This window comes from Xanthomonas sp. F1 (genome assembly GCF_014199855.1).
This window is the reverse complement of record NZ_JACHOK010000003.1, coordinates 1-111,163: the sequence shown is the minus strand read 5'-3', so window position 1 is coordinate 111,163 and position 111,163 is coordinate 1. Positions and strand designations below refer to the sequence as shown.

Genomic DNA, 111,163 nt, shown 5'->3' with positions numbered 1-111,163 from the left:
GCAGGCTGCCGGTATCAGCGCTTAGAACAGGCGCGCCAAATGCCATTGCCTCAAGCACAGGCAGACCAAAGCCTTCATAAAAGGACGGGAAATAGAATACTCGACACGCCCGGTACAACGTCGCCAACTCGACATCGTCGACCCGGCCAAGCACGCGCACCCGCGGCGCTATCTGCGAGAAGGCCCCTGCGAGCGCCTCTTTGACATCCGTACCGACTTGGGTGAGTACAAGCAGATACTTCTTCTGGAGGCTACGCGGCAACCGTGCGAACGCCTCGACCGCTCCCATGGTGTTCTTGCGCCAGTCCCCGTTGCCGACCATCAGCACGAAGGGCGCGTCGATACCCCGCCGCGCCAAGATAGTCTCGTCCACAGGTAAATCGGCCTGCGCAATGGCGAGCATGTCCGGATCGAGCCCGGCATTGATTACGTGAATCTTTTCTGGGGAAATACCCAGTTGCTCGATCAAATCGACTCGCGTCGCTTGTGAGATGGACAGAAAACAATCGAATTTACTGAAACTCTCACACTTGCGCGGATACCATTCAGCCAAGAACGGATCCGGCTCAAGATAACGATCGGGGTAAAGCAGCGGTATCACATCGTATGCAATGACGGCCGTTCCAGGCCGTGGATCCGCCGCCCAGTCAATTGCGGTTGTGTAGCTGCCACGCGTTTCAAAGTGGCTGGTATGCAACAGTGCATCCACACCCAACGACTCGAAGAATCTGCCACGAAGACGAGCGGCACTTTGCATCCGCAGCGCATCATGATCGACAAAAGCGTTTGTGGGATAGTGCATCACTGTCGTTGCCGTATGCACACACTGATGGCGCAGGCGCGATCGCGCTTGACGCAGACGCACAGGGTCCGCGCCATCAAGCGCCAATAGGATCTCGTCGTCCTGACGCTGACGCACCATTTCGGCAACTAAGTTGTCAGCGTACCTGCCGATGCCGCGATCTCGCGAATCAGTCAAGCACGCCTGCATGTCGATAGCAAGACGCACCGTACTCCCCCCCTACTCAGTCGTTCAGATCGAGAGTCGACGCATATCCGCGTCCACCATCATTGTGATCAGTTGCTCCAGGGAGGTCTTGGGCTTCCACCCAAGCTTTTCCATTGCCTTGCCCGGATTCCCGAGCAGCACGTCCACCTCGGCCGGGCGGAAAAATTTCTCGTCGATCACCAAGTGGTCGTCCATGTTCAGGCCCACGTGGCCAAAAGCGATCTTGCACATATCGCGCACCGTCGTGGTGAGGCCGGTCGCAACCACATAGTCGCCGCCTTCCGCCTGCTGCGTCATCAGCCACATCGCCTCGACGTAGTCACCGGCAAAGCCCCAGTCACGCTTTGAATCGATGTTACCCAGGCGCAGTTCCCGCTGCTTGCCCAGCTTGATACGAGCCACAGCGTCGGTGACCTTGCGGGTCACGAACTCGATACCGCGCAGCGGAGACTCATGATTGAACAGGATGCCGCTCGAAGCGTGCATTCCGAAGCTCTCGCGATAGTTCACCGTGGCCCAATGCGCCATCAACTTCGCCACGCCGTAGGGACTGCGCGGATAGAAAGGCGTCGACTCGCTCTGCATCTCGGCCTGGATCAAGCCGAACATCTCGCTGGTGGAAGCCTGGTAGAAGTGGGCCTTGTCATTGACGATGCGCACTGCCTCGAGCACGTTGAGCGCGCCAACGCCGTCGACTTGAGCTGTCAGGATGGGCTGCTGCCAAGACGAGCCGACGAAGCTCTGAGCACCAAGGTTGTAAACCTCATCGGCCTTGGACACCTGCATGGCGCGGATGAGCGACGACAGATCAGTCAGATCGCCATCAAGCAGGACAACGTCATCGACAATGCCCAGTTCGCGAAGGCGCCACAGCGTGTCGCTGCTGCGACGGGCAAGGATACCGTGCACTTTGTAGCCTTTGGACAGCAAAAGCCGGGATAGGTAGGCGCCATCTTGGCCGGTGATCCCAGTGATCAGGGCGTTCTTACTCATTGATTTTTCCTTGCATGTTCGAGAATTTCAGACAGCGTTGATTGTATGTCGAAAGCCTGGGCCCAGCCGGTATCGCGCTGGAGTTTTGCGGAACTCGCTACCATACGCCGCTGCTCGGCCGGACGCATCTTGGCGGGATCCTGGCGGACTTCCGCTTCGACGCCGGTGAGCCGGCACATTTCAACGAGCAAGTCACGGACGCGGCGCTCCACGCCAGACGCAACGATATAGGTTTCGCCGGACTTGCCACGCGCCAGCAAAGAGGCATAGGCAGAGACGACATCACGCACGTCACTGAAATCGCGCGTCGTATCGATATCCCCGGCTTCGATCACCGGAGGCTGCCGCCCCTCTGCAATGGCGACCACCTGCCTGGCGAGAGAAGAAAGCACGAAACGATCGTTCTGGCCAGCGCCCACGTGATTGAATGGACGCGCAATCACCACGTCGAGCTTCTCGCTGCGGTGCCACTGCAGGCAGAGCTGCTCGGCGGCCCATTTGCTGACGGCGTACGGGTTGCGAGGCTCCGGCAGAAGCGCCTCGTCGACGGGGAGATCGCACTCAGGCACGCGTCCGTAGATGTCACCGGAACTGACATACAGGAACCGACCGGTAAAGCCTTTTCGAACGAGCACCTGAAGCAGATGCAGTGTACCGATCAAGTTGACCTGCAATGTTTCCTCAGGCTCGTCGAACGACTGCGGTACGAAGCTCTGTGCAGCGAGGTGGATTACCGCATCAGGGCACGCATCACCCAATGCACTTTCGATTGCAGCCATATCGCGCAAGTCGGTTCCGGCCCGCAACGGCACGGCCTCGACATCACCAAAGTATCCATGAGCCACGGCATCCAGCAGATGCTTTCCGACAAACCCGCCAGCACCAGTGACAAGAAGCTTCTTGCGAACATCATTCATGCGGATTTCCCCCACGATGGGCAACGATCGCGTAGTCGGGAGCGACGTGCGTACGTGCGATGAGGCGGTTGACAGAGGGCGACCCAGGCAGCGCTTCGGACAGCAAGGCCGGAGCACTCAACTCACGCGCTTCGCTGAGCCGTTCGATCCTTGCATCCGGATAACCACGCGCCTCGACGAACCAACGCAGCATTTCTGGAGGAAGCGGATTGCGATGGGTTGGGTCCATATAGAAATAGATCGTCGCCACATCCAAATTCTCGGGATTCGGCGTTTCCAGGATCAACACGCCACCTGGCCTCAAAACGTGATGGCATACGTCAATGAATTCCACGACGCGTTCAAACGGCAAATGCTCGACAAGGTGCATCGAAGTGATCGCGCCAACACTGCCTGCAGGCATGGCTCGCAGCACTTCGATCGCATCTCCCTCGATTACATCCATCCCCCGCGCAGCCGCATCGCTGACAAAACGAGAATTGAGGTCGACGCCGCGCGCATGCAGGCCTTCGTCACGCAACAACGCGAGCCATTCGCCACGACCACAGCCGACGTCGATGACAGGAGCCTCCGGTGTCCCCGCCCCGCACTCGCGAACGAACTGCAAGTAGGGACGCGCGCGCGCCTGAATCAGCGACTCGGGTCCGCGGAAGCGGTCTTCGAACAATGAATACAGCGCATCCAACTGCGGCGCTAGAGCGGCACGACGTGTTTCCTGCTCGACCAATCGGTCTTCGCGCGCCTCAAGACGCGAAAGGATTGCCTGATCGCGCTCCAGGCGCGCGGGCAGCTCTCGCGCAAAACTTGCAATCTCGAGAAGCGAGGAAACATTGGATTGCACCAGAGTCTCAAGCGCATTGCGAGCTTCACGCAATGCAGAGAGTTCATGCTCGATTGCCTCAAGCCGGCCACCCGCCTCCAGGACGACATGATTGACATGCCGCCCCAATCGATGGACCTCGCGCGCACCACGCACCTCTATCCACTCCACTTGCGCCCCGCGCCGCGCTAGGCGGAGCAGCTCATGGGCCCAAGAGAGCATGGGACCCACTAGGCGCTTACGCTTCCAGCGATGCAATAGCCACGCGAGGCGCAACCCACGCACTGGCACACCGGCAGCCATACCTTCGGGCGAAAAACGCATCGAGGCGATGATGTCCAACTTGGTTTGCGCACCTCGACGTAACGCTTCAACATTCTCGAGGAACCCGACAGAGTCAGGTGCACGCCGCAGTAGCACCCGATATGCGTTGCCGATGAAGTCGGCGTCGTCCTGCGAAAGCAAATCGACCAAGTCATAGACTTCTCGCGACGGCGTTGCGGGCGCGGCAGCAGTCCATATCTCGAAGTTCTCCGGCCAGAACAGGGAATCGACGCCAGTTACGCCAGTCGCCGTTCTCCTGAGCACAGCCGCGTTGATCTTCCGCAAGATCTCGCCGACACTCATTTCCATCAGCGTCGACGAGGAGGTGACAACGAGTTTCGGCTGCGACGTCACGGCGTACGGTCTCCACGCGGGACTTCGATCGACAGGACTGGCGGAATCCAGGCCGTACCAACGAAGGTGTCGTGACGGATATTGGCAACATTGAAAACCAAGGCCAAGTCGCGCCAATGGTAGTTCCTGACCAAATGGGTTTCGGCACTAGCCAATGCCACAGAGACCGAGTAAGTCCCAGGACCGAGATTCATCGGGAAGCGCGCCTCGGCAATCAATTGATCCCCTGCCTCCAGTCGTTCTTGAGCCTGACCAGTATGGTGGGTATTCGTACCAAAAACCGGCTGACCCAGCCGATCCTTGATCATGTAGCCAAGCACGAGCCGGTCGATAGGCTCGTGAACACGAATTTTGTAGCGCAAAGTCACCTCATCGCCTACGCCGACATACTCAACTGGACTACCGGTCTCGTCGAGAAGTTGAATCGACTCAAACACCGCCTCGCCAGTACCGGATTCGGTCGCCGTACGACCGTCTTCGGCACTTGCAGTCCTGACGCTCGAATTTTCCTTCTCCGCAATCAAGGCGTTGTAGTAATCCATGACTTCCTGCGGATCGCCATCTTTGATCAGCCGCCCCCCCTCGATCAACAGCGCGCGATCGCACAACGCCTGAATGGCTCCAGGATCATGGGAAACAATCAGTAACGTCGTGCCGGCCTCACGAAACTCACGTATCCGCTTGAAGCACTTGTGTACGAAGTACGAGTCTCCGACCGATAACGCCTCGTCGACAATCAGGGTCTCCGGCCGCACGGCAGTCGCTACACTGAAGGCCACGCGCATTTGCATGCCGCTCGAGTAGGCACGGATCGGCTGGTCGAAGTACTCACCAACCTCGGCAAACTCTTCGATCGATTCGAGCATCGATTCAATCTCATGGCTCGATGTCCCCATCAGGCCGAGAGCATGGCGAGCGTTCTCACGCCCGGTTAGCTCTGCATTGAAGCCCAGCCCAAGCTCCAGAAGCGCCGAGATACGCCCAGTGGCCATCACCGAACCTTCGTTTGGGCGAACAGTCCCAGTGATGATCTTGAGCAACGTGCTCTTGCCGGCTCCGTTCTGCCCGACCAGGCCGACGGCTTCGCCGCGTCCGATCCGGAAGGAGATATTCCGCAGCACCCAATGCTCTGACTGCGGCTTGACGGGAATGCCGAACCAACTGGCGAAGCGCTGCAACTCACTCCCGTAACTTCGGTAGCACTTGCCCACTCCGTCGACGACCAGCACCGAATTGCTCATAGCGCATCCACCATCTCGGCCGAAGCGCGCCGAAAAACGAAGAACGAAAGGGCCAGTGCCACCAACGCGCAGACGGCCGGATAGACGAGCGAGTTCTGCGGCGCACGACCGTAAAGGAAGATGTCGTGGTACCCCGTCGCCAGCGCGGCGACGGGATTCAGTCGCAGGATCGCCTGGAATCTTTCAGGAACGACCTGTGCGGGATACGCAATTGGCGTCATCCAGAACCAGAACTGCATCACCACCGCCATGATCTGGCCGATGTCGCGTGCGAACACGTTGAGCGTACCGAGGAGCAGGCCGACTCCGGTCGCCAATGCGACGTTAATCAGCAGCAACAAGGGCAACCAGACCAGCGCCGGTGTCAGTGAGACGCCCAAAATCGGCACCAGCACCAAGATGACCGCGAGCAAGGCGACATTGGTGACCAGTGCCGAACCGACCGCGACCAGCGGCAGACTGATCCGCGGGAATTGCATCTTTTTCAGTAGCGAACCGTTGTCGATGAAAACGGTGAGGCAACGCTGCACGATCTCGGCGAAAGCGGACCAGCACAATAGACCGGAAAGCAGATACACCGCGAAAGCGAAGTGGTTGTCGACGCCCGGCAGCTTGGCCGCCAGGACATTCGACAGCACGACCGCGAAAATCAGTGCCTGGGCCAATGGCTGCAGAACGATCCAAAGCGTGCCGAGCTTGCTGCGTGCGAGCCTGGAGCGGAAATCGTTGGCGATCGACGAGGCGATGAAGCCCCTATAGCGCCATGCTGCCGCAATCAATGATGACATGAGGTATCCGTATCGTAGTAAGAGTGTATTGCCGGGCTGGCGGCAAGCTCGCGCAAGCGCGTATCGATGGCATGGGCGGCGCGCTGCGGCGAAAGGAGCGCACCAACGGACTGCGCTGCACGTTGTCCGATCTCCTGTGCTTCGTTCGGATTGTCGGCAAGCTTTTGCATGAATGCAGCCGCCTCCTCCACGCGGGGTTCGGCCCAGACATCGCCAGGCTCGTGTGGGTACTCGCCCTCGCGCACAGGCACCAGCCTATATCCCACAAGCATCGCGTTGCCCGTCTCCATGAAGTCCAGGTTGCCCGACCAGGCTGTCGCAATGACGGGTTTACCCATTGCCATGCATTCCGCCAACCCCAAACCGAAGCCTTCTGCCCGATGCAGCGACACATACGCATCGCAGCAGCGCTGCAAGGCGTAAACATGAGCACGATCAATCACTTCGTCGCGCACGATGATACGCGGATCGGTCGCTGCCTCGTTGAGCAGGCGCCGGAACCAATCCTGGTAGCGATAGCCATTGCTGGACTTCACCAGTAGGCGCACATCATCGCGTCCCTTTGGAAACGCATGCTTGAACGCCGCAATCGCGGCATAGGGGTTCTTGCGCTCAACCCAGGAATTAAAGTCGAAGGTCGTCAGAAAGATAAATTTACCTTCTTCAAGCCCAAAATCTGCGCGCCGCAGACCGCTGTCGCCAATAGCCGACAATGGCTGCGGTGCGCGCAAGATCGGCTTGTCAGTGACCTTGGAGAATGCTTCTTCAATGAAGCGGCTGGCGACCATGATTTCGTCGACCATGCCAATCGCGGGAAGCCAAGCATTGGGGACGCGCTCGAGCTCCCAGAACCAGCAGGCGATCAAATGTTTTCCTGAGAGACGTTGGGCACCCACGAACTGGAGTGCTCGCTCCAGATAATCCGGATTGACAAACATAATACTGACTGGATAGGGCAGATCATCGCCAATCCATGCATCCAAACTGTGGTCATCCCAGCCATGCGGCAGACCAAGGTCGATATCAAACAATCGCACCGGTACCCCAGCCTCGATCAGCGCACGCGCATACATGCGCAGACTCTCGCCCAGGCCGAACTGCCCACGGACATAGCCAAGGATGTTGACGCCCGGGCCAGTAGCCACCTGCATCGGCGCGAGTGGGCCGGCGACAGCAGATGGTAACGGGATATCCCATGCCGGCGTCCGCGCGAACCGCACGCTCTCGGCAGACGGCGCCGACAGCAGCCGGGCGGCGCCCACGCGCCAGGAAAGCGGCAACTTCCGATACAGCACGCCCAACCCGCTACGCTGCCTGATCCAGGCAGACAGATTGAGCAAAAGCAGGCCTTTCGGCCCGCGCCGGCGAAGGTCGTTCACCGGAGGGGCTCCAACCGCCGCGCGCTCATGTCAGCGCGCGCTCCAGGTCTTGTTGCAGATCCCCCACATCCTCCACCCCCACGCTCAGCCGCACCAGCGCATCGCTGATGCCGAGCTGCTCGCGCCGCGCGACCGGCACCGAAGCATGGGTCATCACCGCCGGGTGGTTGACCAGGCTCTCGACGCCGCCGAGAGATTCGGCCAGGGTGAACAGGCGGGTGCGTTCGCAGAAGCGCTTGGCCGCGTCGAAGCCCCCCTTGAGCACGATCGAGACGATGCCGCCGTAGCCGCTCATCTGCCGGCCGGCCAGGGCGTGCTGCGGGTGCGAGGGCAGGCCCGGGTAGATCACCTTCTCCACCGCCGGGTGCGTCTCCAGCCACTGCGCCAGCGCCAGGGCGTTGTCGCAGTGCGCGCGCATGCGCAGCGGCAGGGTCTTCAGGCCGCGCAGCGCCAGGAAGCTGTCGAACGGACCCTGCACGCCGCCCACCGAGTTCTGCAGGAAGGCCAGTTGTTCGGCCAGTTCGGCGTTGTCGCCGACCACGGCCATGCCGCCGACCATGTCCGAGTGGCCGTTGAGGTACTTGGTCGCCGAATGCACCACGATGTCCGCGCCCAGCGCGAGCGGCCGCTGCAGCATGGGCGAGGCAAAGGTATTGTCGACCACCACCAGCAGGCCGTGCTTGCGCGCGATCGCGGCGATCGCCGCAATATCGACGATCTTCAGCATCGGATTGGTCGGGGTCTCGATCCACACTATCTTGGTGGTCGGGCGGATCGCGGCCTCGAATGCCGCCGGGTCGGTCAGGTCGACGAAGCCAAATTCCAGCGCGGCGGTGCGCTTGCGCACGCGCTCGAACAGGCGGTAGCTGCCGCCGTACAGGTCGTCCATGGCGATCACGTGGCTGCCGCTGTCCAGCAGCTCGATCACCGTGGCCGTCGCCGCCATGCCCGAGGCGAAGGCGAAGCCGCGGCTGCCGCCTTCCAGAGCCGCCACGCAGCGCTCGTAGGCGAAGCGGGTCGGGTTGTGGGTGCGCGAGTACTCAAAGCCCTGGTGCTCGCCGGGGCTGGACTGGGCGTAGGTGGAGGTCGCGTAGATCGGCGGCATCACCGCGCCAGTGGACGGGTCCGGGTGCTGTCCGCCATGGATGGCCAGGGTCGCCAAAGCCAGCGCAGGGCCGTCGCCATGGGGGTTAGACGTGTTGTCCGTCATGTGGGGGTACCGGAAAAGGGGCGTGATTCTAGCAGCGCGGTCTGAATGGCCCCATGCAGCGGGGGCCGGCCAGCCACAGGGAGTGTTACTGCACCCGGCGGCGCAGGTAGTTAAGTAGGTCGATGCGGGTGATCAGGCCGAGGAAGGCGCCCTCGTTCATCACGATGGCGACCTGACCACGATCGAACACCGGCAGCAGGGCCTCGATCGGCGATTTGACGTCCAGCCGGTCGAGCTTGCTGACCATGGCCGTGGCCACAGGGTCGCGGAACCGCGCTTCGTCGCCGTACACGTGCAACAAGACGTCGCTTTCGTCAACGATGCCGACCAGTTGATCGCCTTCCATCACCGGCAGCTGCGACACGTCGTACAGCTTCATGCGCTGGTAGGCGGTGGTCAGCAGGTCCTTGGGGCCGACCACCACGGTGTCGCGCTGGCTGTACGGGCGCAGGATCAGGTCGCGCAGGTCGCCGTGCTGCGGGCGCTCCAGGAAGCCGTTGTCCAGCATCCAGTAGTCGTTGTACATCTTCGACAGGTACTTGTTGCCGGTGTCGCAGACGAACACCAGCACGCGCTTGGGCTCGGTCTGTTCGCGGCAGTACTTCAGCGCCGCCGCCAGCAGGGTGCCGGTGGAGGAACCACCGAGGATGCCCTCCTTGGCCAGCAGCTCGCGTGCGGTGTGGAAGCTCTCGGCGTCGCTGATCGAATAGGCCTTCCTGACCCGGCTGAAATCGGAGATCGCTGGCAGGAAGTCCTCGCCGATGCCCTCCACCAGCCAGCTGCCGGACTTCTCGCTGACCGTACCCTGCTCGATGTACTCGGTCAGGATCGAGCCGACCGGGTCGGCCAGCACCAGCTCGGTCTGCGGCGAGGCGGCGGCGAAGGCACGCGACAGGCCGGTCATGGTGCCGGAGCTGCCGCAACCGAACACGATCGCGTCCAGCCGGCCGTCCATCTGCCGCAGGATCTCCGGGCCGGTGCCGAACTCGTGCGCGGCCGGGTTGTCGGGGTTGCCGAACTGGTTGATGAAGTAGGCGCCGGGGGTCTCGGCGGCGATGCGCGCGGCGAGGTCCTGGTAGTACTCGGGATGGCCCTTGGCCACGTCGGAGCGGGTCAGCACCACCTCGGCGCCCATCGCCTTGAGGTTGAAGATCTTCTCCCGGCTCATCTTGTCCGGGACCACCAGGATCAGCTTGTAGCCCTTCTGCTGGGCGACCAGGGCCAGGCCGATGCCGGTGTTGCCGGCGGTGCCCTCGACCAGCACCGCGCCGGGCTTGAGGTCGCCGCGGCGCTCGGCCGCCTCGATCATCGACAGGCCGATGCGGTCCTTGATCGAGCCACCGGGATTGGCGCTCTCCAGCTTCAGGTACAGCTCGCACACCCCGGTGTCGAGCTTGCTGGCCTTGACGATGGGGGTGTCGCCGATCAGGTCGAGGACGGAGGCATGAATGGTCATCGGGTCCGAATGCGTCGCGCCGCGGCAGCGGCTGGACCGGGCATTATCCGCGCTCGGGGGTGGAAAGTCAGAGAATGCGCCCGACCCAGACGAAAAAAGCCGCGAACGCGGCTTTTGGAGGGGATGACGCGGACGGTGGCAAGCCGACGAGGAGGCCAGCCACCGCCCGCGACAAGGGGAAACGGGACGTCAGTGCGGCTTCTGCTCGTAAAGGCGCAGCAGTTTTTCCTTGGCGGCGAGCTTTTCGCGCTTCATCTGCGCCAGGGTGACATCGTCGATCGGCAGCACGCCGAGCTCGGCGTCCATGCACTTCTTGTCCAAGGTCTTGTGGCGCTGGTAGAGCTGCTTGAACTCCGGATCGGACTTGATCAACGCGTCGATTTCGGTCTGCGGTTGCCCTTCGAACATAGGAATAGCCTCCTTCAGCTGGAAACAAGAACGCCCCGGCCGCTGCGGCACGGGGCGTTGCCTGGGAGCGGAAGCGCGCGAGCCGCCGGCTGCACCGCTGCAACGCCTGGAACCACGGTTCCTGCGACGTCGGACTGCGGTGCGCGCCACTGCGTCATCGGCTCGAACTCCTCCGTTGGCACCAGGCGGCGGGAGTGCCACCTGGAATACCGACCCTACGCTTCCCCACCGCCACGGACAAGAGAAGCAGGCCCGCTTTGCCGCATTCAGTTGCTCGGCGCTCAGGCCCAGGGAAAAACCCCGTTAAACCGCCTGCGCAGGGCACCGCAGACCTTAGGGCGCGATCACAACTTCGGCCGAACGCGCCTTGGTCGAGGGCCCCTTCTTGCCGACCGCCTGCACCCGGTTGGCAGGCACGCCGCCGCTGACCAGGGCCGCGCGCAGGGCGTCGGCGCGTTTCTGCGCCACGCCGGCATCGGTGTCATAGGCCTCGATCCGCACCTTGCCCTTGCTGATCTGCAGGTACTGCGACAGGGCCTTGGTCTGGTTGGTGGCGTCGCCCGACAGCGCGGCCTTGCCCGCACCGAAGGCCGCGCCGGAGAAGGTGAAGACCTCCCCACGCGTGTCGAAACGCGAGGCCGGCAGCTTGGTACCGGCCACCAGCTCGGCCTCCTCGCGCGCCAGCTTGGCCGACTTCTGCTGCGCGGCACTGAGCTTGGCGGTCTGCTGCCCGGCGACGCTGGCCAGGGCCGCATCGGCGTCCGCGCGCGCGGCCTGCTCGGCTTCGGCGGCCTGGCGCAGGCTCTCGGCCTCCTCGGCCTGGATCTGCGCCTGCACGCGCAAGCGCTCGGCCTCCTGGCGGGCGCGTGCGGCCTCGCGGCGGCTGGCCTCGATCAGCAGGTCGCTGCGGGTCTTTTCCAACTGGTCGACCTGGCGCCGGGCGATTTCCGCGCGGGCCATGGTCTCGGCGATCTCGACCCGGCGCTCGGCCAGGTAGCGCGCCTCGTCGCGCTCCTTGCGCTTGGCGTTGGCGAAGTTGGCCACCGCCTGCTGCGCCTGCAGGCGCTCGTAGGCGGCGACATCGGCATTGAGCGGATCGGCCTGCAGCGCCACCAGGCGCTGGTTGAGCACGGCCAGTTCCGGGTCGTCGGCCGCGATCGCGCCCAACGGCGCCAGCAGCAACGCCAGCAGGGCCAGGCGGCGCATTGCGCGCAGGGTGCGGCTCATGGACGGCCCTCCCCGGTGCCAAGGGTCTGCTGCAGCTGGGCCACCTCGGCCTGGCGCTGCTTCAGTTGCGCATTGGCCACCGCCTCCTCGCTGCGGGCGCGCGCCAGGTCGGCATCGGCGGCCACGCGCAGCGCCAGCTGCGGCGCGGTCTTGCGGGCGCGGCGGTCGAGCGCGGCCTGCTGCGCCTGCTCCAGGCCCTGGCGGGCGCTGGCCAGCAGGTCCGGCGCGTACTGGTCGGCATCGGCCTGGATCGCACGCTGCACCGCCTGCTGCGCGGACAACAGTTCAGGCGGGGCCACCTGGGCGAACGCGGCCGGCGCGGCGAACATCGCCAATGCGCAGGCCATCACATACTGCTGACAACGGAAGTGTGCGAAGCTAGTTTTCATCTAGGGGGGCCGTGGACGGAGACGTCGGTCACGGCCATTGTCGGAAGCCTGTGGCGCGCTTGCAACGGGCGATTGCGGATCGTTGGGGAACCATTGCGCATGGATATCGGCTATTTCCTGAAGCTGATGACCGAAAAGAACGCCTCGGACATGTTCCTGACCACGGGAGCACCGGTCTATATCAAGATCGAAGGCAAGCTGTACCCGCTCGGCGCCACCGGCCTGCCGCCGGGCATGGTCAAGAAGATCGCCTACTCGCTGATGGACGAAGGCCAGGTGCCGCAGTTCGAGCGGGACCTGGAATTGAACATGGCCATCGCCCTGCAGGACGCCGGACGCTTCCGCGTCAACGTGTTCAAGCAGCGCGGCGAGGTCGGCATGGTGATCCGCGCCATCCGCAGCAAGATCCCCAGCATCGAGGAACTGCACCTGCCGCAGGTGCTCAAGGACGTGATCATGACCCCGCGCGGGCTGGTCCTGGTGGTCGGCTCGACCGGCTCGGGCAAGTCCACTTCGCTGGCGTCGATGATCGACTACCGCAACAGCACCACCACCGGGCACATCCTCACCATCGAAGACCCGATCGAGTACCTGCACAAGCACAAGCTGTCCATCGTCAACCAGCGCGAGGTCGGCCTGGACACCCACGCCTTCCACAACGCACTGAAGAACGCGATGCGCGAGGCACCGGACGTGATCCTGATCGGCGAGATCCTGGACGCGGAGACCATGGAGGCGGCGATCGCCTTCGCCGAGACCGGGCACCTGTGCCTGGCCACCCTGCACTCCAACAACGCCGACCAGACCATCGAGCGCATCCTGAACTTCTTCCCCGAGAATGCGCACAAGAACGTGCTGATGAACCTGTCGCTGAACCTGCGTGCGGTGATTTCGCAGCGCCTGGTCAAGGACAGCAGCGGCCGCCGCCGGCCGGCCTCGGAAGTACTACTGAACACGCCGATGATCCGCGACCTGCTGCGCCGCGGCCAGGTCCACGAGATCAAGCAGGCGATGGAGGAGTCGCTGGAGGAAGGCATGGAGACCTTCGACCAGTGTCTGTTCCGGATGGTCAAGCAGGGCCAGATCGAGCAAGAGGAAGCGCTGCGCGCGGCCGATTCGCGCGACGGCCTGGCCCTGAAGTTCCGCCTGTCCGAAGGCGGCAGCGGCGAGCACGACCCCTACGCCGACTACGACAGCCCCGGCGCCGCGCCGCGGATCACCCACGGGTTCGTCTGAGGCGTCCCGTTTTGTCGTAGGAGCGGCTTCAGCGGCGACCAAGCGTTCGCAGACGCCTGGTCGCACTGGTCCCGCAGCAACGGCGGCAACAGCGGACCGGAGGCCCAGCGGCGGTCGCCGTAGGGTCGCCCTTGCGAGGGCAAACGCCACTCCACACACCCCGCGTCGGGACTGAAGCCCCTCCCACAGTCCACCCAGCGAGTGCGCCGCAAGCGCGTGTGGGAGCGACTGCAGTCGCGACGCATGGAGGCCGAAGTGTCCGTAAAACTGCAGTCGGGACTGAAGTCCCCCCACATCCTAATGCTCACCGATGCAGCAGGGATGGCGGCAGCTTCGGCCGATCGGGCATCACCGGCGCATCGGTCGCGGCTGAAGCCGCTCCTGCGACGATATTCCCAGCTCACTGCGCGTCCGGCTGGTTCTCCGGGCGCGCCGCCTCGAACGCCGGCAGCGCCAGGCAGGCGCGCTCGATCCGCTCCAGGGTCGGGTAGACCTGCAGGTCCACGCCGAAGCGGCGCGCGTTGTACAACTGCGGCACCAGGCAGCAATCGGCCAGGCCCGGCTGCTCGCCATGGCAGAAACTGCCGGTATCCGGGGACTCGGCGAGCAGCTGCTCCAGCGCATCGAAGCCGGTCTGCATCCAGTGCCGCATCCATTCCTCACGCTCGGGCTGCGGCACGTTCCAGGCGCTCTCGAAGAACTGCGCCACGCGCAGGTTGTTGAGCGGGTGGATGTCGCAGGCGATCAGTTGCGCCAAGCCGCGCACGCGGGCGCGGTCGATCGGCGCGTCCGGCAGCAGCGGCGGCTCCGGCCAGCGTTCGTCCAGGTACTCCAGGATCGCCAGCGACTGGCGGATCGGCTGTCCGTCGTGGCACAGGGTCGGCACCAGCTCCTGCGGGTTCAGCCGCGCATATTCCGGCGAATGCTGCTGCCCGCCGTCGCGCACCAGATGCACCGGCAACGACTGGTAGGCCAGGCGCTTGAGCTCCAGCCCGATGCGCACCCGGTACGCGGCGCTGGAGCGCCAGTAGGTGTAAAGCTGCAGTGCCTCGTCCATGCCCGCCTCCGTCTGCGCAGTCGACAACGATACCGGTGGACACCGGCGGCGCGGCGCCGCCGGTCGCCCCGCTAGCGCCGCCGGCCGGGTCAGGGCAGCGGCGCCTGCTCGATGCGCTGCTCGATCGCGCCGAAGATGCTCACTCCGTCACGGTCCAGCATCTCAATCCGCACCACGTCGCCGAAGGACATGTACGGCGTGCTCGGCTTGCCGTCGCGCAGGGTTTCCACGGTGCGCTGCTCGGCGAAGCAGGAGGCGCCGCGCGTGGTGTCCTGGTTGGCGATGGTGCCCGAGCCGACCACCGCGCCGGCCGCCAGTGGCCGGGTCTTGGCCGCGTGCGCGACCAGCTGTGCGAAATCGAACTGCATGTCCTCGCCGGCTTCCGGCGCGCCGAACCAGGCGCCGTTGATGTGGGTCAGCAGCGGCAGGTGCACCTTGTTGCCCTGCCAGGCCCCGCCCAGTTCGTCGGGGGTGACGAACACCGGCGACAGCGCCGAACGCGGCTTGGACTGCACGAAGCCGAAGCCCTTGGCCAGTTCCGGCGGAATCAGGTTGCGCAGCGACACGTCGTTGACCAGGCCGATCAGCTGGATGTGCGCGGCGGCCTGATCGGGGCTGACCGCCATCGGCACGTCGTCGGTGACCACCACGATCTCGGCTTCCAGATCGATGCCGTAGTCCTCGCTGACCACCTTGACCGCATCGCGCGGGCCGTAGAAGCCGGCGCTGACTGCCTGGTACATCAGCGGATCGGTGTAGAAGCTCTCCGGCACCTCGGCGCCGCGCGCACGGCGCACCCGCTCGACGTGCGGCAGGTAGGCGCTGCCGTCAAGGAACTCGTAGGCACGCGGCAGCGGTGCTGCCAGGGCCCCCATGTCCAGGTCGAACTGGCCGTCGGCGCTGCCGTCGTTGAGCGACTCGGACAGCGCGTTCAGGCGCGGGGCGAGATTGCTCCAGTCCTCCAGCGCGCGCTGCAGGGTCGGCGCGATGCCGGTGGCGCGCACCGCGCGGGTCAGGTCGCGGGACACGACGATCAGGGTGCCGTCGCGACCGCCTTCCTTCAGGGAACCTAGCTTCATGTCCGTCCAGTGCTGGGGCTGAGCCGGCGATTGTACGGCCAGACGGCGGCTTGGTTTCAACTGAAACGGACCCGCATTTTGTGCAGCGCGCCAATTCAGGTACACTGCGCCGGTCTGCATGCGGCCGTCCGTTTCCCTCAGGGACCGCCGGCGAGGCCAGGATCGCAACGATCCGACTCGCCCGCCCCGCCCGACGCCTTTCGTGGTGCCGACGAACCCCAGCCTCGCGCTGCGGGTTGATCCACCCTCTCGCAGCGCGGTTCACGGGAACGCTCCGAGCCTCACCTACTTGCGCCTGCGCGCCGGGTCCGTCCCGGCGTCGGCGCGTTATCCGGAGCATTCTCATGTCGTTCGAATCCCTGGGCCTTGCGCCCTTCCTGCTGCGCGCGTTGGCCGAGCAGGGCTATGAAACCCCCACCCCGATCCAGGCGCAGGCCATTCCCGTCGCCCTGGAAGGCCATGACCTGATGGCCGGCGCGCAGACCGGCACCGGCAAGACCGCCGCGTTCGGCCTGCCGCTGCTGCAGCACCTGGGCACCTCGCCGCAATCGGTGGGCGCCGGTCCGCGCAAGCCGCGCGCACTGATCCTGACCCCGACCCGCGAACTGGCCACCCAGGTCCACGACAGCCTGCGCGGCTACAGCAAGTACCTGCGCATTCCCAGCACCACCATCTACGGTGGCGTGGGCATGGGCAACCAGCTCGACGCGCTGCGCCGCGGCGTGGACCTGCTGATCGCCTGCCCGGGCCGCCTGCTCGACCACCTCGAGCGTCGCAGCGTGGACCTGTCGGGCATCGAGATCCTGGTGCTGGACGAGGCCGACCGCATGCTCGACATGGGCTTCCTGCCGTCGATCAAGCGCATCCTCGCCAAGCTGCCCAAGCAGAACCGGCAGACCCTGCTGTTCTCGGCCACCTTCGAGGAAGGCATCAAGCAGCTGGCCCGCGAGTTCATGCACGACCCACAGGAGATCCAGGCCACCCCGAGCAACACCGTGGCCGACACCATCACCCACCGCGTGCATCCGGTGGACGGTGCGCGCAAGCGCGAACTGCTGCTGCACCTGCTGGCCGCCGACTCGCGCAAGCAGACCCTGGTGTTCGCCCGCACCAAGCACGGTGCCGACAAGCTCACCATGTTCCTGGACAAGTCCGGGCTGAAGACCGCGGCGATCCACGGCAACAAGAGCCAGGGCCAGCGCCTGCGCGCGCTGAGCGACTTCAAGGCCGGCCGCATCACCGTGCTGGTGGCCACCGACATCGCCGCGCGCGGCATCGACATCGACCAGTTGCCGAAGGTCATCAACTACGACCTGCCGATGGTCGCCGAGGACTACGTGCACCGCATCGGCCGCACCGGCCGCAACGGCTCGACCGGCGAGGCGATCTCGCTGGTGGCGCAGGACGAGGCCAAGCTGCTGCGCGCGATCGCGCGCATGCTCAAGCGCGAGATGGACATTCGCGACGTGCCGGGCTTCGAGCCGGTCACGCCGATCCGCTGGGGCAACAACAACCCGCCGGACGAGCGTCCGGGCGGCCAGCGTCCGCCGCGTCGCGGCAGCCACGCCCGTCGCGGCCATGGCGATGCGCCGGCGCACGCGCACGCCGGCAGCAAGAAGCCCGGCGGCAGCCACGCCGATGGTGCCCGCCGCCAGGGCCAGGGCCGACGCCACGGCAACGGCGGCGGCAACCGTCCTGCCGCGCCGCGCTGAGCCATCCGCGGCCACGCGCTTCGCACGCACCCAGGCCGCCCTTCGGGGCGGCCTTTTTTGTCCGCACCACCGGCATCGCGTGCGCGTCGCACGCCCTGCAGCACGACGGCACCGCCGTCGTTGCGCGCGTCCAGTACCGCGCCATGCCACTCCGCCCCTGACCGTACAATGCCTCTCATGGATATCTTCAAAGTCTTCACCCTCGAGGCGGCGCACCGCCTGCCCAATGTGCCGCCCGGCCACAAGTGCGCGCGCCTGCACGGGCATTCGTTCCGCATCGAGTTGCACGTCAGCGGCGAACCAGGCGCCGAGAGCGGCTGGGTCATGGATTTCGGCGACATCAAGGCGGCCTTCCGCCCGCTCTACGACCAGCTCGACCACCACTACCTCAACGACATCGAAGGGCTGGACAACCCCACCAGCGAGCGCCTGGCGGTGTGGATCTGGGACCGACTCAAGCCGGCGCTGCCGCTGCTGAGCGAAGTGGTGGTGCACGAGACCTGCACCTCCGGCTGCCGTTATCGCGGCGCGGGCTGAAGTAAAGCTGGGAATGGGGGATGGGGATTGGGGAATCGCAAGGGCGGCATCGCGACCACCGAGGGCCTTCCGTGCAGGCCCGCCTGTGCGTCGTAGCGCGCAGTTGGCGCTTGCCAGAGACGCAGAGGCGCCCAGTGAGCGCGGGAGAAAATTGCGCCAAACCATTGATCCGAAAGGCAGCTTGAACGAACCCTGAGCGGCTTCAGAAAATTTTGTTGCATCGCAGCAGAATGGGCGTATGTTGCACTGCAACAGCAGTCGGCATTCCAACGGAGTTGCATGATGTCCGCTCAATTCAACGATCAGTTCAGCAGCTACACCCAGCAGTTCGCCGCCGCCGCGGCGCGTGCCAATCGCCTGGCGCTGGAAAGCGCCGAGAGCGTGTTCGGCGTGCAGTTGAAGACCTTCGAGAAGAACGTGTCGGCCACCACCGGCTTCCTCGGTGAGCTGACCGAAGCGCGCGACCTGGGCACCGTGCAGGCGCTGTGGCCGAAGGGCCTGCAGATCGCCCGCGACAACTTCGAGCGGCTGGCCACGGCCAACCAGGAAGTGTTCGGCCTGGGCCTGAAGACCTCCGAGGCCATCGGCCAGCTCGCCAAGCACCAGTTCGAAGCGGCGACCGAACAGGCCACGCCGAAGGCCAAGCCCGCCGCCAAGTAACACCCGATTCGACGTCGCTGCGGTCCGCCGCCCGACGCACCCTCGGTCTGCATGGGTCCCTCCCCCCGTGCAACCCCAGGCCCGGTAGATCCCTCCCTCTACCGGGCCTTTTTTGTGGGCGGGATTTGGGAGTGGGGATTGGGGATTTGCCGATTTCGCGCGCTGCTGGCTTTCCTTGTGGGAGAGGCTTCATCCCCCCGATGCTTCGTCAGAAACCGGCAGATCTCCTTCTTCTATCGGGCTTATCCATGCGCGTGCACCGAGCGTGGAACCGGGTAGTCGGATTAGCCCGTCGCGCAGTGCCGGGACGTCTTGTGTTTGTGGGAGGGGCTTCAGCCCCGACGCCTCAGCAAAGACGCGTCGGGACTGAAGTCCCTCCCACAAAAGGCGGTAGTGCGGCGCGCGCCCCAGCGATCGATCAGCCGGGCGACATTCCCGCCCACGGTTGCAGCTCCGCGGCCAACTGCGCGGCCTGCGGTTGCGGCCGGTACGGCAACCGTCCCCAGCACGGTATCGGCAACCGCGCGCGCAGCATCGCCATGTTGTCGTCGATGCGCTCCATCGCCGGGTCGATCTCGTTGCCGATCCAGCCGATGCACTGCAGGCCGTCGGCGGCGATCGCCGCGGCGCTGAGCCGGGCGTGGTTGAGGCAGCCCAGACGCAGGCCGACCACCAGCACCACCGGCAGCCGCAGCGCGCGCGCCAGATCGGCCTGATCCAGCGTCGCCGACAGCGGCGCCGCCCAGCCGCCTACGCCTTCCACCACCACCACGTCGGCCTGCGCGCGCAGGCGCGCGAAGGCAGCCACGATCGGTGCCAGTTCGAGTTGCACACCGGCATCGGCGGCGGCCAGTTCCGGCGCCAGCGGCAGCGGCAGCGCGTACGGGTTGAGATCGTCATAGTGCGGGCGCGGTGCGCTGGCCTCCTGCAGCGCCAGTGCGTCCTCGTTGCGCCAGCCGTCGGCCTCGCGCGTGCAGCCACTGGCCACCGGCTTCATGCCCACCGCGCGCTGGCCGCGCGCGCGCAAGGCATGCAGCAGCGCGGTGCTGGCGATGGTCTTGCCGATGCCGGTATCGGTGCCGGTGACGTAGAAGGCGGGAACAGCCATGCGAAACCCTGTCGGTTGGCCGGCGGGACGCGCGGCGGCGCGCAGGATAGCCGGGCGCGCCGCGCGCGTCAGCCGCCGCGGTGCCGACGGACGCAGCGCGCTGCTAGACTCGCGCGATGTTCGCCTCGTCCTCGCTCACCGGCAGCAAGCCGGAACAGTACGCCCAGTTGCTCGACCAGGCCCGTGCCCTGGTCGCCGGGGAGCCCGACCGCATCGCCAATGCCGCCAATCTGGCGGCGCTGGTGTACCACGCGCTGCCGCGGCTGAACTGGGTCGGTTTTTACTTCCACGACGGCAAGGAACTGGTGGTGGGGCCGTTCCAGGGCCTGCCCGCCTGCGTGCGCATTCCGCTGCACAAGGGCGTCTGTGGCGCGGCCGCGAGCAGCGGCCAGACCCAGCGCATCGACGACGTGGAGGCGTTCCCCGGGCACATCGCCTGCGATGCGGCCTCGCGGTCGGAACTGGTGGTGCCGCTGCTGCGCGACGGCGCGCTGGTGGGCGTGTTCGACCTGGACAGCCCCGACCTGGCCCGCTTCGACGCCGACGACCAGCACGGCCTGGAAGCGATCGCCCAGGTCTTCGTCGACAGCCTGCAATGAGCACGACCAAGCTGCGCAACATCGGCCCAAAGAGCGCGGCCTGGCTGCGCCAGGTCGGCGTGCGCACGCAGCAGGACCTGGAGGCGGCCGGCGCGGTCGGCGCCTTCGTCAAGGTCAAGCGCGCCGGCTTCAAGCCCAGCCTCAACCTGCTGTACTCGCTGGAAGGCGCGCTCAGCGGCTGCCACTGGCAGGACCTGTCCGAGGCGCGGCGCGCGCAGTTGCTGGGCGAGCTGGAGACCGCGACGGCGGCGCTGCCGGCGCAGCGCGGCCTGCAGGTCGCCGGGCCGGTGGCGACGACGCATTTCGACCGCGACGACACGCGTGACGACGATGACGCTGGCGGCGCCTACGCGTCCGACACGCACGACACGCCGGTGGGCGACCACCACGGCGACGACGACGGCCACGGCGCGCACGCCGACTGAGCCGCGCGGGCAGCGGCGATCGCGTACAATCGCGCCGCTTCAAGGTGACCCGCCGGCTCCGGCCAGCGGGTTGAAACGGGAAGCCGGTGCGTCTTGCGACAAGGCCGGCGCTGCCCCCGCAACGGTAAGCGATCCGCGCTGACGACCTGCGCCACTGTGCCTGGGCATGGGAAGGCGTCGCAGCCGGGAGGTCCGCCTCCCCGATCGCCAGCCCGGAGACCGGCCTTGCAGTTCACTGGTTGCGATGCGGAGGGCGTCGCGGCGTGCCGCGCCGCGTCCGGCGCCGTCCGCTTGCACCTTCCGTTCGCGACTCCCTTGCCGTCACAGCGCGCAGCCGCGCGCCGGAGTTGCCACCCATGTCGTCCCGCCTGCTTTCGGTCGCGATCGCGACCGCCCTGTCCCTGCCCGCGCTGGCCCACGCCGCCGACGCCGCCACCGACCTCGACCAGGTCCTGGTCACCGCCACCCGCACCCAGATCTCGGTGGAGGACAGCGTGGTGCCGGCGCAGGTCATCGACCGCGCGGAGATCGAGCGCAGCCAGGCCACGTCGCTGGCGCAGCTGCTGCAGGGCCGCGCCGGCATCGGCGTCTCCAACCAGGGCGGTCTGGGCAAGCTGACCACGCTGAACCTGCGCGGCAGCGAATCGGACCACGTGCTGGTGCTGGTGGACGGCGTGCGCATCGGCTCGGCCAGCGCCGGCCTGGCCGCGTTCCAGGACCTGCCGCTGAGCCAGATCGAGCGCATCGAGATCGTGCGCGGCCCGCGTTCGAGCCTGTATGGCTCCGACGCGATCGGCGGCGTCATCCAGATCTTCACCCGCCGCGGCGGCCAGGGCTTCCAGCAGAACCTGAGCCTGGGCGGCGGCAGCCACGGCCTGCGCGAGGCCGGTGCCGGCTTCAGCAACCGCGGTGAGCGCGGCTGGCTGGCCGTGCAGGGCGGCTACCAGAAGACCGACGGCATCAATGCCTGCAACGGCTCGGCCACGCTGTTCGCGGGCTGCTTCGTCGACCAGCCCGACCGCGACGGCTACCGCAACGTCTCGCTGAGCGCGCGCGGCGGCTACGCGTTGACCGACACGCTGCGCATCGAAGGCCAGGCGCTGAACATCGACAGCCGCAACGAATACGACGGCGACGCGCTGTTCGCCGGCAACGAGGCCGACAACACCCAGCAGGTGTTCAGCGGCAAGCTCGACTGGACCCCGTCCGATCGCCTGCACCTGGCCGCGCAGCTCGGCCGCAACGTCGACGACGCCGACAGCTACTACCGTGCGCCGGGCGCACGCACCCGCAGCTTCGTCAGCACCTTCGACAGCCGCCGCGACACCGCCGCGCTGCAGGGCGACGTCACCCTGGCCGAAGGCCACCTGCTCAGCGTCGGCAGCGACTGGCAGCGCGAGCACGTCACCAGCACCACCGCCTTCGACGTCGACAGCCGCGACAACACCGGCGTGTTCGCCGAGTACCAGGGCCGCTTCGGCGCGCAGCAGGTGCAGGCCAGCGTGCGCAGCGACGACAACGAGCAATTCGGCGAGCACACCACTGGCAGCCTCGGCTGGGGCCTGGCACTGGCACATGGCCTCAAGCTCACCGCCAGCGTCGGCACCGGCTTCAAGGCGCCGACCTTCAACGACCTGTACTACCCGTTCGCCGGCAATCCGGAACTGAAGCCGGAGCGCTCCAAGAGCGGCAACCTCGGCATTGCGCAGTACGCCGACAGCTGGAACTGGACCTTCAACGCCTACGAGACCCGGGTCAAGGACCTGATCTCCTACGATGCGGTCAGCTTCCTGCCGGTCAACGTGGACGAGGCGCGGATCCGCGGCGCCGAACTGACCGGCTATGCACTGCTGGCCGGCTGGGAGTTGTCGGCGCAACTGAGCCACACCGATCCGCGCAACCGCAGCGACAGTGGCAATCGCGACAACTGGCTGGCGCGCCGCGCGCAGAACACCGCGCGCCTGGACGTGGACCGCGGCATCGGCCCGGTCAAGCTCGGCGTCACCGTCTTCGGCAGTGGCCACCGCTTCGACGACGCGGCCAACCGCGTGCGCCTGGCCGGCTACGGCACCGTCGACCTGCGCGCGGAATACGCGTTCACCCCAGACTGGACGCTGCAGGCAAAGGCCAGCAACGTGTTCGACCGCGACTACCAGACGGTGAACTGGTACAACCAGCCGGGTCGTGAGTACGCGCTGACCCTGCGCTACGCGCCGGCAGCGCGCTGAGTCGGTGTCCCGCGCTGCGCCGGCGGGCGTGGCGCGGGGCAACAGCGCGGAAAACACGCGCGTCTTTTTTGTAGGAGCGGCTTCAGCCGCGACGGGCTTTCCCGGGGAAGCCCGTCGCGGCTGAAGCCGCTCCTACGAAAGGCGGCGGTATGTGCGAACACGCCGGATGTAGATGCGTGCATTTTCAAGCGCGCGCATGCGCGATGCATCGCGCAGTTGGTCGCCCGCGATACGGGCCGCTGGCTGCCGAACGCAAACACCCGCCCTCGTACTCATGCATCGCGACGCAAACCTGACAGTTCGGCGCGCGCTACGCGCCCGGACCCTCACCCCAACCCCTCTCCCGGGGGGAGAGGGGCGTACTGCGTCATCGACTGCAGGAGCGGCGTCAGCCGCGATGGGCGTTCCCGGGAAAGCCCGTCGCGGCTAAGCCGCTCCTACGACACAGCTGGATCTTCGCGCTGCGCCGGGGCGCTGCGCAGCCATCGTGTCAGCGCAGTCGCAGCAGCTCGCGCAAATCATCCATCAGCAACACCACGTCGGCCGTTGCCAGATCCAGATCGCGCGGATAGCCGTAGCGCACCAGCGCCACCGGCATGCCGGCGGCGTGGCCGGCCTGGAGGTCGGTTCCCGAATCGCCAACCATCAAACAGCGCGCCGGCGGTTGCGCGAACTGCTGCGCCAGGTGCAGCAGCGGCGCCGGGCTGGGCTTGCGCTCGGGCAGGCTGTCGCCGCCCAGCACGGCAGAAAACAGATCGGCCACACCCAGATGGCGCAGCAGCGGTGGCACCATCGCCGACGGCTTGTTGGTGCACAGTGCCAGCGTCACCCCAGCCGCATGCAACTGCGTCAGCGCCTCGGCCGCGCCGGGATACAGCCGCGGACTGCGCAACAGGCATTCGGCATAGTGGCGCATGAAGGTCGGCATGACCGTCTCGATCGGCGTGGCGTCACCGGCATGCCGCCACGCGATCTCGACCAGCTTGCGCACGCCCTCGCCGATCCAGCCGAGCACGGTCGCCTCCGGCACCCGCGGCAAGCCGAAGTCGGCCAGCGTGCGGTTCAGCGCCTCGGCAATGTCGGCGCCGCTGTCGACCAGGGTGCCGTCCAGGTCGAACACCACCAATGCATACGGAAACGTCATGTCGTACCAATGCGGGAGAAGAAGTCCGCATTGTAGGTGGCGCAGAGCCGCTATGCGGTCGCGGCAAACAAGCACAGGCGACGCGCGTTTCCGGCCCTGGCTTACCACGCGCGCGAGCGCATGACGCCACGCGCACATCACCAATGACGCCCCCCATGTCGCAAGCCAAGCGTCCCTGAGCGCGCGACAAGGTCGGCCAGCATGACCACAGGATCGGGCAACTGCTCCAATCCGTACAGCATGCCCATGTGGGAGGGACTTTAGTCCCGACACGGGAGGGGATGAGGACCGCGTTCCTGGTTCGCACGCGTCGCCTTGGTTGCTTCAACCGATGCGCCGGTGACGGTGCGACCGTCGTGGTGCCGCCTGGCCAACGGACGAAACAATCCACACACCGGGCAAAACACGGTACGGCCTCCGCGCGCGACCGCCTCACCCGAACAAGCGCCCCTGCGCCTGCCCCGGCTCACGCTCGTGAAAGCCGGACAGGCCCACACCGACCAGGCGGTAGCGGGTGGACGTTGGCAGGTCCACGCGCTCGCGCAGCGCTAGGGCGATGTCGATCAAGGCCTGCAGCGAATCCGGCGGCTGCTCCGGGGTGAAGCTGCGGGTGAGGATGCGGAACTGCGCGGTCTTCAGCTTCAGCACCACGGTGCGCGCGATGCGCTCGGTGCGGCGGGTGGCGTTCCAGGTCTTCTCCGCCAGTTGCCGGATCGCCGGCTCCAGTGCGTCCAGCGCCAGGTCCTCGGCGAAGGTGTCCTCGGAGGAAATCGATTGCACCGGCTGGTCCGATTCCACCGGGCGCTCGTCGATGCCGCGCGCGCGTTGGTACAGGCGCAGGCCGAAGCTGCCGAAGCGGGCTTCCAGTTCTGCCTCGCTGCGTGCACGCAGGTCGCCGACGGTGACGATGCCCAGTTCCGACAGCTTGCCTTCCATCACCTTGCCCACGCCGGGCACCTTGTTCACCGGCAAGGGGGTCAGGAACGCCTCCACGCGATGCGGACGGATCACGAACTGGCCGTCGGGCTTGCGCCAGTCCGAGGCGATCTTGGCCAGGAACTTGTTCGGCGCGATCCCGGCCGAGGCGGTCAGCGCGGTTTCCTCGCGGATCTGCGCGCGGATGGTCTGGGCGATCTCGGTAGCGGTGCGCAACTCGCCCTTGGGCGAGGTGACGTCCAGGTAGGCTTCGTCCAGCGACAGCGGCTCGATCATGTCGGTGTGGCGCTGGAAGATCTCGCGCACCTGCCTCGACACCGCCTTGTAGCGGGCGAAATCCGGCGGCACGAAGATCGCGTCCGGGCACAGCCGCTCGGCGCGCAGCGCCGGCATCGCCGAGCGCACGCCGAACACCCGCGCCTCGTACGAGGCGGCGCACACCACCGAGCGCATGCCGCGCCAGGCAACCACCACCGGCTTGCCGCGCAGCGCCGGATCGTCACGCTGCTCCACGGACGCGTAGAACGCATCCATGTCGACGTGGATGATCTTGCGCATCGACCCCATACCCTACGCCTGCGAACGGTGTGCGCATGATAAGCCCCGCGCTGCGCACGGGCTGAGAATGCGCGCCTTGATCCGGCGCAGTGCGCGCGCCTTCGCCGGTGCCGACACTACGCGTGCGTACGGATAAAACGTTTGATTGAACGCGCGAAGCTCATGCACTCTTGCGCGCCTCGACTGTCTCGCCTGGGAATGTTCCGCTCATGAGTCGTCTGTCCTCCTATTCGCGCGAGCAATTGCTCGCCAGCGCACGCGGCGAGTTGTTCGGCGCCGACGCCGGGCGCCTGCCCAACGACCCGATGCTGATGTTCGACCGCATCGTCGCCATCGACGAGACCGGCGGCGCGCACGGCAAGGGCGTGATCCGCGCCGAACTGGATATCCGCCCGGACCTGTGGTTCTTCGGCTGCCACTTCATCGGCGACCCGGTGATGCCCGGCTGCCTGGGCCTGGACGCGATGTGGCAGCTGACCGGCTTCTTCCTGACCTGGCTGGGCGCACCCGGCCGTGGCCGTGCGCTGGGCGTGGGCGAAGTGAAGTTCACCGGGCAGGTGCTGCCCAGCGCCAAACAGGTGGTCTACGAGATCGACGTCAGCCGGGTCATCAACCGCAAGCTGGTGATGGCGGTGGCCGACGGCCGCATGTCGGTGGACGGGCGCGAGATCTATACCGCCAAGGACATGCGCGTGGGCCTGTTCACTTCGACGGAGGCATTCTGATGCGGCGCGTGGTCATTACCGGAATGGGCATCACCTCGTGCCTGGGCAACGATCTGGACAGCGTGTCGCGCGCATTGCGCGAAGGCCGCGCCGGCATCCGCCACAATCCGCAGGCGGTGGAAGCCGGCCTGCGCAGCCAGATCGGCGGCGATGTGCAACTGGACCTGGACGCGGCGATCGACCGCAAGCTCAAGCGCTTCATGGGCGATGCCTCGGCCTACGCCTACCTGGCGCTGCGCGACGCGCTGGCCGATGCCGGCCTGGACGAGGCGGCGATCAGCGACCCGCGGATCGGCCTGATCGCCGGCTCCGGCGGCGGCTCCAGCCACTGGCAGGTGGAAGCGGCGGACCTGCTGCGCAACCGTGGCGTGCGCAAGGTCGGCCCGTACATGGTGCCGCGCACGATGTGTTCGGCGGTGTCGGCCAGCTTGGCCACCGCGTTCAAGATCAAGGGCGTGAGCTACTCGCTGTCGGCGGCGTGCGCGACCTCGGCGCACTGCATCGGCGCAGCGGCGGACCTGATCCGGTACGGCCAGCAGGACGTGATGTTCGCCGGCGGCGGCGAAGAGCTGGACTGGACCATGAGCCTGATGTTCGACGCGATGGGCGCGTTGTCCACCGGCTTCAACGACACGCCGGCGGTAGCGTCACGGCCCTACGACGCCGCGCGCGACGGTTTCGTCATCGCCGGCGGCGGCGGCATGCTGGTGCTGGAGGACTACGAGCGTGCGGTGGCGCGTGGCGCGCGCATCCATGCCGAGCTGGTCGGCTACGGCGTGACCTCCGACGGCGCCGACATGGTCGCCCCCTCCGGCGAAGGCGCGGTGCGCTGCATGCGCATGGCGCTGCAGGGCGTGGACGCGCCGATCGACTACCTCAACACCCATGGCACCTCGACGCCGCTCGGCGACGTCACCGAGCTGGATGCGGTGCGCGCGGTGTTCGGCGATGCGGTGCCGCCGCTGTCCTCGACCAAGGCGCTGTCCGGGCATTCGCTGGGCGCGGCCAGCGTGCACGAGGCGATCTACTGCCTGCTGATGCTGCGCGACGGCTTCATCGCCGGCTCGGCCAACATCGACACGCTGGATCCGCGCGCCGAGGGTTTCCCGATCGTGCGCGAGAGCCGCGACGCGACGTTGCGCACGGTGATGTCCAACAGCTTCGGCTTCGGCGGCACCAACGCCGCGCTGGTCTTCGCCAAGGCCTGAGCCTGGCCACACGCGCACGCTGCCGGCAGCGGCAGCGTGTCGCGCGTCAACGCTCCAGTTGCCTGGCGTCGCGACGCCCGGCGTTGTCGTCCTTGTGCGCGTCCGGCTTGGATGCTGGCGCTGAAGGCGGAGGTGGTGGCGGTGTGGTTGGTGGCGGTGGAGGTGGAGGTGGAGGCGGCGGTGGAGGCGAACTCGGCTTCGGCGGATGCTGCTCGACCCATTGGATCGTCGCCGGCGTGGGCGGCCACGACGGCGATGCCGACGGCGCGGACGCAGGCGGCGGCACCGGCTGCAGCCCCATCGATTCGCGCTGGCGGCGGTCGTCGTCCTGGCGTTGCAACTCCTTCGCCAGTTCCTTGTTGTAGCGGGGATTGAGCGCGTCCGGCGGTGGGATCTGATGCATCCGCTCGCCAGGCGGCGTCCATGACGGCGTGGCGCTCACGGCCTCGGACGCGGATGCAGGAGGCGGTGGCGGCGCCCGCCATTGCGGCGCCAGCTGACGCTGCAGCGGCGCCGGGATCTGCGCTGGGCCGGCCGCGGTCGACGCGCTTTCCAGCGGGCGGTAGCGCGCGCGTTCGCGCGCCCACGGCTGACCGCGATAGTGCGTGTCCCAGTAGCGGTCCAGCGCAAAGCCGACGGTCGGCACGGCGGGCGCGACGCCCTCGCCTTGCGTGCCGAAGTCGATCGCCCCACCCGGCAGCCAGCCGCGTTTCTCGCGCCAACTGACGTCGCACCAGGCCCAGTCGCGGGTGCAGCCATGCACCCGCAGCGCCTCGTCGGTGACCGGAGTGGCCACGCGCGGATACTCCGGTGCCGGGCCGGCACGCAGGCTGGCGCCGATGCGCACCGTGCCGCTGCCGTCCTGCGCCAGCACAGGCGCGGCCATGCTCAACAGCAACGACGTCCACCACTGTGCGCGCTTCATGCGGTCCTCCTTGTGCCGTGCGGCAGTGTCCTGTGCCGCGATCGCGGCGGCGAAGATCGCCTGCCGCTGTGCTTTGTTCTAGCACAGAGGAGCTGGGATTGGGGATTGGGGATTGGGGATTGGGGATTGGGGATTGGGGATTGGGGATTCGAGAACGGGAACGGGAACGGGAACGGTGTCGTCCTGCACGGAACAACTCGCCATCAAGCGATCTGACGAACGTGGCTGCCTTCCGATGAAAAAGATCGCCGCTTTTTTTGTGGGAGGGGCTTCAGCCCCGACGGGCTTTCCCGGGAAAGCCCGTCGGGGCTGAAGCCCCTCCCACAACATCCCTTGCAACTGCCAGAAACCCGCGAAAAATCCCGATTTCCTAATCCCGAATCCCGGCTTTCAACAGCCGCAGGCTGGTTATCCCGAATCACGAATCACGGCCCCCCGCCTACCCCGCCATGCCGCTGTGCCGCAGCAGCGCCTCCAGCTCCGGCGCGCGACCGCGGAAAGCGGTGAAGTTCTCCAGCGCCGGGCGGCTGCCGCCGCGCGAGAGGATCTCGCGCAGGAAGCGCGCGCCGGTGGCGGACAACTGGCCGGGCGCTTCCTCGAATGCCGCGTAGGCGTCGGCGCTGAGCACCTCGGCCCACTTGTAGCTGTAGTAGCCGGCCGCATAGCCGCCAGCGAAGATATGGCTGAACTGGTGCGGGAAACGGTTCCACGCCGGCGGCCGGTTCACCGCGACCTCATCGCGCACGCGCTCGAGCAACTGCAGCACGCTGTCGGCCTGCGCATCGAAGCTGTGATGCAACTGCATGTCGAACAGCGCGAACTCGAGCTGGCGCACGGTGAACATGCCGCTCTGGTAGTTCTTCGCCGCCAGCATCTTGTCGAACAGCGCGCGCGGCAACGGTTCGCCGCTGTCCACGTGCGCAGTCATCGCCTGCAGCCGCGGCCACTCCCAGCAGAAGTTCTCCATGAACTGGCTGGGCAGCTCCACCGCGTCCCATTCCACGCCATTGATGCCGGCCACGCCCAGTTCGCCGACCTGGGTCAGCAACTGGTGCAGGCCGTGGCCCATCTCATGGAACAGGGTGGTGACCTCGTTGTGGGTGAAGGTGGCCGGCTTGCCGTCGCTGCCACGGCCGAAGTTGCACACCAGGTACACCAGCGGGGTCTGCACGCCATCGGCGCGTTCGCGGCGGTTGCGGCAGTCGTCCATCCAGGCGCCGCCGCGCTTGCCTTCGCGTGCGTACAGGTCCAGATAGAACTGCCCGACCAGGCGCCCCTGCGCGTCGCTGAGGCGGAAGAAGCGCACGTCCGGATGCCACACCGGCGCACTGTCGGCCTCCACGCGCAAGCCGTACAGGTCGTGGATCAGGCCGAACAGGCCGTCCAGCACCTTGGGTTCGGTGAAGTAACGCTTCACGTCCTGCTCGGAGAAGCTGTAGCGCGCCTGCTTGAGCTGCTCGCCGGCGTAGGCCAGGTCCCAGGCTTCCAGGGTGTCCAGGCCCAGGTGCTCGCGCGCGAATGCCTCCAGTTCGGCGCGGTCGCGCTGCGCGTAGGGCTTGGCGCGGGCGGCCAGATCGTGCAGGAAGTCGAGCACCTGTGCGGGATCCTGCGCCATCTTCGTCGCCAGCGAATACTCGGCGTAGCTGGCGAAGCCGAGCAAGGCGGCCAGTTCTCCACGCAAGGCGAGGATGCGGCCGATCGCCGCGCTGTTGTCCAGCGCCGCATCGCCGAACTCCGAGGCGCGGATCGCGTTGGCGCGGTACAGCGTCTCGCGCAGCGCGCGGTCCTCGGCGTACATCTGCACCGGCAGGTAGCACGGCATCTGCAGGGTCAGCTTCCAGCCCGCCTGGCCATCGCGTTCGGCCGCCGCACGCGCGGCGGCGATGCTGTCCTCGGGCAGGCCGGCCAGGCGCGCCGGATCGTCGATCAACAGCGACCACGCGTCGGTGGCATCGAGCACGTTCTGCGAGAACTTGGCCGACAGCGCCGACAGTTCTTCCTGGATCGCGGCGAAGCGCTGCTTGTCGGCCTCGCCCAGTTCGGCGCCGCCCAGGCGGAAATCGCGCAGCGCGTTGTCCAGCACCTTGCGCTGCGCCGGGCCGAGCGTGGCCGCCTCCGGCGAGTGCGCCAGCGTGCGGTACTGCGCGAACAGCGCCAGGTTCTGCCCCAGCGCGCTGGAGAAGCGCGTCACCTTGGGCAGGTTGGCATTGTAGGCCTCGCGCAGCGCCGGCGTGTTGACCACCGCCTGCAGGTGGCTCACCTGGCCCCAGGCGCGCCACAGCCGCTCGGTGGCATCGTCCAGCGGCGCCACGAAGTTGTCCCAGCGCACCGGCGCCACGGTCTCGGCGGCGGCCACGGCGGCCTCGGCCTGCGCCAGCAGCGCGTCGATCGCCGGGCCGATGTGCTCGGGCTGGATCGCATCGAAGCGCGGCAGGCCGGAAAAATCGAGCAGGGGATTGGTCATCGCGGAAGTCTCGGTCACGGAAGGAAGGCCGGCGGCGCCGGCCATGGCAGTGAGATGGCGGTCAGTCCAGCGCCGCACAAGGCAGCGGCGGCAGGCCGGCGCCGGCCACCGCCGCGGCCAGTTGCGCATCGGCCTGCTCCACGTCGATGCCGTGCTCGGCGTACCACTGCGGCCGGTAGTAGCTGTGTATGTAGCGCTCGCCGCTGTCGCACAGGATGGTGACGATGGCACCGCTGCGGCCCTGCTCGCGCATGCGCGTGGCCGCCTGCAGCACGCCGACGAAGTTGGTGCCGGTGGAGCCGCCCACACGCCGGCCCAGGCGCGCGCTGACGTAGCGCATCGCCGCCAGGCTCAGCGCGTCGGGCACCTTGACCATCGCATCCACGCAGCTGGGGATGAAGCTCGGCTCCACCCGCGGCCGGCCGATGCCTTCGATGCGCGAGCCGCCGGTGCTTTCCAGGCCGGCGTAGTCGCGCCCGGCCAGCGCCTCGCGGTAGCCGTCGAAGAACAGCGACACCTCCGGGTCCGCGCACAGGATGCGGGTGGGATGGCGCCGGTAGCGCACGTAGCGACCGAGCGTGGCCGCGGTGCCGCCGGTGCCGGGGCTGCACACGATCCAGTCCGGGATCGGATGCGGCTCCTCCTGCATCTGCCGGAAGATCGATTCGGCGATGTTGTTGTTGGCGCGCCAGTCGGTGGCGCGTTCGGCGTACAGGAACTGGTCCATGAAGTGGCCGCCGGTCTCGCGCGCCAGCTGCACCGAATCGGCATGCAGGTCGCAGGCGCGCCCGACCAGGTGGCAGCGCCCGCCCTGGAACTCGATCGCGGCGATCTTTTCCGGCGAGGTCGTCGCCGGCATCACCGCGATGAACGGCAGCCCCAGCAGGCGCGCGAAATACGCCTCGGACACCGCGGTGGAGCCGCTGGAGGCCTCGATCACCGGCCGCCCCTCGCGCAGCCAGCCGTTGGCAAGCGCGTACAGGAACAGCGAGCGCGCCAGGCGGTGCTTGAGGCTGCCGGTGGGATGGCTGGACTCGTCCTTGAAATACAGGTCGATGCCGGGGAAACCGGGCAGGTCCAGCGGGATCAGGTGGGTGTCGGCCGAGCGGTTGAAGTCGGCTTCGATCTTCTGGATGGCGGCGGCCACCCAAGCGCGATGGGTCATGGCGGTGCGGGAGCGGAGAAACCGCGCCCACGATACACGCCCGGCCGCGCGCCCGGACCATGCGCGGCCGCGGTCGCCACGCCAGCGTTCACCCGACGCGGCGCGGCGCCGGGACGGCGCTCAGCCGGCGGCCACGCTGAAGCCGGCGTCGGCGATCGCCTGCTCCAGGGCGGACACGTCGATGCGCGCGGGGTCGTAGTCGACGCCCACGCGCCCGCCCTCCAGCACCACCGTGCTGGCGGTCACGCCCGGGCAGGCGTCCAGCACCCGCTGCAGCCGCGCGCTGCAGCCGCCGCAACTCATGCCGTGGACGACGAGATCGAGATGTTGCATGTCAGGCTCCAAGGTGAAGAAATCGGACCCGCGCTCACTGCGCGCGCCAGCGATTCAGCAGCAGCGCGTTGCCCAGCACCGAGACCGAACTCAGCGCCATCGCCGCGCCGGCGATCACCGGGTTGAGCAAGCCGAACGCGGCCAGCGGGATGCCCAGGCCGTTGAAGACGAAGGCGAAGAACAGGTTCTGGCGGATCTTGCGCACGGTCGCCGCGGACAGGTCGATGGCGGCGGCGACGCCGGCCAGGTCGCCGTGCATCAGCACCACGTCGGCCGCCTCGATGGCGATGTCCGAGCCGCTGCCGATGGCGAAACTGACGTCAGCCGCGGCCAGCGCCGGGGCGTCGTTGATGCCGTCGCCGACCATGCCCACGTGTGCGCCCGGCACGGCCTGCAGCCGGCGCACGTGCGCGGCCTTGTCCTGCGGCAGCACCTCGGCCTGCACCTGCGAGATGCCGAGCCGCGCGGCCACCGCCTGCGCCGCGTGGCGGTTGTCGCCGCTGAGCATGGTCACCGCGATGCCGCGCGCCTGCAGCAGTGCCACCGCCTCGGCGGCGTCTTCGCGCAGCGGATCGGCGATGGCGATGTAGCCGGCCACGGCGCCCTCCACCGCCACCCCGACCACGCTCTGGCCCTGCGCCTGCGCTGTCTCGGCCTGGCGGCGCAGCGTCGGGTCCGCCGGCACGGCGACCAGGCCGTCGAGCCACGCCAGCGCGCCCAGCGCGACCTCGCGCCCGTCCACGCGGCCGCGCACGCCCTGCCCCGGCAGCGTCTGCACCGCCTCGGCCAATGGCGCCGGCACCGCGGCGCGCACGCCCAGGTCGGCGGCGCGCTGCACGATGGCGCGCGCCAGCGGATGCGCCGAGCCGGTCTCCAGGGCCGCGGCCAGGCGCAACAGCGGTGCGGCCTCGGCCTCGTCGGCGACCAGTACCGCGGTCACCTGCGGCTGGCCCAGGGTCAGGGTGCCGGTCTTGTCGACCACCAGCGCGGTCAGCGCGCGGGCGCGTTCCAGCACCTCGGCGTCGCGGATCAGGATGCCGGCGCGCGCGCCGACGCCGGTGCCGACCATGATCGCGGTCGGCGTGGCCAGGCCCAGCGCGCATGGGCAGGCGATCACCAGCACCGCCACCGCGTGCACCAGCGCGTCGGCGAAGCTGCCGCCCAGCGCCCAGGTCGCGCCCAGGGTGATCGCGGCGATGGCCAGCACCGCCGGCACGAACACCGCGGCGATGCGGTCGACGAGGCGCTGGATCGGCGCGCGCGAGCCTTGCGCGGCGTCGACCATGCGCACGATCTGCGCCAGCAGGGTGTCCGCGCCGACGCCGGTGGCGCGCGCGCGCAACAGGCCAAGCTGGTTGACCGTGGCCGCGTGCAGGCGGCTGCCCGGCGCCTTGGCCACCGGCAGCGCCTCGCCGGAGAGCATCGCCTCGTCCACGCTGGAGTGGCCGTCGAGCACCTCGCCGTCCACCGGCACGCGCTCGCCGGCGGCGACCACGAACACGTCGCCGACCGCCAGTTCCGCCGCATCCACTTCCACGATGACGCCGTCGCGCTCGACCCGCGCGGTGGTCGGCGCCAGGTCGAGCAGCGCGCGCACCGCCGCGGTGGTGCGGCGCTTGGCGCGGGCCTCGAGCAGGCGACCGAGCAGCACCAGGGTGATGACGCTGGTGCTGGCCTCGAAGTACACGTGCTGGCCGTGCAGGCCGGCCACGGTGACCACGGCGCTGTACAGATAGGCCATGCCGGTGCCCAGCGCGACCAGCACGTCCATGTTGGCGCTGCCGTTGCGCAGCGCGCGATAGCCGGCGCGATAGAAGCGCGCGCCGATCCAGCACTGCACCGGCGTGGCCAGCAGCCACTGCAGCCAACGCGGCAGCGGCTCGACGTGCGCACCGCGCAAGGCGTCGCCATCCAGCATGCCGAGCATCTGCCCCCAGAACGGCAGGGTCAGCAGCACCGCTGCGGCGAACATTCCCAGTTCGCGCTGCCAGGCACGCTTTTCGCTGCGTTCGCGCTCGGCCAGCTGCTCGGGGTCCATGGCCTGCGCAACGCGTGCGCCGAACCCCGCACGGGCGATCCGCGCGATCAGCTCCGCCGGCGCGACCGCGCCGGGCACGATCTCCACCCGCGCCTTGGCCGAGGCCAGGTTGGCATGGCCGGCGAGCACGCCCGGGGTCTTCGCCAGCACCGCATCGATCGCCGCCACGCAGGAGGCGCAGTGCAGGCCGCTGAGCTCCAGGGTCAGGGTCTCGGTGGGCACGCTGTAGCCGGCCTGCTGGATGCGCTGCAGCAGCGTCGGCAGGTCCACCTGCTGCGGGTCGTAGTCGACCTGCACGCGCGCGCCGGCATAGCTGGCTTGCGCCACCACCCCAGGCAGGCGCTGCAGCGCCTTCTCGACGCCAGCCGCGCAGGCGGCGCAGGTCATGCCCTGCACCGGCAGGGTCAACGAGGCGGTGGCTCGCTCCGTGCTCATCGCGGCGGATCGCCGGCGGCATCGCCGCGGATGTCGCCCAGGATCGGGCAGGCGTCCGGCGCGCCGCGGCCGGGGCACTCCTCGACCAGGGCGGCCAGGGTGTCGCGCATCTCGGTCAGCTCGGCGATGCGCCGGTCCAGCGCCTGCAGGCGTGCGCTGGCACGCTGCTTGACGCCCTCCACGCCGTGCACGCGATCGTCCTGCAGCGCCAGCAGTTCGCCGATCTCCTCCAGCGAGAAGCCCAGCTCCTTGGCGCGGCGGATGAAGCGCACCCGCTGCACCGCCGCGGCGTCGTACTCGCGGTAGCCGGAGGCGCGGCGCGGCGCAGGCGGCAGCAGGCCCTGGCGCTCGTAGTAGCGCACGGTATCGATGGCGACATCGGCCTGGCGGGCGAGCGCGCCGATGGTGAAGCGGGCGGTGGCGGGGTCGGATCGCATGCGCACACCCTACTCCCTGGAGTCGGGTCCAGAGTCAAGCCTTGCCGCGCGGCGGTCGCTTGCCGCCCACGCCGGCTTCGGTATGCTCTGTTGCTCCCCGCCGCCACGCTGCCGCCTGTCCGTGCCGACCCTTTCCGCCCTGCTGCGCCTGCTGCTGTGCCTGAGCGTGCTGCTCAACGGCACCGCGGCCGCCATGGCGATGCCGGGCATGGCGACGCACGGTACCGCGACGCACGACACGGCTGCCACGGTCGCCAGCGCGGCGCCGGCGCATGCGGCGATGCCCTGCCACGACGCGCCGCCACCGCCGCCGGCGGATCACGACGGCCACTGCCACGACCATGCCGGCAAGCACGGCGGCTGCGGCGGCATGGCCGGCTGCCAATGCCCGCATGCGCAGCCGCTGCCTGCGCTGCTGGCGATGCCCATGGCATTGCCGCGCCTGCCTCGCACCTTGATCTCCGCCGATCCCCAGGCCGCGCACGGTGCGCCCGGCCTGCCACGACTGGAACGTCCTCCCAGCGCCTGAGCGCGCGCGGCCGCCCATTGGGCGGTCTCCTGGCGGCGGCGCACACGCGCTGCCGCGTCCGTGCCTGCAGCGCCCGTCGGCGCTGCGCGGCGCATCGCATCCGCTTACGGACATCGCACATGAACCCATCTTCTTCCGGCCTGCCGGCGTTGCCGTCGCGGCGCCGCTTCGTCACCGGGCTGGCGCTGGGCGCCGCCGCCGGCCTCACCGGGCTGCCGCTGCGCCACGCCCAGGCCAGCGCGCTGGCGCGCAACGGCGCCGCGCCCTACGTACTGCACGGCACCGACCTGGACCTGAGCATCGGCAGCACCCGGGTCAACTTCACCGGGCGCGAGCGCCCCGCCATCGCCGTCAACGGCAGCGTGCCCGCACCGATCCTGCGCTGGCGCGAGGGCGACACCGTGACCATCCGCGTGGCCAATCGCCTGCCCGGCCACACCCAGACCTCAGTGCACTGGCACGGCCTGCTGCTGCCGGCGAACATGGACGGCGTGCCGGGCATGAGCTTCGACGGCATCTACCCGGGCGAGACCTACCAGTACCGCTTCGCCCTGCGCCAGTCCGGCACCTACTGGTACCACAGCCATTCGCTGCACCAGGAGCAGGCCGGGCTGTACGGCGCCATCGTGATCGACCCGCGCGAGCCGCCGCCGTACCGCTACGACCGCGAGCACGTACTGCTGCTGTCGGACTGGACCGATCTGGATCCTGCCGCGCTGTTCCGGCGGCTGAAGCAGATGCCGTCCTACGACAACCTGTACCAGCGCACCGTCGGCGATTTCCTGCGCGATGCGCGGCAGGACGGGCTGCGCGCCACCCTCGCCGACCGCGGCATGTGGGGACGCATGCGCATGACGCCGAGCGACCTGTCCGACGTCAACGGCAACACCTACACCTACCTGCTCAACGGCATGACCCCGGCCGGCAACTGGACCGGACTGTTCCGCCCCGGCGAGAAGGTGCTGCTGCGCTTCATCAACGCCTCCAGCATGAGCTACTTCGACGTGCGCATCCCCGGCCTGAAAATGACCGTGGTCGCCGCAGACGGCCAATACGTGCATCCGGTGAGCGTGGACGAGTTCCGCATCGCCGCGGCCGAAACCTTTGATGTGCTGGTCGAACCCAGCGGCCAGGACGCCTACACGGTGTTCGCCCAGGACATGGGCCGCACCGGCCACGCACGCGGCACCCTGGCCGTGCGCGAGGGCCTGCAGGCGCCGGTGCCGGCCAACGATCCGCGCCCGCTGCTGCGCATGCAGGACATGGGCCACGCGATGGCAGGACACGCCGGCATGGAGCACGCCGCGGGCACGGCCATGCACGGCATGGAGGGCGGCTGCGGGGCGAGCATGCACATGGCCGGCATGCCGGGCATGGAGCACGCCGCGCACGCGGCTGCAGGCACTGCCGCCGCACCCGTGCATCCCCGCAGCGAACGCGGCAATCCGCTGGTGGACATGCAGTCCTCCGCCACCGCGCCGCGACTGGACGACCCGGGCATCGGCCTGCGCGACAACGGCCGCCGCGTGCTGACCTATGCCGACCTGCACAGCCTGTTCGAGGACCCGGACGGACGCGAGCCGGGACGCGAGATCCAGCTGCACCTCACTGGCAACATGGAGAAGTTCGCCTGGTCCTTCGACGGCATTCCCTTCGCCAGCGCCGAACCACTGCGGCTCAACTATGGCGAGCGCCTGCGCATCGTGCTGGTCAACGACACGATGATGCAGCACCCGATCCACCTGCACGGCATGTGGAGCGACGTGGAGAACGCCGCCGGCCGCTTCCAGGTGCGCAAGCACACCGTGGACATGCCGCCGGGCACGCGCCGCAGCTACCGCGTGCGCGCCGATGCGCTGGGGCGCTGGGCCTACCACTGCCACCTGCTCTACCACATGGACGGCGGCATGATGCGCGAAGTGCGGGTGGACGCATGAGCATGCGCCACTCCCGCCTCGCTCCACTCGCCCACGCCACCGGCCTGGCGTTGCTGTTGGCGCATGCCGCCGCGCAGGCGCAGCATGTCCATGCTGCCGACACTGGTGCCGACGCGCCTGCCGCACGCTGCGCCTGCCCGGCGTCCGTTGCCGCCATACCCATGGCGGGCGCAGCGGCGATTGCGGCGCAGCCCGACACGGGATTGCATGGCGCCATGGACCACGCTGCGATGGGCCATGCCGCGCACGCGCCGGCCATGCAAGGCGCGCCTGCCGCGCAGACCACGGCAGAGGCCGACGTCATGGCGCACGAGCCCATGGACCACGCCACGATGGACCACGCAGCCACGCCGACATCGCAGGCCGATCACAGCGAACACGTGCATCACCCACACGACGGCATGGATCACGAGGGCATGGACCATGCGATGCCCTCGGCGCCGACATCGACCGCGACCGCATGCCAGTGCCCCGCGAACGCCGACACGCCGCTGCCGCGCGAGCCGATCCCACCGATCACCGCGGCCGATCGCGCGGCCGCGTTCCCGGTGCTGCGCGACCACGGCATGGCGCACGGCGCGTCGCGGACCGGCTACCTGCTGGTCGATCGCCTGGAGGGCTGGGACAACGCCCACGGCAGCGGCCAAGCCTGGGAGGCGCGCGGCTGGTACGGCGGCGACATCGACCGGCTATGGCTGCGCAGCGATGGCGAGCGCGAGGGCGGCCGCACCACGGCATCCTCGCTGGAACTGGCCTACGGCCGCGCGATCTCGCCGTGGTGGGACGTGCTGATCGGCGCCAGGCAGGCGTTCGCGCCGGGCCGCGCACGGACCTCGGCGGCATTCGGCGTGCAGGGCATGGCGCCGTACAAGTTCGAGGTCTCGGCCATGCTCTACGTCGGCGAAGGCGGCCATGCCAGCCTGCACCTGGAAGGCGAATACGACCTGCTGCTGACCAATCGCCTGATCCTGCAGCCACGGCTTGAGGCGGAACTGGCCGCGCGCAACGATCCGGCGCATCGCATCGGCAGCGGTCTGACCAGCGTGGAGGGCGGGTTGCGCCTGCGCTACGAGCTCACGCGCCGGTTCGCGCCGTATGTCGGCGTGGAGCACGTGCGCAGCTTCGGCGACACGGCCGACCTGCGCCGCGCCGATGGCGAGGCCGCGCGCGAGACACGCTGGGTCGCCGGCCTGCGCTTCTGGTTCTGAGCCGCGGCGCGCGGTACGGAACATGGCAAACGGCGGCGCGGCGCGCGCGCCGCCGTAGCAGGACACGGCGCTGCCGCTGACCGGCGTTCGCGATGTGCCAGGCATGTGTGCATCCAGCCACCTGCATGCGCCGCGAGCGGACACGGTCATTTGTAGGAGCGGCTTCAGCCGCGACGGGCGTTACCGTAACGCCCGTCGCGGCTGAAGCCGCTCCTACGAAACGCGGCACCGGGCTGCGACGAAAGGACATACGACGCGCCTCGCCAGCCCTCACGCGTGCAGCGCCGCCTGCAGCGCCTCCACCGCGTGCCGTGGCGGGCGCAGCGCACCCAGCGTACGCACCAACTCTCGATAGCTGTGTGCGAGTTGCGCGAACAGGCTGGCATCGCTGGCGCGTGTCTCGGCGACTTCGGCATAGGCGCCGCGGCCGAGATCGATGAAGTAGTCCACGCTGACCCGGCGCCGCGCCGCCACGCCGGGAAAAAGCCCCGCGATCAGCAGGCAACCGTCGCCGACCTCGCGCAAGGCATCGGCGCGGGCGCGCCCGACCTGCTCCTGCGCATGCAGCCAGGCCAGTGCCTGGATGCGCGCCAGCAACTGCGCATCGCGCTGGTAGCGCAGCAGCACGAACACCAGATAGTGCTCGCGCGATTCGTCCAGCGGCCGGCCCAGGCGCTGCCCGGCCTCGTGCACCAGCGCCTGCCACAGCTCGGCCGGCGCCCCCTGTCTGAAAGACTCGTACATGCGTCCTCCTGCGTGGTGGGAACCCTCGCCTGAAGCTTATGCATAACCCGGGCCACACTGCTGGCAATGTCCGTGCACAAGTGCCAGCGTTTGCGGCGTGGCCGGCGCCGCCATGCAGCGCTCGCGCATGTGCGCTGTGTGCCACCTCGCACAGCGCTCGGTACCCGGATCGCTCAGGACCTGCGGCGCTTGCGGACGTCGCCGGCCGTGGACGCAGCGCTCTGCGCGACGATGCCGGCCAGGATCAGGTCGATCCCGGCGATGAAGTCCGTGCGGTCGTCGTGCGTCTGTAGTGCGCCGGCCATGCTGCGCACGAACGGATACGCGACCGGATCGAGCTGCGACCACGTGCTCGCCATTGCGGCCAGGGTCTCGTCGCGGACAAGGCCTTGGGTGAGCGCCAGCTGCGTATTGGCCGCGTTCTGCCCGCTCACGCCAAGCATGTAGTTGAGCAGGGCGGACACCGCCGCCCACTGCGCCGTGTCGGCCACACCGAGTGCACGCAGCGGCTGGCCAAGGCCTTCGATGATGCGCACGATCGGCAACTGTCCCGGCGCCTGCCACAGCGCCGAGCCGATCCAGGGATGCGCATCGATCGTGTCGAACATGGCCAGGGCCAACGAGTGGATCGCGGCCTGCGGCGTGGCGCCCGCCATTGGCGCCGGCAGGCTGCGCGCGATGACGGCATCGCAGGCAGCCGTCAGCAGATCGCGCTTGTCGGCGATGTGCCCGTACAGGGCGCCAGGCCCGGTGGCGAGCCGTTCGGACAAGGCACGGAAGGTCAGGCCGGCTTCGCCGTCGCGATCGAGCAGGACGATCGCCGCGTCCACGATCTGCTCGCGCGACAGCGCGGCGTCACGGCGTTGTGGGCTGTTGCGTTGTTTGGCCATGGCCGATCTTGACACGAATGGAACGTCATTCCAAGATGATGGAACGACATTCCATCCAGCTAGTGCAGCAGGTTCGCTGCCCACGTCATCGAGGCACCATGCACACTCCCATCGCAATCATCGGTGCCGGACTCGGCGGACTGGCCCTCGCCCGCGTGCTGCACCTCCACGGCATCGTCGCACCCCTCTACGAAGCCGAGGCGTCCGCCGATGCGCGTCCGCAGGGCGGGCTGCTCGACATCCACGACTACAACGGCCAACTGGCGCTCAAGGAGGCCGGGCTCTACCCGCAGTTCCGCGCGTTGGTGCTTCCCGGCGCGGACGCGAAACGGGTCGTCGACCGCGATGGCACCCTCCTGATCGAGCGGCCGGACCTCGGCACCGGCAACCGGCCGGAGGTGGATCGCGGGCAGTTGCGCCAACTGCTGCTCGACGCACTGCCTGCGGGCGCGGTGCGCTGGGGCTGCAAGCTCGCCGGCGTATCGCCGCTCGCCGATGGGCGGCATCTGCTGCGCTTCGGCGACGGCACCACGGTCACCACGGACCTGCTGGTGGGCGCGGACGGCGCCTGGTCGAAGGTGCGGCCCTTGCTGTCCGCTGCGGTGCCCGCCTACAGCGGCACCACCTTCATCGAAACGCGCCTGTTCGATGCCGATATCCGACACCCGGCCAGCGCGCAACTGGTCGGCCACGGGACGCTGATGGCCGTCGCACCGGGCAAGGGCCTGTTCGTGCACCGCTATGCCGACGGCACGCTGCATGCCTATGTGTCGCTGGTCAGGCCGGAAGCGTGGTTCGACGGCATCGACATCGCCGTGCCGGCCAGCGCGATGGCGTGCATCGCCGCGGAGTTCGCCGGTTGGGCGCCGGCGCTGACGGCGTTGATCACCGCCAGCGACACGCCGCCGGTGCTGCGTCCGATCCATGCCTTGCCGGTCGAACACCGCTGGGAACGCGTCCCCGGCGTGACCCTGCTCGGCGACGCGGCGCACCTGATGTCGCCGTTCGCCGGCGAAGGCGCCAACCTCGCGCTCTACGACGGTGCCGAGCTGGGCAAGGCCATCGCCGCGCATCCCGGCGCGATCGAGACCGCGCTGGCCACGTACGAAACCCAACTGTTCGCCCGCAGCGCGCCGTTCGCGCGCGAATCGCAGCGCAACCTCGCCCTGTTCTTCGACGCCGCCGCGCCGCAGAGCCTGGTGGATTTCTTCAACGGCATCGGCGCCTAGCTGTCGGCGCCCCTCGCCAGTGGCGTGCCCGCGGAACGTCGCTGCGCACGACACCGGCATCGCGACGCCGGCGACCGCCATCGCTGGCGCGCCGAACGCGCCTGGGCCCGCTTACTCCACCGTCACCGACTTGGCCAGGTTGCGCGGCTTGTCCACATCGGTGCCGCGCGCCAACGCGGTGTGGTAGGCCAGCAACTGCACCGGCACGGTGTGCAGCACCGGGCTGAGCACGCCGGCGTGGCGCGGCGTGCGGATCACGTGTACGCCCTCGGACTCGTTGAAGTTGCTGTCCTGGTCGGCGAACACGAACAGTTCGCCGCCGCGCGCGCGCACTTCCTGCATGTTCGACTTCACCTTCTCCAGCAGGGTGTCGTTGGGCGCGATCACCACCACCGGCATGTTGGCGTCGACCAGCGCCAGCGGGCCGTGCTTGAGCTCGCCGGCCGGGTAGCCCTCGGCGTGGATATAGGTGATCTCCTTGAGCTTGAGCGCACCTTCCAGGGCGATCGGGTAATGCAGGCCGCGGCCGAGGAACAGCGCGTTGTGCTTGTCGGCGAAACGCTCGGCCCACACCGCGATCTGCGGTTCCAGGTTGAGCACGTGCTGCACGCTGCCGGGCAGGTAGCGCAGTTGCTCCAGGTAGTCGGCCTCCTGCTCGGCGCTCAGCCGCCCGCGGCGCTTGGCCAGCACGCAGGTGAGCTGGAACAGCGCCGCCAGCTGGGTGGTGAAGGCCTTGGTCGAGGCCACCCCGACCTCGGCGCCGGCGCGGGTGTACAGCACCATCGCACTGGCGCGCGGGATCGCGCTCTCGGGCACGTTGCAGATCGACAGGGTCTTGGCATGGCCCAGCGCCTTGGCGTACTTGAGCGCCTCCATCGTGTCCAGGGTCTCGCCGGACTGGGAGATGGTCACGATCAGCTGCCGCGGATTGGCGCAGGCGTCGCGGTAGCGGTACTCGCTGGCGATCTCCACGCTGCATGGCAGCCCGGCGATGCCCTCGATCCAGTAGCGCGCGGTCAAGCCGGCGTAGTAGCTGGTGCCGCAGGCCAGGATCTGTACGGCGTCCACATCGGCCAGCAGCGCCTCGGCCTTGCTGCCGAACAGCGTGGTGTCGAACCCGCCGGCGTCGAACAGCGCCTCCAGCGTATCGGCCAGCGCGCGCGGCTGCTCGTGGATCTCCTTCTGCATGAAGTGGCGGTATGGCCCCAGTTCCAGCGAGGCCAGCGACACGTCGGACACGTGCGGCTCGCGTTGCACCGGCTGGTCCTGCGCGTCGTACACCTGTACGCCGTCGCAGCGCAGCTCGGCGGTATCGCCTTCCTCCAGGAAGATCACCCGGCGCGTGGCCTGGATCACCGCCGAGACATCGGAGGCGATGAAGTTCTCGCCCTCGCCCAGGCCGATCAGCAGCGGGCAGCCCATCCGCGCGCACACCAGCAGGTCCGGGCGCGACTTGCTCACCGCGGCCACGGCATAGGCGCCGGTCAGCTCCTTCACCGCCGCCTGCAGCGCGCCGAGCAGGTCGCGGCCCTGGTCGATGTAGTGATGGATCAAATGGGCGATGACCTCGGTGTCGGTCTGCGACTCGAACACGTAGCCCAGCGCGGTCAGGCGCTCGCGTTGCTGCTCGTGGTTCTCGATGATGCCGTTGTGGACCAGGGCCAGATCGCCGTGGCTGACGTGCGGATGCGCATTGGCCTCGGTGACGCCGCCATGGGTGGCCCAGCGGGTGTGGCCGATGCCCAGCGGTGCATGCAGGCCCTCGGCCAGCGCGGCGCTTTCGGTCTCGGACACGCGGCCGGTGCGGCGCACGCGGCGCACCTGCCCGTCGGTGACGGCGGCGATGCCGGCCGAGTCGTAGCCCCGGTACTCCAGTCGCTTGAGCCCCTCGATCAGGACCGGAACCACATCGCGATCCGCGATCGCACCGACGATACCGCACATAGCCACGCCCTTCGCCGAAAAGTCCGCCATTCTAGCCAAGTCCGCTGAATGTCTCGCCGCTGTCCGCGGCCGGACACGGTGTCCGCGAACGTGTCCGCGGACACTCGGACACCTGTCCGCGTCGCGCACATCCATGCAATTCAATGGTTTGCAGTTGGCACGCATCGTGCTGTGAAGTCCCCATCCTCACCGCTGCGACCGTCCGATGATCCGTGACACCTCCGCCCAGGACCAGGTTCTCGCCCGCCCCCGCTCCGCCACCTGGCGCCGCTGGCTGTGGCCCGGGGCGATCGCCGCGCTGGTGTTGCTGGGCATCGCCTTCGCCGCGCGCGGCTGGATCGCCGGCAGCCGCTCGTTCGACGCGCAGCGCGTGCGCATCGCCACGGTGACCCGCGGCGACCTGGTCCGCGACATCTCCGCCGACGGCCGCCTGATCGCCGCCAACAGCCCCACCCTGTACGCCATCTCCGGCGGTACCGTGACCCTGAAGGTGGTCGCCGGCGACGTGGTCAAGCAGGGCCAGGAACTGGCCGAGATCGACAGCCCGGAACTGCGCAGCAAGCTGGCCCAGGAAGAGGCCACCCTGGCCGGCCTGGAAGCCGAGGCCGGCCGTGCCGACCTGGACGCGACCCTGGCCCGCGCCAACGCCAGCAAGCTGGTCGACCAGGCGCAGATCGAGCGGCAGGCCGCCAGCCGCGACCTGGAGCGCTACCAGCGCGGCTTCGAGGGCGGTGCGGTGCCGCAGGTGGAACTGGCCAAGGCCCAGGACACGCTGAAGAAGGCCGACATCGCGATGAGCCACGCGCAGAAGGATTCGGGCCTGCAGGCGCAGGGCGCGTCGCTGGACGCGCGCAACAAGCGCCTGCTCGCCGAGCGCCAGCGCGCGGTGGTGGCCGAGGTGCAGCGCCAGGTCGACCTGCTGACCCTGCGCTCGCCGTTCGACGGCCAGGTCGGCCAGGTGCAGGTCTCGCAGCACACCAACGTCGCCGCCAACGCACCGGTGCTGAGCGTGGTCGACCTGTCCAAGTTCGAACTTGAGATCAAGGTGCCGGAAAGCTTCGCCCGCGACCTGGCGATCGGCATGCCGGCGCAGTTGACCAGCGGTGCCGGCGAACCGTTCGCCGGCGCGATCTCGGCGGTGTCGCCGGAAGTGGTCAACGGCGAGGTCAACGCACGCATCCGTTTCACCGACAAGCAGCCGCCGGGCCTGCGCCAGAGCCAGCGCATGAGCGCGCGGGTGCTGCTGGATACCCGCAAGAACGTGCTCAAGCTCGAGCGCGGCCCGTTCGTCGAACAGTCCGGCGGCCGCTACGCCTACGTCATGGACGGCGACTCGGCGGTGCGCCGCCCGGTCGAACTGGGCGTCACCAGCCTGGGCGAAGTGGAAGTGCGCTCGGGCCTGCAGCCGGGCGACCGGGTCGTGGTCTCCGGCAGCGACCTGTTCGGCGACGCGCCGCAGGTGACGGTGCATTGAAGGCCGGGGCCCGGGACCCGGGACCCGGAACCCGGAAAAGCCAACACCTTCGCTTTTGCCTTTTTTATTGATTTACCGGGTCCCGGGTCCCGAGTCCCGAGTCCCGGCTCCACCACCACCCACCACAGGAACTTCCGCCATGCTCGAAATGCGCTCCGTCTCCAAGGTCTTCCGCACCGAACAGGTCGAGACGCATGCGTTGCGCTCGCTGGACCTGCATGTCCGCGAGGGCGAGTTCGTCGCCGTCACCGGACCGTCGGGCTCGGGCAAGACCACCTTCCTCAACATCGCCGGCTTGCTGGAAACCTTCACCAGCGGCCAGTACCTGCTCGATGGCCAGGACGTCAGCAACCTCAACGACGATGCGCGCTCGCGCATGCGCAACCAGAAGATCGGTTTCATCTTCCAGGGCTTCAACCTGATCCCCGATCTCAACCTGTTCGACAACGTCGACGTGCCGCTGCGCTACCGCGGCATGGGCGCGGCCGAGCGCAAGCAGCGCATCGAGGAGGCGCTGAGCCGGGTCGGGCTGGGTTCGCGCATGAAGCACTATCCGTCCGAACTGTCCGGCGGCCAGCAGCAGCGCGCGGCGATCGCCCGCGCCCTGGCCGGCAGCCCGCGCCTGCTGCTGGCGGACGAACCGACCGGCAACCTCGACTCGCAGATGGCGCGCGGGGTGATGGAGCTGCTGGAGGAGATCAACGCGCAGGGTTCGACCATCGTCATGGTCACCCACGATCCGGAACTGGCCGCGCGCGCGCAGCGCAACGTGCACATCGTCGACGGCCAGGCCACCGATCTGCAGCGCGAACCGGTGCTGGGGCACGGCGGCAACGACGCCGCAGCGGCGCGCTGACCCGAACGGCGACGGCGCGGAGACCGGCATGCTCGGCTACTACTTCCAGCAAGCGTGGCGCAGCCTGCGCCGCAGCCCGGTGCTCACCGCGCTGATGGTGCTGTCCATCGCCGTGGGCATCGGCGCGGCGATGACCACGCTGACGGTGATGCGGCTGCTGTCCGGCGATCCCTTGCCCGGACGCAGCCAGCAGATCTTCTTCGCGCAGCTCGATCCGCGCCCCGGCAACGGCGCCAACCAGAAGCCGTACGACAAGCTCGACTACCCCTCGGCCATGGACCTGTGGAAGAGCGGGCGCGCCGATCGCCAGGCCATGGTCGCCGAGAGCGAGATCAAGGTGCACGCGGCGGACAGCGCCACCCCGCCCTTCATGACCCAGTTGCTGATGACCCAGGCCGACTTCTTCCCGATGTTCCAGGTGCCGTTCGCCTACGGCAGCGGCTGGCGGGCGCGCGACGACCAGGACCGGGCACGGGTGGCGGTGATCTCGGCCGATCTCAACGCCAAGCTGTTCGGCGGCCGCAACAGCGTCGGCCGCAGCCTGCTGGTGCGCGGCACCGCGGTACGCATCGTCGGCGTGCTGGCGCCGTGGCGGCCGTCGCCGCTGTTCTACACACTGGCCGGCGGCAGCTTCGCCCATGGCGATACCGCCAGTTTCTATGGACGGCCGCAGGACGTGTTCATGCCGCTGTCCAGCAGCCTGGAGGTCAACGACGGCCATATCCAGCCGTGGACCTGCTTCAGCAAGCCCGAGGCCAACCTGGACCTGCGCAGCGCCCCGTGCGTGTGGCTGCAGTTGTGGGTGCAGCTGGACACGCCGGCGAAGGTCGCCGACTACCGCCGGCTGCTGGCCGACTACGCCGCGCAGCAGCACGCCGCCGGGCGTATCGGCCGCGCCGACACCGCGCGCCTGCTGTCGTTGCCGCAGTGGCTGGACCACAACCGCGTGGTGCCGGGCGACGTGCGCCTGCAGAGCTGGCTGGCGCTGGCGTTCCTGGGGCTGTGCCTGTTCAACAGCATCGGCCTGCTGCTGGCCAAGTTCCTGCGCCGCGGCGGCGAGATCGGCGTGCGCCGCGCGCTGGGCGCCTCGCGCCGCGCGATCTTCGCGCAGTGCCTGACCGAGGCTGGCGTGATCGGCCTGATCGGCGGCGCCGGCGGCTGGCTGCTGACCCTGCTGGGGTTGTGGAGCGTGCGCCAGCAGCCCACCGCCTACGCCGACCTGGCGCATCTGGATCCGACGACGTTCGCCGGCACCTTCGCCCTGGCGATCGCCTGCAGCCTCGCCGCCGGCCTGTTCCCCGCCCTGCGCGCCAGCGGTATCGCGCCGGCCATGCAACTCAAGAGTCTGTAACCGGGGCCCGCGACGATGCAGATCACTCCCATCCTGAGCGCGCTGTCGCGCCATCGCATTGCCGCCGCGCTGATCACGCTGGAAGTGGCGCTGGCCTGCGCGGTGCTGTGCAACGCCTTCTTCCTGATCGGCAACCGCCTGGAACTGGTGCACCTGCGCAGCGGCATCGACGAGGCCACGCTGGGGCTGGTGTCGCTGTCCGGCTGCGACGGCTGCAATGCAGCCGACGTCAACGCCCGCGCGCTGGATGCGGTGCGCCGCACGCCCGGCGTGCGTGCGGCCGGCGCCATCAACACCGTCCCGTTCGCGCCGCCGGTGTTCAACAACGGGCTGTGCCTGGACCAGGACTGCACCCAGGTCGGCGGCGTACCGCACTTCTACATGGTCAGCCCGGGCGCGGTCGCGGCACTGGCGCTGAAACCGGACAGCGGCCGCACGTTCGGCGACGCGGACTACCAGCCGCTGGACAACGGCATCCCGACCGCGGCAGGCGTGTGGATCACGCGGGCACTGGCCGCGCACCTGTGGCCGGGCCAGGATCCGCTGGGCAAGGAATTCTGGTCCGGCGGTCACTTCCGCGTGATCGGTACGCTGGAGCACCTGGCGCGCCCCGATCCTGGCCGCAGCGAGGACGGCGTCATCGGCAGCGACTGGTCGGTGGTGATCCCGGTGCGTGAGGCTGCGCAGTCCGGCACCTATGTGCTGCGCGCCGATCCGCGCGAACTGCCGCGGGTGTTGGCGCAGGCGCGCGCCGCGGTGGCACGGGCGGTGCCCGAGGCGGTGCTGGACAACGCCAACAGCAAGCCCCTGGACGCGCTGCGCCAGACGTATTTCCAGAGCGACCGCGCGATGACCGGGCTACTGGTCGCGATCATCGTCGCGATGCTGCTGGTGACCGCGCTGGGCATCGTCGGCCTGGCCAGTTTCTGGGTGCAGCAGCGCACCAAGCAGATCGGCATCCGCCGCGCGCTCGGCGCGACCCGTCGCGACATCCTGGGTTACTTCCAGACGGAGAACCTGCTGCTGGTCGGCGCCGGCGTGGCGCTTGGCATGTTGCTGGCCTACGGCGGCAACGTGCTGCTGATGCAGGTGTTCGAACTGGAACGGCTGCCGGCCAGCTATCTGCCGGTCGGCGCGCTGCTGCTGTGCGCGCTGGGCCAGCTCGCCGTGCTCGGCCCGGCCCTGCGCGCCGCCGCCGTCGCCCCCGCCATCGCCACCCGCAGCGCCTGACCCGGAACCCGCATGTTCGCTTACTACTTCCACCTGGCGCTGCGCAGCTTCGGCCGCAACCGCATCCTCACCGCGCTGATGGTGCTGGCCGTGGCGCTGGGCATCGGCGCATCGATGACCATGCTGACGGTGCTGCATACGCTGTCCGGCGATCCGCTGCCCGGACGCAGCGCCACGCTGTTCCATCCGCAACTGGATCCGCGTCCGCGCAACCTGCCCAGCGCCGACCCCGAGCCGCCGGACGAACTGACCTGGCAGGACGCGACCGCGCTGTATCGGGCGAAGGCGGCGCCGGCGCAGACCATGACCAGCGCGAACTGGTTGCCGGTGCGCCAGGCCGTGCCCAACAGCCCCCTGCGCATGCTCACCACCCGCGCCGCGACCGCCGACCTGTTCGGCATGTTCGGCATGCGCTTCCTCTACGGCAGCGGCTGGAGCCAGCGCGACGACAGCCAGCGCGCGCCGGTGGTGGTGCTGAGCCGCCAACTCAACGACGCGCTGTTCGGCGGCGCGGACAGCGTCGGCAAGACCCTGACCATCGCCACCCGCCCATTCCGCGTGATCGGGGTGATCGACGCCTGGGATGCGCAGCCGCGCTTCTACGATCTCAACTCCGGCGCGTACACGCTGCCAGAAGCGCTGTACATGCCGTTCGAGACCTGGCTGGACCTGCCGCAGGACTACGGCTACGGGCCGATGCAGTGCTGGGGCAAGGATGGCGAAGCCGGCCTGCACGATCCCAAGGCCGCGCAATGCACCTGGGTGCAGTACTGGGTGCGGCTGGACACGCCCGAGCAGGTGCGGCGTTACCGCGCAGCGCTGGACGCCTATAGCGCGCAGCAGCGCCAGCTCGGCCGCTTCGAACGCGCCCCCAACACCCGCCTGCGCAGCCTGGTCGACTGGCTGGACTACAAGCGGGTGGTGCCGGCCACGGTGCGCATGCAGACCTGGATCGCCTTCGGCGTGCTGCTGGTGTGCCTGCTCAATGCGGTCGGCCTGCTGGTCGCCAAGTTCATGCGCAAGGCCGGCGAGATCGGCGTGCGCCGCGCGCTTGGTGCCAGCCGCCGCGCGGTGTTCGCGCAATGCCTTGCCGAATCGGCGCTGATCGGCTGCCTGGGCGGACTGATCGGCATTCCACTGACCTGGATCGGTCTGTGGCTGGTGCGCCAGCAACCGGTGGCCTACGCGCAACAGGCGCATGCCGATCCCGCGATCCTGGGCATCGCCCTGGCCGTGGCCACGCTCTCGGCACTGGCCGCCGGCCTGTGGCCGGCCTGGCGCGCCTCGCGCATCGCCCCCGCCCTGCAGGTGAAATCGCTATGACCGCGCTGCCTCCCGTGCGCCCCATCCTGTCCGCGCTGGGCAGCCATCGCGCCGCGGTGGTGCTGATGGCGCTGCAGATCGCCCTGACCCTGGCGGTGCTGTGCAACCTGGTGTTCATCATCGCCCGCACCTACCAGCGCGTGCAGACCCCGACCGGGGTGATGGAACAGGACATCGGCCTGATCCAGAGCATCAGCGTGATCGGCGAGCCGGGCAGCGTCAGCAGCGTCGGCCGCAGCCTGGACATCCTGCAGGCGGTACCCGGCGTGGAAGCGGCGGCCTTCGGCACGCCGCCGCTGTGGGGCCCGACGCAGGCGCAACTGTTCCTGCAGCCGCAGGCCACGCAACCGGTTGCCCGTGCCCGCCTGTTCCTCGGCAGCCAGGGCCTGAACCGCACGTTGGGCATCCGCATCGTCGCCGGCCGCGACCTGCGCGACGCGGAGCTGACCGGTGCCTCGGACCTGTTCGGTGCGCCCCCGGAGATCGAGCGGCGCCTGCCGGCGCTGATCACGCCCTCGCTGGCCGCCAAACTGTTTCCCGGCGCTTCGCCGCTGGGGCGCACGCTCTACACCAGCACCTTCAACCAGCCGGTGCGCCTGGACATCGTCGGAGTGATGGCGCCGGTACGCGGTGAGATCACCGGTCACGACGACGATGCCGATGCGCTGCTGGCCGAGATCCGCATCGGCAGCGAAGGCTGGGGTGGCGGTTACGTGATCCGCAGCAAGCCGGGGCAACTGGCGCAGGCACTGCCACGCGCAGCGGCGGCGATGCAGCGCGCCAACCCCACCTATGTGCAGCAGCAGGTCGCCACCATGCAGGAGCTGCGGACCGAGTACTTCAAGAGCGACAGCGCGGTGGCGCGGATGCTGCTGGCGATCATCCTGATCCTGCTCACCGTGACCGCGCTGGGCATCGGCGGGCTGGCCAGCTTCTGGGTGCAGCAGCGCACCCGGCAGATCGGCATCCGCCGCGCGCTCGGCGCCACCCGCGGCGACATCCTGCGCTACTTCCAGGCCGAGAATCTGCTCATCGTCGGCGCCGGCGCGCTACTCGGCGCGGTGCTCGCCTACGTCATGAACCAGTGGCTGATGCAGCGTTTCGAACTGGAGCGCCTGTCCTCGCCCACCGTCCTGACCGGCATCGTCGCGGTGTGGCTGCTCGGCCAGTTCGCCGTGCTCGGCCCGGCCCTGCGCGCCGCCGCCGTCCCCCCTGCCACTGCCACCCGCAGCGCCTGATCCACGGAGCTCCCATGTTCGGTTACTACGTCCGCCTCGCCTTGCGCAGCTTCCGCCGCAACACCGTCCTCACCGCGCTGATGGTGCTGGCCATCGCTCTGGGCATCGGCGCCAGCATGACCACGCTGACCGTGTTCTACGTGCTCTCCGGCGACCCCATTCCGCAGAAGAGCGACCGCCTGTTCTACGTGCAGGTGGATGCGCAGCCCAAGTCCGGCTACCAGCCGGGCGAGGAACCGGATTCGCAGAACACCCGCTTCGATGCCGAGGCGCTGCTGCGCGAGAAGCGCGCCAAGCACCAGGCGCTGATGACCGGCGGCAGCGTCGCGATCGAACCGACCAAGAGCGGCTTGAAACCGTTCAAGTCGGAAGTGCGCTTCACCTCGGCGGACTTCTTCCCGATGTTCGACACGCCGTTCCTGTACGGCCACGGCTGGACCGGCACCGAAGACGAGCGCCATGACCGCGTGGTCGTCATCAGCAAGAAGCTCAACGAGAAACTGTTCGATGGCGCCGACAGCGTCGGCCGCGAATTGCGCATGGACCAGAACACCTTCCGCATCGTCGGCGTGCTCGACACCTGGGAGGTCAAGCCGCGCTTCTACGACGTCACCAACACCTACGGGTCGGACGAGCAGGCCTATCTGCCGTTCTCGGTGGCGATGGACCTGAAGATGGACCGCAACGGCAGCATGAACTGCTTCGGCGACAGCAACGGCGACCAGACCGCGCTCAACGCGCCCTGCACCTGGGTGCAATACTGGGTGGAACTGGAGAGCCCGGCGCAGGCCGCCGACTACAAGGCCTATCTGGAGAACTATTCCTCCCAGCAGCGCGCCGCCGGCCGCTTCCAGCGCCCCAACAACGTGCGCCTGCGCAACGTCATGCAGTGGCTGGACCACAACGAGGTGGTGCCCGGCGACGTGCGCCTGCAGCTGTGGCTGGCGATGGGCTTCCTGCTGGTGTGCCTGCTCAACACCGTCGGCCTGCTGCTGGCCAAGTTCCTGCGCCGCAGCGGCGAGATCGGCGTGCGCCGCGCGCTGGGCGCCTCGCGCGGCGCGATCTTCGCGCAATGCCTGGTGGAAGCCGGCGCCATCGGTCTGGCCGGCGGCGTGGCCGGCCTCGGATTGGCCACGCTCGGCCTGTGGGCGGTCCGCCAGCAGCCGGCCAGCTACGCCAAGCTGGCGCACCTGGATCCCAGCATGCTGGCGCTGACCTTCGCCATGGCGGTGGGGGCCAGCCTGCTCGCCGGTCTGTTGCCGTCGTGGCGCGCCATCCAGGTGGCGCCCGCCCTGCAGCTCAAGTCCTGATCCTGCGCGCCCTGCGCCTTCCACGCATTCTCACAAGGTCATCGCCATGGATATCCGCCCCATCCTGTCCACCCTGCGCCGGCACAAGACCGCCGCCGCGCTGATCGTGCTGGAGATCGCCCTGGCCTGCGCGATCGTCTGCAACGCGCTGTTCCTGATCGGCAACCGCATCGAGACCCTGCACCGGCCCAGCGGCATCGCCGAGTCGGAGCTGGTGACGATCTCGCTGGGCGGCATCGGCCAGCAGGTCAACGCCGCCGCGCGCACCCGCGAGGACCTGGCCGCGCTGCGTGCGCTGCCCGGCGTGCGCAGCGCCACGCTGCTCAACCAGGTGCCGTTCGTGCACTACTCCTGGAACACCAGCCTGTCGCTGACCCCGGACCAGGAACGACCCACCCTCAACGCGGCGCAGTACATGGCCGAAGAGGGCACGCTGAAGACCCTGGGCCTGCAGCTGGTGGCCGGACGCGATTTCGCGCCCGACGAATACATGGACATGGATGCGGCACAGACGGACCGCAGCATCAAGGAAAAGGGCACCGCCATCATCCTCAACCGGGCCACCGCGGAAAAGATGTTCCCGGGGCAGAACGCGCTGGGCAAGACCGTGTACACCGGGCCGGTGGCAGCCCGCGTGGTCGGCATCGTCGAGACCCTGGCGCGTCCGACCGCCGCCAGCGGCCTGGCCGAGATCGAGTACGCGATGCTGCTGCCGCTGCGCCTGACGTACCCCGACGGGCTGTACGTGCTGCGGGTCACCGATCCGGCGCGGCGCCAGGAAGTGCTGAACGCGGCGACGGCGGCCTTGATGAAGGTCGACAGCAGCCGCCTGGTGCTCAAGCAGCAGACCTACAGCGAGATCCGCGACGCCTACTTCCAGGGCGACCGCGCGATGGTGTGGCTACTCGGCGCGGTGTGCGTGGCGTTGCTGGTGGTCACCGCGCTGGGCATCGTCGGCCTGGCCAGCTTCTGGGTCCAGCAGCGCACCAAGCAGATCGGCATCCGCCGCGCGCTCGGCGCCACCCGCGGGCAGATCCTGCGCTACTTCCAGACCGAGAACTTCCTGCTGGCCAGCACCGGCATCGTGCTCGGCATGCTGCTGGCCTACGCCATCAACCAGTGGCTGATGGGCAAGTACGAGTTGCCGCGACTGCCGCTGTCCTACCTGCCGATCGGCGCGGTGGCGCTGTGGCTGCTCGGCCAGTTGGCGGTGTTCGCGCCGGCGCGCCGGGCTGCCGACGTGCCGCCGGCCGTCGCCACCCGCAGCACCTGACCCATCCCCTTGGCCGGCTCCGGCCGGCCTTTTTTATCGAGCGCGCCATGCCCAGCGACCATCGTCCCCTGCCGCCGTCCGGTCTGCCACGCCAGTCGCTTGCGCGGCCGCGTCCGTGCCCGGCCGGCCGGGTGGCGTCGGCACGGCGCGGCGCCTGAGCGACGCCGCCATGGCACTTGGCCCGATGCTCTCGACGCTGTCCCGGCACCGCACCGCGGCGACGCTGATCGTGCTCGAGATCGCGCTGGCCTGCGCGATCGTCTGCAACGCGCTGTTCCTGATCGGCAACCGCATCGCGGCCCTGCGCAGCGCCAGCGGCGTCGCCGAAGCGGAACTGGTGACGATCGCCCTCGGCGGCATCGGCCGGCAGGTCGACGCGGCGGCACGCACCCGCGAAGACCTCGCCGCGCTGCGCGCGCTGCCCGGCGTGCGCAGCGCCACCGTCATCAACCAGATCCCGTTCGGCGACGCGGCCTGGAACGTCGGCCTGAATCTGACCCCGGACCAGGAATGGCCCACGCTCAATGCCGCGCAATACAAGGCCGAGGACGCCACGCTGCGCACCCTGGGCCTACGCCTGGTCGCCGGGCGCGATTTCCACGCCGACGAGTACCTGGACCAGGACGCCCTGCGCAATGACGCGCGCCTGCGCAACGCTGGCGGTGCGGTCATCCTCAATCGTGCCGCGGCGGAGACGATGTTCCCCGGACAGAACGCGCTGGGCAGGACCGTCTACCGCGGCACCGTGCCGGCGCAGGTGGTCGGCATCGTCGACGCCCTGGCCCGTCCCAACCCGGACGTGGTCGGCCCGGCGCAGGCGCCGTACGCGCTGCTGATTCCGCTGCGCATGCCCTATACCGACGGGCTGTACGTGCTACGCGTGCGCGACCCGGCGCAACGCCAGGCCGTGCTCGCCGCGGCGACCGTGGCGCTGCTGCAGGTCGACCGCAGCCGGCTGGTGCTCGAGCAGCAGACCTACAGCGAGATCCGCGACGCCTACTTCCAGGGCGACCGCACCATGGTGTGGTTGCTCGGCGCGGTGTGCGTGGCGTTGCTGGTGGTCACCGCGCTGGGCATCGTCGGCCTGGCCAGTTTCTGGGTCCAGCAGCGCACCCGGCAGATCGGCATCCGCCGCGCGCTCGGCGCCACGCGCAGGCAGATCCTGCGCTACTTCCAGGCCGAGAATTTCCTGCTGACCAGCGCCGGCATCGCGCTGGGCATGCTGTTGGCGTACGCGATCAACCAGTGGCTGATGGGCCGCTACGAGTTGCCGCGGCTGCCGCTGTCCTACCTGCCGATCGGCGCGGCGACGCTGTGGCTGCTCGGCCAGTGCGCGGTGCTCGCGCCGGCGCGGCGCGCGGCAGCAGTGCCGCCGGCCGTGGCCACCCGCAGCCTCTGATCCCGTCTTTCCCCGCCCGCCACCGCCCCGTCCAGGACCCACGATGTTCGGCTACTACTGCAAACTGGCGCTGCACAGCTTCGGCCGCAACCGCCTGCTCACCGCGCTGATGGTGCTGGCGATGGCGGTGGGCATCGGTGCGTCGATGACCACGCTGACCGTGTTCCACGTGCTGGCGGCCGATCCGATTCCCGGCAAGAGCGCGCAACTGTTCAACGTCGAATTCAACGTCGAGCCAGACGATCATTACGATCCGAACGACACAGACCCGCAGCAACTGACCCGTCGCGATGCCGAAGCGCTGCTGCGCGACAGGCGCGGCGACCGCCAGGCGATGATGTCGGCCGGCAGCGTGACGGTGGTGCCGGCGCAGCCGCAACTGACGCCGTTCGGCGCCGAAGCGCGCTACACCAGCGCCGACTTCTTTCCGATGTTCGCGGTGCCGATGCGCTACGGCCACGCCTGGACCGCGGACGACGATGCGCGGCGCGCGCGCGTGGCGGTGATATCGCGGCGGCTCAACACGCAGCTGTTTGGCGACGTGAAGAGTGTCGGCCGCCAACTCCAGCTCGGTGACGCGGTACTGCGCGTGGTCGGGGTGATCGACGTCTGGGACATGAACCCGCGCTTCTACGACCTGACCAACAACGAGTACGGCGACAGCGAGGACGTGTTCGTGCCGTTCTCCACCGCACGCGACCTGGGCCTGGACGTCAGCGGCTCGATGTCCTGCTGGGGCGACAGCGGTGGCGACAAGACCAGCGAAAGCGCGTCCTGTGCCTGGATCCAGTACTGGGTGGAGCTGCGGAGCCCCGGCAAGCGCGCCGCCTACCTGGACGCGCTGCAGGCCTATGCGCAGCAGCAGCGCGACGCCGGCCGCTTCAGCCATCCGCCGGACATCCGCCTCAGCGACGTGATGACCTGGCTGGACCGCAACCACGCGGTCCCCTCCGACGTGCGCCTGCAGGTGTGGCTGGCGCTGGCGTTCCTGGGCATCTGCCTGCTCAACACCGCCGGGCTGATGCTGGCCAAGTTCCTGCGCCACAGCGGCGAGATCGGCGTGCGCCGCGCGCTGGGCGCCTCGCGCCGGGCGATCTTCGCCCAGCATCTGGTCGAGGTGGCGGCGATCGGCGTGGTCGGCGGCAGCGGCGGCCTGCTGCTGGCGTGGATCGGCACCTGGCTGGTGCGGCAGCAGCCGTCCACCTACGCCGCGCTGGCGCACCTGGATGGCCGCATGCTGCTGCTCGCGCTGGCGCTGAGCCTGGGCAGCGCGCTGCTCGCCGGCCTGCTGCCTGCCTGGCAGGCGATGCGCGTGCCCACCGCCCTGCAGCTCAAGTCGCAATGACGCGCCGCGCGCGCCCCTTTCCGCCAGGAACTTCCGCCGTGTCCCTCCATCCCATTCTCTCCAGTCTGCGCAAGCACCGCGTCGCCGCCTGCCTGATCGTGCTGGAGATCGCCTTCAGTTGCGCCGTGGTCTGCAACGCGCTGTTCCTGATCGATCAGCGGCTCGAGCGCATGCACCGGCCCAGCGGCGCCGCCGAACAGGAACTGGTGCAGTTGCGCAGCCGCAGCGTGGTCAGCGACGGCAACGGCGCCGCGCAGACCCGCGCCGACCTGGACGCACTGCGACGCATTCCCGGTGTGCGCGACGCCAGCATCATCAACCAGGCGCTGTTCGGCGATTCGCTCGGCTACAGCGGCGTGTCGCTCAGCCCGGACCAGGAACGCAGCACCCTGCATGCCGTGCAGTACTTCGGCGACGCACGGCTGCTCGACACCCTGGGGTTGCACCTGGTCGCAGGGCGCCGCTTCGTGGACGACGAGTTCATCGACTACGCGCAGTTGCGCGATCCGGTCGCCAAGCGCATCCCGCCCTCGGTCATCGTCAGCCAGTCGCTGGCGCAACGCCTGTTCCCCGGCCAGAACGCGGTGGGCCGCACCATCTACGTCTACGGCGAACACCGCATCGTCGGCGTGGTGCAGCGCCTGGTGCAACCCCGCGAAGGCGGAAGCACCGGCCACTACGAAGACACGATGCTGTTCCCGGTGAACGTTCCCTACGATCACGGCACCTACCTGCTGCGCGTAAGCGACCCGGCGCAGCGCGAGGCGGTATTGCGGCAAGCCAAGGCGACGCTGTCGCAACACGGTCCGCGGCGCATGGTGAACGGCGCCAAGACCTTGCAGCAGGCGCGCGCGGCCTATTACCGCGACGACCAGGCGATGGCCTGGCTGCTGGTCGGCGTGAGCGTGGCGCTGCTGCTGGTCACCGCCCTGGGCATCGTCGGCCTGACCAGTTTCTGGGTGCAGCAACGCACCAAGCAGATCGGCATCCGCCGCGCGCTCGGCGCCACCTGCAGGCAGATCCTGCGGCATTTCCAGCTGGAGAACTTCCTGCTGGCCAGCACCGGCATCGTGCTCGGCATGCTGCTGGCCTACGCCGCCAACCTGTACCTGATGAGCGCCTACGAGCTGCCGCGGCTACCGCTGTGGTACCTGCCGGTCGGCGCGGTGGTGCTGTGGCTGCTCGGCCAGCTGGCGGTGCTGCCGCCCGCGCGTCGCGCCGCCGCGGTGCCGCCGGCGGTGGCCACGCGCAGTGTCTGAGGCGCCGATGCGCGCAGGCACGACAAGCCGCGCGCGGGCTGCGATGATGCCACCTGTCCCATTTTTCTGCGCCGGCGCGCCCCGCCGCGCCCAAGGTGCACGATGCCCTGCCTGCTGATCATCGACGACAACCCCGCGGTCGCCACCGCCCTGGAAGTGCTGTTCTCCCTGCACGACATCGACACCGTCTACGCCGACAGCCCGCAGGCTGGCCTGCAGCGCCTGGGCGAAGGCGATATCGACCTGGTCCTGCAGGACATGAACTTCACCGCCGACACCACCTCCGGCGAGGAAGGCGTGGCCCTGTTCGAGGCGATCCGCACGCGCCATCCGGACCTGCCGGTGATCCTGCTGACCGCCTGGACCCAGCTCAGCAGCGCGGTGGAACTGGTCAAGGCCGGCGCCGCCGACTACCTGGCCAAGCCCTGGGACGACCGCAAGCTGCTGACCACAGTCAACAACCTGCTGGAACTGTCCGAGACGCGCCGCGAACTGGAGCGCCGCCGCGACGGCGAGCGCCGCCATCGCCAGCAACTGGCGCAGCGCTACGACCTGTGCGGCGCGGTGTTCGCCGACCCCGCCAGCGAGCGCGCCATCGCCCTGGCCTGCCAGGTCGCGCGCTCCGAGCTGCCGGTGCTGATCACCGGCCCCAACGGCAGCGGCAAGGAGAAGATCGCGCAGATCATCCAGGCCAACTCCTCGGTGCGGCGCGGCCCGTTCGTGGCGCTGAACTGCGGCGCGATCCCGGCCGAACTGATCGAGGCCGAACTGTTCGGTGCCGAGGCCGGCGCCTACACCGGCGCCAACAAGGTGCGCGAGGGCAAGTTCGAGGCCGCCGACGGCGGCACCCTGTTCCTGGACGAGATCGGCAACCTGTCGCTGGCCGGGCAGATGAAGCTGCTGCGGGTGCTGGAGACCGGCCGCTTCGAGCGGCTCGGCTCCAACCGCGAGCGCCAGGTCAAGGTGCGGGTGATCAGCGCCACCAATGCCGACCTCACCGGAATGATCCGCGACGGCAGCTTCCGCGAGGACCTGTACTACCGGCTCAACGCGGTGGAACTGTCCTTGCCGGCGCTGGCCGAGCGCCCCGGCGACATCGTGCCGCTGGCCGAGCACTTTCTGTCCGGCGACAAGCCGCTGTCGGCCGGCGCCTGCCAGGCGCTGCAGCGCCACGCCTGGCCCGGCAACGTGCGCGAACTGCGCAACGTGGTGCAGCGCGCCGAACTGCTGGCCAGCGGCGCGCAGATCGAGGCGGCCGACCTCAACCTGCCGAAACCGGCCGCGCCGCGCATGGCGGCCGCCGCCGAACCCGACCGCGAGCGCATCGTGGCCGAACTCGGCCGCGCCCACGGCGTCATCGCCCAGGCCGCCGCCGAACTGGGCATGAGCCGGCAGGCGCTGTACCGGCGCATGGACCGCTACGGCATCCCACGCGAATGAAACTGCGCCGCTCCTTCACCGTCATGCTGTTCCTGCGCCTGCTGCCGGTGCTGGCGCTGGCCGCGGCCTTGCCGTGGCTGCTGGCCTACTGGATGGACCGCGGCTGGGAAGTGGTGACGGCCTCGGCGCTGGCCCTGCTGCTGCTGATGTGGTGGACCCTGCGCCGCGCCACCGCGCCGATGCGCTCGCTGTTCCGCGCCCTGGCCGGCACCGTCAGCAGCTACCGCGATGGCGAATACAACTTCGGCGTGCACTGGCGCGGCGACGACGAACTGGGCGAGATGGTCGTCGCGCACGCGCACCTGGGCGAGATCCTGCGCGAGCAGCGCCAGGGCCTGGCACAACGCGAACTGATGCTCGACACCATGGTGCAGAACACCCCGGTGGCGATGCTGCTCACCTCCAAGGGCGGCGATGGCCTGCGCCGGGTGGTGTTCTCCAATCTGGCCGCGCGCAAGCTGCTGCACAGCGGCTGGAAGCTGGAAGGGCAGCGCCTGGACGACCTGCTGCTGGGCGTGCCGGCGCCGCTGCGCGAGGCGATCTCGCGCGGCGGCGACAGCCTGTTCGCCATCGAGGGCGGCGCGGAGGATCCGGACGAGGAGCAGATCTACCACCTGTCGCAGCGCCGCTTCCATCTCAACGGCCGCCCGCACGAACTGCTGCTGATCCGCCTGCTCACCGCCGAACTGCGCCGCCAGGAAGTGCATACCTGGAAGAAGGTGATCCGGGTCATCAGCCACGAACTCAACAACTCGCTGGCGCCGATCGCCTCGCTGGCGCACTCCGGCGCCGAGCTGGTGCGGCGGCAGAAGGTGGAGCGGCTGGAGGAGGTGTTCGGCACCATCGAGGAGCGCGCACGACACCTGGAAGGCTTCATCCGCGGCTACGCGCGCTTCGCCAAGCTGCCGCAGCCGCAGTTGCAGACCGTGCACTGGGCGCAGTTCCTGGCCGGGCTGCAGCAACACATTCCCTTCGCACTCGAACTGGAGTCGCCGGACCTGCACAGCCGGGTCGATCCGGCGCAACTGCAGCAGGCCCTGCTCAACCTGGTCAAGAACGCACACGAATCCCTGCCCGAGGGCCAGACGCCCGCCGACGGCGTGCGCGTGCGCGTGTCCACCCGCCCGGACTGGCTGCGTCTGGAAGTGCTGGACCGCGGCAGCGGCATGAACGAGGCGGTGCTGCACAACGCGCTGATGCCGTTCTATTCGACCAAGCGCAACGGCACCGGCCTGGGCCTTGCCCTGACCCGCGAGATCGTCGAAGCCCACGGCGGCCGCCTGTCGCTGCACAACCGCGACGAAGGCGGACTGTGCGTGACGGTACAGTTGCCGCAGGGGGAGCGGGGCTGATTGTTTTTGAGCCGGGATTGGGGATTGGGGATTGGGGATTGAGCGCCGGGACCCGGGACCCGGGACCCGGGACCCGAAGAGCATGAGCGCAGCTAGCCAAGCCCTGACCGCCGCACTACGTTCCGCTCAAGCAAAAGCGCTTCGGTTCAGCCGCGCGCACCCAAGACACGTCGGGCGCAGTGGCTCAATAGATCGCCATGTGGTCGATCACGGCGCGATCGACGTCGGCGCAGCCCTTGACCACGATCTCGACATTGGCCTTGCTGGTGAACGCAGCCAGGGCGAGCGAGTACAGTTCCTTGAAGTGCGGCGTCGCTTCGTCGCGGTAGACCTCATAGAACACACCGCCGCATTGCTGCGGAATGTCGCTATCGGCGACGACGAGAGTGAATCGATTGGATTCCGAATATAACTTGCTGACCTTTGCATGCACGCGATCAAACGCCGGTGCCTGAAAACTCAGCAGCGTTAACACTGACGCCACGACAAGTCGCTTCATGATCCCCCCCAGGATTGGACCGTCGCGGCACCATTGCCGCGCTTCCAGCTGTATACAGTATCAGCGCTGCCCCGGCAGCATCGACGACCCAGCCGCGAGGCTCAGCGCGATGGCAGCGGACAACGCATCGCCATCCGCAGGTGCATCGGGAAACCGAGCGCGGCTTCCTGTTGCCAGATCGCGCGCAGCTGTGGCCCCCATTGCGCAGGCGGCAACTCGACGAAGCCTTCGCTGGCGTAGAACGGCGCATTCCACGGCACGTCGCGCAAGGTGGTCAGCAGCGCGCATTGGAAACCAGCAGCTGCCGCGGCGGCGCACGCATGCCGCAGCAACGCACGGCCGTGGCCCCGGCGCCCGGCATCGGGAGCCACATCCATCTGTTGCAAATGGAAACCGTCGTCCAGGCGCCCGCCGAGCAGATAGCCCACGCACTGGTCCTCCTCGCCCAGCGCCACCCACAGCTGTCCGCACGCCAACCCGGCACGCAGCGCTTCCGCATCCAGTGCATGCCGCGCGAACACGGCCTGCGCTGCATGGCCCAGCAGCAGGGCGCCGGCGCGCCGCTCGATCTCCGGCAAACGCGCCAACTCCTGCTCGCGCGCCAGACGGATGCGCCCGGCCATGCCTCAGTCGCGCTTGCCCGGGCGTTTCCAGCCTTCGACGGTTTCCTGGCGTACTCGCGCCACGCTCAACTTGCCGGCTGGCGCGCTGCGGGTGATCACCGAGCCGGCGCCGATGGTGGCGCCGTCGCCGATCTCCAGCGGCGCCACCAGGGCGCTGTTGGAGCCGACGAACACACCATCGCCGATCACCGTCTGCGACTTGTTGACGCCGTCGTAGTTGCAGGTGATCACCCCGGCGCCGACGTTGACGCCGCTGCCGATGGTCGCATCGCCGAGGTAGGTCAGGTGATTGGCCTTGCTGCCGACGCCGAGCACCGCCTTCTTGGTTTCGACGAAATTGCCGATGTGCACGCCGTCGGCCAGCACCGTGCCCGGGCGCAGCCGTGCGAACGGGCCGATCTGCACCGCCCCCTCGGCGACCACGCCTTCCAGGTCGCAATGCGCACGCACCTCCGTGCCCGGCCCCAGCACCACGTCCTTCAGCCGCACGAACGGGCCGATGCTGACGCCGTCGCCCAGTTCCACCTCGCCTTCCAGGATCACGTTGGCGTCGATGCATACGTCGTGGCCGACACGCACGCGGCCGCGCTGGTCGAGGCGGTTCGGGTCGATCAGCTGCACGCCTTGCTCGCACAGCGCACGCGCCGCACGTAGCTGCCAGGCGCGTTCCAGTTGCGCCAGTTGCCACGGATCGTTGGCGCCCTCGGCCTCGATCGGATCGGCCACCAACACCATCTCCGCCGGGGTGAACTCGGCGGCCGCGGCGGCGAACACGTCGGTCAGGTAGTACTCGCGCTGCGCATTGTCATTGCGCAGCTGCGCCAGCCAGCGCTTGAGCGCGGTGGACTCGGCGGTGACGATCCCGGTGTTGATGGCGCGGATGCGCCGCTGCTCGTCGTCGGCATCCTTCTGCTCGACGATCGCCGCGACCTTGCCGGCGGCGTCGCGCACGATGCGGCCGTAGCCCGTGGGATCCTCCGGTTCGGCGACCAGCACCGCGACGCGGCCGGGCGCATGCAGCAGGCGGGTCAGGGTTTCGGCACGGATCAGCGGCACGTCGCCGTACAGCACCAGCACCGTGGCCGCGTCGGGCACGGCCGCCATCGCCTGTTGCACCGCGTGGCCGGTGCCCAGCTGTTGCGCCTGCTCGGCCCACAGCAGGTCCGACTGGTCGGCGAACGCCGCCAGCACCGCGTCACCGCCGTGGCCATGCACGATGTGGATCGCGTCCGGCTGCAATTGGCGCGCGGTCTCGATCACATGCGCGAGCATCGGCCGGCCAGCGATCGGCTGCAGTACCTTGGGCTTGACCGACTTCATCCGCTTGCCCGCGCCGGCGGCGAGGATCACGACGTGCAGGGGCAGGCTCATGGACGGTTCCGGTGCGGGTGGACGACGAATTCTAGTGGGTGCCGGCCGCATCTGCCGTCACGGCCGCAGCACGCGCGGCGGGCTGTACATCGACGCGGCAGGCGCTAGCATGCGCGATCGTCTTCTCCTGCGGATGTTCATGGGTCTCCTGCGCCAGGGCAGCCAGTTCCTGCTGATCGGCCTGCTGCAATTGCTGGTCGACTGGAGCGTGTTCGTCGCCGCCACCGCAGCCGGCATGCCCACGGTGCCGGGCAACGTGCTGGGCCGCGTCTGCGGCGCCCTGCTCGGCTTCTGGCTCAACGGCCGCATCACCTTCGCCAACGGCGACGCCGCGCGCCTGGGCTGGCGGCGCTTCGGCCGCTTCATGGCCATGTGGCTGGTGCTCACCGCGCTCAGCACCTGGCTGGTGGCGCTGTGCGCGCACGGGTTGGGCCTGCGCCTGGCCTGGCTGGCCAAGCCGCTGGTCGAAGGCATGCTGGCGGTGGTGTCGTTCTTCCTCGGACGACAGTTGGTGTATCGCTAGCGCTGGCATGCACGGCGGGCATAAGGACGGCATCGCTGCGCGCGATCGGCATCGATGGCTGTCGGGGCTGAAGCCCCTCCCACAAGAGCAAGCGAATGCCTGGAGCATCCCTGTGGGAGCGACTTCAGGGGACCTCGAATCACCACGGAGTCCCGTTGTAGGAGCGGTTTCAGCCGCGACAAGCTCTACCGGGAACGCCCGTCGCGGCTGAAGCCGCTCCTACGAGGATAACGACGTGTCCGGCTGCGCCGCGGCAACGCGCGTTACTAGCGATACCCTTCGATCGCGGCGATCGAAGCCCGAACGACGGGCCCGCATCAGGGGCGCTGATCGCCAGAGCGACCTCGCCTCCCTCCGACGCAGGCCATACGGCGCCGGCCCGCCACCAAAAACTCAGCGGCAGAAATCGCCCAGGCTGCGCACCAGCGCCGTGCGATGCAGTTGGTCCAGTTGCCAGCGCAGCGCATAGGCCTCGGCTGCGCGCGCGGTCGTGGCCGGGCAATCCGGGGCCTGGCGCACCGTGGCGCTGGCCTGCAGCGCATCCAGCATCTCGCCCTGCAGCTGGTCCAGGCGCGCGCGCAGCGCGGTCAGGTCCGGGCGCGGACTGTTGGGCGCGCGGCCGCGCAGGTGCCAGCGCGACAGCAGTTCGTACTGCACCAGCTTGTTGGATTCGATCTGCATGCCGAAGAAGCGCGCGGCATCGTCCGGATCCACGCCATGGGCCGGCGCCTGTTCGCGCACGCTCGCCAGCACCGCGGCCTCGCGCGTGGCATCCAGCACCGGCTTGCCGCTGTCCCATTTGCTCAACGCGACCTGGTCGCCGATCGCATTGCGCTCGACGATGCGATCCAGCAGGGGTTCCAGCGGGGTGGCGCTACGTGCGGGCAAGGCGCATCCCATCAGCATGGCGCCGGCCAGCACGGCGGTCAGCGCATGCACGCAAGGACGAGGAACGGAAGCGGACAGGGGCATCTCGGTTCTCCGGTAACCGTCTGCGGGTGGGGGATGGACCGCAGATCGGGCGGCCATCTTGCCGCAGTCCACGGACCGGACGATGACCGCACGCGCGTCTTGTCGCATGGAGACACCACCGAGTCAGCGACCAGCAAGCCAGCGCCGTGCGCTGTGTCGCATTCCGCGTCAATCACGGGCTGCGCCGCAGGAATGCGATCTTCGCGGCGATCCAATGCGCTGCGCGTCAGCAGCGTGCGGCAAGCCGGGTCGCAAGGTGATCCCCTACATGCCCGCGGAGCCAGCGTACGAAGGAGACCAACCGCTCTCCCAGAAACGACAACGCCGGCAAACGCCGGCGTTGTCGTCGCATGCGGCCATGAGGCAGCGTCGCGGTGAACTCAGTGTTTGAGGTTCTTGCGCAGGCGCTCCAGCGCCTGCAGCTGTGCGGTGACCTCGGCCAGCTTGGCCTGCGCTTCGGCCACGTCCATGCCTTCGCCGCGGTTGGCGAGCAGGCGCTCGGCTTCTTCCTTGGCCTTGCGCACCGACGCCTCGTCGATGTCCTGCGCGCGGATCGCGGTGTCGGCCAGGATCGTCACCACCTGCGGCTGCACCTCGAGGATGCCGCCGGAAATGGCGAAGTCCAGCTGCTCGCCGCTCGGGGTGGTCACCACCACCTTGCCGGGCTTAAGCCGGGTGATCAACGGCGCGTGCTTGGGCGCGATGCCCAGCTCGCCCAACTCGCCGGTCGCGACCACCAGGGTGGCGTCGCCGTGGTAGATCTCATGCTCGGCGCTGACGATGTCGCAACGGATGGTGCTCATGGTTACCTCGCTGGCGCGAGGCGGGAGTGGGGAGTCGGGATTGGGGATTGGCCAAAGCGGCCGCGCCGCTTCGTCTTCACTCCCACTCCCTTGTCCTCGATGCCGCCTTGCGAATCCCTAATCCCGAATGCCGAATCCCGGCGCTTACGCCTTCTCGGCCATCTTCTTGGCCTTCTCGACCGCTTCCTCGATGCCGCCGACCATGTAGAAGGCCTGCTCCGGCAGGTGGTCGTACTCGCCGTCGACGATGGCCTTGAAGCCGCGGATGGTGTCCTTCAGCGACACGTACTTGCCCGGCGAACCGGTGAACACTTCGGCCACGTGGAACGGCTGGCTGAAGAAGCGCTCGATCTTGCGCGCGCGCGACACGGCCTGCTTGTCCTCTTCGGACAGTTCATCCATGCCCAGGATCGCGATGATGTCCTTCAGTTCCTTGTACTTCTGCAAGGTGGACTGCACGCGGCGGGCGGTGTCGTAGTGCTCGTGGCCGATCACGTTCGGGTCCAGCTGGCGGCTGGTCGAGTCGAGCGGATCCACCGCCGGGTAGATACCCAGCGAGGCGATGTTGCGCGACAGCACGACGGTGGCGTCGAGGTGGGCGAAGGTGGTCGCCGGCGACGGGTCGGTCAGGTCGTCCGCGGGCACGTACACGGCCTGGATCGAGGTGATCGAGCCGGACTTGGTCGAGGTGATGCGCTCCTGCAGCACGCCCATTTCCTCGGCCAGGGTCGGCTGGTAGCCCACCGCCGACGGCATGCGGCCCAGCAGCGCCGACACTTCGGTACCGGCCAGGGTGTAGCGGTAGATATTGTCGACGAACAGCAGCACGTCCTTGCCCTTGCCCGAGGCGTCCTTCTCGTCGCGGAAGTACTCGGCCATGGTCAGGCCGGTCAGCGCGACGCGCAGACGGTTGCCCGGCGGCTCGTTCATCTGGCCGTACACCATCGCCACCTTGTCCAGGACGTTGGAGTCCTTCATCTCGTGGTAGAAGTCGTTGCCCTCGCGGGTACGCTCGCCCACGCCGGCGAACACGGACAGACCCGAGTGCGCCTTGGCGATGTTGTTGATCAGTTCCATCATGTTGACGGTCTTGCCGACGCCAGCGCCGCCGAACAGGCCGACCTTGCCGCCCTTGGCGAACGGGCACATCAGGTCGATGACCTTGATGCCGGTTTCCAGCAGCTCGGTGGCCGAGGACTGGTCTTCGTAGGTCGGTGCCGCGCGGTGGATTTCCCAGTGGTCGCTGGCCTGCACGTCGCCGGCTTCGTCGATCGGACGGCCCAGCACGTCCATGATGCGGCCCAGCGTGCCGGCGCCGACCGGCACCGAGATCGCGCGGCCGGTGTTGGTGGCGACCAGGTTGCGCTTGAGGCCGTCGGTGGAACCGAGGGCGATGGTGCGCACGATGCCGTCGCCCAGCTGCTGCTGCACTTCCAGCGTGATGGCGGTGTTCTCGACCTTCAGTGCGTCGTAAATCTTCGGCACATCGGCACGCGCGAATTCGACGTCGACGACCGCGCCGATGATCTGAACGATCTTGCCCTGACTCATTTTGCTGCTCCGGTTAGCTTTAGTTCTGTCCGGATGGCCTGCGCCATCCCATGGATTTCGTGATTGGGGATTCGCGATTCGGGGGTGGTAAAAGCGCGCTGCGCTGCTCTGCCAATCCCGACTCTCCAATCCCGAATCCCGGCACTACACGGCCGCTGCGCCGCCGACGATTTCGGAAATTTCCTGGGTGATCGCGGCCTGACGCGCCTTGTTGTAGACCAACTGCAAGGTGCTGATCAGCTTGCTGGCGTTGTCGCTGGCCGCCTTCATCGCGACCATGCGCGCCGCATGCTCGGACGCCACGTTCTCCAGCACCGCCTGGTACACCAGCGACTCGATGTAGCGCGTCATCACGTGCTCGAGCACGGTCGCGGCATCGGGCTCGTACAGGTAGTCCCAGTCGTGGTGCGCGACCTGGCTCTCGGCCGCCGGCAGCGGCAGCAGCTGGTCGAAGCTGGCCTTCTGCGTCATCGTGTTGACGAAGCGGTTGTAGACCAGATAGACGCGGTCCAGCTTGCCTTCGGTGAACGCGTCCAGCATCACCTTGATCACGCCGATCAGCTGCTCCACGCGCGGCAGGTCGCCCAGGTGGCTGACGCTGCCCACCATGTCCACCTTGAGCCGGCGGAAGAACACCGAGGCCTTCTGGCCGATGGTGACCACGTCCACGCCCGCGCCCTGGTCTTGCCACTGGCGCACTTCGCCCAGCATCTTGCGGAACAGGTTGTTGTTCAGGCCGCCGGCCAGCCCGCGATCGGAGGAGATCACGATGTAGCCGACGCGCTTGACCGACTCGCGCTGCACCAGGAACGGATGCGTGTAGTCGGTGCTGGCCTGCGCCAGATGCCCGATTACCTGCTTCATCGCCTGCGCGTACGGACGCGAGGTCTTCATCCGATCCTGCGCCTTGCGGATCTTGGAGGCCGAGACCATCTCGAGCGCGCGCGTCACCTTGCGGGTGTTCTGCACGCTCTTGATCTTGGATTTGATTTCGCGTCCGCCTGCCATTACTCGCTCGCTCCGCTCGTGGGATTCGGGATTGGGGAGTGGGGATTCGCTAAAGCCCCCAAACCCACCTCACCTACCACCCATTACCTGAATCTGGAGATCCGGAACGGTGATCGGGGATCGGCAGATCCCCTGTACCACCGCTCTTGCGAATCCCGAATGCCCAATCCCGAATCCCGGCGCCTTACCAGCTACCCGTGGTCTTGAACTCGCCGATGCCCTTCTTGAACGCCGCCTCGATGTCGCCGTTCCAGTCGCCGGTGTCGTTGACCTTGGCGATCAGCTCGCCCTGGGTATTGGCGAAGTGGGCGTGCAGGCCCTCTTCGAACGCCAGCAGCTTGTTGACCGGCACGTCGTCGAGGTAGCCCTCGTTGACGGCGTAGATCGACAGCGCCTGGTTGGCGATGGACATCGGCAGGTACTGCTTCTGCTTCATCAGCTCGGTGACGCGCTGGCCGCGCTCGAGCTGCTTGCGGGTGGCTTCGTCCAGGTCCGAGGCGAACTGCGCGAACGCCGCCAGCTCGCGGTACTGCGCCAGCGAGATGCGGATGCCGCCGGAGAGCTTCTTGATGATCTTGGTCTGCGCAGCACCGCCGACGCGCGACACCGAGATGCCGGCGTTCACCGCCGGGCGGATGCCGGCGTTAAACAGGTCGGTTTCCAGGAAGATTTGGCCGTCGGTGATCGAGATCACGTTGGTCGGCACGAACGCGGACACGTCGCCGGCCTGGGTCTCGATGATCGGCAGCGCGGTCAGCGAACCGGTCTTGCCCTTGACCTCGCCCTTGGTGAACTGCTCCACGTAGTCCTCGGACACGCGCGCGGCGCGCTCCAGCAGGCGGCTGTGCAGGTAGAACACGTCGCCCGGGTAGGCTTCGCGGCCCGGCGGGCGCTTCAGCAGCAGCGAGATCTGGCGGTAGGCCACGGCCTGCTTGGACAGATCGTCGTACACGATCAGCGCGTCTTCGCCGCGGTCCATGAAGTACTCGCCCATGGTGCAGCCGGCGTAGGCGCTGATGTACTGCATCGCCGCCGATTCGGAAGCGGTCGCGGCGACCACGATGGTATGCGCCAGCGCGCCGTTCTCTTCCAGCTTGCGCACGATGTTGGCGACGGTCGAGGCCTTCTGCCCGATTGCCACGTACACGCACTTGATGCCGGTGTTCTTCTGGTTGATCACCGCGTCGATGGCCAGCGCGGTCTTGCCGGTCTGGCGGTCGCCGATGACCAGCTCGCGCTGGCCGCGGCCGATCGGGATCATCGCGTCGACCGACTTGTAGCCGGTCTGCACCGGCTGGTCGACCGACTTGCGCCAGATCACGCCCGGCGCCACGCGCTCCACCGGCGCGGTCTGGCTGGTGCCCAGCGGGCCCTTGCCGTCGATCGGCTCGCCCAGCGCGTTGACCACGCGGCCCAGCAGTTCCTTGCCGACCGGCACTTCCAGGATGCGGCCGGTGGTCTTGGCCACGTCGCCTTCGCGCAGGTTCTCGTAGTCGCCGAGCACCACGGCGCCGACCGAGTCGCGCTCCAGGTTCAGCGCCAGGGCGTAGGTGTCGTTCGGCAGTTCGATCATTTCGCCCTGCATCACGTCGGCCAGGCCGAAGATGCGCACGATGCCGTCGGACACGCTGGTGACCGTACCTTCGTTGCGCGACTCCGCGGCCAGCTTGACCTGCTCGATGCGGTTCTTGATCAGTTCGCTGATTTCGGAGGGGTTGAGCGTGGTTGCCATCTTGGTTTCCTTCGGATCGTCCATCGCGCAGCGGCGGATGGCGACGTGTGGTTAGCTTCTTTGAGAATCGGGAATGGGGAATCGGGAATCGCGGGTGGCGTCGCCGCCGGGCCGGGTTCTCTCCTCTCTATTCGCCATTCCCGTTTCTTAGTGGGCCAGTGCGGATTGCAGACGCGACAGCTTGCCTTTCAACGAACCGTCGATGACCACGTCGCCGGCGTCGATCACCGCGCCGCCGATCAGCGAAGCGTCCACCGCCGTGGTGATCTCGACCTCGCGGCCGAAGCGCTGCTTCAGCGCCACCTTCAGCGAAGCCACCTCGGCATCGCTCAGCGCCGTCGCGGAGGTCACGTTGGCCTGCACCACGCGCTCGGCCTCGGCCCGCAGCTGGTCGTACAGCCCGGCGATCTCCGGCAGCAGCGGCAGCCGCTGGCCTTCGGCCAGCAGGCTCAGGAAGCGCTGGTACTGCTCGTCGGCCGCTTCCGGCGCCAACAGCGACACCGCCTGCTCCCGCTGCAGCAGCGGGTTGTGCAGCAGCGCGGCCACGCGCGGGTCGGCCGCGACCTGGGCGGAGAACGTCAGCGCCTGCGACCAGGGCGCGAGCTTGCCGGCATCGCTGGCCGCGGCGAACGCGGCGCGAGCGTAGGGACGCGCCAGTGTGAGGGCCTGGCTCATCTCAGATCTCCGCCGCCAGCTCGTCGAGCAGCGCCTTGTGGGCGTTGGCGTCGATTTCGCGCTTGAGCAGCTTCTCGGCGCCGCTCACCGCCAGCAGCGACACCTGGCGACGCAGGTCTTCGCGCGCGCGGTTGGCCGCGGCGTCGATCTCGGCCTGGGCCAGTTCCTTCTGCCGGTTGGCTTCGACGATCGCCTCGTGCTTGGCCGCCTCGACGATCTGGTTGGCGCGCGCATGGGCCTGGTCGATGATCTCGTTGGCCTTGATGCGGGCGTCCTTCAACGCTTCGTTGACCTTTTCCTGCGCCTGCGCCAGATCCTTCTGGCTGCGATCGGCCGCGGCCAGGCCTTCGGCGATCTTCTGTTGGCGCTCTTCGATGGCCTGCATCAGCGGCGGCCAGATCTTGGTCGCGACGATCCAGATCAGACCGGCGAACGCCAGCGCCTGGGCAAAGAGGGTGAGACCGATATTCATGGGGTACGCTCAGCCAATGGTGACGGGGTGGACGCGCCGCCAGCGCGGCAGCGCGTCCGAACCTTCATCCGTAGCGGCGGCCGCCGATGGCGACCGCACGCCGGTACGACGGGATCAACCGCCCTGCGGCAGACGCGCGACGAACTCGCCGATCATCGGGTTGGCGAACGCGAACAGCAGGCCGACCGCGACGCTGATGATGAACGCGGCGTCGATCAGGCCGGCGGTGATGAACATGCGGACCTGCAGCACCGGGATCAGTTCCGGCTGGCGCGCGGCCGATTCCAGGAACTTGCCGGCCATGATGGCCAGACCGAGGCCGGCGCCCAGCGCGGCCAGGCCGATCATGATGCCGACGGCGAGGACGGTGGAGCTCTGGACTTGGGCGAGGTTGGTCAGGACGGCGAAGTACATGGTTTTCTCCAGGAACAAAGTTGCTTGAGGATGGTGAATCGAACGAAGGGTTGCTTAGAACGCGTGAAACAGAAACGTCAGTGGCTGTCTTCCGCCAGGCTCAGGTACACGATCGACAGCATCATGAAAATGAACGCCTGCAGCGGAATCACCAGCAGGTGGAACAGCATCCAGCCGAAGCCGAACGCGCCGCCGGCCAGCGCACCGAAGATGCCGGCACCGCCGAGCACCCAGATCAGCAGGAACACGATCTCGCCGCCGAACATGTTGCCGAACAGTCGCATCGCCAGCGACACCGGCTTGCTCAGCCATTCGACGATATTGAGGATCAGGTTGAACGGCAGCATCCACTTGCCGAACGGCGCGGTGAGGAATTCCTTGGTCATCCCGCCCACGCCCTTGGAACGCAGCGAGAAGAAGATCATCAGGAAGAACACGCTGATCGACATGCCCAGGGTGGCATTGACGTCGGCGGTCGGCACCGGCTTCCAGTAGTGCACGCCGGCCCAGCTCAGCGGAATCGCCAGGAAGTCCGCCGGGATCATCTTGATGAGGTTCATCATCAGGATCCAGAAGAACAGGGTGATCGCGATCGGGGTCACCAGCTTGCTGGTGCCGTGGTAGGTGTCCTTGGCCTGGCGGTCGACGAACTCCAGCATGATTTCCACGAATGCCTGCCACTTGCCCGGCACGCCGGCGGTGGCCTTGCGCGTGGCCAGCCAGAAGCCGAACACCATCAGCAGGCCGGACAGCACCGACATGATCATGGTATCGACGTGCACCTGCCAGAACCCGCCTTCCTGCACCTGGAAGGTGAGGTTGTGCAGATGGTGCTGGATGTAGGAGGTAGGAGTTTCTGCCTCGCCCGCCATGAGTCCTGAGCCTTTTCTTGATTCGATCAACGCCTGGCCAGAGCCAGAACCTGGAACATCAGCCCGACGGCGATACCCGCCAACAGGGCCAGAGGAGGCAACCGCCACCAGGCAAAGCCCAGCGCCAGCACCGCGAACACCAACACCCACTTCAGCACCATGGCCACGATCAACCGTGCCAATGCCGACCCTGCCGCCTGCACGCCGCCATCGAGCGCGGTGCGTGCCGCCAGCCATCCCCCTGCCACGGTCGCCAGCCCGGTCGCGGCGGCGCCCATCGCGTATTTCGGCCCCAGCAAGAGGAACAGCAGGGACACCACGGCCACCGCCACCAGCGGGTAAATCGCTGCGCGCAGCATCAGCCGCCGACCCGCATCAACGGAGTTCAGCACAGAAAATCCTGCAATTGGTGGTGGATTGAGGACGTCTTCGCGTCCGTCGAGCCGCGGAATTATAGCAATGGGACAATTTGCGAGACAACCGCCAGGGGTCCTGACCGCGTCCGAATGCCCCTCCGCCCGTAGACGATAGCACGGTCACCACCCGTGGCCGGCGCCGGATGCGGCATTGCAGCACGTCTTTGCGGGGAACTTTCTGTCCACTACCCTGTCTGATCGGACAGGGACTGCGCCCATCCTCGTCGGCCCACAGCGCAGACCCACCGAGCCCCGGTCCTCCCGGGGCTCTTTTCGTTGCGTGTTCTGGGACAGGCGTGGCGGCGTGAGCCACCATACTTTCACGAATGGTGGACGCGGATTTAAGGATAGTGACGGCACGCGATGGCGCTGCCATCGACGCCTCATCCAAAAAATCCCAAGACGACGGAGCTTGTCCCCCATGAAACACTTGCTTGCCCTGGCGCTGCCGTGCGCGCTCGCCGCCGCTTACGCGCTGCCCGCTCACGCCGAAGACGGCGACGACCGCTTCACCCTGCGCGTCGGCGCGATGAACGTGGACAACGACAACACCCTGCGCGGCAATGCCGTGATCAACGGCAACGCCATTTCCGGCTCGCAGGACTTCAACTTCGGCGGCAAGGAATGGGAGCCGCGCGTGGACGGCGTGTTCCGCCTCAGCACCCGTCAGCGCCTGATCTTCGACTACTTCAAGTTCGACAAGGACCGCCGCGAAGAGCTGGGCCAGGACGTCAGCCTGGGCGGCGTGACCGTGCCGTCGGGCAGCTTCGTCAAGGGCGAGCTGAAGTACCAGGTGGCCAGCCTGGTGTACGACTACTCGGTGATCGACAACCCGCAGTTCAGCATGGGCCTGCAGATCGGTGCCGAGTGGGCCAAGGTGCAGTCCAATGCCTACGCCGACCTGGGTCCGGTCTACACCGGCACCTTCCTGGACGAGAGCGAGGACGGCGCTGCGCCGGTGGTCGGCGTGCGCTTCACCGCGCACCCGAGCGAGCACTGGCTGTTCAACATCCAGGGCCAGTACCTCAACACCAAGTGGGGCGACTTCGGCGACTACGACGGCGACCTGAGCCGCGCCAACGCCATCGTCGAGTACCGCTTCACCCGCAACTTCGGCATCTTCGCCGGCTACGACTGGTTCAAGCTGGACGTGGACCGCAAGCGCGACAACGCCAGCGTCGGCCTGAAGCAGGAGTTCAAGGGCCCGGTCGCGGGCGTGACCTTCGCGTTCTGATTGTTTCGGGACCCGGGACCCGGGCCCCGCAAGCAGCCTCATGCAGAACCCCGCAGCGATGCGGGGTTCTGTCGTTTGACGGGTGCGCGGAAGAGGGCCGGCGCGGCGACAGCTGCGCACGCTCAGGGCGGCTTGGTCGCACCGGCCACCAGCAGATGCCGGTGCGTCGTGCAGTAGCACTCGTCGTGCCAGCCGTAGTGCGGATCGGTGCAGATCGCGTGCTGCACCGTCGCCGGCAGCGAGGCCACGTCGCTGCGCAAGTCGCGCTTCAACGACACGAAGACCGAGCCCGGATGCGGCCAGTCGGTCCGGCGTGGCGGCTCGGCGATACGGTTGCCACTGGCCAGTTCGCGCTGCAGCAACGCCTGCAGTTCGGGACATAGATTGCCCTGCCCCACGGCGACCTCCATGCGTCCTATCGACACCGCAGCGACCGCACCGCACGCAGCGGTACGGTCGCGCGGGCGTCACTTCTTCTTCGGGATGTACAGGTCGGTGATGGTGCCGTCGTAGACCTCGGCGCTCATGCCGACCGACTCGCTCAGGGTCGGATGCGCGTGGATGGTGTGGCCGATGTCCTCGGCCTCGGCGCCCATCTCGATCGCCAGGCCGATCTCGGCCAGCAGGTCGCCAGCGTGCACGCCGACGATGGCGCCACCGATGATGCGGTGCGTTTCCTCGTCGAAGATCAGCTTGGTGAAGCCCTCGGTGCGGCCGATGCCGATGGCGCGGCCGCTGGCCGCCCACGGGAACTTGGCCACGCCGACCTTCAGCCCCTTGGCCTTGGCCTCGGTCTCGGTGACGCCGACCCAGGCGATTTCCGGATTGGTGTAGGCCACCGACGGGATCACCCGCGCCACCCACTCCTTTTTCTCGCCGGCGGCCACTTCCGCGGCCAGCTTGCCTTCGTGGGTGGCCTTGTGCGCCAGCATCGGGTTACCGACGATGTCGCCGATGGCGAAGATGTGCGGCACGTTGGTGCGCATCTGCCGGTCGACCGGAATGAAGCCGCGCTCGGTGACGTTGATGCCGGCCTTGTCGGCGCCGATCTTCTTGCCATTGGGCGCGCGACCCACCGCGACCAGCACACGGTCGTAGGTGGTGGCGGCCAGCGCCGGGGTTTCGCCCGCGGTCGCCGCTTCGAAGGTCACGGTGATGCCCTTCTTGTCGGCCTTGACCTCGGCCGCCTTGGTCTTGAGATGGACCTCCACGCCCTGCTTCTTCAAGCGGTCGGCCAGCGGCTTGACCAGGTCCTTGTCGGCACCCGGCATCAGCTGGTCCATGAACTCGACCACGGTGACCTTGCTGCCCAGCGCGCTGTACACGGTGGCCATTTCCAGGCCGATGATGCCGCCGCCGACCACCAGCAGGGTCTTGGGGATCTCCTGCAGTTCCAGCGCATCGGTGGAGTCCATCACCCGCTTGTCGTCCCACGGGAAATTCGGCAGCTTCACCGCCTGCGAGCCGGCGGCGACAATGCAGTGCTCGAAGCGCAGCAACTGGGTCTTGCCGTCGGCGCCGACGATCTCCAGTTCGTTCGGCGACACGAACGACGCCACACCGGTGACGGTGCGCACCTTGCGCTGCTTGGCCATGCTGGCCAGGCCGCCGGTGAGCTTGCCGACCACCTTTTCCTTGTACTCGCGCAGCTTGTCCAGGGTGATCTTGGGCTTGCCGAAGTCCACGCCGAAATCGCCGGCATGGGCGACCTCGTCGATCACCGCGGCTGCGTGCAGCAGCGCCTTGGATGGAATGCAGCCGACGTTGAGGCAGACGCCGCCGAGGCTGGCGTAGCGCTCGATCAGCACCGTGTCCAGGCCCAGGTCAGCAGCGCGGAACGCGGCGGTGTAGCCGCCGGGGCCGGCGCCGAGCACCACCATCTTGCATTCGATGTCGGCGGGCTTGCCGCTGGCCAGCGCCGGCTTGGGCGCCGGCGGCTCGGCCGGCGCGCGGTGCGACGGCGCCACCGGCGGCTTGCTGGCCGGCACCTCGGCCGGGGCCGCGGCGGGCGCCGCAGCGGCGCCGTCGGCGGTCTCCAGCAGCGCGATCACCGCGCCCTCGGACAGGGTGTCGCCGAGCTTGACCTTCAGCTCCTTGATCACGCCGGCGGCCGCGGACGGCACTTCCAGCGTGGCCTTGTCCGACTCCAGCGTCACCAGGCCCTGGTCCTTCTTCACCGTGTCGCCGACGGCGACCAGCACCTCGATGACCGGAACGTCGCTGTAGTCGCCGATATCCGGGACCTTGACCTCAATGACCGCCATGCAGCTTCTCCTGTGGCCCCTCGCCGTGGCGAAGGGCGTTTGCAGTTCGTCGGCGCGACCGCGCAAACACGCGGCGCGCGCAAGTGGGGGAAAACCGGCACCGCGACGGACGCGGCGCCGTGACGACAGGGCTTACAGCAGCACGCGGCGCATGTCCGCCAGCACCTGGCTCAGGTAGGTGGTGAAGCGCGCCGCGGCGGCGCCGTCGATGACGCGGTGGTCGTAGCTCAGCGACAGCGGCAGCAGCAGCTTGGGGGCGAACTCCTTGCCGTTCCACACCGGCTGGATCGCCGACTTGGACACGCCCAGGATCGCCACTTCCGGCGCGTTGACGATCGGCGTGAACGCGGTGCCGCCGATGCCGCCGAGCGAACTGATCGAGAAGCAGCCGCCGCTCATCTCGGCCGGGCCGAGCTTGCCGTCGCGCGCCTTCTTGGCCAGCTCGCCGCTCTCGCGCGCCAGCTCGACCACGCCCTTCTTGTCCACGTCGCGGATCACCGGCACCACCAGCCCGTTCGGGGTGTCGGCGGCGAAGCCGATGTGGAAGTACTTCTTCAGGGTCAGGTTCTCGCCGCTGGCATCGAGCGAGGCGTTGAAGTCGGGGAACTGCTTCAGCGCCGCGGCGCTGGCCTTGAGCAGGAAGGCGAGCATGGTCAGCTTGATGCCGGCCTTCTCGTTCTCCTTGTTCAGCGCCACGCGCAAGGCTTCCAGGTCGGTGATGTCGGCCTGCTCGAACTGGGTGACGTGCGGGATCATCGCCCAGTTGCGCGCCAGGTTGGCGCCGGAGATCTTCTTGATCCGCGACAGCGGCTTGACCTCGACCTCGCCGAACTTGGCGAAGTCCACCTTCGGCCACGGCAGCAGGTTCAGGCCGTTGCCGCCGGCGGCAGGCGCGGCACCCGCAGCGGCCGGTGCGGCGCCGGACAGCGCCGCCTTGACGTAGCGCTGCACGTCGTCCTTGCTGATGCGGCCGCCCTGTTCCGAGCCGCTGACCTGGAACAGGTCCACGCCCAGCTCGCGGGCGAACACGCGCACCGCCGGACTTGCATAGGGCACCTTCTGCGGCAGCACGCTGTCGGCGTCGAACGCCACCGGCGGGCTGCTCTGGGTGGCGGACGGCGCGGCGGCCTTGGCCGGCGCCGTGGCCTGGACCTGGGCGATCTCGCGCTGGGCCAGCTTGTCCGGCGCGGACGAGGTCGGCACCGGCTCCACGCCGCCGCCGGTCTCGGCGCTGGGCTGAATCGCGGACGCGGACGGCGCGTCGGCATCGCTGCCGGCCACTTCGATCAGCGCCACCACCTTGCCCTCGGACAGGCTGTCGCCGACCTTCACCTTGATTTCCTTGACCACGCCGGCCACCGACGAGGGCACTTCCATCGTCGCCTTGTCCGACTCCAGGGTGACCAGGCTCTGGTCCTTCTTCACCGTGTCGCCGACCGCGACCAGCACCTCGATCACCGGCACGTCGCTGTAGTCGCCGATGTCCGGCACCCGCGCTTCGACCACACCGGTGGCCGCCGCTGCGGCCGGGGCCGGCTTGACCGCATTCTGCGCGGGCGCGGCGGCCGGGGCGGCGGTCTGCTGGGCCGGCGCGGGCGTGGCCTTGGCGGGCGCAGGCGCGGCGGGTGCGGCACTGGCGCCACCCTCGGCCACCTCGATCAGCGCCACCACCTTGCCCTCGGACAGGCTGTCGCCGACCTTGACCTTGATCTCCTTGACCACGCCGGCGAACGGCGACGGCACTTCCATCGTCGCCTTGTCCGACTCCAGGGTGACCAGGCTCTGGTCCTTCTTCACCGTGTCGCCGACGGCCACCAGCACTTCGATTACCGGGACGTCGCTGTAGTCACCGATATCGGGGACAAGTGCTTCCTTGATTTCGGCCATGCGGGCAACTCCGGCAACTAATGAGGGGGAAACCCCTATTGTGGCGGCCCGCAGCCGCAGCGCCAACCTTTGGCAGGCAAAAAAGCCCGATCGTCTGTGCGGCGTGGCGCTGTCGGCGGACAGTACGCCAGCGCATGTTGCATGCCCGCGGCGCGCGCGGCCGGTGCGCCGCCTTCACGGCGCCGCGGCTAGGCTCGCCGCAGATTTCTGGAGGGCAGGCATGCGGATCCTGGTGCTGTTGATGGCGTTGGCGATGCCGCTTGTCGCCTGGTTCTCGCAACGTGGTGCGTTCGGCCCGACCAATGGCGCCATCTCCGACCGCTACCCGACCCTGATCGTCGCCGCCGGCTACGCCTTCGCGATCTGGGGCGTGATCTTCCTGCTCGACCTGGCCTTCGGCCTCTGGCAATCCAGCGCGCGGCGCCGCCGCGGCAGCGCGCTGGCGCAGGTGCGGGCACCGGCGGCGCTGGGCTTCGCGCTGACCGCGGCGTGGATGCCGGTGTTCTCCCAGCAGCACTTCCTGTTGGCGCTGGCGGTGATCTGGACCGCGCTGGCGGCGATGCTGCTGGCCGCGCTGCGACTGTCGCGCGATCGGGCGGCCGAACCGGGCCAGACCCTGTGGGCCTGGCTGCCGCTGTCGCTGCATGCCGGCTGGCTGTCGCTGGCGGCATTCCTGAACACCGCGCAGGTGATCGTGGCCTACCGCTGGCTCTCGACCGAGCGGATGCTGCCGTGGAGCCTGGTGCTGTTCGCGCTGGCGGCGGTACTGCTGCTGGGCATGAACCGAGCGATGCGCGGCAACCTCGCCTATGCGGCGGCGGCGCTGTGGGCGCTGGCAGCGGTCTACGTCAAACAGGCCGGCAGCACGCTCGCCGGTGCGCAGACCGCGGCATGGGTGGCGCTGCTGCTGGCCGCCGCGCTGGCGCTGCAGACGGTGTGGCTGCGCTTGCGCGCGCGGCGCTGATCCATCGACGCAACGTCAGGGCAACCTCCAATCACCCGTTTTTGCCATACATCGCGCTCCCTCTCGTAGGAGCGGCTTCAGCCGCGACAGCCTTGTCGGTAAAGCCTCGTCGCGGCTGAAGCCGCTCCTACGCGTGTGCGCCTGGTGTGATGAGAGGTAGCCTTCAATCGCCAGCCATCGGCACTCGCAGCCATTGCTGCAGCGGCGACCACGCCTGCAGCAGCCGTGGCCAGGCGAACGCGGCATTGGCCGGACTGCTGGAAGGCAGCGCCAGCAGCACCAGCGGCGGATCGCGCTCAGATAACTGCGGCTGCACGAAGCGCGCGAACGCCTGTGCCGCCGCCGCGCCGTTGCAGGCGATGGCGCGCAACTGCGGCAACTGCGCGATGCGTTCGGGCAAGGCATTGGGGATCTCGCTGCCGCGCACGATCGCCGCGTCCAGGCTGCCACGGCGTCGGCACTGGCCGATCACGTCCCACAGGCCCACGCCGGCCGCGTGCAGCGCCTGCATTCGCGCTTCGGCGTCCAATGCCGCATCGAAGCCACAGAGCGCCGCCATCAGCGGCCAGAACCGATTACGCGGATGTGCGTAATAGCGCGCCTGCTGCAACGACGCCGCACCGGGCATGGAGCCGAGCACCAGCACCCGGCAATCGTCCCGTATCTGCGCGGGCAGCCCTTGCAACAACGACTGCGTCGTCACGTCGCACGCACCTGGATGAACGGCCAAAAGTCTTAAAACCTCGTTATTTCAAGCGTCGAGCGCAAGTGCCTGAACGTCGCCTGCATTCGTCCGGCGAGGGTCGGCGACGATTCATCTTCTCATCGATACGGTGTGCGCGCCCACTCCCGTGGCCCCACAAGAAAAAGATGAGGAGATATCCCATGCGGTCCATTCAGATCCTGAGCCTGGCTGTCGTGTCCGCCCTTGCGTTTGCGCCCGCCGCATTCGCACAGGATGCCGATACCGCGTCCGGCAAGCATTTCTCCGTCGTCGGCAGCGCGACCCTGCTCGACCCGCACTCCAAGCCGGCGGCCGGCCTCGACGTCGATGGCGGCCCGGCGCCGACCATCAGCGCCAGCTGGCTGATCGACGACAACTGGGCAGTCGAGCTGTGGGGCGCTGCCGACAAGTTCAACCACCGCGTCAAGGCGGACGGCGTTGGCAAGGTCGGCACCGTCGAACAGCAGCCGATCGCGCTGAGCGGCCAGTACCACTTCGGCCAGGCGGACAACGTGTTCCGTCCGTTCGTCGGCGTCGGTTACTACGAGTCCAACTTCAGCAACGAGAAGATCGACGCGCTTGCCGGTACCGGCCAGCACGTGAGCCTGGACACCGCCAAGGGCGCCATCGGCACCGTCGGCGTGGACATGAACATCAACTCCACCTGGTTCGCCCGTGCCGATGCGCGCTACATGCATTCGCGTCCGGAAGTGAAGGTGGCCGGCGAAGGCACCGGCGAAGACCTGAAGCTGGATCCGTGGCTGTTCAGCTTCGGCGTCGGCGCGCGCTTCTAAGCGTTCCGCCTCCAGTCGTACTGCAAACGGGCCCGCAAGGGCCCGTTTGTTTTTGTGCATGCGCTGGATCGAGCGCGCGCGACCAGCAAGACAGCATTGCGCGTGCACGCAGACGCGGGCGCCTTCAGCGCGGCGAGCGATCGAAACCGCGGTAGCGGTCGAAACGGCGCAGGCGCCGCCGCAACAGCCAGGCATAGGCGCAGGCATAACCGAGCAGCAAGGCCGCGGCGGCCAGCAGGCTGGCGTGACTCATCCAGCCCTGGGTCGGCCACGCCGCGCCATCGACCAGGCTGCGCCAGCCCTGCCACAGCCCGGCTCCGATGCGCACCGCCACCAACGCGGTCAGGCCCAACACCAACCACAGGTTCGGCGTGTAGTGCAGCCCATGCGGCAGCGGCTCGAAGCGGGTGGCGAGGATGCCGAGCGCGCCCAGCAACACGCCGATGCCCCAGCCGGCCAACGCCTGCATCGCCGCACCGGGCCACCAGTGCGCGGCGATCAGCGCGAAGACCAGCAACACCGCGCTCGACAGCAGCGCCGACCACAGTTGCACCACGACCAGCCAACCGCGCGCCTGGCGCCGCGCCGTGCCCACGCGGAACCGCTGCAGCAGCGATAGCGGCAACAGCACCGCGGTCGCCGCCAGCGCGATCACGATCGCCAGCGGAATGGCCAGCAGCAGCGGCATGCGCGTGGCCCGATCAGAACGCCGGCAGCACCGCGCCCTGGTACTTGCGCTGGATGAAGGCCTTCACTTCCGGACTGGTCAGCGCCTTGGCCAGTTTCTGCACGCGCGGATCGTCCTTGTTGTCGGGACGCGCGACCAGGAAGTTCACGTAGGGCGAGTCCTTGCTCTCGATCGCCAACGCATCGCGGGTCGGATTGAGCCCGGCATCGAGCGCGTAGTTGGTGTTGATCAGCGCCAGGTCGACCTGGTCCAGCACCCGCGGCAGCATCGCCGAATCCAGCTCGCGGAACTTCAGCTGCTTGGGATTGGCGACGATGTCGCGCTGGGTGGACAGCGCGTTGCTCGGATCCTTGAGCTTGATGACCCCGGCCTTGTCCAGCAGGATCAGCGCGCGGCTGTTGTTGCTGGGGTCGTTGGGAATCACCACGTCGGCGCCCTGCGGCAGCGCGTCCAGCGACTTGTAGCGGCGCGAGTAGGCGCCGAACGGTTCGATGTGCACGCCGACCACGGTCACCAGGTTGCTCTTGCGGTCGCGGTTGTAGGCCTGCAGGTAGGGCTCGGTCTGGAAGTAGTTCACGTCGATCTGCTTCTGCACTACCTGGTCGTTGGGCTGCACGTAGTCGTTGAACACGCGCACGTCCAGGGTCACGCCCTGCTGCTCCAGCATCGGCTTGACCACCTCCAGGATCTCGGCGTGCGGCACCGCGGTGGCGGCGACGCTGAGGTGGTCGCTGGCGGCGCCGGCATCGGGCTTGCCGCAGCCGCCGAGGGCGAGCACGGCGCTGGCGAGCAGGAGGCGGAACGGGAATCGGGTCATGGCAGGTATCCGGGGAAACGGGGGAGGAGAAGGGCAGCGGCCGAGGCTGTCAGCACGCTAGCAGACCTAGCCTCGGTCTGCGGCGAAAGGCGTGGGATTGCGTCTTGTTGCAGGCGCGGCGCTCGCCCCGTCGTATGCGATCCGGCACCGCGGCCGCTCTACCGCCAGCGGTCGCGGCTGAAGCCGCCCCTATCGCAGCACGCAGGGCCTCAACGCCGGCTGTAATGCGCGACCAGGCGGTCGCCGAGCATCTGCAGCGCCTGCACCAGCAGCAACAGGATCACCACGGTCACCAGGGCCACGTCGGCATGCGAGCGCTGGTAGCCGTCGCGGTAGGCCAGGTCGCCGAGACCGCCGGACCCGATCGCGCCGCCCATCGCGGTGAAGCCGATGAGCGCGATGGTGGTCACCGTGGCACCGGCGATCAGGCCGGGCCGCGCTTCCGGCAGCAGCACCCGCGTCACCAGTTGCCAGGTGGTCGCGCCCATCGCCAGGCTGGCCTCGACCACGCCGCGGTCCACTTCGCGCAGCGCGGTTTCCACCAGCCGTGCGTAGAACGGCGCCGCGCCCACCACCAGCGGCAGGATCGCGCCGCGCACGCCCAGCGAGGTGCCCATCGCCCACAGCGTCAGCGGGATCATCGCGATCATCAGGATGATGAAGGGCACCGAGCGCAGCACGTTGATCACCAGCGCCAGGCCGCCGTACAGCAGCGGCTTCTGGTGGGTCTGGCGCGGGCCGGTGAGGAACAGCAGCACGCCCAACGGCAGGCCGATCAGCAGGGTCAGCGGCAACGAGCCGCCGAGCATCAGCAGGGTGTCGACGGTGGCGCGGCCGATCTCGCTCCACTTGCCGGCATCGAGATTGCGGAAGAAGCCGGCGGCGGCGGTGGCGAACGGACTCATCGGCGCAGCTCCTGCACATGCACGCCGGCGGCGACGAAGGCGGCCTGCGCCGCATCCATGTCGCCACCGACCAGGGCCACGGTCAGTTGGCCGTAAGGGGTGTCCTTGATCCGGTCGATGCGCCCGGACAGGATGTTGTAGTCCACCGCGGTGGCGCGGGCGATGCGCCCTAGCAGCGGCGCGTAGGTGTCGGTGCCGAGGAAGGTCAGGCGCAGGATGCGCCCATCCACCGCGGTGAAATCGCGATACAGCTCGGCCTCGTCGACATGCTCGGCCTCGGAGACGAAGCGCTTGGTGGTCGGATGTTGCGGATGCAGGAACACCTCGGTGACCGGCCCGCTCTCGACCAGATGCCCGGCATCGAGCACCGCCACGCGATCGCAGACGCGACGGATCACTTCCATCTCGTGGGTGATCAGCACGATGGTCAGGCCCAGCTCGCGGTTGATCTGCGCCAGCAGCGCCAGCACCGAGGCGGTGGTCTGCGGGTCCAGCGCGCTGGTGGCCTCGTCGCACAGCAGGATGCGCGGGCGCGTGGCCAGGGCGCGGGCGATGCCGACGCGCTGCTTCTGCCCGCCCGACAGCTGCGCCGGATACTTGCCGGCATGCGCGGCCAGCCCCACCCGCTCCAGCAGTTCGGCCACCCGCGCGTCGATCTCCGCACGCGCCGTGCCGGCCAGTTCCAGTGGGAACGCGACGTTGCCGGCGACCGTGCGCGAGGACAGCAGGTTGAAGTGCTGGAAGATCATGCCCACGCGCTGGCGCAGCGTGCGCAGCCCGGCGCGATCCAGCGCGGTGACGTCTTCGCCGTCGACGATCAGGCGCCCGCCGCTGGGCTCCTCGAGCCGGTTGATCAGCCGGATCAGGGTCGACTTGCCGGCGCCGGAATGGCCGATGATGCCGAACACCTCGCCGGCCTCGATGCGCAAGTCGAGCGGATGCAGCGCCACGACCGGCTGGCCGGCGACGGAATAGGACTTGTGCAGGCGCTCGAACTGGATCAACGCGCGGGACCGGCAGCGACGGGGGGCGCAAAGCCTAGCAGGCCAGGATGGCGTGCGTTATTCCATTCGATTCTAACGTAGGCGCGCATTGCAGGGCCTAGGGGTGCGCCTGCGGCGGTGGATGCGCCACCGCGCGGATCCGCTCGCGGTGCAGCAGGTACAGGCCGCTGGCGACGATGATCGCCCCGCCCACCCAGGTCCAGGCGTCGGGCAGCTTGCGCCACAGCAGCCAATCCCAGGGGATCACCCACAGCAGGCCGCTGTACTCCAGCGGCGCGACCAGCGAGGCGTCGCCGCGGCGGAACGCCTGGGTCAGCGCCACCTGGCCCAGCGCCCCGGCCAGGCCCATGCCGGCGATCCAGCCGCTGTCGGCCTGACGCAGCGGGGTCCAGTCCGGCAGCGCCAGCGCGCCGGCGCCCAACGCCATGATCAGCAGGAACCACACCACCAGCGACTGCGACGTGTCGGTGCGCGCCAGCAGGCTGACCAGCACCGAGGCCACCGCATACGCGACGGCCGCCAGCAGCACCATCAACCCGGGCAGCGAGACGAACCCGTCCATGCCCGGGCGCAGCACCACCAGCACGCCGACCAGGCCGAGGCCGATCGCCGCCCAGCGCCGCGGGCCCACGTATTCGCCGAGCAGCGGCACCGACAGCGCCGCCACCAGCAGCGGCGCGACGAAGTAGATGGTGTAGGCGGTGGACAGCGGCAGGCTGCGCAGGGCCCAGGCGAAGCAGCCGATCATGGCGATGCCGAGCACCCCGCGCAGCAGGTGCAAGCCCCAGCGCACCGGCCAGATCGCGCGCGGCCCAGCACTGGCCAGCACCCACACCAGCACGAACGGCAGCGAGGCGCCGCCACGCAGCGCCGCCACCTGCAGCGCCGGATAATGCGTGCTGAGCTGCTTCATGGACGCATCCATCAGCGAAAAGAACGCGACCGCGGCGATCATCCACGCAGCGGCGGCGGCATTGGAATGGGATGTGGGCATCGGTGCATTATCGCCGCGATCGGCGCTGCGCGTGGTGCCGGAGACCATCGCGTCGGGACTGAAGTCCCTCCCACATGACTCCAGCCGGCGTGCCGGCCAGTGCTGCCTGCTGTAGGAGCGGCCTCAGGGCACTTCTAATAGCGCGTTATTGCCGCGGCTCGGCATGATGTATCGCCGCGATTGTAGGAGCGGCTTCAGCCGCGACGGGCATTGCCGGTAACGTCTGTCGCGGCTGAAGCCGCTCCTACAAACGGCCTTTCGTCGTTGGTAGAGCTGCCCTTCCGTCGCGACGCGCGGCGCCACCCAACGCAGGGCACTGCGCACATGCACGTCCCCACGCACCGCCCGCACGTTCTACGATAGGCATCTTTGCCGAGGACCCGCCCATGCCTTCCTTCGATATCGTTTCCGAAGTCGACAAGCACGAACTGACCAATGCCGTCGACCAGGCCAACCGCGAACTGTCGACGCGCTTCGACTTCAAGGGCGTGGAGGCCAAGTTCGAACTGGACGACCAGGTCATCACGCAGTCCGCGCCCAGCGACTTCCAGGTCAAGCAGATGACCGACATCCTGCGCGCACGCCTGCTGGCGCGCGGCATCGACGTGCGCTGCCTGGAGTTCGGCGACGTGGAGACCAACCTCGCCGGTGCGCGGCAGAAGATCACGGTCAAGCAGGGCATCGAGCAGAAGCTGGGCAAGAAGATCGTCGCCACGCTCAAGGAGGCCAAGCTCAAGGTGGAAGCGCAGATCAACGGCGACAAGCTGCGCGTCAGCGGCAAGAAGCGCGACGACCTGCAGGACGCGATCGCGCTGCTGAAGAAGAGCGATTTCGAGCTGCCGCTGCAGTTCGACAACTTCCGCGACTGAGGCCGCTGCGCAAAAGCTTCGCGCACCACGCCTTTGCAAGGGTGCAAGACGACCACCGCTTGGCGACGGGTCGTCTTGCCTCAACCGCACGATGTCTTCGCCGGTGATGCGTGAGTGCACTCGGCTGCGTATCACCTCGCCTTCGAGGGCTGCGCGCCACAGCAACGTGCAATCACGTCGCGACCTGCGCACGCCATCCGGTCCGCGCGGACGCAGCTGTTCCGGCATGGCCGTTGCAATGCATGAAAGCGATGCGTTCGCGCCGTCTTCCGCACCCTCCTCCGGGTACGGAGGGCGACGCGACCGCATACGGCACATCGCAACGAGACGGCACAGCACAGCCGAACCACCGTCTCCGCACCGCGTGCGCCCGAAGCCGCGCGCCGTAGTCCGGGTCTAACCGCCCGCGGTGACGCCCGCGGCCAGCATCCGCCGTCCCTGCGCCACCTCGGCCTCCAGGTCGTGCGTCCAGATCCAGTCGAAGCGCTGCGCCAGCGTCTGCGCCAGCCGCGCATCGTCGGCACCGGCCTGCGCATCGCGCAGCTCGTACAGTTCGCCGGCCTCGCGCGAGGTGCGCTGCACGCGGCAGGCGCGCGGCAGGCGCAGGCGCTCGTAGACCTGCAGCAGTGCCGGCAGGTCACCGCTGGTCAGGCCCGGCGTGGCCAACAGCTGCGCCAGCAGATAGGCATCCTCCAGCCCCTGCCCGGCGCCAGCGCCCTGGTGCGGCAACATCGCGTGCGCGGCGTCGCCGATCAGCGCCAGCCGTCCGTGCACATAGCCGGGCAACTCGGCCAAGTCATGCAGCGCCCAGTGCGTCGGCGTATCGATGCATTCCAGCAGCGTGCGCGCGGCCTCACCCCAGTGCGCGAACGCCTCCAGCATCTCGCGGCGACTGGCCTCGCGCACCCAGGCCTGGCCGGCGCGCCATTGCGGCGCCGGGTCGCTGCGGTCGGAGACGAAGGCGACCACGTTGATCAACCGGCCCTGCTTCACCGGGAAGGTGAGGATGTGCGCGTCCAGGCCCAGCAACATCTGCGGCACGTCGACCAGGTGCGCGTCCACGCCGCGCGCGGCGAAGGCGGCGCGCAGCCGCGCCGCGTCGATCAGGCCGCGGTAGGCGCAGGTGCCGGTGAAGCGCGGCTCTGCCGGTGCGTGGCCAAGCGCACGCAGCACCTCGCCACGCAAGGCGGACTTGATGCCATCGGCGGCGATCAGCACGTCGCCCTCGTACTGGCTACCGTCGGCGAAGCGCACGCGCGCCACGTCGGCATCCTGCTCCACGGCGATCGCGCGCTTGCCGAACTTGGCCAGCCCGAACGGCAGGCGCGTGGCCAACGCGTCGAGGAAGTCGGCGCGGTGCACCGACGACTGGCCGACGCCGGGCGCCAGGGTCTGGCCCAGTAGCCGCGCGTCCTCGCCGCGGCGCCATTCGAACCACACGTCCTGCCATGGTGCGGGGGTACGGTCGGCGAGTTCGGCATAGGGCTCGCCCATGCCCAGGCCGGCCAGCGCGCGCACCGCGTTGGGGCCGAACGAGACGCCGGCACCGATTTCGCCGAAGGCCGGCGCCGATTCGAACAGGTGCACGTCGAGATGGCGGTGCCGGCACAGGCCCAGGGCCAAGCCGACGCCGGCGATGCCGCCGCCGACGATGCCGATGCGCAGGGGGGATGCAGGATTCATCTGGAGTCTCCGGTGGGGAACGTCAGTCGCGGCCGGCCAGCAGGATCTTCTCGGCCAGCCGCGCGGGCGCGCTGAAACACACTTCGTGGCTGCCCGGCAGGCTGACCAGGCGGTAGCCGCCCAGGCGCGCACTCAGCCGCGGGTGCCAGCCGTACTCGCCGGGCGGCAGGGCCACGTCGTCGGTGGCGTAGAGCCAGCTGCGCGGGATCTGCAGTTCGTGGAAGCGCTTGAGCGGCACCGCGTCGAAATGGCTGCGTGCCGGGGTCGGGCTCAGTTGCGCGTAAGCCTGCTGCGCCTGCGCCAGGTCGGCGTCGCCGATGAAACCATCGCGCCAGATCGGGAACGGCAGCATGATGCCGCCATCGGCATCGACCGCGTTCTTCCACAGCGCCTGGTAGTGCGGCGGCAGCAGGTCGAACAGCGCCTCGCCGTCGCGCAGCACGAAGGCGTTGTGGAAGATCAGCCGCTTGCAGCGCTCGGGCGCTTCCTCGGCCAGGCGCTGCACGATGCTGCCGCCCCAGCTGTGGCCGAGTACGACCAGATCGCGCAGATCGTGGTGGCGCACGTAATCCACCACCGAGGCCACGCAGTCGGCGTGCGAGACGCGCTTGTCGGCGCCGGCACCGTGCCCGGCGATGGTCGGCGCATGCACCTGCACGCCATGCGCGCGCAGATGCTCGGCGACGCCGTCCCAGGCGTGGCCGTCGTGCCAGGAACCGTGCAGCAACAGATAGGTTTGCATGGGATCGTCTCCGTGTGGCTCAGCGGAAGGTCCAGCCGATGCCGAGATTGAAGTAGGTGAGATCGCGGGTTCCGGCCTGCACGCCGCCGCTGGCGACCGAGCCGCCCGGCGCGTGGGTGACGCTGCCGGTCAGCGACAGTTGCGGCGACAGCCGCCAGGTCGCGCCCAGCGCGTAGTGGCGGTACTGCGCCAGCGGTGCGAGTACGGCCAGTTGCGCCTGGCTGTCGGGGATCAGGCGGCTGGCGCGGGAGTAGCCCAGCCGCAGCGACCACGCATCGTCGAGGCGGTAGTCGGCGCCAAGCCGGAACACGCGCTGGCTGCGCCAGCCGAAACCGGGGCCATCCGGATCGCCGAGCGCCCCGCCCTGGTCGATGCGATTGCCGTAGGCGCGCTCGTCGGACCAGTCGATCCACAGCCAGTCGGCGGCCAGGGTCAACGCCGCATTGGGCTGCCAGGCCAGGCCGGCACCGGCCTGCTGCGGCAGGTCCAGGCGGCCGTCCGGCAGCAATCCGCGGTAACGCTGCAGTTGGCCGAAGCGGATGCGGCTGGACCAGGTGAGGCCGGCGTTCAAGCCCGGCGCCAGTTGGCCGTACCAACCCAGCGCGACGCCATAGCCGTACGCGGCGTCGGCACCCGCCGACTGGAAGCCGATGCCTTCCAGGCCGGCGATGTGCAGGCGCTGGTAGGCCAGCCGTGGCGAGACGCCCAGATATTGGTGCTCGCCCACGCGCCAGGCCAGGGTCGGCGCCAGCACCACCTGCTGCAGCTTGGACAGGGTGTCGTGGCTGCCGTAGACCGGGGTGCCGTAGTCGAGCGCCACACCATGGCCGAACACCGACACGCCCAGGCTCAGGTCGTCGTTGAGCTGGCGGTTGTAGCCGGCGGTCGGCACCGGGATCAGCGCATCGTCCTTGTAGCGGGCATTGCCGACCTGGCTGCGCACCGGCGCCGAGATCAGGGTGAGGTCGGCATCGAAACGATCGCCGACCGCGCCCATGCCGGCCGGGTTGTTGGCCGACGCCGCCGCATCCAGCGGCAAGGCGATCGAGGTGCCGGCCAGGCCCTGGGTCTGCGCGCCGTAGCCGGGCAAGGCCACGCCGTTGTTGGCGGCCGCGCCGCCGGAGACCGCCGCCATGGTCAACAACAGCGGCGTCCAGCGCGGCTGACCCTGTCGTTGCGCGGTGCGGCGCATTGGATGTGGAAACTGCTGCATGATCGGGCCCTCCCTCCGAGCCGATGCGTGGATGCGTACCGCCGGCCGGCGGCGCGCAGGGGTCCGTACCGCCACCGGAGACGGCGGCGGCAGCGGGTGCCAGGAACTCAAGACGGCGTTGGGTGCTGCACCGCGGCCGAAAATTGGCCGCGGTGCGGGATCGGCTAAGCAGCCACGCGGCGACGCGCCGGATTGGCCTGGTTGTCGACGCCGTCGACCAGCGGGGTGAGGTGGAAATCGAACGCGATCTCGGCGAACGGGCCGTCCACGCCGTTGGCGGCGATGCTGGCCGGGTCGCTGTGCTCCACGATCGCCGGCACCAGGCCGTCGCGGGTGGCGTAGGCGAAATCGTCGTCGACCAGCGGGTCGCCGGCGATGTTGATCTGTGTGGTCAGCTTGCGGTGGCCGTCGGCGCCGATGAAGAAGTGGATGTGCGCCGGCCGCTGGCCATGCCGGCCGAGCGCGAACAGCAGGCGCTCGGTGGGACTGCCCGGCGGCACGCCGTAGCCCTTGGGCACGATGCTGCGGAAGCGGTACTGGCCGTTGCCGTCGGCGATGATGGTGCGGCGCATGTTGAACGGCGCCTGCTTGCCGGTGGGGTCGAAGTGCGAATAGAAACCGCGCGTGTCGCAGTGCCAGACCTCGACGCTGGCCCCGGGCAGCGGGCGGCCGTCGGCACCGTACACGGTGCCGTGCATGACCAGGGTGTGGCCGTTTTCGTCGCTGCCGTCGTCGAGCCGGGCGAAACCGTGCGCCACCGGCGCACCGGCCACGTACAGCGGGCCCTCGATGGTGCGCGGGGTGGGATTGTCGATGCCCAGCTCGGCGTCGATGGCGTCCAGGCGCAGATCCAGGAAATGATCCAGGCCCAGCCCGGGCGAGATCAGGCCGGCCTGTCCGGCCGCGCCCAGGTCGTTGAGCCAGGCGATCGCCGCCCAGTACTCGTCGGGGGTGATGTCCAACTCGTCGATGCTGCGGAACAGATCAGAGAGCACGCGGTGCACGATCTGCTTCACCCGCGGCGCGCCGCCCGGCATGTCCAGCCCGCTGACCTGGCGCAGGAACGCCTGCACATCGGGGGTGGCGAAGATCTTGACGCTCATGATGATGCCCTTCCTTTCTCGTGGTGGCGATGGCGGCCGAGACACGTCCCCTCCCGAGGGAGCGTCCGCAGCGGAACTAGCGATCGTCCTCGTACAGCGACGAGGGATGGCGGCACAGCGGGGTGACCGCGATGCGCATGTAGGGGAACAGCGGCAGCGACAGCAGCAGCGCGTGCAGTTCGGCGTTGTCGGCCACGTCGAAGACGCTGACGTTGGCGTACTGCCCGACCACCCGCCAGATGTGTCGCCAGCGGCCCTCGCGCTGCAGTTCCTGGAAGCGCACCTTCTCGTCGCGCTTGAGCTGCTCGGCACGCTCCGGCGGCATGTCGGCGGGCAGTTGTACGTCCATGGTCACGTGGAACAGCATGATCAGTCCTCCACGGTGGCGCTCATCGCCACCACGCTGCGGCCGCGATCGCGGCGGAAGGCCTGCACCTGCGCCTCGTCCAGCACGATGCCCAGGCCGGGGCCGGCGGGCAGGTGCAGGTGGAAGTCGGCGTAGCGCAGCGGCTCGGTCAGCAATGGCTCGGTCAGCAGCAACGGACCGAACAGTTCGGTGCCCCACTGCAGCTGCGGGAAGGTGGCGAACACCTGCGCCGAGGCGATGGTGCCGATCGGCCCCTCCAGCATGGTGCCGCCGTACAGGCCGATACCGGCCGCCTCGGCGATGGCGGCGACCTTCTGCGCGGCGATCGGCCCGCCGGACGGCTCGATCTTCACCGCGAACACGTCGGCCGCCTGCGCGCGCGCGGCCAGGAACGCGCTCTCCGGCCCGGCCAGGATCTCGTCGGCCATCAACGCCAGCGGGAAGCGCTGCATCAGCCGCTGCATCGCCTCGCGCGAGGCCACCGGCTGCTCGACCAGCTCGCAGCCGGCATCGGCCAGCGCCGGCAGCGCACGCACCGCCTCGGCCTCGCTCCAGGCCATGTTGACGTCGACCCGCACCGCGCCACGTGCGCCCAGCGCACGCTTGATCGCCGCCACGTGGGCGATGTCCTCGGCCGGCGGCCGCGCGCCGATCTTCAGCTTGAACACCTGGTGCCGGCGCAGGTCCAGCATCTGCTCGGCCTCGGCGATGTCGCGCGCGGTGTCGCCCGAAGCCAGGGTCCAGGCCACCGGCAGGCGCTCGCGCAGGCGCCCGCCCAGCAGCTCGGACAGCGGCAGCCCGACGCGCTTGCCCTGCGCATCCAGCAGCGCCGTCTCCACCGCGCACTTGGCGAAATGATTGCCCTTGACCTGCTTGCCGATGCGCTGCATCAGCGCCTGCACGCCGGTGGCGTCGGCGCCGGCCAGCAGCGGCGCCAGGTAGCGGTCGATCGCCAGCTTCATGCCTTCCGGGCTCTCCGCGCCGTAGGCCAGGCCGCCGATGGTGGTGCCTTCGCCCAGGCCGACCACGCCGTCGGAGCAATGCAGGCGCACCAGCATCAGGGTCTGGCCCTGCATGGTCGCCACCGACAGGCGGTGCGGGCGGATCGTCGGCAGGTCGAGCAACAGGGTCTCGACGCGCTCGATGGTTGGGGCGGTACGGCGGGTGGGGGTCGGTAGCGGGTCCATGCGGGCCACACTGCGCCGGCCGCGCGGCCAGGTCCAAGACTCTGTCGGTCTCGCTCCATACCTTTTTGGTATTTTGTCCGTGCGATCCGTGTCCTTTCTGCCTTTATTGCAGCGCAACATACTTCAAACGAGCATGGACTCCCGATGGATCTGCGCCAACTCCGCTACTTCGTCGCCGTCGCCCGCGAGCGCAACTTCACCCGCGCCGCCGAACTGCTGCACATCGCGCAGCCGCCGCTGAGCCGGCAGATCCAGCAACTGGAGGAACACCTGGGCACGCGGCTGATCGTGCGCAGCAGCCGCCCGCTGCGGCTGACCGACGCCGGCAAGCTGTTCTACGAGGAAGCGCTGCAGGTGCTGGGCCGGGTCGAGCAGATGCAGGACGCCGCGCGCCGGCTCGGCCGCAGCGAGCAGCGCGTGTTCGCGATCGGCTTCGTTGCCTCCGCGCTGTACGGCGGCCTGCCGATGCTGGTGCGGCGGCTGCGCCAGCAGCGCCCGGAGCTGGACATCCGCCTGCTGGAACTGATGTCCGGCGAACAGATCGAGGCGCTGAAGACCGGCCGCATCGACCTGGGCATCGGCCGCATTCGCCACGACGACGACACGGTGGAGCGGTTCGTGCTGCGCGAGGAACGCCTGGTGGTCGCGCTGCCGATGGAGCATCCGCTGGCCGCGGACGACGCCCCGCTGGCGCCGGACGCACTCACCGCGCAGCGGTTGATCGTCTACCCCAGCCAGCCGCGGCCGAGCTTCGCCGACCAGGTGCTGTCGCTGCTGCGCGACCGCGGCGTCCGTCCGCTGGCGGTGCAGGAAGTGCGCGAACTGCAGACCGCGCTGGGCCTGGTCGCCGCGGAAATGGGCCTGTGCGTCATCCCGGCCTCGGTACGGGTGCTGCGCCGCGACCTGCATTACCGCCTGCTCGACGACGCGCACGCCACCTCGCCGATCATCCTCAGCCATCGCCGCAACGACAGTTCCGAGCTGCTGCCGCTGATCAAGCACCTGATCCGCGAGATGTACACGGAAACGCCGGCGTGGCTGGACAGCGCCTACAATCGCCTGCACCTCCCCTAGGCCATTACTGCGACCGATGCACGACGAGATCCCTGGCGACGCGCCCGATTACCTGGGCGACACCCGCCGCTGGCTGGAACGCGCGGTGATCGGCCTGAACCTGTGCCCGTTCGCCAAGGCGGTGCACGTCAAGCAGCAGATCCGCTACGTGCTCAGCGACGCGAGTACGCCCGAGGCGCTGCTCGAGCAGTTGGCCGAGGAACTGGTGCTGCTGCGCGACACCCCGGCCGAACAGATCGACACCACGCTGATCGTGCACCCGGACGTGCTGCAGGACTTCCTCGACTACAACGACTTCCTCGACAACGCCGACGCCGCGGTCGAGGCGCTGGACCTGCAGGGCATCCTGCAGGTCGCCAGTTTCCATCCGCAGTACCAGTTCGCCGGCACCGCGCCAGACGACATCGGCAACTACACCAACCGCGCGCCCTACCCCACCCTGCACCTGCTGCGCGAGGACAGCGTGGAACGCGCGGTGGCCGCGTTCCCGGACGCCGGCGTGATCGTCGAGCGCAATCTCCAGACCTTGGAGAAGCTGGGGCTGGAGGGGTGGAAGCGGGCGCTTGAGGGTCGGGATTCGTAATTGGGGATTGGGGATTTGCAAAGGCAGGACGCGTGGTCGTTGCCTTTGCCAATCCGCATCCCACACATCCCACGTAGGAGCGGCTTCAGCCGCGACCGGGCGTTACCGGTAAGCCTGGTCGCGGCTGAAGCCGCTCCTACGAGAGTTGCGCTCCGCGCTTCGTTGAAGCGGCCCATGCACGCGGTTCAAGACGCGACCGTCCAGCGCAATCCGTCAACCTGGCAGACGTTGGGATCGAACCGGACATCGGCAAAGGCACGGCGTCGCAACGCCACGCGCCTTTGCCAATCCCGAATCCCCAATCCTTACTCCCCGCCCTCGAACAAGCGCACCACGTCCGCCGCCTCCAGCACCCGCCACTGCCCCGACGGCAGATCGTCCAGGCCGAAGCCGCCGATGCGGCTGCGGTGCAGCGCGGCCACGTGGTTGCCGACGGCGGCGAACATGCGACGCACCTGATGGTAGCGGCCTTCGTGTAGTGCGAGGCGCACCTGGCCCGGCGCCAGCGCTTCCATCTCCACCGGCAGCAGCGGCGTGGTCTCGCCATCGAGCAGCAGCGTGCCGCTGGCGAACAGCGCGGCCTCATCGCCGCGCAGATCCTCGGCCAAGGTGGCCTCGTAGACCTTGGCCAGGCGCGCTTTCGGCGAGACGATACGGTGCAGCAGCGCGCCGTCGTCGGTCATCAGCAGCAGGCCGCTGGTGTCGCGGTCCAGCCGCCCGACCGTGGACAGCAGCGGCGAGCGCTGGCGGAAGCGCGGCGGCAGCAGGTCGTAGACGATGCGCCCTGGATCCTTGGTCGAGCAGGTGTAGCCGACCGGCTTGTGCAGCGCCAGGATCAGCCCGGGCGGCGGATCCAGCGGCTCGCCGTCGACCCGGATCGCGTCGTGCGGCATCTGATCGTCGGCGTACAGCACCTCGCCCTCGGCATCGGTGATGCGGCCTTCGCGGAACATCAGCGCCACCTGCTTGCGGCTGCCGTAGCCCAGATTGGCCAGATGCTTGACCAGTTTCATCGGCGCGCTCCGGCGCGGCTGCGCACCGCGTGGATCAGCTTGAAGCCGTCGCGGGTGGCGAGCACCTCGGTTTCGCCGAAGCTGGCATCGAGCACCGCCTCGTAGGGCAGATGGCGGTTGGCGACCAGGAACAGACGCCCGCCCGGCGCCAGCGCCTGCGCCGCCACCGCGATGAAGCGCCGGCCGATGTCCGGCCGTTCCAGCCGCCCCGGCGCATGGAACGGCGGGTTGCTGACGATGACGTCGTACTGCCCGGGCAGTCCGGTGGTCACGTCGTGCCAGTGGAAGCCCAGCGTCGTCCCGGCCGGTGCCTGCGCCAGATTCGCGCGCGCCAGCGCCAGCGCGCGTGCGTCGGCCTCGAACAGGTCCAGCGCGGTCAACTGCGGGCAGCGCGCCAGCAGTTCCGCCGACAGGTAGCCGTAGCCGGCACCGAGATCGGCGGCACGGCCGCGCAGGCCGGCAGGCAGGTGTTCGGCCAGCAGCGCCGAGGCCGGATCGATGCGGTCCCAGGCGAACACGCCCGGGCGGCTGCGGAAGCGCCCATCCAGGATCGGCCGCACCGCGTCCAGTTTCGCCCAGCGCTGCTGCAGCGCGGCGTCGTGAGCGCCCTGCAGCGGCGCGGTCCAGTACACCCGGCAGTGGTGCTTGGTCAGCTTGCCGCCGAGGCCGGCCAGCTGCTGCAGATCGTCCTCGCCGGAACGCGCGCCCTCGTTGTTGGCCTGGCAGGCCACCACCACGCCACCCGGCGCGGCCAGCGCCACGGCGCGCGCCAGCAGCGCCCGCGCTTCCTCGCGCTGGCGCGGCGGCAGCACCAGCACCAGCGCGTAGCCGCCGGCATCGCCCTCGCCGTCCTGCTCGGCACGCACCGTCCAGCCGCCCTGCTGCAGCGCGCTGGCGAACGGCCGGTAGTCCTGCTCGCAGACCAGTTGCGCCGGCTGCGCGTGCTGGCGCAGCGCCCAGCCGTCGCGGGCGCGCAGGAACAGCACCTTGCCGGCGGGCCAGCGCAGCACGCCCTGGGCGAACGGCAGGAACAGGGTATCGAGGGGAGCGTCTTGCGCGGCCGGCATCGGGCATGGTCGTCGGAACAGGGACGCGCATTCTACCGGCAGCGGGCGGCGAGCCCGGTTTTGCGCGAATCCAACGCATCATTGATGTTCCGGCAACATCGCCACGCCTAGGCTGCAAGGCACCCAATGACTGGAGAGGCAGCATGCGCGCAGTGTTCATCGGTGGCGTCGTCGACAACAGCGAAGTGGACCTGGATGGCAGCCAGCCGCCGTTGCACTACCCGGAGAACACCGGCACCGGACGCCCTCGCTACCGCCTGCACCAGCGTGGCGCGCGCGACGACGGCAGCGTGGTCTACGCCGTCTACGCCGCCCCGGAACTGGGCGACACCGAAGTGGAGCGCGTGTTCAACGAACGCGGCTACGCCCGTCGTTTCGGCGTGGAGCCGGCGCCGGTGGAGCATTGACGTGTAGAAGCGGCTCCAGCCGCGACCAGGCGTCCCTGTGACGCTTGTCGCGGCTGAAGCCGCTCCTACGAGTGCATGCACATCCTGTTTTTGCGATGCGGAGTTCTGGCCACCTGCGCCACACCACATCGTCAGTGGCAATGTTGGTGGCTTTCGTAGGAGCGGCTTCAGCCGCGACCGAGCTTCACCATGAACCCGCGTCGCGGCCGAAGCCGTTCTACGATCGATGCGGAAAGACGCGGCTCACCAAGCCGCTCACTTGCCCGACTTGGGCGTCACCCGCCACACCACGTTGCCGACGTCGTCGGCGACCAGCAGCGCGCCGGGCTTGTCCACCGCCACGCCGACCGGGCGGCCCTGCGCACGCCCCTCGGCGTCGAGGAAGCCGGTCAGCACGTCCTGCGGCTTGCCGCTGGGCTTGCCGTTGGCGAAGGGCACGTAGATCACCTTGTAGCCCGACGGCGGGTCGCGGTTCCAGGAGCCGTGCTGGCCGATGAAGGCGCCGCCCTGATAGGTCTGCGGCAGCAGCGCGCCCTCGTAGAAGGCCAGGCCCAGCGAGGCGGTATGCGCGCCCAGCGCGTAATCCGGCTTGATCGCGCTGGCGACCATCTCCGGATTCTGCGGCTGCACGCGCTCGTCCACGTGCTGCCCGTAGTAGCTGTAGGGCCAGCCGTAGAAGCCGCCCTCGCGCACCGAGGTCAGGTAGTCGGGCACCAGGTCGCTGCCGAGCTCGTCGCGTTCGTTGACCACGGTCCACAGCGTGTCGGTACCGGGCTGCCAGGCCAGGCCGACCGGGTTGCGCAGACCGCTGGCGAACACGCGCGTGGCGCCGCTGGCCGCGTCCACTTCCAGGATCGCGGCGCGGTTGAGCTCCTGCTCCATGCCGTTCTCGGCGACGTTGCTGTTGGAGCCGACGCCCACGTACAGCTTCTTGCCGTCGCGGCTGGCCAGCAGGCTCTTGGTCCAGTGGTGGTTGATGCCGCCGGGCAGGTTGGCGACGAAGCTGGGCGCGGCGGTGATCTGGGTGTCGCCGTCCTTGTACGGGAAGCTGACCAGCGCATCGGCATTGGCGATGTACAGGCGGTCGCCGACCAGGGCCATGCCGAACGGCGAATACAGCCCCTTGAGGAACTGCGTGCGCACCTCGGCGACGCCGTCGCCGTCGGCATCGCGCAGCAGGGTGATGCGGTTGGCGCTGGGCACGGTGGCGCCGGCCTTGGCCATCATCGCGCCCTGGATCTTGTCGCGCAGGCCGCTGCTCTCCTTTTCCGGCGCCGGCGGCTCGGCGGTCTCGGCGACCAGCACGTCGCCGTTGGGCAGCACGTACAACCACCGCGGGTGGTCGAGGTCGCGGGCGAAGGCCTGCACCGCCAGGTCGGCGGCCGGCACCGGCGCGGCGCCATCGGCCCAGCGTTTGACCTCGGCGACCTTGACCGTGGGAATCATGCGCTTGACCGGATCGGGCAGTACCGGATCCGGCCCCATGCCGTCCTCGATGGAGTGCTTGGCGGTGTCGCCGCAGGCGGCGAGCAGGGCGGCACTGAGCGCGCACAACACCCAACGGGCACGAATCGGCGAAGACATGGCCATGCGTCTTGGATATCCGGGAACACGGGGGAACCCGATGATGCACAGCCCTGACGCGGGAAAAGTGAAAGATGCGTCAAGAGGCGTCGCCGCGCGGATCGATGTCCCAAGGCCGCGCCGGCAGTTGGCGCACGCTGCGGATTTCGTCCAGCCACAGGTAGTGATGCTCGTCGGGATCGTCCAGGCCGTCGATGCGGACCTGCGCGTTGCTGCCCTCCTGCTCGTTGGCGTCGCGGAACAACTGGATGCTGGGCCGGATGGTGACCGTGCCCAGGAAGCTGCTGCCGTCCTCGAGCTCGATGCGCACGTTGGACTGCTCGGGCAGTTGCTTGGCCAGCTCTTCCAATGCCTGGATCTGCGCCTGGTCGGTGTGGACACGCTTGGCGTACTTGGTCATCGGTGGACTCCGTGCGAGGGACGTCCCACCGTAGCGCCGCCGGCGTGAGCCGGCGGACAAGAGCGCAGGTGCCCTAGCGCTGCCGCGCGAAGCGTACCGCCGAGACCAGCTGCGCCACGCTGTACGGCTTGGCCAGGTGTTCCTGGAAGCCGGACTGCAGCGCGCGCTGGCGATCGTCGGCGCGCGCCAGCGCGGTCACCGCCACCGCCGGCAGGTCGTCCGCGCCCAGGCCCATGTTCTCGCGCACGGTGCGGATCAGGCCGTAGCCGTCCATGCCCGGCATGCCGATGTCGGTGACCATCACGTCGATCGCGGCATGGCCGCCGCCGTCGAGCACCCCCAGCGCCTCGCTGGCCGAGCCCACCGCGATCACCTCGGCGCCCTGCTCCTCGAGCAGGCGTCGCAGGTAGTCGAGCATGTCCGGCTGATCCTCCACCGCCAGCAGGCGTACGCCCTTGAGCGAATGCGCCTCGACCACTTGTTCGGCCATGGCGAAGGCACGCACTTCGCGCAGCGGGCGCGAGCCCGGCGCGTCGCGGTGCAGCGGCAGGCGCACGGTGAACACCGAACCGCAGCCGCGGCCTTCGCTGGCCGCGCTGATCTGGCCGCCATGCATCTCCACCAATTGCTGCACGATCGCCAGGCCCAGGCCGAGGCCGCCGTGCAGGCGGGTGGTGGTGCTGTCGGCCTGGCGGAAGCGGCCGAACAGATGCGGCAGGAACTCCGGCGGGATGCCGTCACCGGAATCGCGCACGGCGACACTGACATGCTCGCCATCGGCATCGAGCTCGATCGCCAGGGCGATGCGCCCGTGCGCAGGCGTGAACTTGATCGCATTGGACAGCAGGTTCCAGAACACCTGCTGCAGGCGCGTGGCATCGCCCAGCACCATGCACGGCTGCGCCGGCGCCTGCAGGGTCAGCGCCTGGTCCTTGCCTTCGGCCACCGGCTCCTGCGCACGCATCGCCTCGCGCACCTGCTCGGCCAGGTCCAGCGCCTCCACTTCCAGCTGCACCTTGCCCAGCAGCATGCTGCTGAGATCGAGCATGTCGGAAATCAGCCGCTGCTGCGCACGCGCGCTGCTGGCGATCACCGCCCCCTTGCTGCTCGGATCGCCCGGTGGCAGCCGCTGCAGCAGCAGATCGCTCCAGCCGAGGATGGTGGTCAGCGGCGTGCGCAGCTCGTGCGACAGCGTCGCCAGGAACTCGTCCTTCAGCCGCGCCATGCTCTCGGCGGCGTTGCGCGCGCTGCGCTCGGATTCCAGCAACTGCTCGCGCGCCAGCTCGATGTCGCGGCGCTCGGTGACGTCCGGGCTGCTGCCGGCCAGGCCGATGAACTGGCCCTCGGCGGAATAGCGCGGCACCGCGGTCATCTCCACCCAGCGCCATTCGCCGTCGTGGCGGCGCGCGCGCACCAGTGCGCGCAGGTTGCGCTGGTCGTGCAGCGCGTTGCGCAGTTCGTAGGCGAACACGCCCACGTCCTCCGGATGCAGCACGTCGCCCCAGCCTGGTCGTGCATCGTCGCTCTGCGGGTCGATCCCGAAGAATTCGGCGTAGGCGGTGTTGGTGAAGCGCAATTCGCCCTGGGCGTCCAGGACCCACACCGGCATCGGCAGGCCCTCGGCCAGCGCGCTGAAGCGCGCCTCGCTCTCGGCCAGATCGCGCTCCACCCGCTTGCGTTCGGTGATGTCGAGGAAATGGATGGCGACCTGGTGCAGCTCCGGCGCACCGACGCGGAACGCATCCACGGTCCACCAACGCCCAAGTGCCGCGGCAAAATTCTCGAACTTGACCGAGCGGCCGCTCAGCGCCACTTCGGCGTAACGCTGGAACCAGTGCTCCTCCAGTGTCGGCAACACGTCGCGGACGCGTCGCCCGACCACGTCGCGCAAGCCAGTCTCGCGCTCGAAGGCCGGGTTGACCTGCAGGAACACATAGTCGATCGCGCACTCCCCCTCGAACAACACCTGGATCACGCAGAAGCCGGAATCGCTCTTGTCGAAGATCTCGCGGTACTGCAGGTCCGTCGCCTGCGCGAGCGAAGAGGACGTGGATTCTGGGCTGGCATGCATGACGGAGTAGCTCTGGAAGCGGCCTACGGCAACAAATGAAGACGGTGCCCGGCATCCGCGGCGCAACAACGGCGCGCTAGGAACGGCGAGGCGGAACCCTCATCTTGTTAAGCCACTCCGCCGCCGTCAAGCCGCGACGTCCACGGCACCTGCTGCAACCGGGTCACCAGAAGAAGGCGATGACCAGCACGATGCCCAGCAGCGACAGGCCGATGCCGGCCAAGACCATCCACTGGGTCAGGCGCGCACTGCGCAAGGCCTGCTCTTCCAGCCAGCGCTCGGCTTCCTCGCGCCACGGCGGCGGCGGCGAGGATTCCAGCAACTGCTGCACGCGTGCCGGCCCCAGCTGCCGACATTGCCGACGGCATTCTTCGGGGACCACGGGGCGCTCGGGCGCGCTGACGACGGACATGACAAATTTCCTGAACCGCTCAGCCGAGCGTGAAACGCGGCGCGTCGCTGGCGAGCTCGTGCTCCACCGCCATCCGTGCCAAGCGCGTGTAGTTGGCGCGCGGGCCGGCACCGCGACCCACGATCAGGCCCAGGTACTCCAGGCCGGTCCACACCCGCGCCTTCCACTCCACGCCGTCCTCGGCCAGCACCAGGGTCAGCGTGTAGCGGAAGCTCTGCCCCTGCGGGCTGCGGTAGTGGTAGCTGGGCGGGAACTGCACGGCCACGTCCCGCGCCTCGCCGAGCGAGACCAGGTAGCGCCGCAGCAGGTGACGCACGTCGTCGCCAGGATTCAGCCGCAGCTGGCGCGCCGCCTCGTCCAGGTTGGCCTGGTGCTCGACGAACGCCGCCGCGCCGCTGGCCGGGCTGTGCCCGTGGCGCTTGGCCCAGTCGATGAACTGCAGGCGCACATCGCTGCCCGTGTGGGCCTGGTGGAACAACGGCGTCTTCATGCGATCCCCGTAGCACTCGAGTGGCATCCATGCTCGCGCGCGCACCGTGAAGCAGGCGGCGAGGCGATGTGAGCCGCCCGTCATGCCGGACGGATGAATCCACGGCCAACGATCGCCGCCGCGCGCCGCGCCGCGATTGCAGGCATGCCGGCACAGGCACACACTGGGCGTACGCCTCCTGGAGATCCGCCATGAAGATCCGCTATGCCTGGACGGCGCTGGCTGTTGCCTGCCTGTGGGCGGGCGGCGCCTCCGCCGAGATCCGCAACGTCACCGACCCGCAGGCCCCGCGCAGCCTCGCCAGCGACGGCCCGGTACAGGTCAGTTGGGCCGATCCGGCCACCTTCAGCGAACTGCGGCAGAGCCGCAACCGCTGGGAAGCCGAACGCGGCGACTGGGTACAGGACCTGGCCGCCTACCTGCAGAAGCAGGCCGCCAAGCAACTGCAGCCCGGCCAGCGCCTGAACATCACGCTGACCGACATCAAGCGCGCCGGCGACTTCGAACCGTGGCACGGCCCGAACTGGAACGACGTGCGGGTGATGCGCGACCTGTACCCGCCGCGGATCAGCCTCGACTTCACCCTGTACGGCGCCGATGGCCAGGTGCTGGCGCAGGGCCAGCCGAAGCTGATGGATCCGAGCTATCTGTACAACAGCTCGGTCGGCCTGAGCACCGATCCGCTGCGCTACGAAAAACGCATGCTCGACGACTGGCTGCGCCGCCAGTTCCGCAACAAGGACAGCACCGTCGCCGAACGCTGAGGCGGCCAGCGCGGCGCCGGCATCGCGCCAGCGCCGTCAGGCACGGGTCAAGCGCCGAGATAGGTGCGCGGCGCGCGCTTGAGGCCGCACAGCAACCGGTAGGCGCTGGAACTGCAGCGCCCGGCCAGTGCGTCGATGCGCGGCTGCGCGCCCCACAACTGCACCTCGCTGCCGAGTCCGGCCTGCGGGTGGTCGGTCAGGTCCACGGTCAGCATGTCCATCGACACGCGCCCGATCAGTGCGCCGGGCGCCCCGTCGATCAGCACCGGCGTGCCGTTGGGCGCGAACTGCGGATAGCCGTCGGCATAGCCGATCGCCACCACCCCGACCCGGGTCGGCCGCGCCGCGACGAAGCGCGCGCCGTAGCCGACCGGCTCGCCGGGCGCCAGGTCGCGCACCGAGATGATCCTGGACTGCAAGGTCATCACCGGGCGCAGTTCGCCGGGCAGGGCCGCCGTCGCGGCGAACGGATCGGCGCCGTACAGCATCAGCCCCGGCCGCCCCCAGTCATTGTGCAGTTCCGGCCAGCCGAGCAGCGCCGGCGAGTTGCACAGGCTGGTCTCGCCGGCCAGGCCGGCGGTGGCCTCGCGGAAGACTTCCACCTGCTCGCGCGTGCGCGCGCTGTCCAGCTCGTCGGCGCGGGCGAAGTGGCTCATCAGCACCAGCCGCTCGACCTGCGGCAAGGCGCTCAGGCGCGCGTGCGCGGCGCGGAATTCGGCCGGCGCCAGGCCCAGCCGGTGCATGCCGCTGTCCAGCTTCAGCCACAGGCACAGCGGCTGCGGCGCGGCGAAGGCGGCGATCGCCTCCACCTGCCAGGGCGAGGCCACCGCGCACCACAGCCGGTGTTCGGCGACCAGCGGCAGCTCGTCGGCATCGAAGATGCCTTCCAGCAGCAGGATCGGCGCGGCGATGCCGGCCTGGCGCAGTTCCAGCGCCTCCTCGATGCAGGCCACGGCGAAGCCGTCGGCCTCGCCGTCCAGCGCGCGCGCGCAGGCCACCGCGCCGTGCCCGTAGGCATCGGCCTTGACCACCGCCAGCGCCTTGCCGCCGCTCAGCCGGCGGGCCAGGCGGTAGTTGTGGCGCAGCGCGTCGAGGTCGATCAATGCACGGGCTGGGCGCACGCGACGGCCTCGGCAACGGATGCGGCGGAACCGCGGGAATAACGGAAGATGTCCAGGCCCTCACCGCTGATCTGCGGCTGCCGCGAGACCATCAGGTCGGCCAGGTAGCGGCCGGAGCCGCAGGCCATGGTCCAGCCCAGCGTGCCGTGACCGGTGTTGAGGAACAGGTTGCGGTAGCCGGTGGCGCCGACCACCGGCGTGCCGTCCGGGGTGGCCGGGCGCAGCCCGGTCCAGAACTCGGCCGCAGCCAGGTCGCCGCCGCGCGGATACAGATCGTTGACCACCTTCTCCAGGGTGGCGCGGCGCCGCGCCGGCCGCGACAGGTCGAAGCCGGCCAGTTCGGCCATGCCGCCGACGCGGATGCGTTCGTCGAAGCGGGTGATCGCCACCTTGTAGCTCTCGTCGAGGATGGTGGAGGTCGGCGCCAGCGCCGCGTCGCGGATCGGCAGGGTCAGCGAATAGCCCTTCAGCGGATACACCGGCAGGCGGATGCCCAGCGGCGCCAGCAGGCCGGGCGAATAGCTGCCCAGCGCGACCACGTAGCGGTCGGCGCGCTCCAGCCGGCCGCCGATGCGCACGCCGTCGATACGGTCGCCATCGGCCTGCAGCGCCTCGATGGTCTCGCCCTGGCGGAACTGCACGCCGGCTTCGGCGGCCATCGCGGCCAGGCGCTGGGTGAACAGGCGGCAGTCGCCGGTCTGGTCGTTGGGCAGGCGTAGCGCGCCGACCAGGGTCGCCGGCGCACTGGCCAGGGCCGGCTCGACCCGGGCGATGCCGGCGCGATCCAGCAGTTCGTAGGGCACACCGTATTCGCGCAGCACCTCGATGTCCTTGGCCGCGCCGTCCAGTTGCTGCTGGGTGCGGAACAACTGGGTGGTGCCGAGCTGGCGGCCTTCGTAGGCGATGCCGGTCTCGGCGCGCAACTGGTCCAGGCAGTCGCGGCTGTACTCGGACAGGCGCACCATCCGCGCCTTGTTGATCGCATAGCGCTCGGCAGTGCAGTTGCGCAGCATCTGCGCCAGCCACAGGTACTGCTGCAGGTCGGCGGTCGGCGTGATCGCCAGCGGCGCATGGCGCTGGAACAGCCATTTCAGCGCCTTCAGCGGCACCCCCGGCGCCGCCCAGGGCGACGCGTAGCCGGGCGAGACCTGGCCGGCATTGGCGTAGCTGGTCTCCAGCCCGGCCGCCGGCTGGCGGTCGACCACCGTCACCTCGCAGCCGCTGCGGGCCAGATACCACGCCGTGGCCGTGCCGATCACACCGCTGCCGAGAACCAGAACCCGCATGCGCCTACTCCGTTCGGATCAATTCCCTGGCTGGATGGCGCCAGGGCAGAAGTTCGGTGCAGTATAGGCAGCACAACCCAGGATTTTCCCCTGACTTCGACCGGCCTGACAGGCCAAACCCCTGAGACCCGCCCGCATGGCCGCACGCCTCCGCGAACTGGACAAGATCGACCGCAAGATCCTGCGCATCCTGCAGCAGGAAGGGCGCATTTCCTTCACCGAACTGGGCGAGCGGGTGGGCCTGTCGACCACGCCGTGCACCGAGCGGGTGCGCCGGCTGGAACGAGACGGCGCCATCACCGGCTACTACGCGCGGCTGGACCCGCACTACCTCAAGGCCAGCCTGCTGGTGTTCGTGGAGATCAGCCTGGCCTACAAGTCCGGCGACATCTTCGAGGAGTTCCGCCGCGCCGCGCTGAAGCTGCCGAACGTGCTCGAGTGCCACCTGGTCTCGGGCGACTTCGACTACCTGCTCAAGGCGCGCATCAGCGAGATGGCCTCCTACCGCAAGCTGCTGGGCAGCACCCTGCTGACCCTGCCGCACGTGCGCGAGTCCAAGAGCTACATCGTGATGGAAGAGGTGAAGGAAACGCTCAGCCTGCCGATCGCCGACTGAGCGTTGCGGGCGAATGCGTGCGGGTCAGGAGACCAGCAGCTTCTCCAGGTCGTCGCGCGAGGAATTGGCGTGGTTCTTGGCCAGTTCGGCCACCACCCGCTTCTGGACTTCCTTGTGCAGCAGCGGCCGCAACTGCCCCAGCGTGTGCGGGTCGGCGACCAGCATCAGATGCTCGACCTGCCCGCGCAGCGCATCCTGGTACAGCCGCTCGGCCACCTGACGCACGAACCCGGCCTCATCCATGGTCATCGGCCGGTCGCCGTCCTCCACGCCCTCGATCGGCGTCGGGTTCAGCACTTCGGTCTGCTCCAGCAGCACGGTCTCGCCCGCCAGGTTGACCCGGAACAGGCGCGCACTGGTGCGGTCGGCGACGACGATCAGGGTGTTGTCGGGAAGCTTGCTCATCGGTTCTCCTGCGAAACATGGCGCCGCGGCAATCGCGGCCGGTCCGCCAGTCTAGGAACCGATTTGTGAGGATGGCGGCCACGCGACGTTCGCCGCGCGTTCGTCGCCCGGGTGCAAGCACATCACTCCTGGATGCGCACCCCGTCGCCGCTGGGCACGGTGTCGTAGTAGCGGCCGGTGCGGGTGTCCAGCGCGCGGTTCGGCCCCACTTGCATCGCGCCTGGGATCACCTGGCCGCTGCGGTCGTAGAGGCGTACCGGGCGGCGGGCGGACGGGTCGGCGACGCCGCCCGGCAGGGCAGGATGGGCGCGCTGGTCCTGCGCCGGGGCCTGCGGCCGGTCGCCCAGATTGGACGGGATCGGCCCGGTCCTCGGCGTCGGAATGGGCGCGGCTTGCGGGCGCTGATCCAGACCCGACGGCACCGGCGTCGCGCGTGGCGGCGGCGGGGCGCGCAGTGCGTTGGCGTCGCGGTTGCTCGGAGGCGTGCCCGGCACCGGCTGCAAGCCTTGTGCGGCGGCCATCACCGGCGCAAGCAGGGCGATGGCGGCGACACGGATGAAGAGGCGGGACATGGGGCGATCTCGCATGGCCGGGGGTCTCTCACGCTACTCCAGCGTCCGGGCGGCGTCGATGCGACCGGCGGCATGCTTGATCCCGTGCCTGAAGCCCTCATGTTGTTTCCACTCTTCCAGCCAAGGGCCCTGCCATGAGCCGCTTCGACCTCACGCCTCCCACCGCTGCCGAGCGCGAGCGCCTGATCGGCGACCTGAACGCGGAGGAGCGCCGGGTGCTGCTGCAACACGGCACCGAAGCGCCGTTCTGCGGGGTGTTCCTGGACAACAAGCTGGAGGGCGTCTACACCTGCCGGCTATGCGGACTACCGCTGTTCCGCTCCAGCGCCAAGTTCGATTCCGGCACCGGTTGGCCGAGCTTCTTCGCGCCCTACCACCCCGACCACGTGCGCGAACTGCGCGACACCAGCCACGGCATGATCCGCACCGAGATCGTCTGCGCCCGCTGCGACAGCCATCTCGGCCACGTGTTCCCGGACGGCCCGCCGCCGAGCGGCGAGCGCCACTGCCTGAACTCGGTCTCGCTGCAGTTCACCGAACAGGGCCAGGCGTTGCCCAACCCGCTGCACCGCGGCGGCGGCGAGACCGAACCGGCCTGATTCCGGCGCCACCGCGCCGCCACAGGGAGACCACCGGCATGCGTACCCCGTTGCTTCCCCTCCTGCTCCTGCCACTGGCCCTGGGCGCCTGCCAGCGCAGCGACACCCCGCCGCCGGCGCAGGCCGCGCCGGCAGCGGCCACGCCCTCGCCCGCCGCCACCCCTGGCCTGCAGGCCGATGCCCTGCCCATGCAGTGGCGCTGCGGCGAGGAACTGGTGCAGGCGGCGGCCGATCCGGCGCGCGAGCGGCTGGCCCTGCAAGTGCGCGGCACCCGCCTGGACATGCAGCGCACCGATGCCGGCGCCGCCACCGGCGCGCGCTACACCGATGCGCTGGGCAATACCTTCTGGCAGTCGCAACCGGACCAAGCCACGCTGACCCTCGCCGGCCTGGGCGAGACGCTCAAATGCGTCCGCCACGACAGCGGCATGACCGGCTGAGCACCCGGCCTGCCGCCGGCACCGCCAAAAACCCGGCACAGTTCACACCTTCAGAATGGCGCGGCGAGGCCGACATCTAGAGCGTCCCCGTTCCGGCCCGCAGGCTGCCCCGCCATGCTCATCATCGTTGGCTTCATCGTCGTCATCATCAGCGTGGTCGGCGGCTACGTGCTGTCGCACGGCAAACTCGGCGCGCTGTGGCAGCCCTACGAGCTGATGATCATCGGTGGCGCGGCGCTGGGCGCGTTCCTGGTCAGCACCCCGGGCAAGATCGTCAAGGCGACCCTCTCCGGCGTGCTGGGCGTGTTCAAGGGCCCGCAGTACAAGGCCGACGACTACCGCAGCACCCTGACCCTGATCTACGAACTGCTGAACAAGGCGCGCCGCGACGGCTTCATGGCCCTGGAAGACCATGTCGAGCGCCCCGCCGACAGCGCGATCTTCGGCAACTACCCGAAGGTGCTGGCCGACCACCACCTGCTGGACTTCATCACCGACTGCCTGCGCCTGATGATCGGCAGCAACATCGAGCCGCACGAACTGGAACCGCTGCTGGAACTGGAGCTGGAGAAGCACCACCACGAGGCGATGGCGCCGGCGCATGCGCTGAGCAAGGTCTCCGACGGCCTGCCCGGCTTCGGCATCGTCGCCGCGGTGCTGGGCATCGTGATCACCATGGGTTCGATCGGCGGTCCGATCGAGGAAATCGGCCACCACGTCGGCGCGGCGCTGGTCGGTACCTTCCTCGGCATCCTGCTGGCCTACGGCTTCGTCGCGCCGCTGTCGGCGGCGATGGAAGCGCGCGCCGAGCAGGACAGCCGCATCTTCGAATCGGTGAAGACCGCGCTGCTGGCCTGCCTGCGCGGCTACAACCCGAAGATCGCCCTCGAATTCGCGCGCAAGACCCTGCCGACCGACGTGCGGCCGAGCTTCGCCGACTTCGAATCGCATCTGAAGACGATCAAGTAACGCGGTCATGGCCGAGACCAAATCCACCGTCGTCATCCGCCGGGTCAAGAAGGTCCAGGGCGGCGGCCACCACGGCGGCGCGTGGAAGGTGGCCTATGCCGACTTCGTGACCGCGATGATGGCGTTCTTCCTGGTGCTGTGGCTGGTCGCGGCCACCACCAAGGAACAGCGCGCGGCGATCGCCGAATACTTCCGCAATCCCAGCCCGCTGGCCGGCAAGAGCCCGGCGCCGAGTCCCGGCATGGCCGGCCCCGGCGGCGCCAGCACCTCGATGATCAAGCTCGGCGGCGCCGGCGAGATGCAGCGCGGCAACAACAAGGATCCGTTCGGCAGCAAGAGCCTGAAGGGCGACGACAACAGCAAGAGCAGCCAGCGCGAGAAGGAGAAGGAACGCCTGGAAACGCTGATGCAGGAGCTGAAGCAGGCCATCGACAAGAGCCAGGCGCTGGAACCGTTCAAGGACCAGTTGCTGCTGGACCTGACCCCGGACGGCCTGCGCATCCAGATCGTGGACAAGGAGAACCGGCCGATGTTCGACCTCGGCAGCGCGGTGCTCAAGCCCTATACCCGCGGCATCCTCCACGAGCTGTCCGGCTTCATCAACCAGGTACCCAACCACATCAGCATCACCGGCCACACCGACGTCACCCAGTACAGCGGCAAGAACGGCTACAGCAACTGGGAGCTGAGCGCAGACCGCGCCAATGCCGCGCGCCGCGAACTGGTCGCCGGCGGCATGGGCGAGGACAAGGTCTCGCGTGTGGTCGGGCTGTCCTCGTCGGTGCTGTTCGACAAGCAGGTGCCGAACAATCCGATCAACCGCCGCATCAGCATCGTGGTGATGACCAAGGATGCCGAGGACGCCGCCACCGCCGATGGCGACCACAGCGTCGCCCTGGGCACGGTGCAATCCGATGCCGACACCAAGGTGCCGGACCTGAGCGCGGCGGCGACCGAAGCGGCCACAGCACCGGCCGCCGGCAAGGGCGCACCCGCGGCGACGCCGGCCGCCGCGAACGGCGCTGCCCCGGCGGCACCGGCGGCGACGACGGCCAAGGCCTCGGTGCAGATCGCCGAGCCGCGCACGACCTCGCCTGAGGCGGCAGCCGCCGCCGCGCGCGATGCCTTGCGCAGCATCAACGGCGGCGCACCGGTGACGGCCGCCGCCGGCAGCGGCGGGACCGAAGCGGCCAGCGCACGCTGATCGCGGCGGTACCCAAACGTGCCGGCGGCGTCCTCGCCGCGCTGACCCGGCAGGACCGTACACGGCGCGGCGCTTACAATGGCCGCCACTTCGCCAACGAGACCGCCGTGTCCAAGCAATCCAAAGCCAAGCGCGACAAGCGCAAGAAGCAGCAGTCGCCGCGCCCCTTCGCCCGCCTGGGCCGCGAGCAGCCCATCGCCAACCACGCCGTGCTGCAGGACCAGAGCGGCCGCGTGCTGGCCGCGATCGGCCTGCAGGGACGCCAGTGGCTGCTGGCGGTCGGCGGCCAGACCATGGGCAATGCCGACAATCCGGTGCCGATGCTGGCGATGCTCAAGCACCTGGCCAACCTGCAGGAGCAGGAAGGCAACACCATCACCCTGGAGTACTCGACGCAGCTGCAGCAGATGATCGACGCGCTGGCGGCCGAAGCCGGCCAGACCCCGGCCGAGTACCTGGACGCCCTGGTCGCCGAGTTCGCGGCGGGCGATGGCGCGGCAGAGGATGCGGGCGAGGACGAGACCGACGCGGACGACGCATCGGAGACGACCGACGCCGCGCCGGCGCAGGCCGACGGCAGCGCGGCGCCGGACGCCGCGGCGGAGGCCGACGGCACGCACAAGCCGGCCTGACCGGACCCGATGGCGGTCTACATCGACGACGCGGTGCATCCCTGGCGCGGCCAGCGCTGGGGCCACCTGCTCGCCGACACGCTGGACGAATTGCACGCCATGGCGGCGCGGCTGGGCATTCCCCGCCGCGCCTTCCAGAACAAGCTCAGCGGCGCGCACTACGACGTGCCGGCGGCCCTGCGCGACGAAGCGATCCGCCTGGGCGCGGTGCCGGTCTCGCGACACAGCGATCGCGAGTTGCTGAAAGCATTGATCCGCCATGCCCGCGCACAGGCGCGCGGGGAGGCCGATTGATGCGTGATGGTGGCATCGGCGTATGGCGCCTTGCGACGGCGCAGACGTGCGGGTGCACCGGGCCAGCGCTTCCGGCAGCGGCCGACACGGCGGCGTCTGACGACTCCGCGCGTCGCGACTGAAGTCGCTCCCACAGGGAGCTGCGATGCTTGTCGGCGCACTGCCGGAGGGACTTCAGTCCGACATTCCACACAGGCGGTGCGATCCTGGTTTCGTTCGTCGCGGCTGAAGCCGCTCCTTGTATCTGGACGTGACGCCCCTAAACAGGCGTCATGTCTTCCGACTGATCATCGGAGGAGGTGCGGGAAGTCCAGTCGCTCCTAAAGCTTCGAGCTTGCATCGTAGATCGGCTCCCCCCTCCACATGCTGGCCCTTGGGTGTCCGAACGGTATCCAGAGTCCGCCCCTGGCGTGAACTCGCATCGACAAGGCAGGACCGGGCTCAGCGCCGATCATGACCCTGACACGATGGAGGATCGTTTATGTCTGCTGTCATCGGTATCGACGTCGCCAAACGCAGTTTCGATGTGGCCATCGAGCTGGCCAATGGCAAGCACCGTACCAAGGCAAAGTTGTCCAACGATGCCAAGGGGTTCCAGGCCCTGCAGGCGTGGCTGCAGACCCATGCGCAGCCCAATAGCTGGATCGCCATGGAGGCCACTGGCACCTATCACGAGGCGCTGGCCGAGTACCTTCACGCATGCAGGTATCGGGTGTGCGTGCTCAACCCGGCGCAGACGGCGGCGTACGCGCGCAGTCAACTCAACCGGGTCAAGACCGATCGCAGCGATGCCAAGCTGATCGCCAGCTATGCCCTGCGTCACCGCGAGCAGTTACGCCGTTGGCAGCCTGACCCGCCGGCGCTCAAGCAGCTCAAGGCGCTGGTGCGTCGGCGCCAGGATCTGCAACAGATGCTGCAGATGGAGCGCAACCGGC

At 68.7% G+C, this 111,163-nt stretch carries 109 protein-coding genes and 1 riboswitch (1 of these 110 cut by a window edge); of the genes, 44 read left to right on the top strand and 65 right to left on the bottom strand.

Annotated features, from left to right (window positions below; genetic code table 11):
- From GGR71_RS09425 to GGR71_RS09370, 12 genes are all read right to left on the bottom strand, one after another.
- Positions 1-1,009: the beginning of a glycosyltransferase family 4 protein gene (locus GGR71_RS09425; protein WP_343160787.1), read on the bottom strand. The gene continues 1,487 nt to the left of window position 1, outside the view; 1,009 of the gene's 2,496 nt are visible here — the first part of the coding sequence; the start codon lies at positions 1,007-1,009; its stop codon lies beyond the left edge, outside the window.
- A 24-nt stretch (positions 1,010-1,033) separates the two neighbouring features.
- Positions 1,034-2,002, bottom strand: coding sequence for a GDP-mannose 4,6-dehydratase (locus GGR71_RS09420; RefSeq protein ID WP_160957535.1), 969 nt, complete (start codon positions 2,000-2,002; stop codon positions 1,034-1,036).
- Positions 1,999-2,919, bottom strand: a complete 921-nt coding sequence (locus GGR71_RS09415; protein WP_160957536.1) for a GDP-mannose 4,6-dehydratase — start codon at positions 2,917-2,919, stop codon at positions 1,999-2,001. The genes GGR71_RS09420 and GGR71_RS09415 overlap by 4 nt, the downstream gene beginning before the upstream one ends.
- Entirely contained in the window at positions 2,912-4,417 is a 1,506-nt protein-coding gene (locus tag GGR71_RS09410; protein ID WP_343160788.1) for a methyltransferase domain-containing protein, read from the bottom strand. The genes GGR71_RS09415 and GGR71_RS09410 overlap by 8 nt, the downstream gene beginning before the upstream one ends.
- Entirely contained in the window at positions 4,414-5,658 is a 1,245-nt protein-coding gene (locus GGR71_RS09405) for an ABC transporter ATP-binding protein (RefSeq protein ID WP_160957537.1), read from the bottom strand. The genes GGR71_RS09410 and GGR71_RS09405 overlap by 4 nt, the downstream gene beginning before the upstream one ends.
- Positions 5,655-6,446, bottom strand: coding sequence for an ABC transporter permease (locus tag GGR71_RS09400; protein WP_160957538.1), 792 nt, complete (start codon positions 6,444-6,446; stop codon positions 5,655-5,657). The genes GGR71_RS09405 and GGR71_RS09400 overlap by 4 nt, the downstream gene beginning before the upstream one ends.
- Positions 6,434-7,825, bottom strand: coding sequence for a glycosyltransferase (locus tag GGR71_RS09395; RefSeq protein WP_160957539.1), 1,392 nt, complete (start codon positions 7,823-7,825; stop codon positions 6,434-6,436). The genes GGR71_RS09400 and GGR71_RS09395 overlap by 13 nt, the downstream gene beginning before the upstream one ends.
- Before the next feature lie 25 nt (positions 7,826-7,850).
- The gene (locus GGR71_RS09390; protein ID WP_160957540.1) at positions 7,851-9,035 is read right to left on the bottom strand and encodes a cystathionine gamma-synthase; all 1,185 of its coding nucleotides are present in this window, start codon (positions 9,033-9,035) and stop codon (positions 7,851-7,853) included.
- A gap of 85 nt (positions 9,036-9,120) precedes the next feature.
- On the bottom strand, positions 9,121-10,491 hold the full coding sequence (locus GGR71_RS09385; protein WP_160957541.1) for a pyridoxal-phosphate dependent enzyme: 1,371 nt from the start codon (positions 10,489-10,491) through the stop codon (positions 9,121-9,123).
- 189 nt (positions 10,492-10,680) lie between these two features.
- A complete protein-coding gene (locus tag GGR71_RS09380; RefSeq protein ID WP_010340228.1) occupies positions 10,681-10,899 on the bottom strand; it encodes a YdcH family protein in 219 nt (72 codons plus the stop codon).
- A gap of 333 nt (positions 10,900-11,232) precedes the next feature.
- Positions 11,233-12,126 carry an OmpA family protein gene (locus GGR71_RS09375; RefSeq protein ID WP_456362605.1) on the bottom strand — a complete coding sequence of 298 codons (894 nt, stop codon included), beginning with the start codon at positions 12,124-12,126 and terminating at the stop codon, positions 11,233-11,235.
- On the bottom strand, positions 12,123-12,515 hold the full coding sequence (locus tag GGR71_RS09370) for a DUF4398 domain-containing protein (RefSeq protein WP_160957542.1): 393 nt from the start codon (positions 12,513-12,515) through the stop codon (positions 12,123-12,125). Before GGR71_RS09370 ends, GGR71_RS09375 begins: the two co-directional genes overlap by 4 nt.
- 99 nt (positions 12,516-12,614) lie before the next feature.
- Between GGR71_RS09370 and GGR71_RS09365 the strand changes: the two genes are divergently transcribed.
- Positions 12,615-13,751, top strand: a complete 1,137-nt coding sequence (locus GGR71_RS09365) for a PilT/PilU family type 4a pilus ATPase (RefSeq protein ID WP_160957543.1) — start codon at positions 12,615-12,617, stop codon at positions 13,749-13,751.
- A gap of 400 nt (positions 13,752-14,151) precedes the next feature.
- Here GGR71_RS09365 and maiA read toward each other — a convergent pair whose 3' ends face one another.
- On the bottom strand, positions 14,152-14,808 hold the full coding sequence (maiA, locus tag GGR71_RS09360) for a maleylacetoacetate isomerase (protein WP_160957544.1): 657 nt from the start codon (positions 14,806-14,808) through the stop codon (positions 14,152-14,154).
- An 89-nt stretch (positions 14,809-14,897) separates the two neighbouring features.
- Positions 14,898-15,887 (bottom strand): fumarylacetoacetate hydrolase family protein, encoded by a 990-nt coding sequence (locus GGR71_RS09355; RefSeq protein ID WP_160957545.1) that lies wholly within the window; start codon positions 15,885-15,887, stop codon positions 14,898-14,900.
- Between the two features lie 344 nt (positions 15,888-16,231).
- Between GGR71_RS09355 and GGR71_RS09350 the strand changes: the two genes are divergently transcribed.
- The 3 genes from GGR71_RS09350 to GGR71_RS09340 all read left to right on the top strand — a co-directional run bounded on the left by GGR71_RS09350 (position 16,232) and on the right by GGR71_RS09340 (position 18,796).
- The gene (locus GGR71_RS09350; protein ID WP_160957546.1) at positions 16,232-17,599 is read left to right on the top strand and encodes a DEAD/DEAH box helicase; all 1,368 of its coding nucleotides are present in this window, start codon (positions 16,232-16,234) and stop codon (positions 17,597-17,599) included.
- A 177-nt stretch (positions 17,600-17,776) separates the two neighbouring features.
- The gene (gene queD, locus GGR71_RS09345; protein WP_160957547.1) at positions 17,777-18,136 is read left to right on the top strand and encodes a 6-carboxytetrahydropterin synthase QueD; all 360 of its coding nucleotides are present in this window, start codon (positions 17,777-17,779) and stop codon (positions 18,134-18,136) included.
- Positions 18,137-18,418: 282 nt separating this feature from the next.
- Positions 18,419-18,796 (top strand): phasin family protein, encoded by a 378-nt coding sequence (locus GGR71_RS09340; RefSeq protein WP_160957548.1) that lies wholly within the window; start codon positions 18,419-18,421, stop codon positions 18,794-18,796.
- 418 nt (positions 18,797-19,214) lie between these two features.
- Here GGR71_RS09340 and bioD read toward each other — a convergent pair whose 3' ends face one another.
- On the bottom strand, positions 19,215-19,904 hold the full coding sequence (bioD, locus tag GGR71_RS09335) for a dethiobiotin synthase (RefSeq protein WP_160957549.1): 690 nt from the start codon (positions 19,902-19,904) through the stop codon (positions 19,215-19,217).
- Positions 19,905-20,020: 116 nt separating this feature from the next.
- On the opposite strand from bioD, the gene GGR71_RS09330 reads away from it, so the two are divergent.
- From GGR71_RS09330 to btuB, 3 genes are all read left to right on the top strand, one after another.
- Entirely contained in the window at positions 20,021-20,503 is a 483-nt protein-coding gene (locus GGR71_RS09330; RefSeq protein ID WP_160957550.1) for a GAF domain-containing protein, read from the top strand.
- Entirely contained in the window at positions 20,500-20,928 is a 429-nt protein-coding gene (locus GGR71_RS09325; RefSeq protein ID WP_160957551.1) for a TfoX/Sxy family protein, read from the top strand. Before GGR71_RS09330 ends, GGR71_RS09325 begins: the two co-directional genes overlap by 4 nt.
- A 25-nt stretch (positions 20,929-20,953) precedes the next feature.
- Positions 20,954-21,170: riboswitch (cobalamin riboswitch) on the top strand.
- A gap of 114 nt (positions 21,171-21,284) precedes the next feature.
- Entirely contained in the window at positions 21,285-23,156 is a 1,872-nt protein-coding gene (btuB, locus tag GGR71_RS09320) for a TonB-dependent vitamin B12 receptor (protein WP_160957552.1), read from the top strand.
- 490 nt (positions 23,157-23,646) lie between these two features.
- Here the strand turns inward: btuB and gph are convergent, their stop codons facing one another.
- Positions 23,647-24,300, bottom strand: coding sequence for a phosphoglycolate phosphatase (gene gph / locus GGR71_RS09315; protein ID WP_160957553.1), 654 nt, complete (start codon positions 24,298-24,300; stop codon positions 23,647-23,649).
- A 432-nt stretch (positions 24,301-24,732) separates the two neighbouring features.
- Positions 24,733-25,794, bottom strand: a complete 1,062-nt coding sequence (gene dinB / locus GGR71_RS09310) for a DNA polymerase IV (protein ID WP_160957554.1) — start codon at positions 25,792-25,794, stop codon at positions 24,733-24,735.
- A gap of 209 nt (positions 25,795-26,003) precedes the next feature.
- Here dinB and fabA point away from each other — a divergent pair, with 209 nt between their 5' ends.
- Complete coding sequence (fabA, locus tag GGR71_RS09305; protein WP_160957555.1) at positions 26,004-26,519, top strand: 3-hydroxyacyl-[acyl-carrier-protein] dehydratase FabA; 516 nt, start codon at positions 26,004-26,006, stop codon at positions 26,517-26,519.
- Positions 26,519-27,727 carry a beta-ketoacyl-ACP synthase I gene (gene fabB / locus GGR71_RS09300; protein ID WP_160957556.1) on the top strand — a complete coding sequence of 403 codons (1,209 nt, stop codon included), beginning with the start codon at positions 26,519-26,521 and terminating at the stop codon, positions 27,725-27,727. Before fabA ends, fabB begins: the two co-directional genes overlap by 1 nt.
- 46 nt (positions 27,728-27,773) lie before the next feature.
- On the opposite strand, the gene GGR71_RS09295 is transcribed toward fabB, so the two are convergent.
- The 6 genes from GGR71_RS09295 to GGR71_RS09270 form a co-directional block, all read right to left on the bottom strand.
- On the bottom strand, positions 27,774-28,652 hold the full coding sequence (locus GGR71_RS09295) for an SH3 domain-containing protein (protein WP_456362604.1): 879 nt from the start codon (positions 28,650-28,652) through the stop codon (positions 27,774-27,776).
- A gap of 439 nt (positions 28,653-29,091) precedes the next feature.
- A complete protein-coding gene (locus GGR71_RS09290) occupies positions 29,092-31,116 on the bottom strand; it encodes a M3 family metallopeptidase (protein WP_160962314.1) in 2,025 nt (674 codons plus the stop codon).
- 61 nt (positions 31,117-31,177) lie between these two features.
- Positions 31,178-32,281, bottom strand: coding sequence for a PLP-dependent cysteine synthase family protein (locus GGR71_RS09285; RefSeq protein ID WP_160962316.1), 1,104 nt, complete (start codon positions 32,279-32,281; stop codon positions 31,178-31,180).
- A 120-nt stretch (positions 32,282-32,401) separates the two neighbouring features.
- Positions 32,402-32,614, bottom strand: coding sequence for a heavy-metal-associated domain-containing protein (locus GGR71_RS09280; protein ID WP_184451882.1), 213 nt, complete (start codon positions 32,612-32,614; stop codon positions 32,402-32,404).
- Between the two features lie 34 nt (positions 32,615-32,648).
- The gene (locus GGR71_RS09275; protein ID WP_160962318.1) at positions 32,649-35,087 is read right to left on the bottom strand and encodes a heavy metal translocating P-type ATPase; all 2,439 of its coding nucleotides are present in this window, start codon (positions 35,085-35,087) and stop codon (positions 32,649-32,651) included.
- The gene (locus GGR71_RS09270) at positions 35,084-35,524 is read right to left on the bottom strand and encodes a heavy metal-responsive transcriptional regulator (RefSeq protein ID WP_160962320.1); all 441 of its coding nucleotides are present in this window, start codon (positions 35,522-35,524) and stop codon (positions 35,084-35,086) included. Before GGR71_RS09270 ends, GGR71_RS09275 begins: the two co-directional genes overlap by 4 nt.
- Before the next feature lie 121 nt (positions 35,525-35,645).
- Here GGR71_RS09270 and GGR71_RS09265 point away from each other — a divergent pair, with 121 nt between their 5' ends.
- The 3 genes from GGR71_RS09265 (at position 35,646) to GGR71_RS09255 (ending at position 39,198) form a co-directional block, all read left to right on the top strand.
- Positions 35,646-36,053, top strand: a complete 408-nt coding sequence (locus tag GGR71_RS09265; RefSeq protein WP_160962322.1) for a CopL family metal-binding regulatory protein — start codon at positions 35,646-35,648, stop codon at positions 36,051-36,053.
- Between the two features lie 119 nt (positions 36,054-36,172).
- Positions 36,173-37,990, top strand: coding sequence for a copper resistance system multicopper oxidase (locus tag GGR71_RS09260; RefSeq protein ID WP_160962324.1), 1,818 nt, complete (start codon positions 36,173-36,175; stop codon positions 37,988-37,990).
- A 161-nt stretch (positions 37,991-38,151) separates the two neighbouring features.
- Positions 38,152-39,198: a copper resistance protein B gene (locus tag GGR71_RS09255; protein WP_237474497.1), complete on the top strand. Its 1,047-nt coding sequence runs from the start codon at positions 38,152-38,154 to the stop codon at positions 39,196-39,198.
- Positions 39,199-39,468: 270 nt separating this feature from the next.
- On the opposite strand, the gene GGR71_RS09250 is transcribed toward GGR71_RS09255, so the two are convergent.
- Together GGR71_RS09250 and GGR71_RS09245 are read right to left on the bottom strand one after the other, a co-directional pair.
- Positions 39,469-39,942, bottom strand: coding sequence for a hypothetical protein (locus GGR71_RS09250; RefSeq protein ID WP_160962328.1), 474 nt, complete (start codon positions 39,940-39,942; stop codon positions 39,469-39,471).
- A gap of 173 nt (positions 39,943-40,115) precedes the next feature.
- Complete coding sequence (locus tag GGR71_RS09245) at positions 40,116-40,916, bottom strand: TetR/AcrR family transcriptional regulator (protein WP_456362603.1); 801 nt, start codon at positions 40,914-40,916, stop codon at positions 40,116-40,118.
- 14 nt (positions 40,917-40,930) lie between these two features.
- Between GGR71_RS09245 and GGR71_RS09240 the strand changes: the two genes are divergently transcribed.
- The gene (locus tag GGR71_RS09240) at positions 40,931-42,061 is read left to right on the top strand and encodes an FAD-dependent oxidoreductase (protein WP_160962332.1); all 1,131 of its coding nucleotides are present in this window, start codon (positions 40,931-40,933) and stop codon (positions 42,059-42,061) included.
- 111 nt (positions 42,062-42,172) lie between these two features.
- Here GGR71_RS09240 and glmS read toward each other — a convergent pair whose 3' ends face one another.
- Positions 42,173-44,005, bottom strand: coding sequence for a glutamine--fructose-6-phosphate transaminase (isomerizing) (gene glmS / locus GGR71_RS09235; RefSeq protein WP_160962433.1), 1,833 nt, complete (start codon positions 44,003-44,005; stop codon positions 42,173-42,175).
- Between the two features lie 205 nt (positions 44,006-44,210).
- Between glmS and GGR71_RS09230 the strand changes: the two genes are divergently transcribed.
- The 13 genes from GGR71_RS09230 (at position 44,211) to GGR71_RS09170 (ending at position 60,855) form a co-directional block, all read left to right on the top strand.
- Positions 44,211-45,479: an efflux RND transporter periplasmic adaptor subunit gene (locus GGR71_RS09230; RefSeq protein ID WP_160962334.1), complete on the top strand. Its 1,269-nt coding sequence runs from the start codon at positions 44,211-44,213 to the stop codon at positions 45,477-45,479.
- A 139-nt stretch (positions 45,480-45,618) separates the two neighbouring features.
- Positions 45,619-46,335: an ABC transporter ATP-binding protein gene (locus GGR71_RS09225; protein ID WP_048492222.1), complete on the top strand. Its 717-nt coding sequence runs from the start codon at positions 45,619-45,621 to the stop codon at positions 46,333-46,335.
- A 28-nt stretch (positions 46,336-46,363) separates the two neighbouring features.
- On the top strand, positions 46,364-47,686 hold the full coding sequence (locus GGR71_RS09220; RefSeq protein ID WP_160962336.1) for an ABC transporter permease: 1,323 nt from the start codon (positions 46,364-46,366) through the stop codon (positions 47,684-47,686).
- A gap of 15 nt (positions 47,687-47,701) precedes the next feature.
- The gene (locus GGR71_RS09215; RefSeq protein WP_160962338.1) at positions 47,702-48,916 is read left to right on the top strand and encodes an ABC transporter permease; all 1,215 of its coding nucleotides are present in this window, start codon (positions 47,702-47,704) and stop codon (positions 48,914-48,916) included.
- 12 nt (positions 48,917-48,928) lie between these two features.
- Positions 48,929-50,239 carry an ABC transporter permease gene (locus GGR71_RS09210; RefSeq protein WP_160962340.1) on the top strand — a complete coding sequence of 437 codons (1,311 nt, stop codon included), beginning with the start codon at positions 48,929-48,931 and terminating at the stop codon, positions 50,237-50,239.
- Complete coding sequence (locus GGR71_RS09205) at positions 50,236-51,477, top strand: ABC transporter permease (RefSeq protein ID WP_160962342.1); 1,242 nt, start codon at positions 50,236-50,238, stop codon at positions 51,475-51,477. Before GGR71_RS09210 ends, GGR71_RS09205 begins: the two co-directional genes overlap by 4 nt.
- A 14-nt stretch (positions 51,478-51,491) precedes the next feature.
- Positions 51,492-52,787: an ABC transporter permease gene (locus GGR71_RS09200; RefSeq protein ID WP_160962344.1), complete on the top strand. Its 1,296-nt coding sequence runs from the start codon at positions 51,492-51,494 to the stop codon at positions 52,785-52,787.
- A gap of 46 nt (positions 52,788-52,833) precedes the next feature.
- Positions 52,834-54,060, top strand: coding sequence for an ABC transporter permease (locus tag GGR71_RS09195; RefSeq protein ID WP_048492216.1), 1,227 nt, complete (start codon positions 52,834-52,836; stop codon positions 54,058-54,060).
- 169 nt (positions 54,061-54,229) lie between these two features.
- Positions 54,230-55,459: an ABC transporter permease gene (locus GGR71_RS09190; RefSeq protein WP_160962346.1), complete on the top strand. Its 1,230-nt coding sequence runs from the start codon at positions 54,230-54,232 to the stop codon at positions 55,457-55,459.
- A 43-nt stretch (positions 55,460-55,502) separates the two neighbouring features.
- On the top strand, positions 55,503-56,804 hold the full coding sequence (locus GGR71_RS09185) for an ABC transporter permease (protein WP_160962348.1): 1,302 nt from the start codon (positions 55,503-55,505) through the stop codon (positions 56,802-56,804).
- Between the two features lie 38 nt (positions 56,805-56,842).
- Positions 56,843-58,063, top strand: coding sequence for an FtsX-like permease family protein (locus GGR71_RS09180; RefSeq protein ID WP_160962350.1), 1,221 nt, complete (start codon positions 56,843-56,845; stop codon positions 58,061-58,063).
- Positions 58,064-58,165: 102 nt separating this feature from the next.
- Positions 58,166-59,503, top strand: a complete 1,338-nt coding sequence (locus tag GGR71_RS09175) for a sigma-54-dependent transcriptional regulator (protein ID WP_160962352.1) — start codon at positions 58,166-58,168, stop codon at positions 59,501-59,503.
- Positions 59,500-60,855, top strand: a complete 1,356-nt coding sequence (locus tag GGR71_RS09170; protein WP_160962354.1) for a sensor histidine kinase — start codon at positions 59,500-59,502, stop codon at positions 60,853-60,855. Before GGR71_RS09175 ends, GGR71_RS09170 begins: the two co-directional genes overlap by 4 nt.
- A gap of 184 nt (positions 60,856-61,039) precedes the next feature.
- Here the strand turns inward: GGR71_RS09170 and GGR71_RS09165 are convergent, their stop codons facing one another.
- From GGR71_RS09165 to glmU, 3 genes are all read right to left on the bottom strand, one after another.
- Entirely contained in the window at positions 61,040-61,354 is a 315-nt protein-coding gene (locus tag GGR71_RS09165; RefSeq protein WP_202405133.1) for a hypothetical protein, read from the bottom strand.
- A gap of 101 nt (positions 61,355-61,455) precedes the next feature.
- Entirely contained in the window at positions 61,456-61,977 is a 522-nt protein-coding gene (locus GGR71_RS09160; protein WP_160962356.1) for a GNAT family N-acetyltransferase, read from the bottom strand.
- Between the two features lie 3 nt (positions 61,978-61,980).
- A complete protein-coding gene (glmU, locus tag GGR71_RS09155; RefSeq protein WP_160962358.1) occupies positions 61,981-63,348 on the bottom strand; it encodes a bifunctional UDP-N-acetylglucosamine diphosphorylase/glucosamine-1-phosphate N-acetyltransferase GlmU in 1,368 nt (455 codons plus the stop codon).
- Between the two features lie 139 nt (positions 63,349-63,487).
- Here glmU and GGR71_RS09150 point away from each other — a divergent pair, with 139 nt between their 5' ends.
- On the top strand, positions 63,488-63,871 hold the full coding sequence (locus tag GGR71_RS09150) for a GtrA family protein (protein WP_010343789.1): 384 nt from the start codon (positions 63,488-63,490) through the stop codon (positions 63,869-63,871).
- Between the two features lie 393 nt (positions 63,872-64,264).
- On the opposite strand, the gene GGR71_RS09145 is transcribed toward GGR71_RS09150, so the two are convergent.
- From GGR71_RS09145 to GGR71_RS09100, 10 genes are all read right to left on the bottom strand, one after another.
- Positions 64,265-64,843 carry a chorismate mutase gene (locus tag GGR71_RS09145; RefSeq protein WP_160962360.1) on the bottom strand — a complete coding sequence of 193 codons (579 nt, stop codon included), beginning with the start codon at positions 64,841-64,843 and terminating at the stop codon, positions 64,265-64,267.
- Between the two features lie 380 nt (positions 64,844-65,223).
- Positions 65,224-65,646, bottom strand: coding sequence for a F0F1 ATP synthase subunit epsilon (locus GGR71_RS09140; protein ID WP_019796279.1), 423 nt, complete (start codon positions 65,644-65,646; stop codon positions 65,224-65,226).
- A gap of 144 nt (positions 65,647-65,790) precedes the next feature.
- Positions 65,791-67,197, bottom strand: coding sequence for a F0F1 ATP synthase subunit beta (gene atpD / locus GGR71_RS09135; RefSeq protein ID WP_048492350.1), 1,407 nt, complete (start codon positions 67,195-67,197; stop codon positions 65,791-65,793).
- 144 nt (positions 67,198-67,341) lie between these two features.
- Positions 67,342-68,205 (bottom strand): F0F1 ATP synthase subunit gamma, encoded by an 864-nt coding sequence (gene atpG, locus GGR71_RS09130; RefSeq protein ID WP_048492349.1) that lies wholly within the window; start codon positions 68,203-68,205, stop codon positions 67,342-67,344.
- Positions 68,206-68,389: 184 nt separating this feature from the next.
- Positions 68,390-69,937 carry a F0F1 ATP synthase subunit alpha gene (gene atpA, locus GGR71_RS09125; protein WP_048492354.1) on the bottom strand — a complete coding sequence of 516 codons (1,548 nt, stop codon included), beginning with the start codon at positions 69,935-69,937 and terminating at the stop codon, positions 68,390-68,392.
- 147 nt (positions 69,938-70,084) lie between these two features.
- The gene (locus tag GGR71_RS09120; RefSeq protein WP_048492348.1) at positions 70,085-70,612 is read right to left on the bottom strand and encodes a F0F1 ATP synthase subunit delta; all 528 of its coding nucleotides are present in this window, start codon (positions 70,610-70,612) and stop codon (positions 70,085-70,087) included.
- 1 nt (position 70,613) lies between these two features.
- On the bottom strand, positions 70,614-71,084 hold the full coding sequence (locus GGR71_RS09115) for a F0F1 ATP synthase subunit B (RefSeq protein ID WP_017910291.1): 471 nt from the start codon (positions 71,082-71,084) through the stop codon (positions 70,614-70,616).
- A gap of 114 nt (positions 71,085-71,198) precedes the next feature.
- Complete coding sequence (gene atpE / locus GGR71_RS09110; RefSeq protein WP_010340497.1) at positions 71,199-71,498, bottom strand: F0F1 ATP synthase subunit C; 300 nt, start codon at positions 71,496-71,498, stop codon at positions 71,199-71,201.
- A 77-nt stretch (positions 71,499-71,575) separates the two neighbouring features.
- Positions 71,576-72,370 (bottom strand): F0F1 ATP synthase subunit A, encoded by a 795-nt coding sequence (gene atpB, locus GGR71_RS09105; RefSeq protein ID WP_160962362.1) that lies wholly within the window; start codon positions 72,368-72,370, stop codon positions 71,576-71,578.
- Between the two features lie 26 nt (positions 72,371-72,396).
- The gene (locus tag GGR71_RS09100) at positions 72,397-72,762 is read right to left on the bottom strand and encodes an ATP synthase subunit I (protein WP_106407148.1); all 366 of its coding nucleotides are present in this window, start codon (positions 72,760-72,762) and stop codon (positions 72,397-72,399) included.
- A gap of 445 nt (positions 72,763-73,207) precedes the next feature.
- Here GGR71_RS09100 and GGR71_RS09095 point away from each other — a divergent pair, with 445 nt between their 5' ends.
- Complete coding sequence (locus GGR71_RS09095) at positions 73,208-74,020, top strand: porin family protein (protein WP_160962364.1); 813 nt, start codon at positions 73,208-73,210, stop codon at positions 74,018-74,020.
- Between the two features lie 122 nt (positions 74,021-74,142).
- Here the strand turns inward: GGR71_RS09095 and GGR71_RS09090 are convergent, their stop codons facing one another.
- From GGR71_RS09090 to aceF, 3 genes are all read right to left on the bottom strand, one after another.
- Entirely contained in the window at positions 74,143-74,430 is a 288-nt protein-coding gene (locus GGR71_RS09090; protein WP_160962365.1) for a hypothetical protein, read from the bottom strand.
- A 57-nt stretch (positions 74,431-74,487) separates the two neighbouring features.
- Positions 74,488-76,284, bottom strand: a complete 1,797-nt coding sequence (lpdA, locus tag GGR71_RS09085; protein WP_160962367.1) for a dihydrolipoyl dehydrogenase — start codon at positions 76,282-76,284, stop codon at positions 74,488-74,490.
- Between the two features lie 132 nt (positions 76,285-76,416).
- Positions 76,417-78,171, bottom strand: a complete 1,755-nt coding sequence (gene aceF, locus GGR71_RS09080) for a dihydrolipoyllysine-residue acetyltransferase (protein ID WP_160962369.1) — start codon at positions 78,169-78,171, stop codon at positions 76,417-76,419.
- A 220-nt stretch (positions 78,172-78,391) separates the two neighbouring features.
- On the opposite strand from aceF, the gene GGR71_RS09075 reads away from it, so the two are divergent.
- Positions 78,392-79,135, top strand: coding sequence for a hypothetical protein (locus GGR71_RS09075; RefSeq protein WP_160962371.1), 744 nt, complete (start codon positions 78,392-78,394; stop codon positions 79,133-79,135).
- Between the two features lie 163 nt (positions 79,136-79,298).
- Here GGR71_RS09075 and GGR71_RS09070 read toward each other — a convergent pair whose 3' ends face one another.
- Positions 79,299-79,838: a DNA-deoxyinosine glycosylase gene (locus tag GGR71_RS09070; protein ID WP_160962373.1), complete on the bottom strand. Its 540-nt coding sequence runs from the start codon at positions 79,836-79,838 to the stop codon at positions 79,299-79,301.
- Positions 79,839-80,020: 182 nt separating this feature from the next.
- On the opposite strand from GGR71_RS09070, the gene GGR71_RS09065 reads away from it, so the two are divergent.
- The gene (locus GGR71_RS09065) at positions 80,021-80,653 is read left to right on the top strand and encodes an OmpW/AlkL family protein (RefSeq protein WP_160962375.1); all 633 of its coding nucleotides are present in this window, start codon (positions 80,021-80,023) and stop codon (positions 80,651-80,653) included.
- Between the two features lie 124 nt (positions 80,654-80,777).
- Here GGR71_RS09065 and GGR71_RS09060 read toward each other — a convergent pair whose 3' ends face one another.
- The 5 genes from GGR71_RS09060 to GGR71_RS09040 all read right to left on the bottom strand — a co-directional run bounded on the left by GGR71_RS09060 (position 80,778) and on the right by GGR71_RS09040 (position 85,061).
- Positions 80,778-81,341 (bottom strand): DUF1453 domain-containing protein, encoded by a 564-nt coding sequence (locus GGR71_RS09060; RefSeq protein WP_160962377.1) that lies wholly within the window; start codon positions 81,339-81,341, stop codon positions 80,778-80,780.
- Positions 81,342-81,354: 13 nt separating this feature from the next.
- The gene (locus GGR71_RS09055; RefSeq protein WP_160962379.1) at positions 81,355-82,158 is read right to left on the bottom strand and encodes a MetQ/NlpA family ABC transporter substrate-binding protein; all 804 of its coding nucleotides are present in this window, start codon (positions 82,156-82,158) and stop codon (positions 81,355-81,357) included.
- Positions 82,159-82,367: 209 nt separating this feature from the next.
- Complete coding sequence (locus GGR71_RS09050; RefSeq protein ID WP_160962381.1) at positions 82,368-83,063, bottom strand: methionine ABC transporter permease; 696 nt, start codon at positions 83,061-83,063, stop codon at positions 82,368-82,370.
- The gene (locus GGR71_RS09045; protein WP_160962383.1) at positions 83,060-84,067 is read right to left on the bottom strand and encodes a methionine ABC transporter ATP-binding protein; all 1,008 of its coding nucleotides are present in this window, start codon (positions 84,065-84,067) and stop codon (positions 83,060-83,062) included. The genes GGR71_RS09050 and GGR71_RS09045 overlap by 4 nt, the downstream gene beginning before the upstream one ends.
- A gap of 97 nt (positions 84,068-84,164) precedes the next feature.
- Positions 84,165-85,061 (bottom strand): DMT family transporter, encoded by an 897-nt coding sequence (locus GGR71_RS09040; protein WP_160962385.1) that lies wholly within the window; start codon positions 85,059-85,061, stop codon positions 84,165-84,167.
- On the opposite strand from GGR71_RS09040, the gene GGR71_RS09035 reads away from it, so the two are divergent.
- Positions 84,979-85,176 (top strand): hypothetical protein, encoded by a 198-nt coding sequence (locus GGR71_RS09035; RefSeq protein WP_184451927.1) that lies wholly within the window; start codon positions 84,979-84,981, stop codon positions 85,174-85,176. The genes GGR71_RS09040 and GGR71_RS09035 overlap by 83 nt on opposite strands.
- Before the next feature lie 271 nt (positions 85,177-85,447).
- Positions 85,448-85,930, top strand: a complete 483-nt coding sequence (locus tag GGR71_RS09030; protein WP_019798247.1) for a YajQ family cyclic di-GMP-binding protein — start codon at positions 85,448-85,450, stop codon at positions 85,928-85,930.
- Positions 85,931-86,326: 396 nt separating this feature from the next.
- Here the strand turns inward: GGR71_RS09030 and salA are convergent, their stop codons facing one another.
- From salA to GGR71_RS09000, 6 genes are all read right to left on the bottom strand, one after another.
- Positions 86,327-87,613, bottom strand: coding sequence for a salicylate 1-monooxygenase (gene salA, locus GGR71_RS09025; protein ID WP_160962387.1), 1,287 nt, complete (start codon positions 87,611-87,613; stop codon positions 86,327-86,329).
- A 22-nt stretch (positions 87,614-87,635) separates the two neighbouring features.
- The gene (locus tag GGR71_RS09020) at positions 87,636-88,355 is read right to left on the bottom strand and encodes an alpha/beta fold hydrolase (protein WP_160962389.1); all 720 of its coding nucleotides are present in this window, start codon (positions 88,353-88,355) and stop codon (positions 87,636-87,638) included.
- 19 nt (positions 88,356-88,374) lie between these two features.
- Positions 88,375-89,568: an OmpP1/FadL family transporter gene (locus tag GGR71_RS09015; protein ID WP_237474496.1), complete on the bottom strand. Its 1,194-nt coding sequence runs from the start codon at positions 89,566-89,568 to the stop codon at positions 88,375-88,377.
- 164 nt (positions 89,569-89,732) lie between these two features.
- Positions 89,733-90,671 (bottom strand): catechol 1,2-dioxygenase, encoded by a 939-nt coding sequence (gene catA / locus GGR71_RS09010; RefSeq protein ID WP_160962391.1) that lies wholly within the window; start codon positions 90,669-90,671, stop codon positions 89,733-89,735.
- Positions 90,672-90,747: 76 nt separating this feature from the next.
- Positions 90,748-91,038: a muconolactone Delta-isomerase gene (gene catC / locus GGR71_RS09005; RefSeq protein WP_160962393.1), complete on the bottom strand. Its 291-nt coding sequence runs from the start codon at positions 91,036-91,038 to the stop codon at positions 90,748-90,750.
- A gap of 2 nt (positions 91,039-91,040) precedes the next feature.
- Positions 91,041-92,225 (bottom strand): muconate/chloromuconate family cycloisomerase, encoded by a 1,185-nt coding sequence (locus tag GGR71_RS09000; protein WP_160962395.1) that lies wholly within the window; start codon positions 92,223-92,225, stop codon positions 91,041-91,043.
- 144 nt (positions 92,226-92,369) lie between these two features.
- Between GGR71_RS09000 and GGR71_RS08995 the strand changes: the two genes are divergently transcribed.
- Positions 92,370-93,299, top strand: coding sequence for a LysR family transcriptional regulator (locus GGR71_RS08995; protein ID WP_160962397.1), 930 nt, complete (start codon positions 92,370-92,372; stop codon positions 93,297-93,299).
- Between the two features lie 16 nt (positions 93,300-93,315).
- The gene (locus tag GGR71_RS08990; protein ID WP_160962399.1) at positions 93,316-93,882 is read left to right on the top strand and encodes a DUF1415 domain-containing protein; all 567 of its coding nucleotides are present in this window, start codon (positions 93,316-93,318) and stop codon (positions 93,880-93,882) included.
- Positions 93,883-94,187: 305 nt separating this feature from the next.
- Here GGR71_RS08990 and GGR71_RS08985 read toward each other — a convergent pair whose 3' ends face one another.
- Together GGR71_RS08985 and GGR71_RS08980 are read right to left on the bottom strand one after the other, a co-directional pair.
- Positions 94,188-94,895: a pseudouridine synthase gene (locus GGR71_RS08985; protein WP_160962401.1), complete on the bottom strand. Its 708-nt coding sequence runs from the start codon at positions 94,893-94,895 to the stop codon at positions 94,188-94,190.
- On the bottom strand, positions 94,892-95,962 hold the full coding sequence (locus tag GGR71_RS08980) for a class I SAM-dependent methyltransferase (protein WP_160962403.1): 1,071 nt from the start codon (positions 95,960-95,962) through the stop codon (positions 94,892-94,894). The genes GGR71_RS08985 and GGR71_RS08980 overlap by 4 nt, the downstream gene beginning before the upstream one ends.
- Positions 95,963-96,105: 143 nt before the next feature.
- Here GGR71_RS08980 and GGR71_RS08975 point away from each other — a divergent pair, with 143 nt between their 5' ends.
- Positions 96,106-96,369: a hypothetical protein gene (locus GGR71_RS08975; RefSeq protein ID WP_017908770.1), complete on the top strand. Its 264-nt coding sequence runs from the start codon at positions 96,106-96,108 to the stop codon at positions 96,367-96,369.
- Between the two features lie 255 nt (positions 96,370-96,624).
- Here GGR71_RS08975 and GGR71_RS08970 read toward each other — a convergent pair whose 3' ends face one another.
- The 5 genes from GGR71_RS08970 to GGR71_RS08950 all read right to left on the bottom strand — a co-directional run bounded on the left by GGR71_RS08970 (position 96,625) and on the right by GGR71_RS08950 (position 101,326).
- Positions 96,625-97,959 (bottom strand): PQQ-dependent sugar dehydrogenase, encoded by a 1,335-nt coding sequence (locus GGR71_RS08970; RefSeq protein ID WP_160962405.1) that lies wholly within the window; start codon positions 97,957-97,959, stop codon positions 96,625-96,627.
- 73 nt (positions 97,960-98,032) lie between these two features.
- Positions 98,033-98,353, bottom strand: a complete 321-nt coding sequence (locus tag GGR71_RS08965; protein ID WP_160962407.1) for a DUF3247 family protein — start codon at positions 98,351-98,353, stop codon at positions 98,033-98,035.
- 73 nt (positions 98,354-98,426) lie between these two features.
- Complete coding sequence (locus GGR71_RS08960; protein WP_184451880.1) at positions 98,427-100,424, bottom strand: hybrid sensor histidine kinase/response regulator; 1,998 nt, start codon at positions 100,422-100,424, stop codon at positions 98,427-98,429.
- 163 nt (positions 100,425-100,587) lie between these two features.
- Positions 100,588-100,836, bottom strand: coding sequence for a hypothetical protein (locus GGR71_RS08955; RefSeq protein ID WP_131721681.1), 249 nt, complete (start codon positions 100,834-100,836; stop codon positions 100,588-100,590).
- 19 nt (positions 100,837-100,855) lie between these two features.
- Positions 100,856-101,326 carry a hypothetical protein gene (locus GGR71_RS08950; RefSeq protein WP_160962409.1) on the bottom strand — a complete coding sequence of 157 codons (471 nt, stop codon included), beginning with the start codon at positions 101,324-101,326 and terminating at the stop codon, positions 100,856-100,858.
- Between the two features lie 191 nt (positions 101,327-101,517).
- Between GGR71_RS08950 and GGR71_RS08945 the strand changes: the two genes are divergently transcribed.
- Positions 101,518-102,090, top strand: coding sequence for a DUF3016 domain-containing protein (locus GGR71_RS08945; RefSeq protein ID WP_160962411.1), 573 nt, complete (start codon positions 101,518-101,520; stop codon positions 102,088-102,090).
- A 47-nt stretch (positions 102,091-102,137) separates the two neighbouring features.
- Here GGR71_RS08945 and alr read toward each other — a convergent pair whose 3' ends face one another.
- Positions 102,138-103,211 (bottom strand): alanine racemase, encoded by a 1,074-nt coding sequence (gene alr, locus GGR71_RS08940; protein ID WP_160962413.1) that lies wholly within the window; start codon positions 103,209-103,211, stop codon positions 102,138-102,140.
- Positions 103,190-104,497 (bottom strand): D-amino acid dehydrogenase, encoded by a 1,308-nt coding sequence (locus GGR71_RS08935; protein WP_160962415.1) that lies wholly within the window; start codon positions 104,495-104,497, stop codon positions 103,190-103,192. The genes alr and GGR71_RS08935 overlap by 22 nt, the downstream gene beginning before the upstream one ends.
- Before the next feature lie 136 nt (positions 104,498-104,633).
- Between GGR71_RS08935 and GGR71_RS08930 the strand changes: the two genes are divergently transcribed.
- Positions 104,634-105,113 carry an Lrp/AsnC ligand binding domain-containing protein gene (locus GGR71_RS08930; RefSeq protein WP_017908762.1) on the top strand — a complete coding sequence of 160 codons (480 nt, stop codon included), beginning with the start codon at positions 104,634-104,636 and terminating at the stop codon, positions 105,111-105,113.
- Between the two features lie 24 nt (positions 105,114-105,137).
- Here GGR71_RS08930 and GGR71_RS08925 read toward each other — a convergent pair whose 3' ends face one another.
- Together GGR71_RS08925 and GGR71_RS08920 are read right to left on the bottom strand one after the other, a co-directional pair.
- Positions 105,138-105,518 (bottom strand): baeRF12 domain-containing protein, encoded by a 381-nt coding sequence (locus GGR71_RS08925; protein ID WP_160962417.1) that lies wholly within the window; start codon positions 105,516-105,518, stop codon positions 105,138-105,140.
- 122 nt (positions 105,519-105,640) lie between these two features.
- The gene (locus GGR71_RS08920; protein WP_160962419.1) at positions 105,641-106,090 is read right to left on the bottom strand and encodes a hypothetical protein; all 450 of its coding nucleotides are present in this window, start codon (positions 106,088-106,090) and stop codon (positions 105,641-105,643) included.
- Between the two features lie 134 nt (positions 106,091-106,224).
- Here GGR71_RS08920 and msrB point away from each other — a divergent pair, with 134 nt between their 5' ends.
- The 7 genes from msrB to GGR71_RS08885 form a co-directional block, all read left to right on the top strand.
- Positions 106,225-106,689, top strand: a complete 465-nt coding sequence (gene msrB, locus GGR71_RS08915; protein ID WP_160962421.1) for a peptide-methionine (R)-S-oxide reductase MsrB — start codon at positions 106,225-106,227, stop codon at positions 106,687-106,689.
- Positions 106,690-106,727: 38 nt separating this feature from the next.
- Entirely contained in the window at positions 106,728-107,129 is a 402-nt protein-coding gene (locus tag GGR71_RS08910) for an MliC family protein (protein WP_160962423.1), read from the top strand.
- Between the two features lie 114 nt (positions 107,130-107,243).
- Complete coding sequence (gene motA, locus GGR71_RS08905) at positions 107,244-108,098, top strand: flagellar motor stator protein MotA (protein ID WP_017908926.1); 855 nt, start codon at positions 107,244-107,246, stop codon at positions 108,096-108,098.
- A gap of 7 nt (positions 108,099-108,105) precedes the next feature.
- Complete coding sequence (motB, locus tag GGR71_RS08900; RefSeq protein ID WP_160962425.1) at positions 108,106-109,302, top strand: flagellar motor protein MotB; 1,197 nt, start codon at positions 108,106-108,108, stop codon at positions 109,300-109,302.
- A gap of 107 nt (positions 109,303-109,409) precedes the next feature.
- The gene (locus GGR71_RS08895; RefSeq protein WP_160962427.1) at positions 109,410-109,934 is read left to right on the top strand and encodes a hypothetical protein; all 525 of its coding nucleotides are present in this window, start codon (positions 109,410-109,412) and stop codon (positions 109,932-109,934) included.
- Positions 109,935-109,943: 9 nt separating this feature from the next.
- Positions 109,944-110,228 carry a DUF4031 domain-containing protein gene (locus tag GGR71_RS08890; RefSeq protein WP_160962429.1) on the top strand — a complete coding sequence of 95 codons (285 nt, stop codon included), beginning with the start codon at positions 109,944-109,946 and terminating at the stop codon, positions 110,226-110,228.
- A gap of 481 nt (positions 110,229-110,709) precedes the next feature.
- On the top strand, positions 110,710-111,163 hold a 454-nt coding region (locus GGR71_RS08885), incomplete at its 3' end, for an IS110 family transposase (RefSeq protein WP_184451878.1).

What these genes read in the sequence shown, in the direction of transcription:
- GGR71_RS08925 (WP_160962417.1), bottom strand. Translation starts at nt 105,518, where the DNA reads ATGAGCAAGCTTCCCGACAACACCCTGATCGTCGTCGCCGACCGCACC.
- GGR71_RS08955 (WP_131721681.1), bottom strand. Translation starts at nt 100,836, where the DNA reads ATGTCCGTCGTCAGCGCGCCCGAGCGCCCCGTGGTCCCCGAAGAATGC.
- motB (WP_160962425.1), top strand. Translation starts at nt 108,106, where the DNA reads ATGGCCGAGACCAAATCCACCGTCGTCATCCGCCGGGTCAAGAAGGTC.
- GGR71_RS08975 (WP_017908770.1), top strand. Translation starts at nt 96,106, where the DNA reads ATGCGCGCAGTGTTCATCGGTGGCGTCGTCGACAACAGCGAAGTGGAC.
- GGR71_RS09255 (WP_237474497.1), top strand. Translation starts at nt 38,152, where the DNA reads ATGGCGGGCGCAGCGGCGATTGCGGCGCAGCCCGACACGGGATTGCAT.
- atpB (WP_160962362.1), bottom strand. Translation starts at nt 72,370, where the DNA reads ATGGCGGGCGAGGCAGAAACTCCTACCTCCTACATCCAGCACCATCTG.
- catA (WP_160962391.1), bottom strand. Translation starts at nt 90,671, where the DNA reads ATGAGCGTCAAGATCTTCGCCACCCCCGATGTGCAGGCGTTCCTGCGC.
- fabB (WP_160957556.1), top strand. Translation starts at nt 26,519, where the DNA reads ATGCGGCGCGTGGTCATTACCGGAATGGGCATCACCTCGTGCCTGGGC.
- GGR71_RS08945 (WP_160962411.1), top strand. Translation starts at nt 101,518, where the DNA reads ATGAAGATCCGCTATGCCTGGACGGCGCTGGCTGTTGCCTGCCTGTGG.
- GGR71_RS09055 (WP_160962379.1), bottom strand. Translation starts at nt 82,158, where the DNA reads ATGACCCGATTCCCGTTCCGCCTCCTGCTCGCCAGCGCCGTGCTCGCC.
- GGR71_RS09160 (WP_160962356.1), bottom strand. Translation starts at nt 61,977, where the DNA reads ATGGCCGGGCGCATCCGTCTGGCGCGCGAGCAGGAGTTGGCGCGTTTG.
- motA (WP_017908926.1), top strand. Translation starts at nt 107,244, where the DNA reads ATGCTCATCATCGTTGGCTTCATCGTCGTCATCATCAGCGTGGTCGGC.
- GGR71_RS09200 (WP_160962344.1), top strand. Translation starts at nt 51,492, where the DNA reads ATGTTCGGTTACTACGTCCGCCTCGCCTTGCGCAGCTTCCGCCGCAAC.
- GGR71_RS09275 (WP_160962318.1), bottom strand. Translation starts at nt 35,087, where the DNA reads ATGAGCACGGAGCGAGCCACCGCCTCGTTGACCCTGCCGGTGCAGGGC.
- GGR71_RS09355 (WP_160957545.1), bottom strand. Translation starts at nt 15,887, where the DNA reads ATGAAGCTAGGTTCCCTGAAGGAAGGCGGTCGCGACGGCACCCTGATC.
- GGR71_RS09290 (WP_160962314.1), bottom strand. Translation starts at nt 31,116, where the DNA reads ATGACCAATCCCCTGCTCGATTTTTCCGGCCTGCCGCGCTTCGATGCG.
- GGR71_RS09185 (WP_160962348.1), top strand. Translation starts at nt 55,503, where the DNA reads ATGTTCGGCTACTACTGCAAACTGGCGCTGCACAGCTTCGGCCGCAAC.
- glmU (WP_160962358.1), bottom strand. Translation starts at nt 63,348, where the DNA reads ATGAGCCTGCCCCTGCACGTCGTGATCCTCGCCGCCGGCGCGGGCAAG.
- GGR71_RS08950 (WP_160962409.1), bottom strand. Translation starts at nt 101,326, where the DNA reads ATGAAGACGCCGTTGTTCCACCAGGCCCACACGGGCAGCGATGTGCGC.
- GGR71_RS09230 (WP_160962334.1), top strand. Translation starts at nt 44,211, where the DNA reads ATGATCCGTGACACCTCCGCCCAGGACCAGGTTCTCGCCCGCCCCCGC.
- msrB (WP_160962421.1), top strand. Translation starts at nt 106,225, where the DNA reads ATGAGCCGCTTCGACCTCACGCCTCCCACCGCTGCCGAGCGCGAGCGC.
- GGR71_RS09075 (WP_160962371.1), top strand. Translation starts at nt 78,392, where the DNA reads ATGCGGATCCTGGTGCTGTTGATGGCGTTGGCGATGCCGCTTGTCGCC.
- fabA (WP_160957555.1), top strand. Translation starts at nt 26,004, where the DNA reads ATGAGTCGTCTGTCCTCCTATTCGCGCGAGCAATTGCTCGCCAGCGCA.
- GGR71_RS09210 (WP_160962340.1), top strand. Translation starts at nt 48,929, where the DNA reads ATGTTCGCTTACTACTTCCACCTGGCGCTGCGCAGCTTCGGCCGCAAC.
- GGR71_RS09350 (WP_160957546.1), top strand. Translation starts at nt 16,232, where the DNA reads ATGTCGTTCGAATCCCTGGGCCTTGCGCCCTTCCTGCTGCGCGCGTTG.
- GGR71_RS09330 (WP_160957550.1), top strand. Translation starts at nt 20,021, where the DNA reads ATGTTCGCCTCGTCCTCGCTCACCGGCAGCAAGCCGGAACAGTACGCC.
- GGR71_RS09240 (WP_160962332.1), top strand. Translation starts at nt 40,931, where the DNA reads ATGCACACTCCCATCGCAATCATCGGTGCCGGACTCGGCGGACTGGCC.
- GGR71_RS08970 (WP_160962405.1), bottom strand. Translation starts at nt 97,959, where the DNA reads ATGGCCATGTCTTCGCCGATTCGTGCCCGTTGGGTGTTGTGCGCGCTC.
- GGR71_RS09285 (WP_160962316.1), bottom strand. Translation starts at nt 32,281, where the DNA reads ATGACCCATCGCGCTTGGGTGGCCGCCGCCATCCAGAAGATCGAAGCC.
- GGR71_RS09215 (WP_160962338.1), top strand. Translation starts at nt 47,702, where the DNA reads ATGCAGATCACTCCCATCCTGAGCGCGCTGTCGCGCCATCGCATTGCC.
- GGR71_RS09000 (WP_160962395.1), bottom strand. Translation starts at nt 92,225, where the DNA reads ATGGACCCGCTACCGACCCCCACCCGCCGTACCGCCCCAACCATCGAG.
- GGR71_RS09420 (WP_160957535.1), bottom strand. Translation starts at nt 2,002, where the DNA reads ATGAGTAAGAACGCCCTGATCACTGGGATCACCGGCCAAGATGGCGCC.
- bioD (WP_160957549.1), bottom strand. Translation starts at nt 19,904, where the DNA reads ATGGCTGTTCCCGCCTTCTACGTCACCGGCACCGATACCGGCATCGGC.
- atpD (WP_048492350.1), bottom strand. Translation starts at nt 67,197, where the DNA reads ATGAGTCAGGGCAAGATCGTTCAGATCATCGGCGCGGTCGTCGACGTC.
- GGR71_RS09060 (WP_160962377.1), bottom strand. Translation starts at nt 81,341, where the DNA reads ATGCCGCTGCTGCTGGCCATTCCGCTGGCGATCGTGATCGCGCTGGCG.
- GGR71_RS09030 (WP_019798247.1), top strand. Translation starts at nt 85,448, where the DNA reads ATGCCTTCCTTCGATATCGTTTCCGAAGTCGACAAGCACGAACTGACC.
- GGR71_RS09165 (WP_202405133.1), bottom strand. Translation starts at nt 61,354, where the DNA reads ATGAAGCGACTTGTCGTGGCGTCAGTGTTAACGCTGCTGAGTTTTCAG.
- GGR71_RS09140 (WP_019796279.1), bottom strand. Translation starts at nt 65,646, where the DNA reads ATGAGCACCATCCGTTGCGACATCGTCAGCGCCGAGCATGAGATCTAC.
- GGR71_RS09340 (WP_160957548.1), top strand. Translation starts at nt 18,419, where the DNA reads ATGTCCGCTCAATTCAACGATCAGTTCAGCAGCTACACCCAGCAGTTC.
- GGR71_RS09220 (WP_160962336.1), top strand. Translation starts at nt 46,364, where the DNA reads ATGCTCGGCTACTACTTCCAGCAAGCGTGGCGCAGCCTGCGCCGCAGC.
- GGR71_RS09195 (WP_048492216.1), top strand. Translation starts at nt 52,834, where the DNA reads ATGGATATCCGCCCCATCCTGTCCACCCTGCGCCGGCACAAGACCGCC.
- GGR71_RS08985 (WP_160962401.1), bottom strand. Translation starts at nt 94,895, where the DNA reads ATGAAACTGGTCAAGCATCTGGCCAATCTGGGCTACGGCAGCCGCAAG.
- GGR71_RS08990 (WP_160962399.1), top strand. Translation starts at nt 93,316, where the DNA reads ATGCACGACGAGATCCCTGGCGACGCGCCCGATTACCTGGGCGACACC.
- GGR71_RS09280 (WP_184451882.1), bottom strand. Translation starts at nt 32,614, where the DNA reads ATGCAACATCTCGATCTCGTCGTCCACGGCATGAGTTGCGGCGGCTGC.
- GGR71_RS09385 (WP_160957541.1), bottom strand. Translation starts at nt 10,491, where the DNA reads ATGACCATTCATGCCTCCGTCCTCGACCTGATCGGCGACACCCCCATC.
- GGR71_RS09405 (WP_160957537.1), bottom strand. Translation starts at nt 5,658, where the DNA reads ATGAGCAATTCGGTGCTGGTCGTCGACGGAGTGGGCAAGTGCTACCGA.
- GGR71_RS09170 (WP_160962354.1), top strand. Translation starts at nt 59,500, where the DNA reads ATGAAACTGCGCCGCTCCTTCACCGTCATGCTGTTCCTGCGCCTGCTG.
- GGR71_RS09260 (WP_160962324.1), top strand. Translation starts at nt 36,173, where the DNA reads ATGAACCCATCTTCTTCCGGCCTGCCGGCGTTGCCGTCGCGGCGCCGC.
- GGR71_RS09090 (WP_160962365.1), bottom strand. Translation starts at nt 74,430, where the DNA reads ATGGAGGTCGCCGTGGGGCAGGGCAATCTATGTCCCGAACTGCAGGCG.
- GGR71_RS09145 (WP_160962360.1), bottom strand. Translation starts at nt 64,843, where the DNA reads ATGCCCCTGTCCGCTTCCGTTCCTCGTCCTTGCGTGCATGCGCTGACC.
- GGR71_RS09415 (WP_160957536.1), bottom strand. Translation starts at nt 2,919, where the DNA reads ATGAATGATGTTCGCAAGAAGCTTCTTGTCACTGGTGCTGGCGGGTTT.
- GGR71_RS08935 (WP_160962415.1), bottom strand. Translation starts at nt 104,497, where the DNA reads ATGCGGGTTCTGGTTCTCGGCAGCGGTGTGATCGGCACGGCCACGGCG.
- GGR71_RS09250 (WP_160962328.1), bottom strand. Translation starts at nt 39,942, where the DNA reads ATGTACGAGTCTTTCAGACAGGGGGCGCCGGCCGAGCTGTGGCAGGCG.
- aceF (WP_160962369.1), bottom strand. Translation starts at nt 78,171, where the DNA reads ATGGCCGAAATCAAGGAAGCACTTGTCCCCGATATCGGTGACTACAGC.
- GGR71_RS09175 (WP_160962352.1), top strand. Translation starts at nt 58,166, where the DNA reads ATGCCCTGCCTGCTGATCATCGACGACAACCCCGCGGTCGCCACCGCC.
- GGR71_RS09020 (WP_160962389.1), bottom strand. Translation starts at nt 88,355, where the DNA reads ATGCAAACCTATCTGTTGCTGCACGGTTCCTGGCACGACGGCCACGCC.
- GGR71_RS09095 (WP_160962364.1), top strand. Translation starts at nt 73,208, where the DNA reads ATGAAACACTTGCTTGCCCTGGCGCTGCCGTGCGCGCTCGCCGCCGCT.
- GGR71_RS09120 (WP_048492348.1), bottom strand. Translation starts at nt 70,612, where the DNA reads ATGAGCCAGGCCCTCACACTGGCGCGTCCCTACGCTCGCGCCGCGTTC.
- lpdA (WP_160962367.1), bottom strand. Translation starts at nt 76,284, where the DNA reads ATGGCGGTCATTGAGGTCAAGGTCCCGGATATCGGCGACTACAGCGAC.
- GGR71_RS09150 (WP_010343789.1), top strand. Translation starts at nt 63,488, where the DNA reads ATGGGTCTCCTGCGCCAGGGCAGCCAGTTCCTGCTGATCGGCCTGCTG.
- glmS (WP_160962433.1), bottom strand. Translation starts at nt 44,005, where the DNA reads ATGTGCGGTATCGTCGGTGCGATCGCGGATCGCGATGTGGTTCCGGTC.
- atpE (WP_010340497.1), bottom strand. Translation starts at nt 71,498, where the DNA reads ATGTACTTCGCCGTCCTGACCAACCTCGCCCAAGTCCAGAGCTCCACC.
- GGR71_RS09375 (WP_456362605.1), bottom strand. Translation starts at nt 12,126, where the DNA reads ATGAGCCGCACCCTGCGCGCAATGCGCCGCCTGGCCCTGCTGGCGTTG.
- atpG (WP_048492349.1), bottom strand. Translation starts at nt 68,205, where the DNA reads ATGGCAGGCGGACGCGAAATCAAATCCAAGATCAAGAGCGTGCAGAAC.
- GGR71_RS08920 (WP_160962419.1), bottom strand. Translation starts at nt 106,090, where the DNA reads ATGTCCCGCCTCTTCATCCGTGTCGCCGCCATCGCCCTGCTTGCGCCG.
- GGR71_RS08910 (WP_160962423.1), top strand. Translation starts at nt 106,728, where the DNA reads ATGCGTACCCCGTTGCTTCCCCTCCTGCTCCTGCCACTGGCCCTGGGC.
- GGR71_RS08890 (WP_160962429.1), top strand. Translation starts at nt 109,944, where the DNA reads ATGGCGGTCTACATCGACGACGCGGTGCATCCCTGGCGCGGCCAGCGC.
- GGR71_RS09270 (WP_160962320.1), bottom strand. Translation starts at nt 35,524, where the DNA reads ATGCGATCCGACCCCGCCACCGCCCGCTTCACCATCGGCGCGCTCGCC.
- GGR71_RS09115 (WP_017910291.1), bottom strand. Translation starts at nt 71,084, where the DNA reads ATGAATATCGGTCTCACCCTCTTTGCCCAGGCGCTGGCGTTCGCCGGT.
- GGR71_RS09370 (WP_160957542.1), bottom strand. Translation starts at nt 12,515, where the DNA reads ATGAAAACTAGCTTCGCACACTTCCGTTGTCAGCAGTATGTGATGGCC.
- GGR71_RS08930 (WP_017908762.1), top strand. Translation starts at nt 104,634, where the DNA reads ATGGCCGCACGCCTCCGCGAACTGGACAAGATCGACCGCAAGATCCTG.
- atpA (WP_048492354.1), bottom strand. Translation starts at nt 69,937, where the DNA reads ATGGCAACCACGCTCAACCCCTCCGAAATCAGCGAACTGATCAAGAAC.
- GGR71_RS09390 (WP_160957540.1), bottom strand. Translation starts at nt 9,035, where the DNA reads ATGACGGACAACACGTCTAACCCCCATGGCGACGGCCCTGCGCTGGCT.
- GGR71_RS09325 (WP_160957551.1), top strand. Translation starts at nt 20,500, where the DNA reads ATGAGCACGACCAAGCTGCGCAACATCGGCCCAAAGAGCGCGGCCTGG.
- GGR71_RS09035 (WP_184451927.1), top strand. Translation starts at nt 84,979, where the DNA reads ATGGACGCATCCATCAGCGAAAAGAACGCGACCGCGGCGATCATCCAC.
- GGR71_RS09400 (WP_160957538.1), bottom strand. Translation starts at nt 6,446, where the DNA reads ATGTCATCATTGATTGCGGCAGCATGGCGCTATAGGGGCTTCATCGCC.
- GGR71_RS09065 (WP_160962375.1), top strand. Translation starts at nt 80,021, where the DNA reads ATGCGGTCCATTCAGATCCTGAGCCTGGCTGTCGTGTCCGCCCTTGCG.
- GGR71_RS09380 (WP_010340228.1), bottom strand. Translation starts at nt 10,899, where the DNA reads ATGTTCGAAGGGCAACCGCAGACCGAAATCGACGCGTTGATCAAGTCC.
- maiA (WP_160957544.1), bottom strand. Translation starts at nt 14,808, where the DNA reads ATGGACGAGGCACTGCAGCTTTACACCTACTGGCGCTCCAGCGCCGCG.
- catC (WP_160962393.1), bottom strand. Translation starts at nt 91,038, where the DNA reads ATGCTGTTCCACGTGACCATGGACGTACAACTGCCCGCCGACATGCCG.
- dinB (WP_160957554.1), bottom strand. Translation starts at nt 25,794, where the DNA reads ATGCGCAAGATCATCCACGTCGACATGGATGCGTTCTACGCGTCCGTG.
- GGR71_RS09365 (WP_160957543.1), top strand. Translation starts at nt 12,615, where the DNA reads ATGGATATCGGCTATTTCCTGAAGCTGATGACCGAAAAGAACGCCTCG.
- GGR71_RS08980 (WP_160962403.1), bottom strand. Translation starts at nt 95,962, where the DNA reads ATGCCGGCCGCGCAAGACGCTCCCCTCGATACCCTGTTCCTGCCGTTC.
- GGR71_RS09295 (WP_456362604.1), bottom strand. Translation starts at nt 28,652, where the DNA reads ATGAAGCGCGCACAGTGGTGGACGTCGTTGCTGTTGAGCATGGCCGCG.
- gph (WP_160957553.1), bottom strand. Translation starts at nt 24,300, where the DNA reads ATGACGTTTCCGTATGCATTGGTGGTGTTCGACCTGGACGGCACCCTG.
- GGR71_RS08965 (WP_160962407.1), bottom strand. Translation starts at nt 98,353, where the DNA reads ATGACCAAGTACGCCAAGCGTGTCCACACCGACCAGGCGCAGATCCAG.
- GGR71_RS08995 (WP_160962397.1), top strand. Translation starts at nt 92,370, where the DNA reads ATGGATCTGCGCCAACTCCGCTACTTCGTCGCCGTCGCCCGCGAGCGC.
- GGR71_RS09040 (WP_160962385.1), bottom strand. Translation starts at nt 85,061, where the DNA reads ATGCCCACATCCCATTCCAATGCCGCCGCCGCTGCGTGGATGATCGCC.
- GGR71_RS08960 (WP_184451880.1), bottom strand. Translation starts at nt 100,424, where the DNA reads ATGCATGCCAGCCCAGAATCCACGTCCTCTTCGCTCGCGCAGGCGACG.
- GGR71_RS09205 (WP_160962342.1), top strand. Translation starts at nt 50,236, where the DNA reads ATGACCGCGCTGCCTCCCGTGCGCCCCATCCTGTCCGCGCTGGGCAGC.
- GGR71_RS09225 (WP_048492222.1), top strand. Translation starts at nt 45,619, where the DNA reads ATGCTCGAAATGCGCTCCGTCTCCAAGGTCTTCCGCACCGAACAGGTC.
- GGR71_RS09015 (WP_237474496.1), bottom strand. Translation starts at nt 89,568, where the DNA reads ATGCAGCAGTTTCCACATCCAATGCGCCGCACCGCGCAACGACAGGGT.
- salA (WP_160962387.1), bottom strand. Translation starts at nt 87,613, where the DNA reads ATGAATCCTGCATCCCCCCTGCGCATCGGCATCGTCGGCGGCGGCATC.
- GGR71_RS09050 (WP_160962381.1), bottom strand. Translation starts at nt 83,063, where the DNA reads ATGAGTCCGTTCGCCACCGCCGCCGCCGGCTTCTTCCGCAATCTCGAT.
- btuB (WP_160957552.1), top strand. Translation starts at nt 21,285, where the DNA reads ATGTCGTCCCGCCTGCTTTCGGTCGCGATCGCGACCGCCCTGTCCCTG.
- queD (WP_160957547.1), top strand. Translation starts at nt 17,777, where the DNA reads ATGGATATCTTCAAAGTCTTCACCCTCGAGGCGGCGCACCGCCTGCCC.
- GGR71_RS09190 (WP_160962346.1), top strand. Translation starts at nt 54,230, where the DNA reads ATGGCACTTGGCCCGATGCTCTCGACGCTGTCCCGGCACCGCACCGCG.